The sequence below is a fragment of the Acinetobacter sp. AS167 genome, from assembly GCF_037152175.1.
In the GTDB taxonomy this organism is placed as follows: Bacteria; Pseudomonadota; Gammaproteobacteria; order Pseudomonadales; family Moraxellaceae; genus Acinetobacter.
The window spans coordinates 1-115,343 of the sequence record NZ_JBBCMP010000011.1 but is presented as its reverse complement, the minus strand read 5'-3'; the positions used below and the strand labels follow the sequence as shown (position 1 = coordinate 115,343).

Here is a 115,343-nt window from a genome sequence, read left to right as displayed (position 1 = left end):
AATCATTAGAAAAAGCACGTTTTATTTAAAGCATGTTGCTTTTCAAACATATATCAGTGAAAGGAAAGTGTAAAAAATAGTGATAAATATAAATGAAAATGATTATAATTATTCTTCAAGTTTTTAGGTCATTGTTTAATGCAGTTTAATAAATCCTCCCTCGCATTTTCAGTTTTTGCCATCATGCTATCCACCGCTCATGCTGAGTCAGAATCAGAGATAACGCAAAATGCTGTAAGCAATAAATTGCCAACGATTACCGTACAAGCAGACAGTGATAAAAAAGCCTATGCAGCAAAAACAGCAAGCGCGGTATTGCGATCTAAAGCACCTTTATTTGAAACAGCTCAGTCGATTAGTGCGATCACCAATCAGCAAATTGAACAAAAGCAAGCAAAAACAGTAGCAGAAGCTTTAGAAGGTGTGGCAGGCGTGACCTCTGGTCAATATGGACGAAGAGGCTGGGATGACTTTATTATTCGTGGACAAATATCCAGTTCACAAACTTATATTGATGGGTTGCGTATCCAAGCATCGGATAATGTTTTACGAGCGGAAGATATTTCAGGCTTGGAGTCTATTGAAGTGGTCAAAGGGCCAACCTCAGTTGGTTTTGGTTTGGCGCTGCCAGGGGGCTTAGTCAATTTAACCACCAAACGACCACAAGCAGAAACCGCTTACAAAGGCACATTAAGTTATGGAAGCTATGCTTTAAAAGAAGGTACATTTGACCTAAATTATGCCCCTGACAATCGTGCAAAAGGCGCTTTTCGTATTGTAGGACGGGTCTCTGATCAAGATGACCCGACTGACCATGTTTATTTTAAAAATCAATATATTGCTCCATCTTACAATTTTGATCTAGGCGATAAAGATGATTTATCCGTCATTGCCAGTTATCAACACCGTGAATACATCCGTCAACAGGGCATTCCTTATAGCAAAGGCGATTATAAAAAATACCCTTCAAGTCTATTCTTTGGTGAACCTGATCATGGTTATGATATCGATGTTTATCGTCTTGGTGCAAATTATGCGCACTACTTTGACAATAATTGGGTATTTAAACAAAACTTTGCGGTTACCAAAACTGATACCCAAGGCAATCCGATATTGGCATCAGGTACAAACACACTGCCAATCATTAAACGCGCTGTAAATAATCAAGATAAGCAAGATACCAACTATACCTTGGACAGCAACCTGCAACGTAATTTTGATTTTGGAAAGATCAATTACGATGTGATGGTGGGTATCGATATGATGCGAGAGCGCAGTGATTACTATCGTAGAAACGATACCATCAATTCTTTTAATTCTGACCATCCAGCCTATGGAATTACCAGTACCAAATTGGGGACGCCAACACAACAATTGACCTATAGCCAATTTACGGGTCTCTATCTACGCAATACAATTAAAGTAGATGACCACTGGATTATCGGATTGTCTGGTCGACATGATTGGACTCAGGTTGAAATTGACGATGTATTAAAAAATAGCAACAGCAAAAACTCTGACAATGCTTTTACGGGCAGTGCATCTGTGATGTATCGTATCAATGATATGTTTGCACCATATATCAGTTATTCGACCTCATTTATGCCTGTAACAGATGCTGGAGAAAATGGTCAATTGCTGAATCCTGAAGAGGGTAAACAGACCGAAGTCGGGGTTAAGTTACAAGCACTGGATCAGCGTCTACAAGGTTATATTGCCTATTATGATCTAACCCGTAAAAATGTAACTGAAACAGATATCTCTCAAAAATTTTCAATCCAAACAGGTGAGCAAGTTACCAAAGGTTTTGAAGCAGAAATCGCAGCGGCATTAACCGATCAATGGAATGCCACAGCAACCTATAGCTATATCCCAACAGCAAAAGTCACTGAAAGTGTGATTGCCAGTGATATTGGCAAACGGACCAATCATGTAGCTAAAAATGCCAGTTCGTTATCCACCCAGTATTATTTTAGCCCAGATAAATTAGGTTGGAACATCGGTGCTGGAATTCGTTATCAAGGTTCTAGAACAGCACAGCGCAATACGGATTTTGTCTATTTACCAAGTTATACCTTATTTGATGTAAATGCGGGTTACGAAGCCAAGAATTGGGGCGCAGGTTTAACAATTAAAAACTTATTTGATCGAGAGTATCTGGCAGGGACCACACCCAATGCACAATTGGTCAATTGGGGAGATCCTATGATGGTTCGTCTGAATGTAAAATTTAAATATTAACAGTAGCTTAGTTTAGATGTTGTTTTCACTATTTGAATTTAATGCTCAGACCTAAGTTTTATGGGTATTGGAAACAATACCCGCTTTTTTCAGTATAAAAAAGTTGGAATTAAAGATACTCGGATTTATTAGAATAATGGCTAATCGAGTGAAAACCTTAAGATATTCAATTTAGAACAACACTATGTCTAATTTCTACCATCGTAATAAAAACCATTGCTCCTATAGAGAAGTGATAAAAAAGCTTAAATTAAGATGCAATGAATGATGTCGATTATGCAGAGATCTGCTTGAAAAGCGTTCTATGCTTACAGTAATTCGATTTAAAACATTCTATAATTCAGGCCTATTTATTTTGCTGTATTTATCTAAATTTTTTATGTCTCAGCTTTCCCAATACTTTGCTCAAAACAAATTTTGCTGTTTAGTAGAATATTTACCTTCGATGCAAGAGGTATTGCCTGTAGCAACACAACTGGCGGGCTTTCCTGTATGTATGACTTTGTCAGATCGAGTACGTTCAGATGACGATATTGCGCCTTTAATCGCTGCACAATCTTATCCGCAACAGATTGAAAAAGTATTACATTATGCAGGTAAAGGTCGAGATATACATGATTTCAATCTTTTTTTAGTGCAAGCCAAACAACACGGACAGCAAAATTTATTGTTACTGACTGGCGATAAGTTAAAACGACATCATGATGGACAAGGTAGCCACGCTCGAACACGCTATTTAGAATCGGTGAATGCGGTCATCGCTGCCAAACAACAGGGCGGCTTTCATATCGGCGTTGCTTTGAATCCGTTTAAATATAGCCAAGCAGAAAAACAAGCGCAGTATTTAAAATTACATAAAAAACTACAAGCAGGCGCTGATTATATTATTACCCAGTTGGGCTTTGACCTCGTGGCACTTAAACAAGCACATGAGTTTTTAATTGAAGAAAACTATACACAAAAAATTCTTGCTTGTGTGATGCCGCTGACTTTAGCACGAGCGAAATTTATGCTGAAACATAATGTTGCAGGTATTGTGATTACACCACATATGCTTGAAGTGTTGGCTCAAGAACATGATTCTGATCAAACTGAAAATACTTATTTACGTTGTGCTTTACAAATTTTGATTTGTCAGCATATTGGTTATGCTGGTGTGCATCTTTCTGCGTGCCATAAAGCCGATGAGCAAACGATTTTAACTAGTTATATTGAACAGTATCGACATCTTGATCTTAAACAATGTGAACAATTATGGACTCAATTATGGCAGCTTAAAACGGGCAATGAATTACGCCCAGCTGCTGTAGAAAAGTCTAAGCTGAGTAATTTGCATCAGAAAGTGAAATATCAATTTTTAGATACTATTCACAGTACCATGTTTAATTCTAGTTTGGTCAAAGGGCTGGGTGCTTATATTTTTAGTGCGGGTTTTTGGAATAAAGCCCTTGCAGCAAAATTACTATTACAAGCGGAATATTTGAGTAAGCACTTTATTGTCGGGTGTGAGAGCTGTGGTCAGTGTCGGCTGGCTGAAACCTTATATATTTGCCCTGAAACTTGCCCTAAAGGTTTAGCAAATGGGCCATGCGGTGGCACACATTTAGACCGTTGTGAGTTTGGGGATCGAGAGTGTATACACTCTGTCAAAGCTCGATTGGCTGAAGAGGTCGATCAAATTCAGATATTAAAAAAACAGCTGATTCCAACTGTACCGATAGAAGTACGTGGAACCAGCTCTTGGAAAAACTGGTATGTGAAGCAGTGATAAAGGGACGAGTCTGAATAAATTAATTTTCCTCGTCCATCGCATTGGTATAAAACTTTTCACCTAATTTGATTCGGTCACGACCGTTTTTCATACGCCAGCGATTGGTATCTCGCAGTGAATAAACACAGCCACAGTATTCTTGTTGGTAAAATTCTTCACGTTTGCTGATTTCGATCATACGATGTGCACCGCCGCTTTTACGCCAGTTATAATCCCAATATTCAATGTGTGGATAATGTGCGGCAGCTCGGATTCCACAGCCGTTAATTTGTTGCATATCTTTCCAACGCGATATGCCCAATGAACTGCTGATTAAACTAAATCCATGTTCGTGTGCGTAGAGTGCGGTTCTCTCAAAACGCATATCAAAACACATGGTACAGCGGATGCCTTTTTCAGGCTCATTTTCCATACCTTTGGCACGTTCAAACCAATTGTCTGTATCGTAGTCACAGTCAATAAATGGGATATTATGCTTCTCAGCAAAGCGAATATTTTCTTCTTTGCGAATTAAATATTCTTTGACTGGATGAATATTCGGATTATAGAAAAAAATTGAAAAGTTGATGCCTGATTCAATTAAGCTTTCCATGACTTCACCTGAGCACGGCGCGCAACATGAATGCAGCAACAATTTGTCGTGGCCTTGGGGGAGTGTGAGCTTTTGGCGTTCCAGAGTCATGTTAAACAATATAAAAAATGAATAATCTTCTATTGTAAAAGTTTTAACGTCTTGTGGTGCTTGAATTCACTGAAATGTTTTCAGTCTAAGCTGAAAGTTTTTAAGGATGATATTTTAAAAAGCCAGATTTAGTTCATTCACAAAGAAACTTATATAGCTGTATAGATGAAGTATGCAACTGTACAATTTATTCATTCCAAAAATCGAGCGATTTAATTGTATGGATGAGTAAAAGTATCCTCATGTTTTACGTATCATTTAAAAATGAATAAAAATAACAAATTTTAAATTTAAGTGAAAATAATTAAACATAAATGCCATCAATCCGTTATGCTATAGCCAGATCACCTTTAACATATTAATTTGGTAATGATGGAATGTTAGAACTTCGACATCTAAAAACACTGACTGCTTTACGTGAACATGGTTCATTGGTTGCAGCAGCAGGAGATTTGTGTTTAACACCTTCTGCCTTATCACACCAGCTTCGAGAGTTAGATCAATGGTTTGGTGTCGAAGTGGTGAATCGTCGCTCACGTCCTGTGAGTTTTTCTAATGTTGGTCAACGCTTACTGAAACTTGCTGATGATATCTTACCACAAGTGCAAATTGCCCAGTCTGATATTACCCGTATTGTGCATGGGCAAACGGGACGAATCGTTTTCTCTTCTGAATGCCACAGTTGTTTTGATTGGCTTATGCCGTTGCTGAATCAGTATCGTCAGCAATACCCAGATGTAGATTTGGATTTTGCCTCAGGATTTGAAGCCAATCCGCATGAGTTATTACAAACCGGTGAATTTGATTTGTTAATTACAGCAGATCCAATTGCGCTAAAAGGGGTAGAGTATTTTCCAATTTTTGAATATGAATCGAGATTGGTGCTCTCAATCACGCATCCTTTAGCACGAATGAAACAAATTACGGTACAAGAGTTGGCTGAAGAAACCTTGGTGACCTATCCAGTGGATAAGCATCGACTGGATATCATGTCGAGATTATTTATTCCTGCCAATATTCAGCCAAAACATATTCGAACTACAGATTTAACTCAAATGTTGATTCAACTTGTGGCAAGTGGTCATGGTATCGCAGCACTGCCTGATTGGGTGGTCAATGAATATGAGCAGAAGGGCTGGGTGGTTTCTCGCCGTTTAGATTGTGTCGCGCCTGAAGGTTTACGTAGAACTTTATATGCAGGTTATCGTGTAGAAGAAAAAGAAAAAGATTATTTTGATGGTTTTCTTAAGCAACTGGATAAATTCTCGAAAAAAAGAGCAACGTATTATTAAAATATATTATTAATTAATGATTCATCCTGTAGCACCTGCTTGCTGAATACGATGAATCATTTTAACACGCGCTTACTCAGGCTGGTTTTGGCCTAAATGAGCGCGTGTTTTTTATCGGGTGTTTTCGCTATATCCCTGAATTAACTTCTTAAGCAGAATATGAGCAAAACAAAGCTTGGCTTTGTTTGCAGCGTAAGGTTTGCCATGCCCTAAGTCAACCTATCGACGAACCTAAATATTTTTGCGCCGTGTTGTTTCTATGACACGTTTTTTTAAAAAGGATTTTATTAGAGATGGCTTTCAATTAGAGACCGTTTTAATTTAGAACGGGTTTTTATTTAGCACATCGCCATTTTTTAGATCATTAATAACTCATTTTTGCTTTCTATGCCCTGAAATGCACTCTTATTGCACAAATTTGGTATTACTAAAGCCTAAAATCGTAATACCAAATTGGCACATCCTTTGCATCAAATAAAATTATAAAAAGTGATCTAGGGTTCCGATACTTGTCTAAAAGAGTATGTCTGGACCGAGAGTTCGCGGTTCGAAAGAACTACACGGAGGGATAAAAGCCCGGGAGGAAGTCAATAAACTATCCGAACAGGAGTGGCTATGCATACGACAAATTATCATGATCAACAGGTCATTTGGTCTGAAAAATTACCCGGTGGACATCACTGGTCAGGTCGCATTCCCAAAGGAAGCGTACTTCAATTTAAAGCTTTATCTGCCGATGCCAATGTCTCTTTATTTTGTGTGAATGCCCATGATCGACTTGAGCGTTTTAATATGCCAGATAGTTTAAAAGGGCAACATACTGCTTTTTTAACTCAAGGTCATGTGTTGTATTCCGATTTGGGACGGGTTATGGCCTCAATTATGTATGATGATCATGGCTGGAATGACGCTTTGTGTGGTCCAAGTCGTCCAGAACAAATCCAAGCTACTTTTGGAATAAAGACATTCCAAGATGCCCGAAATCAAATGATTCAAAATGGTTTAGATGGTTTGCTGGTTGAAATGAGTAAATATTCACTTGGGCAAATTGATCTCAGCGCAACAGTGAATTTATTTTCAAAAGTGACCCCAGATGATGTGGGTGCTTTGTCTTATATCCGCTCAGACAATACTGGGCAATTCATTGAGCTGCGTTTTGAAATGGATTGCTTTGTATTCTTATCGGCTGCACCGCATGGCTTAGATCATTCAGCGCAATATTCCCCTGCTGATATAGAAATGAGACTTTTTACTGCATTGCCCTTAACGGAAAACGATATTTGTCGAGACTCATGTCCGCAAAATCAACGTGCATTTGACAATAACCAGCGTTATTACGCGCTGAGTTCATCTAATAACACACGCATTTAAGGACAATCATCATGAGCATTTTAACGTCAATCGAAAAACCTATTTTAGATCAAGCCTTGTTAAATGAAGTTTGTCCTGCGGGTGAAGCATGGATGGGCGAAGTAAAAAAAGGCCAATATTTCCGTATTGTTGATTTAGAAGGCAATCAAGCCGTCGATACCTTATTTATGTCAGCAGAAAACCCAGCAGAACGTTATAGCGCAACAGATACTTTGGCCATTAATCAGCATGTTTACCTTGAAAAAGGGACAAACTTATACAGTAATTTAGGCCGCCCAATTGCAGTGATTGTCGATGATAACTGCGGTCGTCATGACACCTTAGGCGGTGCTTGTTCATGTGAAAGTAATACGGTTCGCTATGCACATGACACCTATCCGATGCACAGTTGCCGTAATAATTTTATGTATGCATTAGCCAAACATCCCATTGCACAAAAACATCAGTTAAACGTTCGGCACATCGGCCCCAATATTAATTTCTTTATGAATGTGCCTGTCAGCTCGGACGGACATTTAACCTTTGCTGATGGTATCTCTGCCGCTGGTAAATATGTAGAAATTCAAGCTGAGATGGATTTAATCGTACTGATTTCAAATTGCCCACAATTAAATAATCCGTGTAATGGCTATAACCCAACGAAAATTCAATTGCTGATACATAATGGTATGGGAGCATAATTATGTTTAAAAAAGTTCTCATTGCCAATCGTGGTGCAATTGCATGTCGCGTGATTCGTACGCTAAAAAAACTTGGGATTGGTTCAGTTGCGGTTTATTCAGAAGCTGATCAAGATTCTTTACATGTGACTTTAGCCGACGAAGCATTTTGCATTGGTGCTGCACCAGCACAACAAAGTTATCTAAACATTGCAAAAATTCTTGAAATTGCCAAGCAAACAGGTGCTGAAGCAATCCATCCAGGTTATGGATTTTTATCTGAAAATGCGGAGTTTTGTGATCTCTGTGAAAATCAGGGTATTGCTTTTATTGGACCAACCTCTAGTCAAATGCTGGATTTTGGTCTAAAACATACTGCCCGTGAGCTGGCGATTAAAAGCCAAGTGCCGTTGTTGCCGGGGAGTTCTTTGCTTTCTGGTGAGCAAGAAGCAGTCACGGAAGCTGCACGTATTGGCTATCCTGTGATGTTAAAAAGTACTGCGGGTGGTGGTGGTATTGGTATGCGTTTAGTTTGGAACGAATCTGAACTCAAAGACGCATATCAAACCGTTTCGTATTTGGCTCAAGCCAACTTTAAAGATGCAGGGTTATATTTAGAAAAATTTGTGCAGCATGCTCGACATATTGAAGTACAAATTTTTGGTGATGGAAAAGGGCAGGTGTTGGCTTTAGGGGAACGCGATTGTTCTGTACAACGTCGTAATCAAAAAGTCATAGAAGAAACACCCGCACCGCATATAACCGATGAGCAACGTGACTATATTCAAACTGTCGCAATTCAACTTATGCAATCTGTGAATTATCGTTCAGCAGGTACAGTTGAGTTTGTGATGGATACTGAAACTGAGCAATTCTATTTCTTGGAGGTGAATACCCGTCTGCAAGTTGAGCATGGTGTGACAGAACAAGTCTATGCCGTGGATCTGGTTGAATGGATGGTGACTTTGGCCAGTGGAGATTGGACAGCACCCATTGAAAAATTAGTGTCAAAAGGACATTCAATTCAAGTTCGTTTATATGCGGAAGATCCGATTAAACAATTTCAACCCAGCGCAGGCTTACTCACCTATGTGCAATTTGATCAAAATGCACGGGTCGAAACATGGGTCGAAACTGGTTCAAATGTGTCTTCATTTTATGATCCCATGCTTGCCAAAATCATCGTGACAGCATCTGATCGAGGTTCAGCAATTCAAGCCATGCAATCAAGTCTGGAAGATACACAGATTGCAGGCATCGAAACCAATTTGGAATATCTACAAAATATTATTGCGGGTGAGGTGTTTAATTCAGGGACACAAACCACACGCTTCTTAAATACATTTGTATGGAAAACCCAAAAAATTGAGGTTTTACAATCGGGCATTCAAACCGCAATTCAGGATATTACAGGTCGTTTAGGTTACTGGGATGTGGGTGTTCCACCATCAGGAGCGATTGATCCTTTGAGTTTAAATGTCGCCAACCAACTTTTAGGTAATCCTTATAATACTTCTGGATTGGAATGTACGCTGCAAGGCCCGAGTTTAAAGTTTCATTGTGATAGTCAAATTGTGATTACCGGCGGCGATATGCCATCTAAGCTGGATGGCGTACTGGTTCCAATGTGGCAAACCGTGAATGTTAAAAAAGGTCAGGTGTTAAAGTGTGGAACAATGAGTACGGGATGTCGAAGCTATATTGGAATCAAAGGTGGCTTTCATGTTCCCGAATATTTAGGATCAAAAGCAACCTTTACTCTGGGGCAGTTTGGTGGGCATGCAGGGCGTAATTTATTAATTGGAGATATGCTTGCGATTACTGAATATTCATCTGATCAAAGCAAAAGTTTAGCCACAGATCAAATCCCTAAATTTGCGCGTCATTGGGAAATTGCGGTGATGTATGGTCCGCATGGCGCACCAGATTTCTTTACCAAAAACGATATAGATAACTTCTTTAGTAACCAGTTTGAGATTCACTATAATTCCAGTCGTACAGGCATTCGCTTGATTGGCCCAAAACCAGAGTGGGCACGTGAAGATGGCGGTGAAGCAGGTCTACATCCTTCAAATATTCATGACAATGCTTACGCAATTGGTGCGATTGATTTTACAGGCGACATGCCGATCATCTTAGGGCCTGATGGTCCAAGCTTAGGTGGCTTTGTTTGTCCAGCTGTGGTGATTCATTCAGAACTTTGGAAAATTGGTCAGCTTAAAGCAGGGGATAAAGTTAAATTTATTCCTGTGAGTTATGCCCAAGCAAAAGCCTTGGATCAAACATATCATCAAAGTATTATCGCTTCTGACACAGATGCAGTGAATTTTAATCCTGTATTCCACGCAGAAAATGACACATTAGAAAATGCTGTTTTAGCCACACGCGTAGGACAAGCACATTTACCCAGTGTGACTTACCGACCTGCGGGAAATAGCTATGTATTAGTTGAATATGGTGATCTGGTTTTAGACTTAAATCTACGTTTCCGTATTCATGCTTTAATGCAATGGGTAAAAGACCAGAATATCCACGGAATTATTGATCTTACACCGGGGATTCGTTCATTACAGATTCATTTTGATTCAATTCAAATTGATCAACTTGAGCTCTTGGAAAAACTTCAACACGCGGAAGCGGAACTGCTAGATATACACAATATGCAAGTCCCTTCACGGACGGTGTATTTACCACTGGCATGGGAAGATTCACAAACCCAATTGGCGACTGAGCGCTATACGCAAATCGTCCGTCCTGATGCACCGTGGTGCCCTGATAATATCGAGTTTATTCGTCGTATCAATGGCCTAGCATCCAAGCAAGCGGTAAAAGATGTGGTTTATAGTGCCAATTATCTGGTCATGGGATTGGGTGATGTGTATTTAGGCGCACCCGTTGCCACACCACTTGATCCGAGACAGCGTTTGGTCACAACAAAATATAACCCTGCACGGACTTGGACACCGGAAAATGCTGTTGGTATCGGTGGGGCATATATGTGTGTTTATGGTATGGAAGGTCCCGGGGGCTATCAATTTGTGGGCCGTACTACACAAATGTGGAGCCGTTATCGTAAAAACGCTAATTTTGAAGCTGGCAAGCCGTGGTTATTACGCTTCTTTGATCAGGTTAGATTCTATGAGGTTTCAGAAGCAGAATTGCTACAGATGCGCGAAGATTTTAAAGCAGGGCGGTTGCAACTACGTATTGAAGACGGGGTGCTTAATCTAAAAGAATACAATGATTTCCTTGCTGCAAATCAGGACAGTATTCATGCTTTTAAACAGAGGCAACAAGCCAATTTTGAAGCAGAGCGCCTTCGTTGGCATGCTGCAGGTTTACAAGAGTATGTCTCTGAAAGTTTAGATACTGTAGAGGATGGTGAAGCAGTCAGTATCCCAGAAGGTGGTTGTGCTGTTGAATCACATATGCCAGGTTCAATTTGGAAAATCGAATGTGCTTCTGGAGATATTGTTGAAGAAGGTGCAACCCTTGCAGTGATTGAAGCGATGAAAATTGAAATTCCGATTGTTGCACCTGAACGGATGAAGGTGGAAGCCATCTCCATTGAAAAAGGTCAGACCGTCAAGACCGGACAGGTATTGTTTACTTTGGCACCTGTAGCCTGATAAAAGTCAGCAAAGGAGCATCAATGATGATGCTCCTTTTTTTGTAAGTATGGTTTGTTTTATTTTATAAGCAGAACTCTATGGATTGTAATAATTTACAAATACTTAGCCAACTAAAATAAAATTAGTAAAAACTTTGGATTTTAAGCGCATATAACCCTACGCGCTATGCTTGTGCATTTACACTGTTTTTGCCCACAAATCGTCCATAAATACACGTTAAAACCAGCAAAAACTTGGTTAAAAACTGGCACATTTTCTGCATTGTTATATTGGTAATACAAAAACCTAATTTGGTAATACTGAGATGGAGTTGTGCTATGAATCAGGTCAAAACAACAGTCAAAAAAACACATTCGATTAAAAGATTTTTTGTTGATTTATTCACTGTACGAGCAGGTGTGTATATCAAACAAAACACTCCTGTAAATAAGATAAAAGGATAACTGTGTGGCTAAACAAAAGTTGGCTCGGATCAGCATTACTGTACCAGAAGCAACGTTGAATGCACTCGATCAGAAAATTGTCGATCAGCACTATGAAAGTCGATCTCAAGCCATTGTCGACATGATCAATAAACATCTGATTGCGGAACAGGCACAGGCCAATGAGGTTATGGTGGGTACTCTGACCCTACTTTATGATGCAGGACAAATGCCACTTCGAAACCAACTGATTGATTTGCAACAAAAGTTTTTAACTCAAGTGATTAGCTCACTGCATATCCAGCTAGATCAACAAAAAATATTACAAGTCATGCTGATGCAGGGCGCAAGTTCTGAGCTTCGACATATTAGCCAACAATTTACAGCACTCAAGGGTGTGATCAAAGGGCATCTAGAGCTGATGGATGCTGTAATGCCACCAATTCTGCAAAATGATTAAATCGGGAGTAGGGTGATGCAAGACTTATGGACAATTCAAGACTGGCGAGAGGCGTATACCAGCCAGAAAATCAAGATTGAGGGGTTAATCGATTATGTTAAAACCATTCACAATGATGATCATGCTTGGATTGAAATCGCATCTGAAACGCAAATTCAAGCCCAAATTGAAGCCTTAAAACTACAAGATAGAGATGATTTACCTTTATACGGTGTGCCATTTGCCGTCAAAGATAATATCGATGTCGCAGGGTTCCATACCACCGCTGCTTGTAAAGACGTTGAATATTTAGCAACCAATGATGCTGTGGTGATTGCCAAGTTAAAAAAAGCTGGTGCTGTGGTGATTGGAAAAACTAACCTTGATCAGTTTGCAACGGGATTGGTCGGGGTACGTTCACCTTATGGCGCGGTCAAAAATAGTTTTAATCCAGAATATATCAGCGGTGGTTCCAGCTCTGGTTCATCCGTTGCAGTTGCAAATGGTATGGTGCCCTTTAGCTTAGGGACCGATACAGCAGGTTCGGGTCGTGTGCCAGCAGGGCATAACAATATTGTTGGTCTTAAACCGACCAAAGGCTGGTTTTCAACCACAGGCTTGATGCCTGCTTGTAGAACGATTGATGTCATTTCTATCTTTGCATTGAGCAGTGACGATGCTTGGACGGTTGCCAGTGTTATGCAAGGCTATGATGAAAAAGATGAATATTCACGTATTCATCCAGCAAATGTTCCCTCTCAGTTTTCTAAAGGCAAAATTGCCATACCTGCACAGCTTGAGTTTTATGGTGACACAGAAACTGAAAAAGCTTTTGCGACCGCAGTAGAACGAGTCAAATTACTTGGTTATAAAGTTGAAAGTATTGATTTCACAGATTTTAATGAACTTGCCAAAGCCCTCTATAACGAGGCTTGGGTAGCGGAACGGACTGTTGCTGTGGAAAAAGTTGTAACACGTGACCAAGCGCATCCGGTCATTGCTGAAATCATAGCTCAAGCAGATAAATTTACAGCCACGGATGCACTTCAAGCTGAATATAAACGTGCTGTGCTGGCACGAAAAATTAATCTGGCTTTACAAGCCTATGATGCATTAATGGTACCGACTTCACCCACGATTTATCGTATTGTCGATGTTGAAGTAGATCCAATCGTAAAGAACTCACATATGGGAGCTTATACCAACTTTGTCAATTTTGCCGATTTAGCAGCCATAGCATTACCCAATACAATTCGCTCAGATGGGTTGCCGAGCGGAGTAACATTTATTGCACCTGCTTGGCATGATCAAGCTTTGGCAAATTTTGCTCAAAAATGGCAAACACTAACAGCCCTTACATTAGGCAAATCTCAGCAGCACTATCAAAAAATGCTTGAGATTGCTTCAAAAAATTCAGTCAAGTTGGCGGTTGTGGGAGCGCATTTAACAGCGATGCCACTTAATTTTCAGCTCACTACACGCCAAGGGACTTTATTAAAGAAAACCTATACCGCTAAAAATTACAAATTATTTGCTTTAAAAAATACCAGTCCACCAAAACCTGGTCTGCAATGTGATGCAACAGGAACGTCTATTGAAGTTGAAGTTTGGGAAATTCCATTGGCAAACTTTGGCGCAATCGTTGCTGAGGTTCCAGCACCGTTGGGAATCGGCAATTTACAACTTGAAGATGGCAGTTGGGTAAAAGGTTTTATTTGCGAAGCTTATGCAATTAAAGACGCTATAGATATCAGCCATTTAGGTGATTGGCGTGCATATATACAGTCGCTGAATCAAACCAATACACAATTTAAAAGCGAGAAAATCGGGGGAGTTTCTGTATGATCTATAAATCTTTTTTATCCGTATCATTATTATCAGCAATGCTGTTATCTGGTTGTGACAACACGGCAAAAATTCCTCAAGCAAAAGAGGGTGCGCAAGCTTCAGCAGATGCTAAACCTATTACCATTGGCTATAGTGATTGGCCCGGATTTGTGGCATGGCAAGTTGCAATTGAAAAAGGTTGGCTAAAAGAAGCAGGTCTCAATGTTGATTTTAAATGGTTTGATTATTCAGCATCACTCTCAGCATTTTCTGCCAATCAATTAGATGCAGTATTTGTTACCAATGGTGATAACTTGGTGACGGCCTCGGGTGGTACTCAAGGCATGATGATCATGGCGACTGACTACTCTGCGGGCAATGATGTGATTATTGCCAAAGAGGGGATCAATCGTATTGAAGATTTAAAAGGTAAATCTGTCGGCGTTGAAAAAGGTCTAGTCGATCATTTGCTTCTAGCAACGGCAATGTCAGATCAAAAGATTCCCATCAATGAAATAAAATTGGTTAATTCAGCTACCAATCAATTACCACAAGTATTCTCGAGCCCAGATGTTTCAGCTATTGCGGTATGGCAACCTGTTGCCAGTCAAGCATTGAAAACTGTTGCAGGGTCAAAAATCATTTATACCTCCAAGGATAAACCGGGGTTAATTTATGACACCTTAACTGTGAATATGAGTCATTTAACTGCCCATAAAGATGAATGGAAAAAGATCCTTCAAGTGTGGGACAAGACAGTGAAATATATTAATGATCCTGCAACACATGCAGATGCTGTAAAAATTATGGCAATCCGTTCAGGGGTAGATCCAAAACAATACGAAACGATGGTGAATGGCACCCATTTACTTGATCTAGACGCCAATCAAAAAGTCTTTAGCAAAGGCAATGGTTTTGATTCGATCTATGGCTCGTCCTATCACGTCAATAAATTTAACGTGGAAAATGGCATCTATAAAACTGAACAAAATGTCGATGGTCTGATTTATCCGACATTGTTGCAAGAGTTGAAATAGCGGTTTTAAAAGAATTAGATCGTTGGAAAAAATAGCCTAAGCATGTCTTGGGCTATTTTATTTTAGGTGCAAAAGCTTTATATAGAGCCTAGACGCAATTTTTGAACAGATTTGAATGCAGGAAAACTAACCAAATCAGTGAAATTTTTATGGTGGTAGATCTGTTTTAAAGATTAACAAATTAAATTTAAATTGATTACAAAGGCGTCACTTTAATCACATTAAAAGAGGATTTTCTATTCACTAGAGCTCTTGCCAAAATAAACTTAGAGATGATATTTAAATGTGGTTAAGCTTTATGAATCATGAAAATTTTACTATTACATAAAAATTAAGTGTATGAGGATCAAATTTGCAATGCCGCGCTTTACATTTAAAGTTTAAATCGCTTTGTGTAGGCGATGTATCACTTTTCATAGGGGATTCTAAACCCCGCGTTGCAATCAAAGCAGTACTTTGTTTTTGCTCATGTTGAGTGAGGGGCACGTTCTGTATCCCCACCCAATAAGGCGACATCCATGTCGCATCACGATAGAAACACCATCTATGTTTCATCAAAATTTAAAAGTTTACACGTATCGAGTGCTTATTTTTGACTAACACAAGAAGTCTATGATATTTCAGTGCTCGTTGAAAAAAGATGAATAATTAAAATCCCAATAATCATAAAAGCCAAACCGATGATTGCAGCTAAATCTAAGTGTTGTTTATAGTAAAAGAAGCCGACCAAGGACACCAAAATAATGCCTGCGCCAGACCAAAGCGCATAAGTAATACCGACAGGAATCGTTTTCATGGTCAGTGATAAAAAATAAATGGCAACCGCATATCCAATCACGGTAATAATCGATGCAAATAACTGGCTAAAACCATCTGAAGCCTTCATTGCAGAAGTCGCGATGACTTCTGCAACAATGGCAATCATTAAATATAAAAAAGACATTGATTGAGAATATCCCTTATAACGCTATTTTTGCATGATGAAAAAGATGATTTTCTTCATGATCAAACCAATTTTGACTTTCAGTTGAAGTGCCCGTAAGCGTTGTAAAGCAAAAATCTTTTTGAAATACATCAAGTGTAAAAAATAAACGACAATGTTCACCATTGATCAGTTGCTGTTGGACAAGTGTGTTGTGATCGAGTTGTTGGAAATTTTCAAGATCAATCATAGTTCCAACTTTGTTGCTGATGGTGCTAAGATCGATGATCTGCTTATCAAAACTGATCGAAACCTCATAGTCCTGAATTGCTTCTAGACTAATCTGTTGTTGAGAAATAGCATCTTTTAAAGCATTAGTGGAGTGAAAAGCCTGTTGTATATCTGGATGTCGAGACTTGGCAAAGGCAATAAAATGATCACAAAGGATGAAGCCACCATCTGCAGGATAACTGATACTTAAATCGATATTTTCAACTTTAAATAAACGTAGGCCAAGATATAGCCCACGGGTAGCTTGTTGCCGCCAATCTTCAACATAAGCATGGCTTGGTGAAAACTCTAATATGGCATTGCCAATTGAATACAATTTTGCTGGTTCGGGCCATTGCACATGATTTTGATAATTACTGCTGACATTCCATGAAAGTAATTGATTTTGAGCATCCCAAATTGTATCGCCAACCCAGCCCTGTCGTTCTAAAACGGGCGTTGAAATGGGGTCTTTTAAGCGTAAATCAATGGTAAAGGTTTTAGATTGAAACCAATAGACCAGCGTATTTTCATCAGTTAAACCATTGGAAAAAGTAATACTCTTACGGCGAAAAGCACCCAATAAATACCGAGGTAATACGCAGGCTGAATCATCACTCGGTTTAAGTTGTGCACAGAGTTCTAATAAGTTCATAGTGACTCCTCGTTTTGACTTAAACCAAATGAATAAAGCGGGCGGGGATTTTCAAGTTGAATTTCACCCCGGGCTACTTTTTCTTTTAGATACTGGAAAGTTTGTGCGGTTTGATTAAAAAGGTGCTCACCGCCTTTTAAAGGGGAATATTTTGCAGGCTGATCTTTAAGCAAAGGTTGAATCAGATAGTCATAATCACAAGAGAAGAAGAAGGGAAATGAAAAACGTTCTTCGGAAACTTTTTTAACACGATGTTTGGTTGCCAAATATCGCCCATTAGACAGAATTTCCATCATATCGCCAATATTCATAACCAATGTATTTTCAAGCAGTGGAATATCGATCCATTGCCCTGTTTTATCGAGGACTTGTAATCCAGGTGCTGTGGGTAAGAGCAAAGTAAAACACTCATAATCGGTATGTGCACCAATACCATCTTTATCCTGAATTTCAGGATGATAAGGATAATGAATAAGGCGAAGTTGACTGGGTGCTTTGGAATTATGTGCATCAAAATAATGCTCATCTAAGCCAAGTGCTAGCGCAAAACTTTGGAAAATTGTGTGCCCAATATTTTTAATATGTTGATAATAATCTGAAACATGCTGTTTAAAAATGGGGTCATCTGGCCACTGGGTTGGACCAATCAAAGGGCGGCGATCTGCGGGGCTTTGATGATCATAATTGACATCATAGGCCTCTTTAAGATCATAACTCGTTTCTACAAAACGTTCTTCACCGATCGGTACATAACCACTGTGATTTTCAGATAAGCCAATATAATTCTTCATCTTAATTGCAGTATCTTGGGCAAAGTATTGCTGTGCGGTTTGATAAAGATTGTTGAATAACGCAGGTTTAAATTGTTCTCCCTTTAGATATAAGAAACCCACATCTTTAGATGCCTGATCTAAAGCGTGTGCCACGACTAGACGATCTTCGAGGTCAGGACTGGATAATAGGGAAATGTCCACAATTGGTAAAACATATGTGTTTGACATGAATATCACCAAGGTTGGCCGTCCAACAATGAACTAAGCGATTTGGGTCGTCCCAAAGGCTATAAGAAATCTGTTTGTTTATTTATCCGTGCTGACTTGGGTCATCCTCGGTATTTTGGGTAAGTCTTGAAGTGATGGATCAAGCTCATCTTCCTGAGCGTGTACCAACTGATCAACACGTGCCCTTAATTGTTGAAAAGCAGGAGTTGCCATGAGAGCTAATGAACGTGGGCGAGGTAAATCCACTTCAATAATTTCTTTAATTTCACCGGGATTGGCTTTTAGCGCAATAATACGATCAGCCAATAAAATGGCTTCATCCATATCATGGGTAACAAAAATAATGGTGATATCAATGTTTTGCCATAAATCCATTAAATGTTTTTGCATCTTTTGACGGGTATGAGGGTCGAGAGCGCCGAAAGGTTCATCCATCAGTAAAATTTTAGGTTCATTGACTAAAGCTCGAGCAATCGCAACACGCTGTTTCATTCCACCAGAAAGTTGATGTGGATATTGATTTTCATATTTGTCCAAGCCAATAATATTGATCCATTCTCGTGCATGGGCTTCCGCAGTCATTTGACTGGCACCTTTCATCCGTGGTCCGAACATGACATTTTCTTTAACCGTTTTCCATGGAAACAGGGTATACCCTTGGAACACCATGCCCCGTTCAGGGCTAGGTCCTGTGATGCGTTGGCCATCGACTAAGATTTCACCACTATGATAAGGATCTAAACCTGCAATTACGCGACTTAACGTTGATTTACCACAACCTGATGGGCCAATCACACAAATAAATTCACGCTTATGGATTTTAAGATCCAGTTGATTTAAAACAGTTCGTTCGTTTTTACCATGTTTAAATACTTGGCTCAGTTGTTTGGCTTCTAAGATGACAGGGCGTGCATAAATTTTTTTAAAATATTCATGTGAATTAAAAGTTGAGTCATTCATTATTTGGCCCCTGCTTTCCATGCGAACATACGCTCGCCTAATTTCATTAATAACACATCACAAACCAGTCCAATCACCCCGATAATCAAAATCGCAGCATAGACATTGTCAAAGTTTTGATAGCGTGCTTGTTGGGTAATAAACCATGTAATACCAGAAGTAGTACCAATTAATTCAGAGACAATTAAATAGGTCCAAGCCCAACCTAGTAGCACGCGTAAATCACGATAAATATCTGGAAAAGCAGCAGGAATAACCACATTGAATAGGCTTTTGAGCTTATTGGTTCCTAGGGTATAGCCGGCTTCAATTAAGCCTTTATCGACCATACGTGTTGTATTGGCAATTATTAGAATTTGTTGAAAAAGCGTACCAATCACAATAATTGCAATTTTAGGTGCATCATTGATTCCCAAAATGGCAACAGCAAGCGCGCCAAAAGCAGGGGCTGGTAAGTAACGGAAAAATTCAACAAAAGGTTCTGTGAGCAGTGATATTTTTTGTGAGAAACCACAGAGAATACCCAATGGAATACCAAAAATTGAAGAAATTAAAAAAGCTGAAAATACGATTTTAATACTGTGCCATAAGCTTTGATGAAACCATGGGGTATCTGGTTGTTCTGGCGGTGTGGTAAATGCAGTGACCAAGGCCTTAGCCACTTCATGTGGTGCAGGTAAGTAAATGGGATTGACTAAAATACCTTGTGGTGGTGCAGAATCATGAGCAACAGCATTTTGTGCCTCACTATAGAACACACTTTTTTCGATACGGCTACCGACTTGTAAATATGAGACACTGCCTGAATCTGTGATTTGGACTTGAGGATGCCAAATAAAAGGTAAATAACTGACAGCGCACCAGAGCAATATAGGGATCAGAAAAGAACACAAGCTCAGTAATAGCTTATTCTTTTGACCAATTTCCTTTACAACATAACCCATATTTACCGCCCTCATTTTAGCTTGAGTATTACGATTGTTGAAAAACGTAATATTTGTTAAGCAAAATAAGTGCCATGAATAAATATAATGAGGCGAGGCTAATTAGAATTTATCAATAACGCTCGAGTCGTCGGTGATAAATGATCTGTAGGAGCTCATCGCGCTAAAGCATGCTGAAAATACCCAAACAGGAAGAGAACTACAAGGAAATAAAAAATATGAAAGGAATAAAAGTAAAGTAATCGTGCAAGATTAGGTGCTGATTTAATAAAATTCTGAATGCTTAGCTCTGCCATTCAAACCTATTGATCTGATGATTAATTGAAATTAAATCGTCGTTGTATCGAGGGGAATACAACGACATTTTAATTATTAAATACATATCAAATCATAAACTTCAGTTGAATATTTAAGCATATTCAATTTTATCAGGTGAGCATCTGTTTAAAGGGGAAGAGGTTCTAAACCTTTTACAATATCACTAAATTCAGAGCCATTTAGCCAAAATGATTTCTTTAAAAATAATGTAGTCATTATACTTTCAGCGATATCACTATTGGTATTTTCACAAAATAAACCATATTGGCTGCCTAATACATTATTGTCTTCAATCAAACGAATATAGTAAGCATGTTGTTCGTCTGCATAACCAAGAATTGCATCACGTTGAGTCGCCATTTTTATGTCTCCACATAGAAAATCAATCAATTAAGTGCTTAAGTGAGATCAGAGAACTTATTCAAAATTATCAATAAATTAACAAGATATCTGTATTCTAAATTATTGATTTATGATAAGTATATTGATTATCTTTTTCGTCCTTGTTCAAATAGATGTATCAAAACTGATCGATAGAGTTATTGTTATTCAAAAAAAACTTGCCGTCAACTTGAATTTGTAACTTTTTCAAGCTATATTGATTTTACAGGCTTTTATGAAGCATATAGGATAAATAATGTCTAAGAAAGTAGAATTTGAACACGGAGGTGCTAGAGCAAATGCTGGGCGTAAGGCACAGTTTAGTGAGCCAACCAAAGTCATCCGTGTACCAGAGTCACAAGTCGATTTTATCAAAAACTGGTTACTGAAAAATTTCAAAAATGGTCAGCTCAGTGATTTAACAGCGAGCATGAAGATCCAGACCATACAGCCTAAGAATGATAAGGTCTATCAGATTCCACTTGCGACTGAAAGGGTCGCTGCTGGTGTACCATTTTCAGTTCAAGATAGTATAGAACAATCTTTAGATATGAATGAATATTTAATTAGAAATGAGAGTTCTACATTTATTGTTAAAGCAAATTCGCTTTCAATGCAAGATGTGGGGATTGATATCGAAGACCCTTTGATTGTAGATCGTAGCATTTCTGCAAAATCTGGTGATATTGTCATCGCCCGTATTGATAATGATTTTACGGTGAAACGCTTGATGATTGATAAACAATTTGATCCACCGAAAGTCTGGTTAAAAGCTGAGAATCCAGAGTTTAAAAATATTTATATTGAAGAAGGGCAAGAATTCGAAATATGGGGAGTTGTGACTTATAACTTAAAGCGGATGCGTTGATTGATAGAGAAGATATTTGAGGATAACGCTTTAAGTCTGTCGTGTTTTTAAGCAACATTTTTGTTGCTTTTTTTATGATCAATTTAAGAATACTAAGGACACATCAAAATTTGAGCGTGTAGTTTTCTAGTTGTGAAATCAGATTATTTTGAATATAAACTCGCTTTATTACAAAAGCTCATTGTGTGTTTTATCAATAATAGACCTATAGCTACTGAGCAAGTAGCCAATAACATAACAATCCTCATATTCACATTCGCCATCAAAAACCTTCAAAACTAAATATAAATATTATTCGGCATATTTTTTGCTGTCATCAAAGTGATTAATTTATCAAATGGTCAAAAATGAGCTATCAAATTTTTCCGTGTGTAGCGCAACCAGATGCTGAAACTGTGGTTCTATCTTCTGGTTTAGGTGGGCATGCATCTTTTTGGCAACCACAAATTAAAACTTTAACTCAATATTTTCAGGTGCTTGTTTATGACCAAGAAGGTTGTCATGCAGACTCTGAAGCATTACCCACAGCATATTCAATAAAGAATATGGCAAAGCAAGTATTAGACATACTTCAACAGCAACAAATCAAACAATGCCATTTTATTGGGCATGCCTTAGGTGCGGTAATTGGAGCTGAATTGGCTGTTTTGATCTACAACACCGAAATTTCACTGTCGAGTCTAACCTTTATTAATGCTTGGGATGCTCTTGATCCACATACAGATAAATGTTTCAAAACCCGTATTGCCTTGTTAGAAAATGCTGGTGCTGAAGCTTATATACGTGCACAAGCTCTATTTCTATATCCACCTGCTTATATTTCAAAGCATATTCAACAAATTCAAGAGATCGAAAGCAAGGGATTTAAAGATTTCCCACCGATTAATAACGTGTTGCTACGCTTAAATGCATTGATGAATTTTAAAATTTTACCGCAACATATCGCTGCTTTGGCGAACACTGATGTGTATTACATTGCCAACAAAGATGATTTTTTAGTGCCTTATCAAAAGAGTATAGACCTTAAAGCAATATTGGGGCATGGCGAATTAACACTATTGGAAACCGGTGCGCATGCTTCATCTGTAACAGAAAGTAATACAGTCAATCAGATTTTAATTCAAAATTTAGTAGAAGAAACCCTATGAACCAGAGCCTCAACATAGATTTAAACCAATTGTTTCCAGATGCCAGAACGCACAATACTTGGTTGGATAAGGCAGTCAGCACTGAATAGATTCAGCAAATTTATGATTTAGTGAGAATGGGACTTACCTCTGCCAATTGTTGCCCTGCTCGATTTATATTTTTAATGACATCTGAGTCGAAAGAACAACTAAAGCCTGCGCTATCCTCGGGAAATATAGAGAAAACCATGACAGCGCCTTTGACAGTGTTGGTTGCAACGGATCAGAAATTTTATAATCAATTTGCTAAACTTTTTCCGCATACAGACGCTAAATCTTGGTTTACCTCAAATCCCAAACTTGCCAATGAAACAGCTTTAAGAAATAGCTCGATGCAAGCTGCGTATTTGATTATGGTATGTCGAAGTTTAGTTTTGGACACAGGGCCAATGTCTGGATTTGATGATATGCAAGTGAATGAGACTTTCTTTAAAGAGACTGATTATTCGATTAATATGATTATCAACATAGGATATGGGGATCATACAAAAATATATACAAGATTACCAAGATTAGATTTTGATGATGCTTGTAAAATATTATAAAGATTTATTTTAATAACTATTTTATTAGATTACTAATTTTATTGAACCAGTGTTGTATTTCGTCAGAATTTTATCTTATTGAACCGCATACCGTCTGCGGTTTTTTATTTATAGTGTCGGTTAATTTTAAAATTATAAATGATCTAAAATGACGCATTTATGCACTATTTTAGTTTATTTTTTTATGGCTTGAAAATTCATAAATTTTACCAAAAGGTAAAATAAAAAATAAATATAAAAAAATTAATAATGAAAACAACTAATTAAATTTAGTGGCATGTTGTATGCATTATTTATAATTACAAGATGGTTTTTGTTTTTGGTTTTATATCAAATATTTTTAGAATATTTTTTGTACAGTGGGGTTTAGCTATGAAAATTGGTGTATTTTGTCCGATTGGAAATAATGGCTGGTTGCTTTCAGAAAATGCACCGCAATATAAGCCAACATTTGAATTGAATAAACAGATTGTACAACGTGCAGAACATTATGGTTTTGATTTTGCATTGTCGATGATTAAACTGCGTGGTTTTGGGGGTAAAACTGAATTCTGGGATTATAACTTAGAAAGCTTTACATTAATGGCGGGTTTAGCGGCAGTGACCAGTAAAATAAAAATTTTTGCTACGGCAGCGACTTTGGTGATGCCACCAGCCATTGTGGCACGTATGGCATCAACGATTGACTCGATTTCAAATGGACGTTTTGGGCTAAATGTTGTGACTGGATGGCAACCACCAGAATATACCCAAATGGGGTTGTGGCCAGGGGATGATTATTTCTCTAAACGTTATGATTACTTATCTGAATATGTCGAAATTTTACGTGAGCTTTGGGCAACGGGAACATCTGATTTCAAAGGTGATTTCTTCCAAATGGATGATTGCCAAGTAAAGCCAATACCACAATCCGCCATGAAAATTATTTGTGCTGGTCAATCTGATGCGGGCTTAGCATTCTCTGCAAAATATGCAGATTATAATTTTGTTTTTGGAAAAGGTTTCAATACACCAACGGCCTATGCTGAAATCAATGAACGTCTAAAAGTACATACTGATCAGACAGGAAGAGATGTTCAAACCTATGTTTTGTTTATGGTGATTGCAGCTGAAACAGATCAAGAAGCTATGGCGAAATGGGAGAACTATAACCAAGGTGCAGACCTGGCAGCAATTAACTGGTTAATGAATCAAGGCGGTAAAGATCAAACATCAGGTACAGATACCAATATTCGTCAAATGGCATCTAGTGTTTCACCCGTCAATATTAATATGGGCACAATCGTCGGTTCTTATGAAAATGTTGCCATGATGCTGGATGAAATTTCTACCATTAAAGGCACTGAAGGAATTCTTTTAACATTTGATGATTTTATCCAAGGGGTTGAGGATTTTGGACAGCGCGTCCAACCGTTGATGGCTTGTCGTGAGGAGGTTGTTGCAAGTTATCAACAGCTAGCTCAATCCGTTTTGGAGAAAAGCGCATGAGTATAGTTGAAAACTCGAAAGTGATAGAAAATCTGGTTTGTACAGATTTCACGACTCATGCAGGAACAGGCAAAATTTTAAAAGCGGAGCCAGAATCGATTCAGCTCGCACCTGAACAAACGGCGCTTATCGTCATTGATATGCAAAATGCCTATACCTCAATTGGTGGCTATTTGGATTTGGCTGGTTTTGATGTTTCCACTACTCAACCTGTGGTTGCCAATATTAAAAAAAGCATTGATGCAGCACATATAGCCGGTATCCAAGTGATCTATTTTCAAAATGGATGGGATGAACAATATGTAGAAGCCGGTGGCATAGGTTCTCCTAACTTTCATAAATCCAATGCTTTAAAAACCATGCGTAAAAATCCTGATTTACAAGGCAAATTATTGGCAAAAGGTGGTTGGGATTTTGCATTAATTGATGAACTAAAGCCTCAACCTCAAGACATTGTGATCGAGAAATCACGCTATAGCGGTTTTTTTAATACAGCATTGGACAGTAGTTTACGTACTCGTGGCATCCGAAATTTAGTTTTCGTTGGGATTGCCACCAATGTTTGTGTGGAATCAACCCTTAGAGATGGTTTTTTCTTGGAATATTTTGGTATAGCGCTAAAAGATGCATGTTATCAAGCTGGCCCTCAATCAGCACAAGAGGCAGCCTTATATAATATTAAAACCTTTTTTGGATGGGTATCTGATACGGAATCATTTGTACAGACATTCAAAACCCAACAAGAGCAGCCAAATTCAGTCACTTTTAGTAAATCAGCTTAATGCTTTTAACCAGATCAAGTGTCTTTTCTAGAGTTTTAGTCTATGGCGAAGATGCTTTAAGGAAAAAATAAAGGAATTTAAAATGTCCAAACAAGTTGTGATCCCAGTAGGTACAGCTAAACCCCTTGCACCTTATGTGCCTGCAACCAAAGCAGACAATATTGTCTATGTTTCTGGGACTTTAGCATTTGATGAAAATAATGAGGTGGTCTGTGTCGGTGATGCCGCAGGCCAAACCCGACATATTTTAGAAACCATTAAAAACGTCATCGAAACTGCAGGTGGCACGATGGATGATGTGACGTTTAACTCAATATTCGTCAAACATTGGGCAGATTATGCCGCAATAAATGTGGTCTATGCTGAATATTTTCCCAATGACAAACCCGCTCGTTATTGTGTACAGGTCGGACTGGTTAAACCTGAAGCCCTTGTTGAAATTGCATCAATAGCACATGTGGGATAATGCATGTCTAAATTTGTCTATGTGTTTTAGTCATTTTTTTAAAAATGAATTTTAACCTCGATGAACATTTGCGCATTGGGGTGGGAGAGTTATGATGCAAATGGTCAAACAGGAAAGTACAGTTAGTAGTGAAATTATTGAATTTACCAAGCCTTGTGAAACTAAAGTCCATTTAGAAATTGATCAAGATATCTTTAGACAAGGTATGTCTAATTTGGGTGCAGCAGTCAATGTGATCACTACTAAAGGTGATGCAGGACAGGCAGGTTTTACCGCATCTGCAGTGTGTAGTGTAACGGATTCACCTCCAACCTTATTGGTATGCCTTAATCGCGCCGCATCGGTATATCGCGTTTTTTCTGAAAATAAAGTTTTGTGTGTCAATACATTAGGTTCAAATCAAGCCGCATTGTCTAATTTATTTGGTGGCAAAACACCCATGCAACACAGATTTGCACAAGGTGAATGGAGTGAACTCGTGACAGGTTCTCCGGTGTTAGATAACGCCCTAATTTCATTTGATTGTGAAGTGGTATCAAGTCAGGTGGTCGGTAGTCATGATGTATTGTTTTGTCGGGTCAAAGCAATTCGTCACAACCCAAGTTTAAATGCGCTTCTATATTTCAAACGCAGTTATTGTGAACCTCAAAATGTATGTTGATCTCTAAATATGGGGAATTAGAAAATGGCGACAAAAGAACCATGGTTTACATCATTTAAACCATACACAGGTAATTTAGATCAAAACCCTGTGCAAATTGATGAATATTTACCTGTTGGAAAAAGTATCGTTTTGGGCTTGCAACATGCATTTGCAATGTTTGGTGCAACGGTTCTCGCACCTTTGCTGATGGGCTTTGATCCCAATTTGACTATATTTATCACGGGTATCGGCACGATTTTATTTTTCCTGATGACGGGTGGAAGAATGCCGAGTTACCTCGGATCTAGTTTTGCATTTATTGGCGCTGTCGCTGCTGCAACGGGCTATGCAGGTGTGGGGTCAAATCCAAATATTGCCTTGGCTTTAGGGGGGACCATCGCTTGTGGTTTGGTGTATGCAGGAATTGGTTTAATTGTCATGAAGACGGGAACTGGTTGGATTGAAAAGTTGATGCCACCGATTGTTACGGGTGCAATCGTGATGATTATTGGTCTAAACTTAGCACCTGTCACCATTAAAAGTGTTTCTGCAAACCCATTTGATACTTGGATGGCAATTCTGACAATCCTTTGTATCAGTGCGATTGCTGTATTTACCCGAGGCATGATGCGTCGCTTATTGCTCTTACTGGGGTTGGTGTGTGCATATGTTCTATATTTTATCCTTGCCAATTTAATGGGCTTTGGCAAAGCGATCGATTTTGCAGTCATTAGCAATGCGGCGTGGTTTGGTCTCCCGCATTTTGTTGCACCCTCGTTTAATGCAAACGCCATGTTGTTAATTGCGCCAGTAGCAATAATTCTGGTCGCTGAAAACTTAGGTCACTTTAAAGCTGTATCTGCAATGACGGGTCGTGATTTATCACCTTATATGGGTCGTGCATTTTTTGCAGATGGGGTATGTACCAGCTTGTCGGCTTCTGTTGGGGGAACAGGTATGACCACATATGCTGAAAATATTGGGGTTATGGCCGTCACTAAAATTTATTCAACCACAGTTTTCGTAATCGCTGGGATCTTTGCAATTTTGTTGGGCTTATCACCTAAATTCGGTGCTGTGATTAGTACTATTCCTATTGCTCTTTTAGGTGGTGCCTCAATTGTGGTGTTTGGTTTAATCACAGTGGCTGGTGCAAAGATTTGGATTGATAATAAAATTGATTTCACTAAAAACAGTAGCTTAATTATTGCTGCGGTCAGCTTGATCATGGGCGCAGGTAATTTTAGTGTACATATTGGTTCATTTGATCTTGGTGGAATTGGTACAGCAACTTTGGCTGCAATTTTATTGAATCTAGTTTTAAATCGTAGAGAAAAACAGCCCGATGAGATCAAGCTAGAATCAAGTGATGCTGCAAAGTCCTTATCGCAGTCCTCTTAAGCTAAAGGCGCAGATTGAGATTTTAAGTGATTGAACAGTAGATTTTATAGTGAACGGTGTGGCATTTAGTAGGTTAGGGACAATGAGATGATATACGGCATGTCCTTGAGCAAAGTTTGTACCTGAGTGAAAGTATGGAATCAAGATTTTGCAAAGATTAATCACATGCACAAAAATTTGCGACGCTTGCAGTGAGTTTGTAAAAAGCGTTACAGCATAGGTGATTTTTCCTTGTTTGACTATAAGCAAGAGAATTGAATATAGGGTATGAATTCAAGCTTTAGTATTGCAATTTTAAAGCGATTATCGGGGAAATTCGTATCCATATTGGTGGCTGAAATTTTTACAGATATTTGGTTTTTTAGGGTGCTGCCCTGTGCGACAAATTTTGTCGCACAGGGCATTTCTCTATCTAGTATTTAATTCTCCAATAAATATAATAGAACCTGTAAGCACGATGAGATTTAAAATATGAAAGACTGGATTAAGATACGCGAAATTTTAAAAAATATTCAAAATCGGCAAAATAAAAAACAGACTATTTACTTAGTCGGTATGGTTGATTTAAATGAATTGGATATTTCATGGTTGATTGATGAAGACTACATTGAAATTGATGATGCTATTTCTTACTTAGATAATAGAGATATTGTTTTTATTAAGAATTTAACTTTTAAAGGAAAGAAATTACTTTATCAGTTAAGTATTTAAATCTACTTTTTATAATAGATAATGAGGGTGTTTTATAATAATAATGAAGAATTAAAATAAATAATAATTTAATTTTTATTTTAATAAAAATAAACAAAAAATAAAAACTTATTATAATAATTTAATAATTTAATAAATATAAATAATAATATGATAATTAATAATTTAAATCCAAATCAATATTCAATTATTGGTTTGGATTTTTTATATTATGCAACCCAAAAAATAATTTTTTAGTCTTCATTCACGAATTAAGACTTGTTTATTTGCTGAACTCTCGCTAAAACTATGGATGTTTTATACATAGGCAATAAAAAGGATTTTATGATGAAACGCCCAAAGTATATTGATAAGACTGAATGGGAAGCGCGTTGCCAGTTGGCAGCACTCTATCGTTTAATTGCACATTATAGAATGACTGATTTGATAGATACCCATATCAGTTTACGTGTCCCGCATGAGCCTGATCATTTTCTGATTAACCGCTATGGTGTAACATTTGATCAGATGAAAGCTTCAGATTTGGTGAAAATTGATCATGAAGGGAATATTGTGGCAGATTATGATCAAGGCAAAATGGTCAATGTTGCAGGCTTCGTCATTCATTCTGCCTTACATCATGCTAAAGATGATATTCACTGTGTCATTCATACCCATACGGCGGATGGCATAGCTGTTTCTGCACAAGAAAAAGGTTTATTGCCTTTGTCACAACATGCGCTGAAATTTTATAACAATATTGCTTATCATGAATATGAGGGTATCGCTTTTTCTACAGCTGAAAGAGAACGTTTGGTTCAGGATTTGGGAAATTATCGTTGCATGATTTTACGCAATCATGGTTTGTTAGCCACTGGAAACAGTATTGCAAGAGCATTTCATGAAATTTATTTTTTAGAGCGAGCTTGTCAGGTTCAGATTAAAGCCATGAGCAGCTCAAAACTTCATTATCCGAGTAAGCAAATATGCGAATATACGGTGAAGCAATTTGAAAGTGATGCTGCTGAACCGATTGTTCAGGCTGCTTGGAATGCTGCTTTATCATTGATTAAAGATCAGAAAAAAGATTTTTGTGCTTAAACACGGCTTCTAACTTGTTCAATAAGCTCGACATAAAAAACCTCCATCTATACATGCGGAGGTTTTTTATTGCATATGAATTAGCTGTTTAAATCAAACCAAATAAATTGGCTATCTTCATGTGCAGTGAGTGTCGAATCTTCGTCAAATAAATAACCATCACCTGCTTTAACGACTTGACCCGCAATATCAATCTCACCATCGATTACATGTACATAGTTAAATTTTTGGGTTGCTTTAACTTCAAGGGTATGACCTTTTTCCAGATATGCCGCTTTAATTTCAGCATCTTGACGAATATGCATTGGCGCATTGTTATTTGGGCCAACAATCAATTGCCATTCATTGGGTGATTTTTTAGGATCACGTTCAATTTGTTGATAATTCGGTTCGGCATCTTGAACATTTGGAATTACCCAAATTTGTAGCATATGAACTGCTTCATCACCTTGGTTGATTTCACTGTGTTGTACACCTGTACCCGCACTCATCAATTGCCATTCACCCGCATGGATATGACGTTCATTTCCCATGCTGTCTTTGTGTGAGATAGTACCTTTAAGCACACAAGTCAAAATTTCCATGTTGTCATGTGGGTGAGTACCAAAACCTTTATGTGCTGCAATGGTATCGTCATTGATTACACGTAAAGAACCAACACCCATATATTTAGGGTCATACCAACTACCAAAAGAGAAACTATGTTTGGTATCTAACCACCCCATTTTTACATGACCACGGTTTTCACTGTGATGTAAAAAAGTATTCATCTCAAATCTCCAATTCTTTATTTTTTAACATGAATGAATTTTAATATTTAAGTAATTGGGATGAAATAGCAAATAAGCAACATATTGTTTTATTTTTGGAACGATAAATTTTTATCTTTGCAATAAAAAACCAGTGTATGCACACTGGTTTTTTATTTTATCAAGTATAAGATTATTCTAAGAATTTAACCGTTACACCTGATTTAACTTTTTTACCTAAGTCATTGGCATCCCAGTTGGTCAAACGAATACAACCATGTGAAGCTGTTTTCGAAATTGCAGATGGATTTGGTGTACCATGAATACCAAATGATTTTTTGCTCAATCCAATCCAGATATTCCCTACAGGAGCATTTGGACCAGGTGGTAATGATAATGGTTTTAAGTTTTTACCTTGTACAAAGTTACTAGGTGAATAGCTATACCATGGGTTTCGTGCAACTCCAGTAACTTTATAAGTTCCTTTTGGAGATGGTGTATCAGAACTACCAATTGTTGCAGGGAAAGAGCCAACCATTTGGTTTTGTGCATTAAACAAATATAATTGCTTCGCACCTTTGTGCGCGACAATCAAATGAATATTTTCAGGTAATTCATTGCGAATATTCGTCACAACGATTTTTTCACCAACTTTATTAAATGTCGCTTTAGGATTCAGTTTCTTTAAAAACTCTTCGTCCATGTGAAATTTTTCACCTAGCATTTCTGTTACACGAGTGTAATACAGGCCTGGCATTTTTGCTTGTAATGCATAATCATGAGGAATCGATTTTGCATAAGGACCTTTTAGGTCTTCAGCTGTTATCGTATATTCCACAAAAGCAGGCTTATTGCCTTGTTGAGAAACTAAAGCATCCCAAGTTTCTTGAGTCAATTCACCAGTAGGTTTAATACCATTCATTTGTTGGAATGAAGCGATTGCTTTAAGCGTATTCATACCGCTTGAACCATCAATGGCACCAGGTGAAGCATGGGCATTATTTAACATGACATGGGCACGGGCATAGACAGGGAATTGACCCTTACCAATATTTTCGTACCATTGTGCATTGTTTATTCCATCTAAAGTCCATGACGCTTTAGGTGCATTAGGATTGCTTGCCGTTTTTGCAGTCGTGGTCTGTGGTGAAGATGGAGAGATAGCGGTACCTGAGTTTTTATCCTCAGTTTTTTCTAAATTTTGTAGCGTATTTGCAGCTTTGTCTAAGTCTTGTTGCTCTTGCTGACTTATCTGTGTTTCTACACTTGAAGCAGAATCATCAATAGCAAGTGGATCAATAGGATCTTCAACAGGAGCAGCAACTTTTTTAGGCGTTAGAGGTTGCTCAGCTGTAGATGCAGCAAAAGCTGTACCTGTTAATAAACAGCTTAAACTCAAAGCAAGAATTGAGCGAACGAACATGTAGATCAACCTTAAGAATTATTCATAATTTATAACTAAAAATCTGTGTAAGTATTGCAGAAATTATAAGGTGTTGCAGTATTTGTTTTGTGTTAATCATTTTTTTCTATAGACATTTTCCTAGTCTGCAAGTTTTGTTTTATTTTCGTATACCCGTGGGAATTTAAATCTAAGTAATCAAATCGGGTCAGTTGACAATTCGTCTACGTTTGCGACTACGTGTATTTTTTAGGCGATACTAGGAGCGGAGTATGAAATTTAGTCATTCTAAGTGATGAGGAACATTGTTTCGCAAGGTAACGACGTAGCGTCAAAAAACACGCTAGCCCTCTGCTGCGCCTTGCGCTGCAAACAAAGCAGTGCTTTGTTCTTGCTTAGGGTAGTGGCTAAATTTATCTCAGCCTTCGTTATGAAACTCGAAAATAGTCTCGCTATTCTCTTCATGCTTTACGACGTATACGTCTCATGCTCAATTTTAATCTACAACGCAAGCCATTTATGAAATATCAACAGACCCTAAACTTTGTTGAGAAAAATTTTCTAGAAATGGTTATGGAGCAAACCTTTTTGCTATGATGGGGCGAATTTAATTTTTGATTGGGAAAGTAAATGACGACCTTAAAAAATGATCGTTTTCTACGTGCCTTATTGCGTGAACCTGTAGATACGACTCCAGTTTGGATGATGCGTCAGGCTGGGCGTTATTTACCAGAATATCGTGAAACACGTGCGAAAGCAGGTGATTTTCTTTCTCTTTGTAAAAATACAGAATTTGCTTGTGAAGTGACTTTACAACCTTTGCGCCGTTATGAGCTTGATGCTGCAATTCTATTTTCAGACATTTTGACTGTTCCCGATGCTTTAGGTTTAGGACTTTATTTTGAAACTGGAGAAGGTCCTAAATTCCATAAAACAGTTCGTACAGAACAAGATGTGGCTAATTTACCGAAATTCAATGCCAAATCTGATCTGGCTTATGTAATGAACGCTGTTTCAACCATTCGTTCAGCTTTGGCTGGTCAAGTGCCTTTGATTGGTTTTTCAGGTAGTCCATGGACCTTGGCAACATACATGGTGGAAGGCGGTTCAAGCAAAGACTTCCGTTTTACGAAACACATGATGTATGCACAACCTGAAGTTTTACATGCTTTATTAGATCGTTTAGCCGATGCTGTAATTGACTATTTAAATGCCCAAATTGAGGCGGGTGCTCAAGCCGTACAAATTTTCGATAGTTGGGGTGGCGCATTGGCGCACCGTGAATATCTAGAATTTTCGCTCAAATATATGCAGAAAATTGTTGCTGGGTTAAAACGAGAGCATGAAGGACGTAAAGTGCCTGTGATCTTATTTACCAAAGGTGGTGGTCAATGGTTAGAGCCAATGATTGCAACTGGTGCAGATGGATTTGGCTTAGATTGGACTACGCCAATAAACGTGGCTCGTCAAACAGTTAATGGACGTGCAGCATTACAAGGGAACTTAGATCCAGCAACCTTGTATGGTTCAGCTGATTCTATTGAAAAAGCAACCAAAGCTATGCTTGATGATGCTTATGCTAATGGAGAGAAAACAGGTTATATTGCCAACTTAGGTCATGGAATTACGCAGTGGGTTGATCCTGAAAAACCCAAAGCATTTATTGATACTGTACACCAATACAGTGCCAAATATTTAGGTTAACTTATTGTTGTAAATGTATTTATGATCTATTTTAAATCATTATTTGAATTTCTACTTAAGGCAGCATCGGCTGCCTTATTTGGTATTTTATTGTTGATTGCATTTATTACTACGGCGAATATGGGCAGCCATGAATTTTATGGTTTATTCCGTTATGACTATTTATTATTATATGCGCTGATCATTCAAGCCTGTTTATTGTTTTTAAAACTTGAATCTTGGGCAGAAGCCAAAGTCATTGCTTTATTTCATATTATGGCTATGGGTATGGAAATTTTTTTAACCCACCCACAGATTGCTTCTTGGCAATATCCACAACCTGCCATTTTTAAACTTTTGACTGTGCCTTTATTTGCAGGATTCATGTATTCTGCAGTTGGCAGTTTTTTTGCCCGTTCTTTACGTTTGTATCAGGTTTCTTTTTTAAATTTGCCCAATTTTGCCAATATGTTGTGTCTAGCAGTTTTGTCTTATCTCAATTTTATGAGCAAATTTTTTATTCCAGATTTTCGAAATGCACTATTTATTTGGAGTGTGGTAATTTTTTGGAAAACAAAAGTTCGTTTTGAGTTACAGCAGCATGAATTTCAGCTTCCGATGTTACCAGTACTGGTCGTTTTGGCATTTTTAATTTGGGTTGCTGAAAATATTAGCACTTTTAATAAAATTTGGTTGTACCCAAGTCAAGTAGATGCATGGCATATGGTGGGATGGGGGAAGCTAGGCTCTTGGTATTTACTCTTACTTTTAAGTCTAGTTTTGGTCCTTAAAATTCTTGGAGTACGTAATAAAGAAGGTGAATGGTCACTAAAAAAGTACAATAAATAATTTCGTAATTGTCACATTTAGATTTGCATATCTGAATTTATGTGATAAATCTAAATAGGTGTAATCAAACTTACACATAATGGAAAATAACAATTTACATATGTTGAATTAAAACAATGCATATGAAAATTCTGGAGAATTATATGTTAAAAAAAATCGCTTTAGCTGCTGTATTGGCTGCGGGTTCAAGTGTTGCTATGGCTGATCCAGATGTGGGTTGTGGTGTCGGCTCGCAAGTTTGGGCTGGTCAGTCTGGAAAAGTACCTAAGATTTTAGCGGCAACCACTAATGGTCTTTTCACTAACCAATTATTAGGTATTACATTTGGTACTTTAGGATGTAATGGTAATGGCAAAGTAACTGCTCAAGTCGTGACATTTACCAATGAAAACTCAGAATCTCTTGCACGTGATATGGCTGTAGGACAAGGTGAAAGCCTAAACGTACTTGCTTCATTATTAAATGTTAAAGATGCAGATAAAGCACGTTTCAATGCTGTGGCGAAGTCAAACTTTGCCAGTATCTATTCAGCAGAAAATCAAAATTCTCTACAAGTATTAGCATCACTTCAGCAAGTGATGGCAAAAGACGAAGTGTTAAAAGCATACGTTTAATGCGCCAAAACCCTGCCTTGTTGCAGGGTTTTTTTATTTAAATTTTATCGAATACCCATTATTGAGAAATGAATTTTGCATGAGTAAATCTTAAGTTAACTCCTGTATTGAACCGACATTTTTTAATTGCACAGTTTTATAATATATCTATATAAATTGATGATTGAATGAAATATTTAGTATTTAGCTTAAGCTTACTCAGTTCATTTTTTACAACTCATTTGCATGCAGAATCATCTTTAGAGAAATCGCATGTATTAGAAAATGCATTAAAACTGGCACAACAAAAACGACTAGCCAGCAATATCACATGGAAACGTTTACTTTATGCAGAAGATGCCTCTGTCAAAAATGTAAATCAAAGTGAAGTTAGTTATTCGGGTTATTTTTTTGCTCAAGATGGCCGTCAGAATATTCAAAATGAAATGAATGCGGATATCACTGCACTGTTTCAACTCGCCGATGTCAATCAATCTATTCGTTGTAAATTTCCTGCGCGTAGCCAATGGCTGATGCAACAATTGAATATTTCACAACAACAATTACCAGTTGTATCTTGTCCTGAATTTGATCAATGGTATGCACAGATCAAACCTTATCAAGTGACGTTGATTTATGCGACTGATTTTATGGGTAATCCAAGCTCAATGTTTGGGCATACTTTGCTACGTCTTGATCCTAAAGATCAAAAGCAGCTCAATTTAGTCTCTTATGCAGTGAATTACGCAGCCACAGTAAACAGTGATGATAATTGGTCTTATGCATGGAAAGGGGTGGTTGGCAAATATCCTGGTGAATACTCTTTAATGCCTTATTATCGCAAAGTGAAAGAGTATGGTGATTTTGAAAGCCGTGATCTTTGGGAGTATGAACTGAATTTAGATCCTGAAGAGACTGCATTTTTGGTAAAACACATTTGGGAAATGCAAAAAGTCAGTTTTCCTTATTATTTTGTCAGTGATAATTGTGCCTATCGTTTATTGGGATTGATTGATTTAGTCCGCCCAAGCTCGAATTTACGCAAGCAATTTACGTATGCAGCGATCCCGATTGAAACCATTAAAGCCGTAGAGCAACAGGGATTAGTACGAGAAGCGGTATATCGTCCAGCGTTAGAAACACAATTAAATTCGCAGGCCAAACAACATGGTCATGCTTTGGCAAAAAAAGCCCATGCAATTACGGTGTTAGAACCGCAGCAGATGCAAGAGGCTTTAATTAATTACGATGATCAAGATCGCGCAAAAATATTAGAAATGGCCTATGACGATTTATATTTACAATTTGTTGCTCGTCAGGTCGATGCAAGTTTTACCCAACCGCGCTTTAGACAACTCTTAGGCTTACGTAGTCAAATTCCTATAGAGAAACAACGTTTAGCACCTGTACGTCCGAAAGTTGATCCAGTCAATGGACATGATTCGCGTAAGTGGTCCATAGAAGCGGGTGAGGTTCAAGGTGGAAAATATGTACAAATTGGTCATCGTCAGGCCTATCACGAACTAAAAGATCCGCAGGGCGGCTTCCGTACAGGCACACAATTGATGTTTTTAGATGGTGCCGCGCAATGGCGTGATGATCGACTGAAATTGGAACATCTTGATTTATTAACGGTAAACTCTTATAACCCCATCACCCCATTTAAAATGCCAATCACCTGGGGTTTTACTTTGGGCTGGCAGCAGGAAGCCATTCAAAATGGACAATTCAGCGATCAGCAACAACATGGGGTGGTCAGTGCAAAAGCCCAATCTGGTTATACTCTTGCAGATGATGATCGTAAGCATCTTTGTTATGCAGAGCTGCAAACACAGCTTCAAGCAGGTACGTCATTGGATAAAGGCTGGCGTGTTGGTCTAGGACCAACACTGGGCTGTCAAAATGTATGGTCAGATCGTTTAAACAGTATTGTTCAAGTTGAATTACCTTATTGGCAAGATTCAAGTAAGTGGAATTTACGGATCCAGAGCACAATGCAATATTCACTCAATCGTCAAAATTCATTAAACGTCAATTGGGAATACCAACAACAAAACCAACTCGATTGGCAAAAAATTGGTTTAGGCTTTGTACATTATTTTTAAAGAGGGATCTGACAAATCGGATTTTGAGAATGACATACTGCGATAAGTATTAATCAATCGCAAGCCAAGGTTCTTTATACAAGTAGATTATTGATTCTCAAACTTAGAATTTGTTGCCAATTGTTTAGAAAAGGACTTTTGGTTTTAATGAATGAACCACCTTGATACAATTGTTTCACTGTATCAAGATAATCCGCATCGACAGCTTCTTCCAACTCTTTAAAATCTGCGTGAATTTCTGCCTGTATCTGATAGGTCCTTGCACAAATTAATTCGCCCACCTTATTTTTTAAATATGAAATCTCAGATTTAAGTGTATTTAAGCTGATTTGTTCATCACTATAGAGATAAATATGTAGTAGCTTTAGGGTCAAGCCCATAGGATTCAGAATCAAAATACATATGATTTCAAACTCCCGAGGTGTTAAAAGAATTGATTGATCATTGATTATTATTTTCTGTGGCACTGAAAATGCATGGATGGTTAAATGATTGAAGGGTTGTGCATATAATTTTTGTGCAATGATCTCAGCGCATTGTGTAACGGCCAATTGTCCAAAAATATTTGCTTGATTTAAGCTGTGAAATAAAACTACTTCACCACATGCTTCCCCTGATTTTAAATCAAGAATAGGTGCACTATAAATATACTGATCTAGCTTTGTTTTTAAATCTTGATCTTGCTGGAATCCTGCGAATTGATCTGTATTGGCTGAACACCAGAGTTGATTTTTTTTGCATATCCTTGATCTGTACCACGACAGATGCTAGGTGGGCCGTGTTGAGTAAATCCTGCTGACATTGAATCAGTGCGGATTGTAAAGCTTGTTGGAAAATTGAGTTTGGTTGAGTGGAGTTTAATTTTTCTTTTTTGATTCTTGTTTTTTTAGCATGTGGTTTTGAATGCATCACATAATCCATTTATGCATATATACTAAATAATATCTTAAATTAAACAAACAAATAACAAAGTAAAAAAATATATTAATTTCATTACTTTTCTTTTAATTATTCATTTTTCATAAATTTTTCGATTTCCTATTATAAGCTATTCAACTTTTCTCCTACCTTTGTTTGATAGATTTATCTAAAAGCAGTTTTATACGACTAAGAAGGCGTTATGTTCATAGGATTGAACAAAAAATATTGACGTCATCCAAGGAAAGGCACTTTTTTTGCTTATACAAAAAAAGGCAAATTTAAAGGTACGATGATGGACGCTCGAAATGAACAATCAACTATCGTAAAAACAGAAGATTCCAAAGAATATTTTGCTCAACGAGAATTAAAAAAGGGCGCAGTTGGCTGGCTACTATTGGTCGGTTTAGGGGTTGCCTATGTGATTTCAGGTGACTTTGCTGGATGGAACTTTGGTATTGCACAAGGTGGTTGGGGTGGTATGTTTGTCGCTGTCATTTTTGCTGCGATTATGTATCTATGTTTATGCCTTTCAATGTCAGAAATGTCGACTATGCTTCCTACAGCAGGCGGTGGATACAGTTTTGCGCGTATGGCTTTTGGACCATTTGGAGGTTATTTAACAGGAACAGCGATTCTGATCGAATACGCCATCGCTCCGGCAGCAATCGCGACCTTTATTGGTGCATATTGCGAATCATTATTTGGAGTGGGCGGATGGCTAATTTATTTAATCTGTTATTTGGTCTTTATGGGAATTCACTTAAAAGGTGCAGGTGAAGCACTTAAAATCATGTTTGTGATCACAGCTATTGCTGTTGTTGCAGTTGTGGTTTTCCTTGTCGCGATGGTTCCTCACTTTAACAGCGCCAATTTATTTGATATTGCACCAGATTTAGCTAAAGCAGGCGCGAGTAGTTTTTTACCACAAGGTTATATAGGAATCTGGGCAGCAGTTCCGTACGCAATTTGGTTCTTCCTTGCAGTGGAAGGCGTTCCTTTGGCCGCGGAAGAGGCAAAAGATCCAGCACAATCTTTACCACGCGGTTTGATGGGTGCAATGTTGATTTTGGCTGCTTTCGCCATTTTAATTTTAATACTGAGTGCGGGTGCCGCAGGTGCAAGTGTACTCAAAGATTCAGGTGCCCCTTTGGTGGATGCCTTGGTTAAAGTATATGGGCATGGCATGTTAGCAAACTTTGTAAATTTTGTTGGTTTGGCAGGCTTAATCGCAAGTTTCTTCTCGATTATCTATGCATATTCGCGTCAAATTTTTGCCCTCTCTCGTGCGGGTTATTTGCCAACATCATTGTCGCTGACCAACAAAAATAAATCGCCGTATTTAGCCGTGATTATTCCAGGGATTATTGGCTTCATATTATCATTGACTAAACAGGGTGACTTACTGATTTTGATTGCGGTATTTGGTGCGACGATTTCTTATGTTTTAATGATGATGGCACATATCAAATTACGTATTTCACAGCCTGATGTATATCGTCCATATCGAACACCAGGTGGTATTTTTACCTCAAGTATTGCGTTGATCTTATCAATTGTCGCGGTGGTTGCAGGTTTTCTTGTCGATCCTAAAGTCTGGTTTATTGCTTTGGGTATTTATGTGGTCTTCATTGTTTATTTTCTTGTTTATAGTCGTCATCATCTGATTTCAGGTACACCTGAAGCAGAATTTGCCAGCATTAAGGCAGCAGAACAGGAATTATAATTATGAGTTATCGTTATAGCGTTGCTCAGCAACAATATATTTTCCAAGATTTAAAAACCCTAATGGCAAAGGCAACGCCATTACGTTCTGGAGATGAATTGGCTGGTGTTGCTGCCAGTAATGCAACAGAACGTGTGGCAGCGCAGATGGCCTTGGCAGAAGTCCCTTTAAAAATTTTTTTAAATGAAACGGTTATTGACTATGACAAAGATGATATTACGCGTTTAATTATTGATGAACATTGTGATGATTTATTTGCACCGATTTCACACTTTACTGTGGGTGATTTTCGAAATTGGTTGCTGAGTGAAGATGCAACTTCCGAAAAATTGACCAATTTAGCTAAGGGTTTAACCCCTGAAATGGTTGCTGCTGTGAGTAAAATTATGCGTAATCAAGATTTAATTCTGGTTGCGAGTAAATGCGAAGTGGTCACCCAATTTCGTAATACAATTGGTTTAAAAGGTCATTTATCTACTCGTTTGCAACCGAATCATCCAACGGATGATATATTGGGTATTTCAGCCAGCTTATTGGATGGTCTGATGTATGGCAATGGTGATGCTGTCATAGGGATTAATCCTGCCACAGACAATCTCCATAATTTGTCAGAGTTGTTAAAGTTACTTGACCATATTATTCAAGAATATGAAATTCCGACGCAATCTTGCGTGTTAACCCATATCAGTTCAGGGATTCAACTTGCAGAACGTAATATTCCAATTGATTTGATGTTCCAATCTATTGCGGGTACGCAACTGGCTAATGAAGGTTTTGGAGTTACTTTAGATTTACTTCAGGAAGGTTATGAGGCCACTTTAGCACTCAATCGAGGCACAATTGGTCAAAATGTGATGTACTTTGAGACTGGACAAGGCAGTGCTTTATCCAGTAACGCACATCATGGTGTTGACCAGCAAACTATCGAAGCGCGAGCCTATGCAGTCGCACGTAAATACAATCCATTATTGGTTAATACTGTGGTCGGGTTTATTGGACCAGAGTATTTGTATGATGGTAAGCAGATTATTCGTGCTGGATTAGAAGATCACTTCTGTGGCAAATTACTGGGTGTACCTATGGGTTGTGATATTTGTTATACCAACCATGCTGATGCAGATCAAAATGACATGGACGTACTACTCACCTTGTTTGGCGCTGCGGGAATTAACTTTATCATGGGAATTCCAGGTTCGGATGATGTGATGTTGAATTATCAAACCACATCTTTTCATGATGCATTATATTTACGTCAGTTAATGGGATTAAAACCTGCCCCTGAGTTTTCGGCTTGGTTAGATCAGCAAGGAATTTTGCACCAAGAACAACGGCAAATTCATTGGCCTAGTAGCATGCCAAAAAACTTTGCTAAATTATTATCATAAAAAGGAGAGTAAATCATGAAGCTCTCAAAACTTGAAACTTTTCCAAATGGTTTTCACGAAGATCCTTGGCATAAGTTAAAACAATATACTGATGCCCGAATTGCGATGGGAAGAGTAGGATGTAGCATTCCAACCCAAGAATTGCTTAAGTTTCAACTCTCTCACGCACAGGCCAAAGATGCTGTTTTTCACCAATTAGATACTGAAAACATGCAAGCTCGGCTTAGAGATTTAAAATTTGAAAGTCTCATTGTGGAAAGTAAAGCAACTGACAAAGAAGTATATTTAAAACGTCCCGATTTGGGACGTGAGTTATCGGAACAGGCTCAAACTCAGCTCAAGACTTATGTGCAGCAGCACCCACAGCAATGTGATGTATGTATCGTGGTTGGTGATGGCTTATCTGCGCGAGCAATAGAGGAGAATGCGATTGCTTATATCAATTCTTTACGTGAACATATTGATACTGAGGGTTGGAAACTTGCCCCTATTGTGATTGCGACAGGTAGCCGTGTGGCATTAGGTGATGAAGTGGCACAAAGTTTTAATGCGCCGTTGCTAATTATGTTAATTGGTGAACGGCCTGGTTTAAGTTCACCTGATAGTATGGGTATCTATTATACGTGGAAAGCGAGAAAAGGTTGTTTGGATTCCAGCCGAAACTGTATTTCCAATGTAAGACCTGCGGGGCTGAGTATTCAAATTGCCACACAGCGTTTAATGGCATTGATGCGTAATTCATTCAAATTACAACTTTCGGGTGTAGATTTAAAAGATGACCATGTGGTTCCATTACAAAGCGATGAGCATCTAAAAAAATTATTATTTTAATTGTTAAATTCTTTATACCTTCAGGAAAGCAATGTTTTAGTTTTATAAGGCATGGCTTTCTTAATGCACAAATTTATTCAAGAGTGAGCTTCTTGGACATGGCCAAATTTAGAAAAATAAACTGAATAATGGCAAGCATCTCACTTAAATGTTGCATAACTAATCCACGTTATAACTCAGTATTTTTATTAAATATGCTTGATGTGGCATTTTAGCAAAGTCTATTTTTGAACAGAAAAAGGCATTTGGACGATCAACTTTTTACACAATTTAGATCATGCTGTTGATGGTATCGCAAGCATATATCGACATACTTCGAGAGACTTATTCGATCGAAATATCAGAAAAAAAGAGATGCAATGACATGTAAATGAGTCGAAATGACCTATGGAATTATACCCAGTTAAGTAAAATTCTAATAAGCGCACCAGCTAAATTAAAAAAATGATAATCAGCCAGAGGCAGGATCAACCATGGGCATTTTAAAAAAATTTATTAAATCGAGTGTATATCATGAGCCATTACCTATTCGCCGTGATGTCAGATTTAACTTACCTGCGGAGCGAATCGCAGATTGGCATACCGCCGCAGGTCCAATTTTTACCGCATTGCTAAATACGTTTTCTATCGTCTTGCCGATTGGAGAGCGTTTCTTTATTGATGCGGTAAGGGCACATCGTGATTTAGTCCAAGACCCTGAATTACAAAAAGCAGTGACTGCATTTATTGGTCAAGAAGCGATGCATGGACGTGAGCATGAAGAATATAACCAAGCCTTATTTGCACGCTCACCGATTGCACCAAAATTTGAAGCATTGGTTTTAGAGATTTTTGGTCTGCTTAAACAGCATTTACCTGCATATTTTTGGCTCAGTGGAACAATTGCATTAGAACATTTTACCGCTTTATTGGCAGATTCTGTATTACGCACACCTGAGTTATTTGAAGGCGCTGAAGAACATTATGCCAATATTTGGCGTTGGCATGCTTTTGAAGAAACCGAACATAAAGCTGTAGCTTTTGATGTATGGAATACTGCAATGGGGCATGGTCCTTATGCCTATGCTGTTCGTAGTTTTGGATTGGTGGTCGCAACGATTGTGTTCTGGGGCTTAGTGATTCCTGTATTTTTGACCATTGTTAAAGGAGAAGGGAAGTTAAGCGATTTATCCAGCTGGAAAAAGACCTATCATTATACCTTTGGCGGTATAGGCGTATTAAGAAAGCAATTGGGAAATTATATCGATTATTTCCGTCCAAACTTCCATCCGTGGGACCATGAGAATCGTCAATACATGCAACAAATGGAGCAATTGATTTATCAATTGGCTGAAAAAAAATAATCAAATATCATATTTAAAGGATTGGCTGTGTGTTTGTGATATATCGCACAGCAAATGATTTTGAACAGCTTATCGAGCAGTTCATTTCATTATAGTGATTTGCTCGATAAGCTTTAAATCTGTATGAATTAAAAAAACTTGAGAAAAATGATTCAGCTCAATCATTGATACAAACTATTTAAATAATTTGCCTGCTTGAGAAAGGATCTTTTTGCCTTTTTGAGTGACTTCTAATGTGACATCTGGTGTTTCACTTGTACCTAAAACATTACGATAAACTACATATTGATATGTACCACTGTTAAAAATGTAGTGATGATCGCCGCCTGAACCATCCATTTCAACACGACCTTGATTTAAAATCAGATCAGGTTTTGTCGCTTGCGACTGTTTTGTTCCCCAAGATGCATAACGGTATTTACCATTGGGCATGGCATCTATACGCACTTGAAATTTGGCTGTTTTAAACTGTAATTCAGGTGTTTTAAAATTTTTAAGTGATGAATGTAATTGATTTTTTTGTTGTGAAATCAGCTGTGCTTTATATTTTTGTTCAGCATCACTACTGTAGTTAATGGCTTTAATTTTATGACCATCTAACCATAGTGTGCCACCATTGAGCATCACACCACGCCAACCCATACTTTCCCATTGTGATGGTTTTGAGTTGGCGATCTCTTGAATAAGTTGAGTATCAAACACTTGGTTAAAGCGTTGTTTCATCTGGGTTGCATTGGCAATACTTGGGATGGGTTCTTCACGATGTAAGGGATAGGTAATGTTATTTGAAATCGCGGTGATATTTTTATTTTTAAATAATTTAATGACACTTTGCACATCTTTTAATTCGTTGGCATTTAGATTGTCGGCAAAGGCGCTAGTGGCAGTTAACGCTGAAATAAAGATCAGTAAATTTTTCATTTAAAATATGGCATAAGGCTAAGATAATTTAAATCATATAGTTTTAAGTGGACAATAAGCGAATGTTTTACAAATATAAGTTATAGGAAAGCAAAAAATATAAAAAAGCTTATATTTGAACGCACTGATCATCAAAAAAAGTCACCAGTTTTACTGACTCAAACTTCAACCACAACAAAATATTTTTTAACTACCTCAATAACTTCAAATGTACCGATAAATGAAGGCGGGATAATTCCTGCTTCACCAGCTTTAATTTCTACAAATGATGAGGTGTTTTTATCGTGCAAACGAACAATACCTTCAATTAGCTGAAAAAATTCCTGTTTATTGTCTGCAAATTGAATATCCCATGCACCAACCTCGCATTGCCAAATACCACAATTCATATTGGGATGTTCATACAAACTTTGCGTGAGTCGTTTGGGATTTCCTTTAACCAACCGTTCTGCACGAGGATAGTCGATACTGGTTTCACTGTGCGTTAAACCATGACCTGCCAACCAAATTAAAGACATTGTAAAACCCTATCGTAAAATAAAGCCTCAATAAAATGAGGCTTTGATATTTATATTGCTTACTGAATGATCCGTCTTAATGTGCTTCAGGCACGGCAGATAAAAATTCACGACGTGCTTCTTTATCTGTTTTAAAATCACCAACAAATGACACAGTACGTGTGGTCGATTCTTGTTTACTGACACCACGCATCATCATACACATGTGCGCTGAATCAATGACCACAGCAACACCACGTGCTTGGGTAACTTCAGCCACGGCATCTGCGATTTGTTTGGTCAACTGTTCTTGAATTTGTAAACGGCGAGCAAACATTTCTGTGATACGGGCAAATTTAGACAGTCCTAAAACATTGCCAGAAGGGAGATAGGCAATATGTACACGACCATGAAAAGGCAATAAATGATGCTCACATAAAGAATAAAATTCAATATTCTTTACCAAGACCATTTCATCATTATCAGAAGGGAAGACCGCATTATTGGTCACTTCTTCTAGCGTTTTGCTATAGCCAGACGTCAAGTACGAAAAAGCTTTAGCCGCACGCATAGGCGTATCTTTCAGACCAGGACGGTCTAAGTCCTCGCCAACGGCAGTTAAAATATTCGCGTAGGATTGCTGCATAGACATAAAACGTGTTCACTTATACGGTTTGAACAAGGACGGCATTGTATCAGAAAAATGAATAATATTTTCTAATTACAAGATAAACCGACACTTATGAGAGTTTTGATCATTTAAAACGAATGATCATGGATTTCCATTTAATTTTGGATTTCTTTCAGCACGTTTCAGTAAAACTAAAACTGCGCCTGTGCCACCTTGTTTTTCAGGAGCACTGACAAAAGCTAAAACATCACGATGTTGACGAAGCCAGCCGTTCACATAAGTTTTGAGTATGGCTTCTGGGCCTTTGCCATGGACAATTTTAATGACATTTTGGTTTTCATCTTTTGCCATTTGTATGATTTGCAATACAGCAGAGCGCGCTTCTTCAACAGTACAACCATGTAAATCAACAGCTTCAAACCAGCGTAGATTACCAGCTTTTAAGTCTTCAAAAACTTTATGTTGTAGTGTTGCGATGCGATAGCTTAAAGCCGCCTGACTTGCAACAGGATTTAAAATCGCTTGAGTATCTGACAATTCTGCATCATTAATTTCAAATGCACCTTCAGCCGCCGCGCGTTTGGCAAGGGTTTTTGCATCAGGTTTTTTGCGCAAATCACTACGCTCGATTTTGGCAATATTGCCGTTATCAAGTTTGGTTACACCGCCAAGTGCGGTTTTAAACAAATCAGCATCATCTAACTCCTCAGGTACTTTTACTTGGGCATTCTTACTTTCAGGTTGCACTGCAACTTTTGAAGAGTGAGGAGGAGTGATTTGTTTTTTGAATTGTTTTAATAAATCAAGCTGTGATTTAGAGAATGTGGAATCAGATTTACTCATAATTGCAAAAAACAGTAAATGGACGGTATTAGGCGCTCAGTATAGTCTGAATCTTGTCAAATTTGAACTGAATTGAATTCACACAGTTATATCTGCTTTGATCATGACCTGAATGTTGGGAGTTGAAAAATTTATAGGGGGAGTGGGAGAAATATGAAAACAGGGTGAGCGAACTCACCCTTTGACTTTTAATTACACTGTTTCAGGCAGACCAAACAAAGCATTAAATGCATGATCAGGGCGTGGTTGTTTCATAAAGCTTTCACCCACAAGGAACGAATGAATATCGTGTTCTTGCATCATGCGCACATCATCTGGTGTTGCAATACCACTTTCAGTAATCAGTAAACGTGAAGGTGGTAGTAACTTCTTCAAGCGCAATGAGGTATTTAAATCGACATCAAAGGTCTTTAAATTACGGTTATTTACACCCAGTAAACAATGCTCTGAAAGTTGCAATGCACGTTCTAGTTCTGCTTCATCATGAACTTCGACCAAAACATCAAGGTTCTGCTCAAATGCGGTCTTTGACATTTCTTCAAGTTGTTGATCTGACAAACAAGCCACAATCAATAAAATACAGTCGGCATGTAAAGCACGCGCTTCGATAACGCCGTAAGGATTAATCAGAAAATCTTTACGTAGCGCAGGTAATTCACAGTGACTACGTGCGATCTGAATATTTTCATCAGCACCTTGAAAGAAATCTAAATCTGTTAAAACAGATAAGCAGGCTGCACCAGCTTGCTGGTATTGTTGAGCAATTTCAGCAGGGTTAAAATTTTCACGAATTATTCCTTTTGATGGTGAGGCTTTCTTAATTTCAGCAATCACACCTGGGCGTTTACTGTATAAAGATTTCGCAAAACCTCGCACAGGTGTTGCAGCTTGGGCAAGCACTTCTACATCGTTTAAACTACGTTGCTTTAAACGTTGAGCAAATTCTTCGTATTTACGATCAACAATTTTACCCAACATTGTATTGGCAATATCCACCATGATAACGTCCTCTAATCCTTAAGCTTCATACTCTTTGAGTGTTTTGGTAAATTCAGACAAAATGCCCATTTTTTCTAAAGCTTGCCCACCATAGATAATATCATGCGCTAAAGCGACACCTTGTTTATAACTCTTGGTCAGACCTGAAACATAGATTCCAGCACCTGCATTTAATGCCAGCATACTGGCTGCTTTTTCACCTTTTGCTGATTTCTTCTTACCGAGCGCATCTTTGATTAATGCTAGGCTCTCAGCAGCACTATCAACAGAAAGACCAGTTAAGGTCTGAGACTCAATATCTACATCTTCAGGTTGAATCATCCATTCCGTGATTTCATCATTTTTTAGTTCGGCAACATAGGTTGATGAAGCTAAACTGATTTCATCTAATCCATCTTTTGAATGAACCACCATGACATGTTCAGCACCCAATTGTTTTAGAACTTCCGCTAAAGGACGGCACAATTCTGTAGAAAATACACCAATCACATAGCGTCGTACCCCAGCCGGATTCGTAAGCGGGCCAAGGAGATTAAAAATACTGCGGAATCCCAATTCTTTACGTGGACCAGCAGCATATTTCATTGCTTTGTGATGATTTGGGGCAAATAAGAAACCAACCCCCATTTCGCGGATGCATCGTTCTGTCTGGTGCATATTTAAATCAAGGTTAATCCCGGCCTGTTCTAAAAGATCAGACGAGCCTGATTTAGAGGAAACACCACGATTACCATGTTTTGCAATAGTTGCACCTGCTGCCGCAATAACAAATGAAGAGGCAGTAGAGACGTTAAATAGGTTCTGTCCATCACCACCCGTACCAACAATATCAATTAAATGCGGGATATCACCCACATCAATTTTAATTGCAAACTCACGCATTACACGTGCTGCAGCGGTGATTTCGTCAATACTTTCACCTTTTAAACGAAGTCCCATCATAAATGCACCAATTTGGGCATCTGTGGCTTCACCACGCATGATGGTCCGCATCACTTCTTCCATTTGAGGTTGAGTGAGTTCGATATTTTTAGTGATGTTATTTAAAGCTTGTTGAATATTCATTATCTTGTACTACACACATTAAGCATAAATTTCTAAAAAGTTTTTAAAGATCTGATGACCATGTTGACTCAGAATGGATTCTGGATGGAACTGCACGCCTTCAATTGGCAATGTCTTATGTTTGACACCCATAATTTCTTCAATAGAGCCATCTGCTTCATTGGTCCAGCAAGTGACTTCAAGACATTCAGGCACACTGGCTTGATCAATCACAAGTGAATGATAACGTGTTGCTGAAAATGGAGAAGGTAAGTTGCTGAAGATCCCTTGGTCACTATGGTACATGTCAGATAAACGACCATGCATCACTGTTTTGGCACGCACAATTTCGCCGCCAAAAGCCTGACCAATCGCTTGGTGACCTAGGCATACACCGAGTGTTGGAATTTTTCCTGCAAAATGCTGAATTGCAGGGATAGAAATTCCTGCTTCAGATGGTGAGCAAGGACCGGGACCAATCACTAAGTACTTTGGTTGCCATCGTTCGATATCCTCTAAGGTCACGGCATCATTGCGAACAACTTTAACGTCTTGGTTTAACTCGCCAAAATATTGGACAATGTTATACGTAAAGCTATCGTAATTATCGATCATTAGAAGCATATTGATATTAACCTATAGAAATTTATCAATTTATTTTGTTTGATGAATTTGGATACCCATTAGGTTACCCATTTTGAAAAAAGTACCTAGTTACAGCACAAAATAAAAAAAGCCTGCTAGGTGCAGGCTATGATATCAGATTCTTGTTTAAATTCTTCCACTTTTTACTTTGCATAGGAGTCATATCCGAACACATCTTTTCCGAAATTCGATTGGGTTGTTTGATATTTACTTGCTTAATTTCAGAGTAGAACTTTTTGCGACCATATCCAAGTAATCAATAAAAACCTTTTCTCGGACACGACGATCAATTTCCATTAACCTTCCTTCTTTACCATCCAGATATTCAGTCCATATACATTGTTTAGTTTGATTTACACCACTTCTCCCAAACTATTAACCACTTCACTTGGCAAATCATTCGATTCAGCTGGCTGATCACTGATTACATAAAGAGATATACAAAAGTGGCAGAACGAAACGAGCTGATACAGAGCGAATTGATAAAGAAAAATTAGATGAAGCATGGCTCTTAGATTGAGGGCTACTTAGTTTTAGAAAGAAGCGCTAAGCACAATGAAATAAAAATCATGCCAATCCAACCAATGGGTGCCAATTTTTCCCCAACTAAAACAATAGCTAATATGGCAGCAACTAATGGCTCAAATAACGTTAAGGTAATCGCTTTACTTGCTGGGACAGTTTTTAATCCATATCCGAATAAGACATAACCTAAAAACATTGGAATGAGCATCATATAGCCAACCACATAAATATTTATATTTTCCTCAAACAAATTTGCACCAGTAAAAAATAATGTTGGCAGTAAAAATAGAGATCCAATACCAAATATTAGGCCCATAGAGGCTTTTGAATCTATACCTCTATCTATCAGTTTTTTGGCAATCCAAGAATATAACGCATAGGTAAGTCCTGCCAGAGCTCCTAAAAATATTCCTAGAATTTGTCTATCATTTGTAATCTGTTTTGACGAAATCGATGAATGACTTTCTCCAATTGATAATAAAATTACACCACTAATACCCAACACAAAACAAATAAACCACTTAATAGAAAGCTTTTTATGATCAAAAAATCTTTCTAAAAGAGCTGTAAATAGTGGTGCTGTGCCAATCGAAACGACTGTCCCGACTGTAATTCCCGCTAGATGCATTGAAGAATAAAATGCTAATGGGTAAATGAAAACAGAAATGACACCTATGGAAAGAATGATTAAATTAGAATTTATCTGAGTTATGTTATTTTTAATGTTCTTTCGAGCTAAAATTGCCTGTAAAAGGCCACCACCGCCCATTGCTGCTGCACCAATAGCAAGAGGACTAAGATTTGGGGCAAAAGTAGCTATTGTACCTGTAGTTCCCCAAAGAAATGCCGCTAAAAGAACTGCAATAAAACCATAACTAGAAGAATTCGAAATTGAATGATTCATTGAATGGCCTCTTGTTCTAGAATGCTAATTACAATTTTTTTGGCTGCTTTAATTTTTTGACTAGAACCTTCCAAACCAGCTCTCGCAATTGAACCCTCTAAAATAAAAGAAAACATTAATGCTATTTCATGAGCTTTTTCGTGATTTGAAATAAGCAGTGAGAGTTGATTTAAAATAATATTTTCAATTTCATCTTTATGTGATTTTATTGCCTTTCTTTCAACACTATTAGCAGGAAATTCAGCAGCTGCATTCAGTAATCCACATCCTCTAAATCCTTTTTCATAAGCAAACTCAGCATGATCTTGATATGCATCGAAAACAGCTAAAATACTTTCGAGGGGAGATTTAGCTTGAGCATTCCTTTTCTGATACAGATCCAGCCATTCTTGATGCCTAAATTCAACGTATGAAGAGATTAGAGCGGATTTAGTTGGGAAGTTGTTATACAGTGACATTTTCGCAACACCAGCCCTATCAGTAATTGTATTTATTCCTGTGTTAGCAATTCCATCGTTATAAAACAATGTAGCTGCAGCTTCTAAGATTTTTTCTTTAGCAGATTTAGTTTTCATATTAAAAAATTAGGTAGACCGATATACCTAATATAAACTTGTCGCAATTAATTTCAACATTTTTATTTTGGGAATATGACCTAGGGAGCAGAGCGAAGCGGTTTTTAAGGCAGGCTTGCTCTAAACTCTTAAAATTAGAATTAGGGTAGGGTAACGAAATCACGCTATGGCTCATTGATACTGTTTGAACATACAATGAGTGTAGTACTTTGAATGATGAGCAGAATAAAGCCTTAAGTCGATGTTTTTTTAATTGATTTTTAAATTTTATAGATCATACTATATAATTAGTAATTACAATTAAAATACTATTGAAACAAGAATCAAATAATAAATATAAGTTTATCCATTAAGATTGAATATGAAATTAATTTTTCCATCAATAGGATAAAAGTATGAGCCATAGTAAGCAACTCACCATATTTGATGTCTTAAAATTTAGTCATGAAAAACAAAGAGAGTTATCTGATAAGTTAATTGAAACCACTGGTAACTCAGAAGAAAGAAAACATTATTTTTCATTATTAAAAAATGAATTATTTGCACATGCTGTGGCTGAAGACAGGTATTTTTACATACCTCTTATGATGACAGATGCAGGTTTAAATATAACAAGGCATGCTTTGTCTGAGCATCATGAAATAGATGAGCTACTTGAACAACTGACTGAAAATGAATTCAATAACCCCAGTTGGTTACGTATAGCAAAACAGCTACGTAAGCTGGTACATCATCATTTAGATGAAGAAGAGCATAAATTTTTCCAGCAATCTGGCAAAATTTTAAAAGATGATGATAAAGTAAGCTTAGCGAAAAAGTATCAACATGAATACGATAAATATATTGATAAAGACAAAATGAGTTTAGTAAACCAATGATTTGAACGTATTAAATTTAGATAGGGCAGATTTGAAAATGAAAAATCAAATTAATTGGTTTAGCTCTTTTCTCAGTTGCTTCGGTTCACGGGTACATAGGCAGTTTAGAAATAGATTTAATAAACTTTAATCGTCCAATTTTTAGTAAATTAATTTCTTAGACAGCTTATCTCGGCTCATAGATCACTTTCGATCTTTGAAATCACTTGGATTTACATAAATTTTTGATTTACAACTGATGAACATGTACCTGATCTTGAAAGATTGAGTAAAGCATGATCCTTTAAGTGAGGGACGTTTCATTTAACACTGATTATGTTGAAGTAAAAGCAAGTAAAGGATTAGTTTTTTCAAAAATGCTTTGCCTTGGCATTATTTGGGAGAAATAACCCTCAAATACTAGTTGAATTCTTTCCCTAAATTCATAAATTAATGCTAGTTCCAAACTCCTTATTTTAAAGGAGTCATTCTTATCTAAATGAGAGCTTAGGGAAAGCATAATAAAGCTATAAATCCTAAAAACTTCCCAATCTAATTTTTCAGATGAATTTTTTTTAAGATTATAAATCCCCCATTCTAAAAGCCAATATTCCTCCATATCCCATATTTTTTCTTCATGCAACATTCCTATAAATGATAATTTATCATAAAAGTCATTATTAGGAAAATTGCGCAGTATAATTATTTTTACATTCATAATTTATGTTCTTTAAACTTTTTCTAAAATTAATATAATATGATTTATGCGAATCTATAAAATAATGATGTGTTTTGTTAAAAAATAAAGACTTTAACTTGATAAGCTAAACACACTTATCAGGAGTTTACCATAAGCAAAACAAAAGTTTTATACAGCGGAGTTTAAGCTGAAACCATAAAATTAATCGAAAAAATGAGGGCAATGCTTCAGGAATAGCAAGACAGCTTGGTATATTCATGCAAACTCTTTCAAATTGGTACAATAAAGCCAAATATGTAACACTGGTTGCCGCATATCAGTACTGGGAATGTGTCACATCTCAATTATACAAGATTAAATGAATCCAAACAGATTTAATGTTTCATAAGTGCAGTGAACAATTTCATTGAGTGTTTTTTTGTCTATTTTTCTTTTCTTAAGCTTTTTTGATTCAGTCATCTATGTAGTATTTTATTAAATTCTTATGGGAAATGACGAATGTTAAATTATCTTAAGAGCTTTAATACTATTAATACCTATTTGATTCTCTCTTCTATTTTATTGGTCATCGTGTTAGGTTTAGATTATTTCTGATCAGTTCTCTCGATTGGTCGAATCATTATTTATCAGCAATTATAGTTTCGCATTTACAGAGACTCTGAATTAATTTTAGGGAATTATTTTGTTACGTTATAACGTATTTGTTTTTGATTTCTACCTATGAAATTCAGCTATAGTATATATGTGTATGACTCACACACTTCATGCTTTATCTCCGAGAACCCACTGAAAGGTGGGTTTTTTATATCAGCCTATGACAATTCATAAATGTTAAATTGTTGTTGAAGATTAGGAAAGATGAACAGTTAGTGCTTGAAAATTCGGTCAACTTATAGAAAAAAGCCCACGTGATGGCTATTTTTCGCATTCAATCTTAATTAATGTAAAGACGCATAAATTTTAGCTTTCAGGACGTATAGGGTAAGGTTGATACGCTGACAAGTTAAAAAGAAAATAGTTTTAAAGGGGGATTAGACATCTTTTTACTACTAAATTTTAAAGGTGCTCGTTATAATTAGTATATGAAAATCGATAAAGTTCAATATATAAGATTTACTGATTAGCTATATACTTTTTTATAACTATGCTTAAAACCTATTTCTTAAATTTGATTAAGTTTATTTTACTCATTTTAATACTTAAAAATTTGAAAATTCTCTGTTTGTCATATATTGTTAAATTATAGAAAATTTTTAATTGATTGAAGAAGATTTAATTGATATTTTCTAAAGTTGAAATATTCAAACATATTATTTTCAATTATTTATTAAGAATAAGGTAAGAGCAAAATTATAAAAAGGTAAATAAGTGAAAATATAACAGGTGCTTTAATGTTGTTATTTGTATCTAATCAAATTCATGCAGCCATAACTGCATCGTCACATTCAAATCTTAACAGTATTTATAAATCTAGTATTTACACGCTTCCAATCCGACTAACACTGATTATATTTCTGATCAATCTGATATTAAAAATAATAATAATCATGATTATATTGAAAATTTAGCAATTCAAGCAATTACAACGACTGAAGCCCTAACGAGTCTAGGCTTTATTCACCCGTTAAATAGTGTGAGATATGTTGGTGCTGCTGAATGCATTGATATTCATTTAACTGCTCTTTTTGGAAATGGGGTAGCTTAAGAAATAAGGTTAACTTATTAAAACACAATTTATGCATGAGTCCGATATTAATATACAAATGTAATTAATATTTTTAAATAAAATTTTAAGTTTTATTAAAAATGATCGGAATTTTTTCTAACCCGTGACGTCAATTTTTTAGCTATTTTTAAATTAAGCTGTTGAAATTTAATGCTATATATTATCTTGACTGCTTGAGTTTCGTGATTACTGCAAATGTTTTTAATAACTATTCTTGTAATTTATACGCTTAATAGTATATTAAATTTGTAGATATTTTTTACCGCATCTACAGTGTTTTATATTTTATTTTTTAATAAAAATGATAAACTGTTCACACTTTATATGAGGCCGTGAGGGCTAAATGAAAGAAGAAGTAAAAATCGCTATATTCGGTTTAAGTTTAAATGTGCTTGATGCAATTAAGCAAAAGATACGATCTATGTATGATGACTCACTTCAAGTAAGTTGGGCGAATATTGCTGATCCTCATTTAGATATTCTTCTTGTGAATGATATGTTTTTTAGTTCGCCAACAATTCAGAATTTGATTGGTGTTAAGAAAGTCCCATACTTGCGTCTGATTAATAAGAACGAAAAATCAGGGCAAATCGAAGGAGATAAACTATATCTACCTTTTTCAGCTTCAGATGACATTCGAAAATGGTTTAAAGACCGTTATTTACACGTACCTGTCAGTGAAAAAACCGTCAAAATTGTCAATCAAATTTCAAAAAAAGCTGATTTAAACAAGGTGGTAGCTGAGCTTTCTAATGAACGGAATGGTAACGTTCAAGTATTCGACTCAAAAGGCAACATCGCATTAGTCAATATTCGTACACAACAAGTTTGGGTAGACGCGCTACGAAAAGTTCAAGGGACGGATGTTTCTTTAAATTTTACTTATGCCACTATGCAAATGGCGCAGTCTGTTAGTATTTTCCAAGGGGTAGAGCTAAAATCATGGTTATGGAATTTATTGTGGTATTCAGATGATGTAAATATTCAAATCAGTTCTAGTGATTATTATAAACTCGTAGATTGGCCACAACCGAATCATCAAAATGAACGCCAAATGGTTTTTAAAATTGCAGCGTGTTTTGAATTGGGGGCAAGTATTGCTCAGGTGGCTCAGAAAACAGGCTATAGCAAAGCGCAATTAGCTAAATTTGTTTCAATTGGCATAATGACCAATGCGTTGAAAAAAATAGCAGTGGAAGATGCAAAATTACTTACTGAAGAAAAACCATCTTCAGGCATTTTAGGTGGCTTTTTTGGTAAGTTAAGAAAAAAATTAGGGCTTTAACTGTGTAAAGAGTATGCGAACCCAATAAGGCTTCTAAAAATTAACCTTTTAATCAAGTTTGTTTATACTGACACGATAAGTAAATGTATAACCAGTTTATATGATGCCGTGATCAGTTTAAAAATAGGTGATGATGTGATCTTACAAAAGTATAAAATTGTTTTTGGCGGTAAAATGGGCGCAGGTAAAACAGAAGCAATAAAATCATTATCTGAAATTTCAGTCTTATCTACAGAAGCACAAAATACAGATGAGCAAGCACATAATAAGGCATTGACCACTGTCGGGATTGACTATGGTGAAATTAAATTAGATGAAGGCGTTATTGTTGGATTATATGGAACGCCAGGGCAGAATCGCTTTGATTTTGTTTGGTCAGTGATATGTAAAGGTGCAATCGGAGCAGTTGTGCTGATTGACCATACGCAAAAAGATGCACTTGAAGATTTAAAATTTTATTTTCAAAGTTTTAAGGAACATTTAAACAATATTGTGGTTGGTATAACCCATATAGATGAAAATCCTCAATATCTGTTAAAACCTTATAAAGATTGGATGCAATTAAATCAATTAACCATGCCAATTTTTGCGGTGGATGCCAGAAAAAAAGATGATGTATTGGTAATGGTTGAAGCACTCATTGCAAGAGCTGAAGTAGAATTTGGCTAATTGTAGATCGTAGGTAATATAATTACATCGCTGTATAGAGGGAGATATAGATAAATGTTAAAGGCGTATTGCTACCTTATATGCCTTATTTTAATGCTTTTGAAATAAAAAATTGTCATCATCTTAAAAAATAGTCGATAAAAAGCGTTGTTCGCGCAATATAAGCACCAAGATAAAACATTTTATTTAGTTTGCACGAAAATAGTGCGTTTAAATTGTGCGTAATAATTTTAAAATGAGAAGTATGTTTGAATATGGTGCAATTCTATTTGCACTCAGTATAATAGACGGAATTTAAGTATTGCTAAGCTTATTTTCTGATAAGAAATTCAATATTTTAGCAATTATTTTAAAAGTTGGTATGCTACTTGCTATATAAATACCAACTACTAACACGCACTTCACAAGTGCAACAAAAATTCATTGGAGCAAAATGAGCATGGCGAACAAGGTCCTTCAACTCATACAAGAAAGTGGCGCAAAATGGGTCGATTTTCGCTTTACTGATACTAAGGGTAAAGAGCAGCACGTAAGCTACCCATCAGATACTATCGATGAAGATACTTTTGAAGATGGTAAAATGTTTGATGGTTCTTCAATTGCTGGTTGGAAAGGCATTGAAGCATCTGACATGATTTTACGTCCAGATCCTGAAACTGCTTTCCTTGATCCGTTCTTTGCTGAAGCAACCATCGTCGTTACTTGTGATGTTATTGAACCGTCTACTGGTCAAGGTTATGACCGTGATCCACGTTCGATTGCTCGTCGTGCGGAAGAATACCTAAAATCAACAGGTATTGGTGATACTGCATTCTTTGGTCCAGAGCCAGAATTCTTCGTTTTTGATGAAGTTAAATGGGACATCGATATGTCTGGCGCTCGCCATACATTAATCGCTGAAGAGGCTGCTTGGTCTACAGGTAAAGACTACGAAGCAGGTAACTCAGGTCACCGTCCTCGTGTTAAAGGTGGTTACTTCCCAGTTCCTCCAGTAGATTCTTCACAAGATATGCGTGCAGAAATGTGTGCTCGTATTGAAGATATCATGGGCCCTGGCCGTGTAGAAGTACACCATCACGAAGTTGCATCTTGCCAATTAGAAATTGGTGTAAGCTTCAATACTATGGTGCGTAAAGCTGACGAAGTTCAACAGTTCAAATATGCTGTTTGGAACGTTGCGCATCAATATGCAAAAACTGCGACGTTTATGCCTAAACCAATGGTTGGTGATAACGGTTCAGGTATGCATGTTCATATGTCTATCTCTAAAGATGGCAAGAACTTGTTTGCTGGTGATGAATATGCTGGTCTTTCAGAAATGGCGCTTTACTTTATCGGTGGTATCATCAAGCATGCTCGTGCATTGAATGCGATCACAAACCCTTCTACTAACTCGTATAAGCGTTTGGTTCCTCACTTCGAAGCTCCAATTATGCTTGCTTATTCTGCACGTAACCGTTCTGCTTCGATTCGTATTCCATACGTTTCTAGCCCTAAAGGTAAACGTATTGAAGCACGTTTCCCAGATCCAATGATGAACCCATACTTAGGTTTTGCGGCATTATTGATGGCTGGTCTTGATGGTATTCAAAACAAGATCCACCCAGGGGAAGCAGCTGATAAAAACTTATATGATCTTCCTCCTGAAGAAGAAGCTAAAATCCCAACAGTTGCACATAGTCTTGATATGGCCCTTGAAGCACTTCAAGCGGATCATGAGTTCCTTCTTAAAGGTGGTGTATTCACAAAAGAAATGTTGGATGCATACATCGAACTTAAAACTGAAGATGTACGTCGTTTAAATACAACGACTCACCCAGTTGAATTTGATATGTACTATAGCTTGTAATTCGTTTTCGAATTTAAGTGATGAAAAACCTGCCTTGTGCAGGTTTTTTTATGCCTGAAAATTAGAAATAGGAGTGTTTTTAGTAAACAGATAATAGTCAACCTGTTAAAAAACACATACATAAGAATATAATTTCTCTTAATGAATATTTTTTTAATTAAATCAATTGGTGAAGAAATTAAATTATTTGATTATAAAAAGTTTGCAATGCCATATTTGCTTAGAAAGTTTGAATAAATTTGCGAAGGTGATGCCTCTCTTTTCAGAGATTGAGGAGGATTTTAAAGGGTAAAAAGCCAGTTAAACTTTAACTGGCGATGAATAAAATATAAAAAAGAATGCTTAATGTGAACCCGTTATACTTTGTTGATACTTCACCATATATTGTTCACGAATTTCATTGCGCTCATCAGTGGTCGATGCTTTTTGCATTTTTTTGCGCATCTCATTACGTTCAGATGTACTCATTTGCTGCCATACTTCACGCATTTTTTGTTTTTCTTGTTCAGGAAGCTGAGTAAACCAATCCATGCGCTGTTGCAGTGCTGCACTTTGATCAGTGGGAATTTCTTTTAAATTTTGATAGCGCTTAATCAATGCCTTTTGTTCTTCCTCAGAAAGGGCATCCCATGTTTCGTTAACTTGACTAGTTGCATCTTTAGAAAATATCCAAAAACGTTCAAATCCAGCAAAACTTGTTTGTAGAAAACCAATAGCACAAAATGCCAAAGCTAATTTTCTAGCTGCCATGAGAATTTTTATCCTCACCAAATACAGACAACATATCTAAATCTTCCATCATTTGGGGTGAAAGTTTAGGACTAATAACCACTTGTTGTGGGGCTTGCGATTCTGGTGATATATCAAAAGCGTTTGGAATCACAACAAAACCAGTAATAGCTGCAGCAAGTGCAAAGCCTGTCATTTTCCAGTGACCAAAACGTGACGTTTGCTTGTCTTGAATATGGTCAAGCACATTATTCATCACCACTGCTTTATTGCGGTGATTACGTGCAACCTCATCCAATTTTGCCGTCACTTGTTTGGTGAAATCATCATTATTCATGTGATGAACCTCCATACGGATTTAAATGTGAGAGCGAAGTTCTTAGTCCTTGAATAGCTCTGTGATAATGAGTTTTTACACTACCTTCTGTACAGTTCATAATAGATGCAGTGGTTTGAGTATCAAATCCTTCCCAAGCGCGTAACATAAATGCTTGTTGCTGGCGTACCGGGAGGCGGCTAATGGCTTCTTGAATTTCCTCAACGGTGACATCTTGATCTAGAAATTGAAGTGGATTGGGTGTGGATTCATCCACAATTTCCATTGCCTCTTCATCATCAGAATCTAAATCAATTTTTCGAAATAACGAAAATGGAGAAGCACGTCGTGCTTCCTTACGTCGCCAATCTTGTAATTTGTTATTTAAAATTGTATAGAACAGTGGATACCATTCTTCAGTAGATTTATCTGCATAAGCTTTATGTAAGGAAATAAACGCTTCCTGGACCAAATCCATCGCAATCCCATTGTGACCTTGGGTTGCATTTTCCATCATCACTAAGGCACGACCCGTCACGTCCTGCATGAAAAAACGCAGGCGCTGTTCACTCGTACTCGTTTGAGCACTTGCTGTTTCAGACTGTGACTTCTTTGGTGCTAAGTCCATAGAGATGGAAAATCCCGTCATGGGTACCCACCATTATTTTAACTTCATACCTATATAACGTTAAAAAAATGGTTTGGGTTGACATGTAAATCAATTATTTTTTTCAGTTTAAATGATTTTTTCCAATAACGGGCAATATTTAAAATAAATTAACCTTATAGTCGTTGTCTAACCATTTCAAAGAAACAAATCGATCCAGCAACGGCAACATTGAGTGATTCTTGACCACCAGGTTGTGGAATAGATACGGCTTCTGCGCGTTTAAGGGCGAAATCTGAAACGCCTTGACCTTCGTTACCTAAAATCCAAACACATTGTTTGCGTAGGTTTTTAGTGTAAAGACTCTCTGCCTGATGTGAACTGGTGACATACACAGGAATTTTAAATTGCTTGAGTAAGTCTTCAAGGATCACGTTTTCATAAGTTTGTAATGAAAAATGAGCCCCCATACCAGCACGTAATACCCGTGGTGACCATAATGATGCGGAACCTTTGGTACAGACAATTTGTTCAATACCCGCAGCGGCCGCTGATCTGAGTAATGTACCTACATTGCCTGGGTCTTGGACATTTTCAAGAATTAGCGTGTCTTCAGTAAAGTTCAGTGCCTGAGTTGAACTCGGTAAATCCACAATGGCTAGACATGCAAGGCTGGTTCCAAGGGTACTTAAATCCTTGTATAAAGATTCACCGACCACAAACACAATACCTTGATATTGGTCAAGGATACTACCTAAATCTTCATGATCTAAGGCATGTTCAGTGGTGAAAATTGAATTAATTTTTCGACCTTTTTCTAACCATGCAAGCGTAAGGTGCGTTCCCTCAAGTACAGTTTGTCCTTGTTTTTTACGGTAAGTATTTTGTTCAATTAAACCTCTGAGATGTTTAATTTTGGGATTATCTTTTGATTCAAGGAAAATTGTAGGCATGGGAGAGTACGTCCAAAAAATTAAGTAGGGTCTGTGATCATTCTATAAAGAAATTGCAACAGACCCTAGCTGGCGTTACTCCCTAAATAGAGAGTAAGAAAAGAAAAGAGAAGAATTAGTTGTGGTAGCTGGTAACAAGCTCAACTTCATTCTTAGAACCAATGATAACAGGAACACGTTGATGTAACTCAGTCGGTTGAATCTCTAAAATACGTGTACGACCAGTAGTCGATGCGCCGCCAGCTTGTTCCATTAACATACTCATTGGGTTGGCTTCATACATTAAACGTAGACGACCTGCTTTTTTAGGATCTTTAGTATCGTATGGATATAAGAAAATACCGCTACGACATAAAATACGATGAATATCACCCACCATACACGCCACCCAACGCATATTGAAATCTTTTTCACGTATAGATGTTTTACCCGCTTGTAGTTCATCGATATAACGTTTTACAGGCGCTTCCCAATGACGTTGGTTTGATGAGTTAATCGCAAACTCTTTGGTATCTGCAGCAACTTGAATATTTTCAGAAGTGAGCAAGAATTGCTTTTCTTCAGGGTCGTAAGTAAAAAATACAACACCCGCGCCAACGGTCAAAGCCATCATTGTCGATGGGCCATAAAGCACATAACCTGCTGAAACTTGTTGAATACCTGCTTGCATGAAGTCTTCAGCTTGCGTTACGGCATTTTGAGCAGGAAGGATAGAAAAAATTGTTCCTACACACATATTAATGTCAATATTGCTTGAACCATCTAATGGATCAAATAAAACCAAATATTTGCCATTTTCTTGAGCTGGGGTAAATTCATCTAATTCTTCAGATGCGAGTCCACCTACATTTGGATTGGCTTTTAAAGCATCAATCAAATAATCATTTGAAATCACATCAAGTTTTTTTTGCTCTTCACCTTGTACATTTTCATGTTGTGCACTCCCCAAGACACCAGCTAAAGCACCTTTCTGTAAAGCCTGATCAATGGTTTTGCAGGTATTTGCAATTGTTTCAATTACATTGGCAAGTTCAGATGTTAAGTTCCCTTGTTGTTGTTCTAAATATTGGGATAGGGTGCGATATGACATATCAGAGGTGCTCCAAAAGCGATAAATTTTTACAAACCAAATAATGGAGGCTATTTTAGATGAGTTCAGCACAAAATAGAAATTATCCTGTGTTATTTGTCGTGAAATTACCCTTGAAAGTATTTTAGAAAGTGTTATGTTGAATATACGTACAATAGCGTAAAGGAGCACTGACATGACAACGACAAAGTTTGAAGCGACTCCGACTCCAAATGAAAGCATTGATTTAAAAGATATTAGTGCTGAAAAAGTGAAAGAAGCATGGAAGAATTACGAAGCTAAGCCTGAATTCAAAGAATTCAATAAGCATGACATGATTGAATCTATGCAAAGCCCCAAGCCAGATGAGTCAAAGGCTTAATCAATAAAAAGCGTTCATTGCGATATGAGCGCTTTTTTCTATTTATTTCATATTCATTCCGAACAATAAATCTTCATGATAGAGATTGATCACAAAACAGACATTATCATTCCGTTTAATAAAATTGGTGAACCGGGGTGGGATGTTAAAACTCACCTAATTTTAGAATCTCTTGCTGATTTAAATAATGATGAGATTGCACCTGCAATTGATGATGAGAAAATTTTAAAACTTGAACAGCGTTTAAATTGTCGCTTACCTGAATCTTTAAAGATCTTCTATCAACACTTTGGGATTGCTGATATTGGTGAACAATTGCAGCAATTTGATGATATTGGCTACTTAAAAGATATTTGGGCAAATGCGCCGCAATATGTGCCTGAATTTAGTCAGGTTGATTTAGCAGTTTTACCTCATCTGATTACATTTAGTGATTATCTTGGTAATGACAATATGTTTTGCTTTCATGATATCAGCAAAGAAATCTATTACTTTGATCATGATGACATGCCTTATTTAAGTAGAATACTGGACTGTGTGGATGACTATATTAAAGGTTGTTTGATTTTAGTGCAGTCTGAGTTTTTTGCTGAAGCGCATCCAGATGAAGTGGATGAATGGGCAGAAGAAAGGTTTATTGCGTTATTTAATGAGAAAATACTCAAGAAATGGCGTTATTAATATAAATCACCTTGAACATGGTAAGAAGTTTTCTTATTTTACCTTACTAAATCTGGTCTTTATCTTGAAATGGGAAAGCGCTGAATAAGAATAACTTCTGGTAAAAATGCCCAATTCAATTGGGCATTTTTTATGGGCTATTTTAATAATGCAACTTTGGCATTATTTTAAAAGAGGAGGAACGGCTTCGTAGTTGATTTCAACACGGCGGTTTTCTTTCCAAGCAGCTTCATCATGACCAGCATTGATTGGCATTTCTTTACCGTAGCTTACCGCTTCTAATTGGTTTGCTTTAACACCATTGGTGATCAGGTAGCTTTCAACGGCTTTAGCACGACGCTCACCTAAAGCCATGTTGTACTCACGCGTACCACGTTCATCTGTATGACCTGTTAATGCCACTTTAGAGTTGGCATTGGCAATCAAGAACTGCGCATGTGCTTGTAGTGTTTGGTAGTCATCATTGGAAAGATCACTACTGTCATAATCAAAATGTACCACACGTTTCGCTAAAAATGCTTTATTGGCTTCAGTCACGCCTTTAGATGAAGCACCATTTAAGTTTTGTGCATTTAAAGCAGCATCTTCACTTAAACCACTAGTATTTACTGTAGTCGCACTATTTGGATTAGTTCCTGATTCTACAGTGGCAGCAGGTTTACGGCTTGCACAACCTGTCATCACCAAGCTTGCTGCTAATAAGGGTAAAGCTAGATATTGAATTGACTTCATGTTGATCTCCGGTATTTCAATTTTAAATAAGTGATTTACATCTTGATTAAATTATTTAGGTGCCCAAGCAGGTTCACGTACTTCACCTTGTTCGCTTGGTAAGTTCATGCGGAAGCGACCATCTGTAGACATGATTGCCAATAAGCCACGATTACCCTCACGTGTTGCATAAACCACCATTTGCCCATTTGGAGAAAAGCTTGGTGATTCATCTAAACTTGTTGGTGTCAAAATATTGGTGATACCTGTAGAAATTTCCTGAATGGCAACTTTGTAATTACTACCAGAAGGGCGGTGTACCAATGCCACATATTTACCATCGGCACTTAATGTACCGCGTGCATTAAATGCACCACGGAAAGTTAAACGCTTGGTTGAGCCATCATCAAAACTATAACGGTAAATTTGTGCTGATCCACCACGGTCAGATGTGAAAATAAATGATTTTCCATCTGGAGCATAACGTGCTTCAGTGTCAATTGCGCTATCGTTGGTCATGCGCTTCACTTGACGTGAATCTAAATCCATTTGATAAACTTCAGGATTTCCATGCATAGATGCAGTAAACAGCATTGATTTCCCATCAGGAGAGAAACTTGGTGCACCATTTAAACCGCGAAATGCAGCGAGTTTTTCTCGTGCACCAGTGGCTAAATCTTGGATATAAATAGCAGGGCGCTTGGTTTCAAATGAAACATATGCAATTTTTTTCGCATCTGGCGTCCAAGCAGGTGAGAGAATCGGGTCTCTTGAACTTAATACTGTTTTAGGTTGCTCACCATCAGTATCTGCAATTTGTAAGGTATAACGAGTCTCTGGTGTTGCAGGGTTACGTAACACATAAGCAATACGTCCTGTGAAGTCACCTTGAATCCCTGTAAGCGCTTGATAAATTGCGTCACTGATCATATGTGCCGCAGAACGTACACGTGATGCTGGGATTGAGAGCAATTCATTTAATAGGAATTTCTGCTTTTCAACATCATAGAGTTGGTAATGTACTGCCAATGAACCATCTGCATTGGTTTTAGAGTCACCTAAAACCACATAAGGAACCCCAGCCGCTTTCCATGCTTCTGCATTTATATTGTTTATGTTTGCAGTTGCAGGAAGATTTTTTGATGAACTGGTAAAGCGCCCAGAGCGATTTAAATCTTGTTCAACAATAGGGTAGATAGATTGATCATTACTAAATGGAATGATGGCAATTTTAGGTGCAGATTCAGGTGCTTTGGCAATTTCTAATTGCAATTGTGCATATGATGTTGTGATCAATGCTGGACTAAATGCAACAATAATTGCGAATCCTAATAGATGTTTAGGCATGATTTTCATTGGACTTCATGTACTCAAATATCAATTTTTAACTATGCTTAGCTTTGTAGCACAAAGACATGATTTTAATCTATATAAAGCATGTAATTGTGAACAAAAGATTATCATTGAACAGATTTACTAAAAAATTAAATTCAAATTTATTACACTAATGAATTTCAGCTTGATCTTTGGGCATTGTAAATGTTGCAGCTTTAAAAATTACTTTTTTATAGATTTGACAACAATGTCATTGTTGCTGCCATTAAAATATATTATCTCGTGTTGAATAGAGACTTATTCAACACGGAATTTGATGCGAATCACTTTTAATAATTGATTGAGCGATGACTGTTTAGACATCTCAAAAGGTGCTGTTTGCTGAATCGCCGTTTTGATTGCGTTTGAAAACGTTTCGCTGTCCTGTTCTGTGATTAAAATATCTTTTACATTCCCACTGTCATCTAAGTAAATAATAACATCGGCATTTTCTTGGATGATTGTTAAATTTCTCAACTTTTTAACAATACGATTGACTCTAGCGGTATTTATCCGCTGAGCCATTTGACTTTGTAGAAGTAATGCTTCCGTTGTTGCTACAGACGGGTTTTTTTCGTATGACGCAGAAGGTGGGTATTGTTGCGTATTTACTTCAAGTATTTTTTCTTGCTCGAGATTTTTTGCAAATAATAACGCGGTTGGAAAAAATAATGAAATTGCTACAAATATGGGTTTAACTCGCATTTGATTTTTCCGAGTGATTGTTTTTGCATTAAATTACACCCTGCCAAGACAGGGTGTAATTTTAAGATTATTTCACAGTAAAATTTGCACTAAAACTTCGTGCTTCGCGTCTGGCATCTGGATCAGATGGCATTGGGAAAGGTGCAGCATTGCGAACTGCTTGTTCCACACTTGCTTTTACATCTGGGTCTGATGCATTAACAAAGACAGAGGCTATAGAACCGCTATCTGTTAGCGTGACACGAGCTGTAGCCTTTTGACCCGTTGAGCCAGCAGGCATACGCCAAGCATTCCGAACTTTACTTTCGAAGTCCTTTTTCGCAGAAGATGCAACTTTTCTCGCTTCTGCCTTTTTATTTGCAGCGGCTTCTTTGGCTTTTTCAGCAGCAGAGGCTTTTTCTTCATCTAATTCGCGTGCTAGATCAGCTTTACGTTTTGCGTCCGCATCCGCTTTGGCTTTTGCCGCGGCATCTGCCTTGGCTTTTGCATTAGCATCCGCTTTAGCTTTTGCAGCAGCATCTGCCTTGGCTTTTGCATTAGCATCCGCTTTGGCTTTTGCAGCGGCATCTGCCTTGGCTTTTTCAGCAGCATCTGCCTTGGCTTTTGCATTAGCCTCCGCTTTAGCCTTTGCAGCAGCGTCCGCTTTGGCTTTTGCATTGGCATCCGCTTTAGCCTTTGCAGCAGCGTCCGCTTTGGCTTTTGCATTAGCATCCGCTTTAGCCTTTGCAGCAGCGTCTGCTTTAGCTTTTGCATTAGCATCCGCTCTGGTTTTTTCAGCAGCATCTGCCTTGGCTTTTGCAGCAGCATCGACTTTAGCCTGTTGGGCCTTATCTGCGGCTTCTTTTCTGACTTTTTCAGCGGCTTCTGCTTTGCTTTTTGCTTCGGCATTGAGTCTTGCGAGTCTGGCTTTTTCAGCAGCATCGGCTTTGGCTTTTTGAAGCGCCTCTTGCTTGGCCTTAGCTGCTGCATCTGCTTTAGATCTTGCTTCAGCCTCAGCCTTAGCTTTCTCAGCAGCATTTTTAGCCTGCTTTACTTTTTCAGCTGCCTCATGTTTGGCTTTTTCCGCAGCATCTGCTTTAGCTTGAGAAAGTTTTAAGGCTTTTTCTTGTGCTGCTTTAGCCGCTACCATAGCCAATTGCTGTTCTAATGCAGCTGCCTTGGCCTGTTCGGCAGCTTTTTGTGCTTCTATAGCCTTTGTATCAGGGGGATTATTTGCTTCAGTTGGAATTTCTGGTGCTGTTTGATCAGGTTCTGCTGTTTGCTGAGTATTTTCTGCAACCTTGCTATCTGCCGTTTCAGTGGCATCAGTTTCGACTAAGGGCTTGGGCTCAGGTGGTGGTAAATCTTCAGGCTTAATTAAAATGGTTTTAATTTGCTTGGGTGGCTCAGGTGGTTGACTTAAACCGAGAAAAAGTAAGCCAGTAATCGCCACCACATGAATACCTAGGGTAAATCCAAGTGCAATCGCTTTTTCTTTAGATTGTGGCTTTTGAATATTTTTCATAACTTACTTTACAGACTCTGTCAGTAAACCCACTTGGCTTAAACCAGCATCTTGCAGTGTAGACATGAGTTTCATGACTTCACCATAAGGGCGTGATTCACTACCATTGATCAAGACACTCAATTGCTTGTTATTTGCTTGAGCTTGTTGCTGATTTTCTGTAAGTACGGTTTTCAACTCATCTAAAGTTAAAACCTCATTTTTATGGTTTTTGTCTTCAAGTTTAATCGAACCATCTGCTTCTAAAGTTACGATGGCTGGTCGGTCTTCAGATTGAATCGGATTATTGTTTGCTTGAGGTAGGTCAACTTTAACACCCGTGGTAATCATGGGTGCTGTCACCATAAAAATAACCAATAAAACCAACATGACATCGATATATGGAACGACATTCATATCACTTTTTAAAGGTTTTTTGACGCGTTCAAAACGCCCAGAACGTTGGATTGTCATTATTCATCTTCCTGTGTAGTTCCCACAGACTGACGTTGTAATAGCGCCACCATTTCTTCTGCAAATAATGCTCGATCTGAATAAATTTCTTCGCCTTTTGCTGTGTAATGGTTAAATGCTAATACCGCTGGTATTGCAGCGAATAAACCAATCGCAGTTGCAATTAATGCTTCAGCAATACCTGGTGCAACAGTGGCTAAGGTAACTTGTTCAACCTGAGCTAAGCCAATGAATGCACTCATAATGCCCCAAACAGTACCAAATAAACCAATATAAGGTGCGACAGAGCCGATACTGGCGAGAGAGCTTAAGCCTTGCTCTAAACGGCCTTGGTCACGACTGAGTCCTACACGCAAGATACGTTCAGTACCTTCAATCATCGATGCAGTTTCTGCATGGCGTTTTTTAAGTTTTAAAAACTCACTTAAACCTTGATAGAAAATATCTTCTAAACCGTTTCGCTTAGAATTAAGCTGAGCATTGTTATATAAGGTATTGAGTTCAGCACCAGACCAGAAGATTTTTTGGAAATGCTCATCGCCTTGATGTGCTTTCTTATAGCCCATATGCAACTTGGCAATCAAATACCAACTAAAAACGGATGCGAGTACTAAGATTAGCATCACCAATTGAACCACAGGGCTCGCTTGTAAAATTAAATCAGAGATGTGTAAAGAAGATTCTAGTTGTGTTGCCATAGTTACATGTGCCAAAAGTATTTTTTATTCGTGAGCTAATTCTCGAAGAATTAAATCACGGATTTCGTCAGGAATTCTACGAGGTTTCATATCTGTACTTAAACATGCCAACTCTACCTCGCCAGAAGCAAGCATGATTTCACCACGATATATATTCTGTTGCAACACAAATGACGAAGCTTTACATGAAACTACACTTGCTGTAACAGTAATAAGATCGTCCATGAGTATAGGGCGAGAATATTTCAATGCAATTTTATGCACGACAAAATTGTAATCTTTTTGATGCCAATAGTGGTCAATACCAGATGCACGTAGCCATTCTGTCCGTGCACGTTCCATAAAGCGGATATGATTGGCATGGTATACGATACCGCCAGCATCTGTATCTTCGATATATACACGGATTTGGAATTCGAATTTATTACTCATGTTGCTATGCATTCCTGTGTTGTTTATTGCATATCTATCAATTGCTTGCCAGTATTCACTTGTGCTGTTTCAATTTAAAATGATTCAGTTGGAAGAAGATGAGCTTTATATCGCTGATCTGATTGCTTCATTGAATTTTACAATACTTATAAGGGAACCTATCAACTATGCCAAAAGCATCTGTGAGATCTTTTGAGAGAAACGGAAATCTACATGAACAGAGGCCTGGTTGATTAAACAGTACGTGTATATAGCCTTTAGAGGCTATATAGTAGAAAAATTAAATCGATTTGACCCACTTATAAATTTGCACAAGAGTTTAACACTGACTTTGGCGCGAATTTTAGCACAAGGCATACTTTCTCAAATGGCACAAGATTACAATCCGAATGTGCTAAGAAGGGCTGACAGAGATTAGCTTGAGGATTCTTTGAATGAAGTGGCATCAGTGAGTACTGTATTACCCTCACTGTCATACTCAAAAGTTAAATTATAGAATATCACGCAATGATAAAGTAGTTGATGCAGAAAGATTGAGTGAGAAGTATTTCATATAATGACCATTATATTAAATCGAATAGAGAGAACTTTAGTGTTTTAGCTCATCTAAATAAAATTTATATTAAATAAGAGAGCGATACGAAATTATCCATTATAATTTGGAGATTAAATTTAAACATGAATAATAAATATAGAGGGCAAATTTATGAAAATAATAAGTAATCTATAATATTCCCTGAAATTAACATACTACAACTATACGCAATTTTAGATTATTTATATCAATAGCTTAGTGATATCCTTGCCCTAAACGCTTAAAGTTAGAAGGAGGGCAAGGAAAAGATATTACATTCTAAAAAGTAGGTGGCATATAGGTTAAAGTACGACCAAGAATCCACAATAAGAATAAAACTAAGGGTAAATGGAAGACAAGCTGAGTAACTGTAAATCCAATAACATCTTTGGCTTTTAATTTTAAAATTCCCAGCATGGGTAACATAAAAAAGGGATTAATTAAGTTAGGTAAAGCTTCTGCTGCATTATAAATCTGAACAGACCAGCCCAAATGTACTTTCAGATCGTGTGCAGCCTGCATGACATAAGGTGCTTCAATAATCCACTTACCACCACCAGACGGAATGAAGAAACCTAAAATAGCTGAATACAGCCCCATAACAATTGCGAAAGTTTCCTTAGATGCAATTGATACAAAAAATTCAGCAATATAATGAGATAGAGATAAATCTTGTGCGTTCATTGCACTTGTCATAATAAAAGCAATACTTCCATAGAGTGGAAACTGAATCAGTACGCCAGAAACCGCAGGGACAGCTTTAGATACTGCATTTAAAAAATTTCGAGGAGTTCCGTGTAAAGCAATACCCAGCATTAAGAAGATAAAGTTATAAGTATTTAAACTGGAAATCGCAATAATCGGATTGCTTTTTGTAAACTCATTAAACATCCAGATCAGGCCTAAAACTACAATTAAGATACTGAGAATTGGAGAGTTTTCCAGCCAGTCACCTGGGCGTTTTTTGCTTTGAACTTCGGTCTCTTTATCTTCAAAATGAATATCAAATTCATCAATGGTTTTTATACTATTGCCTTTAGGTGCAGACCAGAATGCAATGGCAATTGACACAATAATCAATACTGCAGTCATAATCATAGACTGTGGTAAAAAGATCGTTTCAGTAAAAGGAATAATACCAGTTAAGTTATAAAGTGGTTCTGGTAAGCTCGCCTTGTTTGCCTGTAACTGAGCAGCGGAAGAACTAATGCCAAGTGCCCAAGTTGCTCCCATACCAATAATAGCGGCTGCGGCAGCTGCACGATAATCCATATTCAGCTCTTTACGCTTGGATAGTGCAATCACCAAAAGGGCAGTTAAAACTGTACTCATGGCCCAATTAACTAGTGAAATAAAGAGGCTGACCGTCGCTACAAAAACAATAGCATTCCTTCCAGATGTTGGAATCTGAGCCATTTTTTGAATGAGCATTTCGACGGGTTTAGATACTGAAACCACATAACCAACGACAATCAACATACACATTTGCATCGTAAATGGAATCAAGCTCCAGAAACCATTGCCAAATGAAATTGCGACATCTTGAACAGATGCTCCTATTCCAATCGCAGCTATGGCGACAATGATGACACCTAACAGGGCAAAGATATAGGAATCAGGAAACCATTTTTCTGACCAATTACTGACTTTTATTGCAAATTTTTGTAATATATTCTGGGTGTTATCCATATTTAAATATCCTATTTATTCGATTATGAAACGAGCACATCCATGTTGAAAATATTGATTTTCGGGCGATAACCATCACTATCAGTGAGTTTGAATATTTGTATAAAAGACTCTCGGATGAGCTTTAGATATATGCACTGTTAAAATTTTTCTAAACTTACATTCCATGCAAGTTCACTTAATTTGATTCCCTTTTTGTGTTACTCAGTCAAAATCTTCAACTATCCTTTTATTAAATTATTAACATTGAATTAGCTTTTTTATAAATTTAAAGTTTTAAACATACAATAAGAAAAACTCATTAATCAAAATGGCTTGCTTATATTTATTTGTAATAGCGGGTTATAGGCAGTAACGTTTGAGTACCTAATGTATATGCCATATTTTCCAACTATCAACACTGTCAGCTCATTCCTGAAATATTTTTTCTGATTGTTTAAAAAAAGTTATATATATGATCCTTTATTTTTGCCTACTTATAAGTGCCTAATATTAAGATACACTATATTTTTCTAAAAATATTAATAAGAAATTCTTTAAAATAACCAATAAGTATATATTTAAATCATTAAAGTTTTTGATAAGCCTTACAACATGTTATGGAAATTAAGAAAAGACTTGTTTGAAGATTTAATCTGACAGTAGAAGTTTATATTTAGCGCTGTGTAAAAATGACTTATCGAAGATGAATTTTATAAAATAGTAAAATTTTTAATTGGATCTGTGTCGTTAAATCGCTTTGTGAAAACCAATAAATATTTTATTAAGTTTTAGTTAATTTTAAGTGTAATAAGTCTTTACTGGGAAGGTTGTTTTTTGTATGCTTTTTATTACTAATGATAATTCTTATCATTAGTATTTGTGTTATTTGTTTTTATTTTGTCAATTATTTATCTCGTCCATCTATTGGAATTCTATTTATGAGTAAGTTTAACCTTTATCCAATCTCAATTGCATTTTTAGGAATTACAACAACTTCAGCTTTCGCTGAACGCAATACTGAATCTGCAGATCCACAACAACTTGCTACAATTGTTGTTTCTGCTGCGGGTTATGAGCAAAAACTTAAAGATGCACCAGCAAGTATTACTGTGATTACAGAAAAAGACTTAAAAGACAAACGAATAAACTCAATTGCAGACGCTTTAACTGATGTTGAGGGTGTCGATATTAGCCCTAGCGCTGGGAAAACAGGTGGTTTAAATATACGTATTCGAGGGATGGACTCTGAATACTCTCTGGTTTTGATTGATGGTCGTCGTCAGAACAGCACAGGAGACATCACACCAAATGGTTTTGGTGAATCAAATAACAGTTTTATTCCTCCAATTTCAGCAATTGAACGAATTGAGATTATTCGTGGACCAGCTTCTACATTGTACGGTTCTGATGCAATGGGTGGCGTCGTCAATATCATTACAAAAAAAGTTTCAAATGAATGGACAGGCTCAATAACATTAGAAGGCACTTTACTCCCTAGTAGCTCAAGTTTTGGCAATCAACGTGCTGCTGATGCATTTATTACCGGTCCGATTGTTCAAGATTTGTTGGGAGTACAACTTCGTGCTCGAAAAGCGCAACGTAGTCAATCCAATGTAGGCTATCTTGATAACAATAATAATTCAGTAGAACTGAGTATGGGAAATAATCCAACCAAATCGGATTTAGAAACTATAGGGGCTCGCATAACATTCACACCAACTAAGCAACATGATCTCTCCGTAGAGTATGAAAAAACTGAGCAATGGTATGACAATAGTAAAGGGCAACTTGGTACGCTTGGGGCCAATGGTGGCTATGGTAATGCACAAGAATATAATAGAGATCGACTCACGCTTGCACATACATGGCGTAATAAATTAGGAAGCTTGGAATCCAGTATTAGTAATACTCAAACTGAAACAGTTGGTCGCCTTATTCCATCACGTGCTCAAGCTGGTTTAAATGTGATGACTCCCCGTCGTTTAGAAAGCGAAGACACGATTTTTGATACTAAATTCGCAACCCAATATCTTGATGGGCACAATATTACCTTTGGTGGACAATGGTGGGATGCGAGCATTAAAGATGGATTAAGAGTGAATAAAGAAGTTTCGTTTAAGCAATTGGGTCTTTTCGCTGAAGACACATGGGCGCTTAGCCCTGATTTAGCTTTAACGGTGGGTTTACGATTTGATGATCATGATACATTTGGTACGTTTTGGACCCCTAGAGCATATCTAGTTTGGAACGCAAATGACAATTGGACGTTTAAAGGTGGCTATAGTGAAGGCTATAAAGCACCTCGCTTAGAACGCCTGACCCATGGAATTTATAACGTAGGTGGGCAAGGACGAACCCCTCTTTTTGGTAACCCAGATTTAAAACCTGAAACAAGTAATAACTTTGAATTAGGTACTTATTTTAATAATGATTCTAATTTTGATGCTAATATCACAGCATTTTATAGTCAGGTGAAGGATAAAATAGTCACTGGCCCAATTGAAAGAACATGTGATGCCAAGGATTCTAAAGACAAAAAAGCTTGTGAAGATTTTATGGCAAGTGTGGGTACGCCTTGGTTAATGCAACCTGGAGATACTGGCTCCCGTGCCTGGAGTGTAAGACGTCCGACCAATGCTCAAAAAGCAAATATCTATGGTATTGAAACAGGCTTAAATTGGGAATTTATACCGACTTGGAAATTTGGTTTGAACTATACGTGGACCGAAACAGAAATTCAGGATAATGCACTGGGTAATCCGCCTTTAAACGATACGCCTAAACATATTGTTAACGCGTCGTTAAAATGGCAAGCTGATGATAATATCCAATTATGGGCTCGTGGTGAATATCGTAGTGAACGTGCTCGTTACGCCGCTACATATAATAATTTGTCTGCAACAGAAAAAGGGGTCTATGATGCATTGGGTGATTTTAAGGCATATAGTTTGATGCATATAGGGTCAAATTTTAATGTGAATGATGCGTGGGATATTGGCGTTGCTTTATATAATATTTTTGATAAAAACTTTATTGATTATGAGAAAGTAGGTTCACTTTATTACAATCAATATAGCAATACTCAAGAGGGGCGTCGTGTTCAATTGAGTACAACATTTAAATTCTAATAAATCTCAGCTTAGAGTAGCAATACAAAAGCCCTATTTTTATAGGGTTTTTGTATGTAGCTTCTTTTATGTATTTAATTTTTATAAAAATATTTACATAAATCGACACAGATTGTTAGGGGTTAGATGCTAAAAATATACGAGAAGAGATTTCTCTATAAAACTTAAAGCCTTTTAGAAAAAATAAGAAGAACATGGGAATATTGAATATTCCCATTTATTGATTATTTTGGCTCAGGTGGTGTCATTCCAAACTGTAAATAGGCTTGGTTGGTTGCAATACGCCCACGAGCGGTACGCATAGCATAACCCTGCTGAATCAAATAAGGTTCAATCACATCTTCTAAGGTGCCTGAATCTTCAGCCATTGCAGCGGCTAAAGCTTCAACACCAGCAGGGCCGCCATCAAAACGTTCTAATAACATCGATAAATAACGACGGTCTAAAGTATCTAAACCATCTTTATCAACATTTAACATATCCAATGCACGTTGTGCCATGTGTTGAGTGACTTCACCAGTACCTTTAACTTGTGCATAGTCACGGACACGACGTAACAAACGGTTAGCAATACGGGGAGTACCACGTGCACGACGAGCTATTTCTTTTGCCCCATCTGCTGTTGTGGGAACATTCATTAATGTTGCTGAACGCGCCACAATATGAGTTAAATCTTCTACTGAATAAAACTCTAAACGTTGCACAATTCCAAAGCGATCACGCAAAGGTGAGGTGAGTAGACCTGCACGCGTTGTCGCAGCAACCAAGGTAAATGGTGGTAAGTCTAATTTTATCGAACGTGCACCAGGGCCTTCACCAATCATGATGTCGAGTTGGTAATCTTCCATCGCGGGATAAAGAATTTCTTCAATTACTGGAGAGAGGCGATGAATTTCATCGATAAATAACACATCCCCTTCTTCAAGATTGGTCAGCATTGCAGCTAAATCACCTGCGCGTTCTAGGACAGGACCAGAGGTAGATTTAAGGTTCCCCCCCATTTCACGGGCAATAATATTGGCCAATGTGGTTTTACCTAAACCGGGTGGGCCAAAGATCAAGGTATGATCAAGTGCTTCACCACGACCACGAGCAGCACCAATGAAGATTTCCATTTGCTCTCGTACAACAGGTTGGCCTATATAATCATCCAAAGAGGTTGGACGAATGGCACGATCAAAATGATCTTCGGGTTTTTCAGCCCCACTGATTAAACGGTCTTGCATGAGTGTCTTAATCTATCTTATTTATTCATGGATTTAAGTGCAGCACGGATAATGTCGCTTGCTTCAGTATAGTCTGCTTTCACGGCATTAATCAGTTTTTGTGCTTCCAAAGGTTTATAACCTAAAGATTGCAATGCCGCTTCAGCTTCAGCAACAGCAGAATTGCCCGTAAATTGTATTTGAGTTGAAGTCGAATTACTCGGTGTGGTACCTGTAGCAAAGGCTTTAAAGCGATCACGCAGCTCGATCATTAAACGTTCGGCTGTTTTTGCACCAACGCCAGGGACTTTAACTAAAGTTTTCACATCACCATTCTCAACAGTATGTACCAACATTTCCACACTCAGTGTAGAGAGAATGCCTAAAGCCATTTTAGGACCTACACCATTCACTTTTAGCAGGGTGCGAAAGATGGTTTTTTCTTGAGCGTTAGAGAAGCCATATAGCAATTGAGCATCTTCACGTACGGCTAAATGTGTCCATAAGGTAACTTTTTGACCTTTTTGTAATTGGCAAAATGTTGAGAGTGGCGTGTCGATCTCATAACCTACGCCATTTACATTTAAAAGTACGGTAGGTGCTTCTAAAGCTAAGACTTCACCAATAAGACATCCGATCATTGAGTTTGTTCACTTATTTGTTAATGGTTGAATAGTAGATGCCATTTGCTCTAAACGCAAAATTGCTTTAAGAATTTCTTTGCGATTTCGGGCAGATTTTATCCAAGCAGGTAAACGATTAAAATAGGTTTTATTGGTATTTAAATAAGTTCTTTGTCTAAGGTTTGCAGAAATATAATCTTTTAAACAGTTAATATGTTCTTGATTATAGGCGAAAACAAGTCCATTTCTTGTTGCTACACATAGTGTTAGGCAATAACCAAAATAAGGATCTGTATTGAAGCCGCGATTAAATTGTTTGCGTATATCAAATTGGTTAGGATAGATCCGTTTGGAAATTGGGCAAAAGTTGCAATTCAATTCAATAAATTGAGGAACAAAACTCTTTTTTGCATAGTATTGATGAAACTGAAATTTTCCACGTTTACAACGACAAGTTTCTTCAATATCTAAATAAACCCCAGAGAAATAGCCTAAGTTATTTTCTTGTTTGGCTTTTTGGTCAAATGATTTACAACAATTTTGGCAACTAAAAAAGGGTTGCTCAAAATCAACATCATCAATTTTTTTCGTATAGACGGTGGCATTTTTTAAACAAAATGGACATTCTACTAAAATAGGTTGCCGAGAAAATTTATTCAATGTGATTCCATCATCTACAAACCGTTTCATCAGAAAAAACCAACCTTATTACCTTGAAGTTCTTGCGCTAAGTTATAGGCTTGATGGTCTGAAAATTTACTCACAATATCTAAGACTTGCATAATATTGTCATAGTGATGATCACTAAAGCGTGCACCAAACCGTTCTAATATAGACAGTAAACGACCATCTTTAAAACTTAATGTTTTATTCGGTGTGGTAAGGGGAATAAAGGCATCTAAAATATGCTGTAAACTCTGATGGGCAATAATTTCCAAACCTGATTTTTGCGGGTGTTCAAATATTTTTTCACGGGCAAGGTTTTTTGCTCGATCAATCCCAATCTCAATATCCTCAGCGCAGTATTGCAGTAATGAACCTTTTAGCTGGCCTGACAAAATTTGATAATGTTGTTTTGCGAAAGCAGTGGTTACTTCATCGACCAAACGTTTCATAACACGACCACGCAAAGCGGCAATTTTTTGTTGCCAAGTCATATACGGCATACTGAGTTCAGCGGGAACACCATAATCTCCTAGCAAATCAAGAAAAATAGGTTCAACTTCTTCATAGCTGAGCATATTGAGAATAATGCCGTCTTCTAAATCAATTAAGGCATAACAAATGTCATCAGCAGCTTCTAGTAAATACGTCAGCGGATGACGACACCAATGATACTCACCCAATTGAATTAAACCGAGTTGATCTGCAATCTGTTTAAGAATTTCTTTTTCAGCTTGATAACAGCCAAATTTAGCCCGTTTGCTTGCAGGAGTATTTCCTTGAGATTCGATGGTCTTAGAAAGCCAAGGATACTTTAAGTAAGCTCCTAACGTTGCGTAAGTAAGACGCATACCTCCATCATGAGGATGATAGTCAATTTTAGTAAGCAGTCTTAAACCTTGGGCATTACCTTCGAACTGTCGTACATCTGCTTGTTGTTCAGGAGTGAGGTTCTGTAAAAAATTTGTATGTGCAGCATCATCAAACCATTCACGAATCGCATATTCACCAGCATGCCCAAAGGGTGGATTACCAATATCATGTGCCAAACATGCTGCTTGAATAATTGCCCCTACATCTGCTGTGGAGATCCAAACGGGGAGTTCATTTTGGATTTTTTCAGCTGCAAGCATTCCCAAAGAACGGCCAATACATGACACTTCTAAAGAGTGCGTAAGCCGTGTATGAATACCATCATGTTGGGTCAGTGGATGGACTTGAGTTTTACGATTAAGTTGTCTAAAACTTTGCGAAAATATAATGCGGTCATAATCTTTATGAAATGGACTTCGTGCCTGTTCTGTACTTTGCTTTTTACTACCTAAGCGAACTGTTGAAAGGAGTTCTAACCAACGCATTTGAGTCATTTATCATTATTCATTCTTTCGTTAATCGTATGATGCCAAATTTATTGAAAATGTACTAGGGGCGGGCGACATAAGTTGTCTTGGTCGGTTTATATTTGAGAAATATTTTCCCAGTATTTTTCACCCTTATATCCAAAATAATTCATAATGAAGTTATAAAAGTTGGCTTCAACACTAAACCAATCATCTCTCGCTGTAATTGGATTCACGACAACAACAGAGCCATAATCAGGTGTTTCAGAATCAAGGCGAATTAAAAGCTGTTCACCATCATCTAAAAATTATTCAATAATACAATTGTTGTTAATTTTTGATCTTTTCAATCCACTAAATATTGAGCAGTAAATTTTTGAATGATCTGTAAAGCAATTTATAATCTAGATAGTCCAAACATTAGGAAAATTTCCATGATTAAAGTTAATATGTTTATCCCTATAAACAGTTAAAATGAATAAACATTATCCTTGTATCACTTAAGAAATAGAGTACACATGAATAAAAATTTCTTCTTATTAACTATGATTATTCTATTTGCAGGGTGTAGCCCAACTGATAAAAATCTATCCAATCAAAACAAAGAAATCGAAACTCAGAAAAAAAATGAAGCGAGCAAAGCTGAAATCGAAGAAAGCATTCCTGCCAAGCCTGAACCAGTAGATCAAGCTTTCGCGACTTTTGCTTTTCAAGAAACGCCAGATGGTCATCTGACAAATAATTGTATTTGGACAGATGATCCAAATGCTCAAAATAAACAGTATTGGAGTATCTTACCGAGCAGTATGTTGAATGGAAAAGCTAAATTTACAATAGAGGATCTTACACCTAGCAAGGTAAAGATTGGGCAACCAATTAAAAACTGCAACGAAGCTTATAAAAATGATACGGCAAACTATGCGTATGCGATTAATAAAAGTGGCGATTTGGTTAATGCGGTGGCCCTCAAGCTTGATCGAATGACTCAAAATGCGGATCATACCTATACAATTGATCTGAATAAAAACTCGCATCCTGAAAAAATCTATGTGTGCTATAACATGGAAAGTTTAGATGTATTTTTCATTGACTCTGCATCTCAAAACTCATATTTAGAACATATAAATGTCCGATTATCCTATGATATTGATGGTGAAATCGATCCTGAGATTTCTTGTGGAAAAGTCTTTTATCAAAAAAGCGGAATCATTGCGAAAGAAGATCCTAAAACGGCTGAGTTTCATTATACAGCTCAATAATTCAATTGTTACGAATCATGTTTAAAGACGAAAGTCAAAGTAAATCGGATATTTAAAACCAAGATTTCAGCGTTTTTTAAGTGGGATATGACTAGCTGAAATCTTGCTTTCACAGTAGAATATGCGCTCTCTTCAAGTCACATTGAGGTGGGTTGCCAAAACCTGCCCGTGGAGCCAAAAACAGCATGTTTATCGTTGCCGGTGCACCTGCACACTCTTCTTTTAAGCAAACACAACTATTAACACGCCTTGCGTCGATCAGTTCTGTTCAATCAATAGAAAGCCAATGGGTTTACCTTTTCGACCAAACGCTCAACGAGCAACAACAGCAATCTGCTTTACAGCTTTTAAACGATGGCGCATCGTTTGAAGTTCGTCAGGCTGCAAGTGACGAAGTCCAGATTTTAGTCACGCCACGTGTCGGTACAATTTCACCGTGGTCATCTAAGGCAACCGATATTTTTGCCAACTGTAATACACCTGTACACCGCTTAGAACGCGGTGTTTTGTTTACTTTAAAGGGAATTTCTGAAATTTCTGATGAAGTAAAACAAATTTTACATGACCGTATGACAGAAAGCGTTTTCAATAAAATTGATGACGCAACAGCTTTATTCTCTGAAACTGAGCCTAAACCTTTATACTCAATTGATATTTTGGGGCAAGGTAAAGATGCACTGGTTAAAGCAAACTCTGAGTTTGGCTTTGCATTGTCAGATGAAGAAATTGATTATTTAACTGCAGCATTTAATAAGTTGGGGCGTAACCCGCATGACATCGAGTTGATGATGTTTGCTCAAGCAAACTCAGAACATTGTCGTCATAAAATCTTTGGTTCAGAGTGGACAATTGATGGTGAAAAACAACCATTATCATTGTTCCAAATGATTAAAAATACCTATAAAGAATCACCTACAGATGTTTTGTCAGCATATAAAGATAATGCTTCTGTAATTGTTGGTTTTGACACACAGCGTTTCTATCCGAAAAAAGATGAAGCCACGGGTCACCATATTTATAAATATAAGAGCCAAGCTGCCCACATTCTTATGAAAGTGGAAACCCACAACCATCCAACCGCAATTGCTCCATTTGCAGGTGCTGCGACAGGTTCTGGTGGTGAAATTCGTGATGAAGGTGCAACAGGCCGTGGTGGTAAACCAAAAGCAGGTTTAACGGGCTTTACGGTTTCTAACCTTAATATTCCAGGTTTTGAACAGCCTTGGGAAGAAAACTACGGTAAACCATCTCGTATGGCATCACCACTTCAGATCATGATTGATGGTCCTTTAGGCGGTGCAGCATTTAACAACGAGTTTGGTCGCCCTGCGTTAAATGGTTACTTCCGTACTTTTGAGCAAAATGTTAATGGCGAAGTAAAAGGTTTCCATAAACCGATTATGATTGCGGGTGGTTACGGGAATATTCGTCCTGACCATGTAGAAAAAGATGCAATTCAGCCCGGCGATTTACTGATTGTACTGGGTGGTCCTGCGATGCTCATTGGTTTGGGCGGTGGTGCAGCTTCTTCTGTAGATAGTGGTAAATTAGGTGAAAACCTAGATTTTGCTTCTGTACAACGTGAAAACCCAGAAATGGAGCGTCGTTGTCAGGAAGTGATTGATGCATGTTGGAGAATGGAAGACTTTAACCCGATCGTATCTGTACATGATGTGGGGGCGGGTGGTGTTTCCAATGCAATGCCTGAACTTGTGAATGATCACGAATTGGGTGCAACTCTTGATCTTCGTAAAATCCCATCGCTTGAACCAGGCATGTCACCAATGGAAATCTGGTCAAATGAAGCACAAGAACGTTATGTGCTTGCCATTAAACCAGAATCATTAGAGTTATTTGAATCGATTTGTGCCCGTGAACGTTGCCCATTTGCGGTATTGGGAGAAGCGACTGAAGCACGTCAATTGACTGTAAACGATCCATTGTTTGAAAACAAAGCAGTGGATATGCCAATGCAAGTCATGCTTGGTGGCACGCCACGTATGAGTCGTACATACGAAACGATTCAACGTAAAGGTGATGAGTTTGATGCATCTAAAGTCGATTTAAAAGATGCAATCTTCCGTGTATTGAAAAACCCGACAGTGGCTTCAAAATCATTCCTAATCACCATTGGTGACCGTTCAATCACGGGTATGGTATCGCGTGATCAGATGGTGGGCCGTTGGCAAGTTCCAGTTGCGGATGCTGCGGTAACCACAACAAGCTTACAAGGCTATACCGGTGAAGCAATGGCAATGGGTGAGCGTCCTCCTGTTGCATTGTTAAATCCTGCTGCTTCTGCACGTTTGGCCGTGGCTGAGTCCATCACCAATATCATGTGTGCCAATATTGAACAGATCAGTGATATTAAACTGTCTGCTAACTGGATGGCGGCCGCAGGTCAAAAAGGTGAAGATCAAGCATTATTCGAAGGTGTAAAAGCCATCGGTATGGAAATGTGTCCTGCATTGGGTATCGCAATTCCAGTGGGTAAAGACTCATTGTCGATGCGTACGACTTGGAATGACGAAGGCGAAGATAAATCTGTGACTTCACCAATGTCTGGTGTCATCACTGCATTTGCACCTGTGTTGGATGTTCGTAAAACATTGACACCTGAATTGAAAAATGAAGATTCAGTTCTAGTACGTATTGATTTATCTAAAGGTCAGTTCCGTTTAGGCGGTTCGATCCTTGCACAAGTGTATAAGGCAATTGGTTCTGTTACACCTGATGTTGATAACTTTGATGAGTTCAAAGCATTCTTTGCATTGGTTCAAGATTGGAATAATCGCGGTTTGATCAAGGCGTATCATGACATTGGTGATGGTGGCTTATTGGCAACTGTTGCTGAAATGATGTTTGCTTCACGCTTAGGTGTAGCACTTGAAGATCAATCTACTGAAAGCTTATTTGCCGAAGAAATTGGTGCAGTATTGCAAATTTCTAAAGCAGACTGGGCAAGTTTGACAGATGAAGTTGCAACTTCAAGTTTAAAAGAAGCGATTAGCGTTGTTGGTACTGTCAATGATTCTGATAAATTGTCAGTGAACGGTTTGATACTTGATCGCGCTGAATTGCAACAAGCTTGGACTGAAGTTTCTCATCAAATTCAACGTTTACGTGATAATGTAGAAACAGCTGATTCAGAATTTGCATTAATTGGTGATAAAAATCATAAAGGTATAATTGCATTACCAACATTTGATTTAAATGAGCCTGTTGAAGCTCCTTATATCAATGAACGCCGTCCAAACATGATGATTTTACGTGAACAAGGCGTGAATGGTCATGTTGAAATGGCTGCGGCATTCGATAAAGTGGGTTTTAATACTGTTGATGTTCACATGAGTGATTTACTTTCAGGTCGTGTAGATTTAGACGACTTTGAAGGTCTGGTTGCTTGTGGTGGTTTCTCTTATGGTGATGTTTTAGGCGCTGGCGGTGGTTGGGCTAAGTCCGTACTGTTTAATCCTAAACTTCGTGATCAATTTGAGAAATTCTTTAACCGTGACAATACTTTCTCTGTAGGTATTTGTAATGGCTGTCAAATGTTGGCTCAGCTTTCGCCACTCATTCCGGGTGCAGACAACTGGCCACGTTTCCGCCGTAATACTTCAGAAGTATTTGAAGCCCGTGTTGTGAATGTGAAAGTTGAGAAATCTCCATCGATTCTTTTAGAAGGCATGGAAGGCTCTATTTTACCAATCGCTGTTGCACATGGTGAAGGTCGTGCAGAAACTTCTGCTGAAAACTTTGCTGCGTTAAATGCCGGTAACCAAGTAATTATACGTTATGTAGACAGCTTGGGTAATGCGACTCAACAATATCCACTGAACCCAAATGGCTCTCCTGAAGCAATTTCTGGGGTGACTTCAAAAGATGGTCGTGCAACGATTATGATGCCGCATCCTGAACGTAATTTCCGTGCAATTCAGCATTCTTGGAAGCCTGAAGAGTGGACGGAAGATGGTGCATGGTTACGTATGTTCCGTAATGCGCGTAAGTTTATTGGTTAATTAAATCCTAGACCAATGAATTGTAAAAGCCCCGTAAGGGGCTTTTTTAATCTATGATGGTTGAAAATATTGAATACTTACTAAAAATGAAAAAAAGATTATTGGATGTGACAAGAGTTATTTTGGATAAGTTTAGCAATCGCTATCATGATTATTATGGCTTTTGGGGTATAGGCGTACTGTATACGCATGCAAGACATTTAAATACCTTTAGTTTTACTTTTAGATTATTGAATCAGCACCATGACATTAACGATAATTTTTTAGAGAAAGTCCATCAAAGATTTTCTAAATATTTAGTTGATTGCTTAAGTGTCCATCATAAATTTCTGACTGATTTAAGTTTAGCCATGGTTAAAATTGACTTCGATCACGGTCATCTTTTAAAGCCCTCGACGTTATATGGGGATTATTTTTGTGTGCAAGTCGAGTTGATAGATCAAAAAGGTCAGCGTTTTTTTGCTGAATCGGATGGTTATTGTTTTCCTCATATTGAGTGGATTCAACAAAGAAAATTGATTAACTCATTGTCATTCGGAAAAAAATTTTACTGGGAAGCCTCGAATGAACATCAATGAAGGTATTGGAAATTTGTTACACTTTTAGGGTTGGTTTATTTTTTGCATGTTATAAATTGTCTATTAAAAGACCGATGTTTTGCCCCAAAGATGTTCCATGATGTAGCAAGAATGAGGTGATAAAATGATAAGAACAGTCAATTATTCAACAGCAGATAAGGTCATCCTTCGCCAAAAAGGCTGGAAATGGTTTAGTGTTATTTTAGCTATACAAATGCTGATTATTCTCAGTGCATATTTAATCGCGTAGCTAACGAAATGAGTACGTTCTCTGATTGAGAGTTTTTAGTTGCTAATGACAAAAGGCACTTTATTGTGGTTTTTATCTCTGATAAAGATATGTTCATGAGATAAACACAAGAGCAAGCTATTTGCATGTTTACTGCAAATAGCACTTTCTATTCATTTTGATTTAGATGGTTTTTCTGTTGCTTGTGCTTCTCGTTCAGCAGCTTCTGCAGCATCAGCGGCTGCAGCCGCCGCATCTGAAGCAGCTGTACTTGTTGATATGTCAAAATCAACATTTTCAGCTTCCAAAGCTGCTTCCTGTATAGCATCAATTGATACAATTCCAGCCTCTGCGCCACTAGAAATATATTCAGAAGATTGTGCTACATCATCGTTTTTAGCATGTGCTTGACTTAAAAATATGTTTGATAGCATGACTGCAATTAAATAGCTGTTTCTCATTGGTCTTTCTTCTATGAAATCTAAAATATAAAGGTAACTATTTAATAATTTAAAGTAAATATAAGCCGCCTTATTTGGATAGCTTATAGGGGAATACAAAAATGTCAGATGATGAAAATAAAAAACATTATTAATATGAGAGAATTGATTTAGAAAAATCAAAATTTTTTTAAATAGATGAGATCATGAAAAGAAGCATATTTCTAGTACCAATACTGATTTCTTTAACTAGCTGTTACCCGATATATAAAACACAGAAGCCTCAAGTGACTGTGACTGTTGTAAATGAGCAGGGAGTAGCAATTCCTGATGTAAAAATCGTGTTAGTAACATCAGTACATCCTGCAAAAATAGATGATCAATATGATGAAAAATTCACAAATAAATTGGGGATAGTGAATTTTGAAAAACAGGCCGAATGGAAAGTTGAAAGCTTAGTAATTCATGGGGTGCAAGTTTATGATTGGAATTTATGCCTTGAAAAAGATGGTTATATCATCCAAGAATTTGTCAAAGTAGGTAAAAAAGCGCAGATTAAAATCATTTTAAAGAAGGGTAAAACGCCATTAAAACAGTATCTTGATCAATGCTAGAAAGTTAATTATTCTGCATATCATATATTCAATCTTTTGGAGCGATTAGTGGAATTGAAAGTAGTCTAAAAGGTAGGTAATCTCAGTCAAGCATGTACAAAAAAACCACCCGAAGGTGGTTTTTCTGATCTTAAAAAATTAATGTGTGGCATCAAAATTATAAGATTTTTGTTTCTCAGTATCGAATTTGCCTTCCCATTTACTAATTACAAGAACAGCAAGTGCATTACCAATCACATTTAATACAGTACGAGCCATATCTAAAATACGGTCAATACCCGCAATAAATGCTAAGCCTTCTAGTGGGATACCCACGCTGCCTAAAGTTGCCAATAGAACCACGAAAGACACACCAGGAACGCCTGCGATACCCTTAGAGGTAATCATCAGGGTCAAGACCAAAACAAGCTGTTGAGTGATGGTTAAATCAATACCGTAAAGTTGTGCAATAAAGATAGCAGCAATACTTTGATAGAGTGTTGAACCATCTAAGTTAAATGAATAACCGATAGGAACAACAAAACTGGTAATTGATTTTGGCGCGCCATAAGCTTCCATTTTTTCCATCATACGTGGTAAAACGGTTTCAGAGCTTGCAGTGGAGTAGGCAAGAATAAGTTCATCTTTTAAGATTTTGATAATTGTCCAGATACTAAAACCACAGAATCTAGCCACAAAACCAAGCACAATAAAGATAAAGAACAGGATTGCCCCATAAACTAAAACAGCAAGTTTAATTAATGGTAATAATGAACTAAAACCAAAGTTTGCTACAGTCGCAGCGATCAAGCCGAATACACCAAATGGTGCAAACATCATGATCATGTGAGTTACTTTGAACATTGTTTCAGAAACAGCTTTTAACACGTCAATCAACGGTTGCTTGGTTTCTTTAGACAATGAACCTAGACCAATACCGAAAATGACTGCAAAGAAAATAATCGGCAACATGTGCCCATCACCCATTGCAGCAAAAATATTCGGTGGGATAAGTGAAAGAACAGTATTTACTAAGCCATGAGCTTCATGGCTGACTTCCTGTGTCGTTTCTTTATATTGCGAAATATCAGAGGTTGTCAGTGTAGACATATCAATGCCTGCACCAGGTTGGAATACATTGGCAGCAACTAAGCCTACAATAATTGCAACTGTCGTAATAATCTCAAAATAAACAATGGTTTTAAAGCCAAGTTTACCGACACTTTTACTGTCACCCGCATTGGCAATTCCTAAAATCAGCATGGAAAGCACAAGTGGAATTACAATCATTTTGATCAGATTGATGAAAATCTTACCCAATGGTTGTAAAAAGTTTGCAATGATGTCACCGCGAATTTCAGGTGCGTTGTGCAAAAAAGCACCAACAAGAATACCTAAGAAGAGCGCAATAACAATTTGCCAAGCAAGGCTAATTCTCATTTTCTTCATACTGAGCCCTTAAAATTCAGATTTTGGCGAAAAGGAAAACTCTATCAAAAAAACACAAAAGAAATCCCGCTAAAGCATGTGGGCGCCTTAGGGTGGGAGATTCTGAGTATTCAGAGTATTTCGAAAATGGCCTATTCTGACGCTATTTGCGTCAGCAGTACTAACTTTTTTATCAAAAATGCGTTCAAATGATTAAAAATAGTTCAGTTTGATTAAAGGATTCGATTTTATTGTTAATTTTAATTCATTATATAAATTAAATTTCACACAACTATTTTTATTTTTTATATGTTTGCATTAGGCGTATATATGCCCATATCATCAAAATTCCTGTTAAGCATACGAGATAAATTAACTTTGGAATAACCACCTGAATCGGCACACCCATTTGATTTAACTGAATAAATAAATTAATTCCTTGAGTGGACGGGAAGAGATGAGCAAAATACTGCATCCAAGTTGGCATTGCTTGCAAGGGCCAAGCTGCACCTGACAGTAAAAACAATGGAATTGAGGTGAAAACGATCAGATGTCCAGCACGTTCTGAAATATCTAGATAGCTGGCTAAAAGCATTGCCATTGCAATCACGCAACTAATAAAAATCGGAACGGAAAACAACATGCCCCAAAAATTGCCGCCTCTCGGATAGTCATTGATCCAGTAAGTGAAACCAAATAGATAATAGCAGCCGAGGCAACCAATCGTGAGTGCTGCTAAATAGATTCCCAAAAACTCAGTAGTTGTGGCTCGCCATCGTCTTTCACGATACCCCGCAATCAACATGCACAAACCTAGAACAATAGTCTGGTGAATGATCAGAGGCGCAATTGCAGGAAAGATATAACTGCCATATCCTGAAAGTGTGTTAAACAGCGGAATTTGATGGATCGGAAGCGCGGCTTGGAAATGTGAAATTTTGCCAAACCTTTCGGCTTGTTCTGCAACGGCATTTTCAATTGCAGTGGCTAAGCCTAAACCAATCTGTTTGGTTTTAAGAAAATAAGCACTACTGAGATATAAACCAATACCACCAGCCTCACCTCGAACCACACTATTGGATAGGTTCTCAGGTAATAACAAAATACCATCGGCTTTTTGCTCTTGAACCATCCGTTTTGCTTGTTCAAAATTTCCAGTGATTTCAGTAATTTTTATATTGGGACTTTTGGCAACTTCAGTAATGATGGTATTGCTCAGATAGCTTTGTTCTTCATCAACAATAATAATCGGCAAACTTTCAGCAGTTTGCGCTTTATAGGCTGTAGGATAAAAAATGCTATAAAAAAATACTGAAAGCACCATAGTGGTCAAAATAGACGAGTTTTTCCCAATATTTTTAAAAGTGTCTACATAGTATCGAGCGAGCTCTTTAAAGAATTTAATCATGTTTTACTCCCCTTAAATTTTTATTGAGGAGTAAACTTGATAATGCAAAATAGAAAATACAATATGCAGCAAGGATGGCTAAAGGAACCATCGAAATAAAACTAGGACTGCCAACAACCCATTGCTCAGTTTGTAATTTCGCATAAGGTGTATAGGGAATAATGTTGGCCCAAAATTTGGTAAAAATTGGTGCATTATTTAAGGGAAGCGTGACACCTGCAAAACTTAGCGAAGAGCCACCATAGACTGCAATAAATCCAAAAGTTTTAGATAAATTTTTAGTTGCGAGAACGACGCTACTACTGATCAGTGCATAGGCTGAATAAAGTAAGAACTGTCCAAGTAAAATCATCCATAGACTACCAGCAATGAACCAACCTCGGATTACCACCAGCCAAAACAGCCATACCCAAGTCCAAAAACAGAAAATTAACACATAGACCATATTTTTTGCTAGAAGTGCATTTAACACAGATTTGTCTTGAATCCATTGATTTAATGTGCCGTATTTCAATTCTTGACCCACTGCAAAAGCCACACAACAACACAGCAATAAGTGCAAAATTGCTGGAATCATAAAGGGTTCTAAATAGAACTCATAACTGAGATTGGGATTGAACAGGGGAGAAATTTTTATATTTGCTGTGGAAAGTTCAGCATAAGGAATTTTATTTTCAAAATATGAATTCTTTGCAAAATCAGCAATCGCTTCAACTGTAGAGAGAAGCATCGCTGAAGAAATCCCATTGCCAATACTAAAATAAGACTGATTAAAAGCAATACTGATCTGTGAATCTTGTGCTTGAACCAGACGTTGTTCAGCACCTGCTGGAATATGCACATATCCCCAAATCTTGGTCTGATTGAGCAGATACTCAACTTCATTGGGATTGTCTGATACAGTGTAAATTGAAACCGTATGATTATGACTAAGATACTTTTCTATATTGCGACTAAGTTCACTTTGATCTTGATCAATAATTGCAATCGGTAAATGTTCAGCTTTTCCTGCATAAAACATACTACTGAATAAAATAATCACAAAGAGCGGGGCAAGTGTGACTAAGCATAAATCCCATTTATGCTTGAGCAAATATTGAAGCTCTCTTAACATGCCCGTCCACATGCTTATTGGCTCTCTTTTAATTTAAAGATCACACTCATGCCTACTTTTAATTCAGGTACGGCTTCAGCGGGTGTAAGCTTAACTTTAAAACTACGAATATCATAACCACCTGTCTGACGTGTGGTTTTAATGGTTGCAAACTCACCTTCAGCATCTATATTTTTGATGTTAAATGACACTGTTTTATTGAGTGCGGGTATAAAACCATCTAAGCTTTTTGCTTGATAAACTTGGGTGTATTGATCTTCACGGACATTTAAACTGACCCAATTTTCTTCATCTTGAATAATACTCACAACAGGAACACCAATAGCCACCAGTTCTGAGGGTTTACCGTAAGTTTTAGATACAGTGCCGTTTACAGGAGAGTATAGTTTGGTTTCTGCATCTAAAGCATTGGCTTCCGCAACAGCGGCTTTCGCGATCTCGACTTGTGCATCAGCCCCAGATTTTTGTTCAGTGGTACTGCCGCGTTTTGCACGTGCATATTGCTGATAAGCAGCTTCACTCATTTGAGTGGCTGATTGTGCAGCGGCATGCATTTCATCACGTCGTTGACGCGAGATAACCCCTTGTGCAAAGAGGTTAGCCCCACGTTGGTAGGTCATTTTTGCAAGATTTTCTTGCGCTTTTACACTTTGCCAATTGGCATATAAGGTATCAATATTTTCTTGTTGAGAACCTCTGTCTGCTGTCGATTGTAAGGCTAAGGCGGATTGTAAACTTGCCAGGGCTTGTTGTTTTTTTGCAGCAATTTCTGGACTACTTAGAGTAACTAACAGTTGTCCTTTTTTAATTTTTTGACCATCGCTGACAAAGATGCCTTCTATCCGACTCGGAACTTTAGTGCTGACATGTAATGTTTCAGCTTCAACACGTCCTTGAACATCTACTGTTTTAGGCTGATAACTTTTCCATAGACCAAACGCAATCAATCCCAATAATAGAATAAAAATTATTGCGCCAATGACCAGAATAGTTTTCTTTTTAGAAGGTTTTTGATCGTTGTTGATGTTTGTCGCAGCACTTTGTTCCTGTGCCGAATCTTTGATTAGTGTGTCTTTTTCAGATTCAATTTGGTCGGCTGTAGGTTGTTGCGCTACAGTTGCATCAGATAAAGCGGTCGGATCTGTATTGTTTTGTGTATTCATTTCTGGATGAACTAAATTTTCATTTAATGAAATATCTGAGTTTGCATCAGCTTGCGAAGTTGAAGATGAATCATTTTGTCCATTGTGATGGTCATGCTGTTTTGTCATTTTATGCTCCATCTTAACGAATATAATCTGTATTAGTTTGATTGACGTAGTCTTTGAATTGTTCAATAGAACCATGGCTTTGTAGCAAAGTTGCTAGGGAGAGCACGTATTTATAGGCATTGAGTGCTTTTTCGGTTTTGAGTAGGCTGAGTTGATTCTGTGCATCGATGACTTGAGTGGCGGTGCCCATATCTTCTTTAAATGATAATTGTTGAATTCTTAAATTCTCTAACACTGCTTGTTCATTTTGTTGTAGTAATTGATTGGACTGCTGTGCTGTGGCGAGCTCACTATAGGATTTGTAGATAATATTCTCAATCTCTTGTTGGGTGCGCGCTGTCATAAGCTCTGTTGCATATCTCTGTAATTCAGCTGCTTGGACATTTTTGTTCTTATCAATCCCTGAAAATAGGTTGTAGCGAGCAGCAACACCCACAATCCAATTTTGGTTTTGATCTAAACTATATTCTCCAAACGCAAAAAGGGTTGGTTTTTTTGCGGCGCTCTGGATTTTGACATTCTGATTGGCAAGCTGTGTATCCATTTGCATTTTTCGAACTAGGCTTGAAGTTTCAGGATAAGAAGCAAGGAGTTGGTTGAGTGATTGGCTTTGCTGACGATTGACAAATAAAGGTGTCGTCAATTGATCAATTTTGGATTTATGCAATAAATTTTGAAGTTGGAACTGACTGGCTTGTAAATTTGCCGAAGCATTTTGTTCTGAACGCTGGGCATTATTGCGCGCAACTTCAAATTGCATGCGTTGTCCTTTGCTAATAAATCCCTGTTTTTCAAGTTTGAGTGAATTGTCATAGTGTTGTTGCATTGCACTCAGATTGAATTGACTGGCATTGAATAGCTGTTGTTGTAATTGCACATTAAAATACGCCTGAATCACTTCAAAACGTTGTGTATCTTGCTGTTGTTTAGCATCGAGTTGACTACGTTCAACTTTTAAATTGGCAATCTGCTTTGTTGTCGAGGTAATCCCGCCAGTATAAATTGGCATCATCACAGAAACTGTAGGGCGAACAACTTGATCTTCAAGGACAACATTGGCTGTATCTGGAATTAAGCCAATACCACTATGAATTCCTTGGTTTAGTCCTTGTTTTAAAGGATCTGTGATATTCGATGGAATGTTCTGTTCAGATTGCCATTGATCAACCCGATCATTCACCCCTTGTGAAAGCGTCTGTTCTAGATTATTTTTGACCCCATTTAGTGGAATATCTGTTTCAGTATGAAACTTATAGGCACGTACATTTAAATCGATGCGAGGTAGACCAATATTTTTGACGGCTTCTGCTTGAAGTTTAGAAGCTTGACTGAGTGCTTGATTGGCTTGGGTGGTATAAGAGTTTTCAAGTAAATATTGTTCTGCTTGTACATAGCTTAGATTTTCAGCAAACGTGACGGATACAAAGGCCGTATTTAAGGCTACAAAGCTGCTTACTTGTATCAATTTTGATAATGCTTTAAGTGAATAGCAAGTTCTAAATTTCATCTGAAAAATCATCAGCATTTGTTTAAATTTGAGACTATTCTAACCTTGAATGACTAGAATAAATAATCTAAATGTATACTTTAATATGTGTGGTTTTTGTAGTTTCGATAATGAGTATAGATGTGATTAAATTATAATCAAAACCATGATAATTCAATCAATAAATTGAATCTCAAAATAGATATAAGGAGAAAAAAATGGCAAGAATTACCGTTGAGTCTGTGGTGACAGCACCAATCGAATTAGTTTGGGATATTTATAATAATCCAGAGGATATACAACAATGGAATACCGCTTCAGCAGATTGGCACACAGTCAATTCTAAAAATGATCTACGTGTGGATGGTCAATTTTCAAATCGTATGGAAGCTAAAGATGGCAGTATGGGCTTTGATTTTTCGGGTACATATACTGAAATTATTCCCCTTAAAAAAATTGCTTATTCTTTTGGCGAACGAAATGCTGAAGTTTACTTTGAACAGAAAAATGATGCTGTTGTGGTGAGGATTAGTTTTGATCCTGAAACGGTATATCCAATTGAACAACAGCAAGCAGGTTGGCAAGCAATTTTAGATAATTTTGCACGCTATGTAGAAAATAAAAGCTAGTTCTGCACAAACGTACAATACAAAATATTTCCACAGACTTACTTTGATCTTTTGAAATTCGTCTAGATCAAAGTTGAGTGTTGTTGTGGAAATCTTTCTTTATACCTTGAGTGTGATGTATAGCCCTGGTCCTGTAAATTTCATTGGATTGAATTCAGGACTGCTTGGGCAGCTTAAACAATCCATTGGTTTTTTCATTGGGGTGGGTTGTGCAATGTTATTTCTATTTTTGACCTTGGGCTATGTTGGTGAGGCTGTTATTCCTCACAATTGGCTAGACTATATTTCTTTGGTCGGGGCGGTATATACCTTTTATATCGCTGTTAAAATGTTGACAGTATATTTAGAAACAACTGAAAAAGCCGAATACCAACTGACTTTCTTAAATGGTTTCTTAATTCAATTATTTAATCCTAAAGGAATTCTGGTGATTTTACCCGTCACGACAATTATGTATCCTGCGGCTAAAATTACTGGCGTGATGATTTTCGTTGTATCTTTAATCATTTCTATTGGTGCTGCTGGAGCGCCGTTCGTATATGCTTTGGCGGGTAAATTTTTAGGGGATAAAATTTCTGATCCTAAATGGTTTAATTATTTAAATAAAATTATGGCAATCATGCTGATTATTACAGGACTTGGAATGCTTCGAGATTTTATTATAGGAATGCATTTGTTTTGATAAATCAAAATCTTGAACTGAATCTGTATGTGTTTTACACCTAAGGCAAATGATTGATCTTTTTCCAATGCGCAGGGCTGAGTCCAAATGCTTGTTTAAAATGTCGAGTCATATGGCTTTGATCATAAAAGCCTGCATCTGTTGCAGCTGCAACTAAAGAAGCCCCTTTGATTAAATTGATTTTAACTTTTTCCAGCCTGCGCATGGTTAAATAACGATGTGGGCTGGTTCCAAACAATAAACGGAAGTCGCGTGATAAACTCCACCGGTCGCGACCAATATTTTTTTCTAAATCATCCAAGCTGATATTTCGTTCAGATAATGTATGAATAAATTCTCTGGCTTTTTCTGCTGCACGATAATCAAAACTTAGCCGTTGTGATAATGGTTGAAAAGAAATTTCATTTAAAGCCATGGCCAGATCATACAGCGCATCTTCTTCTTCCAAGACTTCCATATGATTTTCAATACTTTGTAGAAAAGTATTGGTGGCTTTAAATAATCGAGGATCTGTGCTGATCCCATGTTCGATAAAGGGTAGAGGTTTACCCTTTAAAATAGATTGAATTTTTGCAGGTTCTATATACACCATGCGATAGCGGAAACCTTCTTGTGTACCTGATTCGCCATCATGTTTTTCATCTGGATGCAGCACCATTGTCATACCTTGCTGGCTATGTTGCATGACACCTTGATAATGAAAACTTTGAACGCCTGAAAGGGTGCGACCAATGGCATAGGTATCATGCCGATGCGGTTCATAGGCATGATCATTAAAAAATGCTTCGATACGTTCAAATCGATCTGTTTCTGATGCTGTCCGAATCCAATCCTGATGATTTGAGGCTGGCATTTACCATCTACCAATGAATAAAGTTTAAGCTGAATAAATTATAACTGAGTTAAGCTTATAAATTGAGTCTTTATCCGTATATGGATATGAGTAACGGATATTCTAGCCCTGTGCAGTCAGTAATAAAATCAGAATGGCAATAAATCATTGTTTCAGGATGATGATTAAAATATCAATGCGCAGTCTAGCTACAATATTTTGCTTCTCTAATTGTCTATAGTTAATAGAATTATCAACTCTAAATCTTTAAACATATTGAAATATTGACTGACAAAGCTACTGCAAGAAAGGTCGATTTGTGGTTAAATGCGCCTATTTCATTCGTTTCACTTTAAAAAAGGGAAAAATCATGCGCGCGTACAATTTCTGTGCTGGTCCTGCTGCATTACCTACTGCCGTTTTAGAAAAAGCTCAGGCTGAGTTATTGGATTGGCATGGTAAAGGCTTATCCATCATGGAAATGAGCCATCGTAGCAAAGACTATGTGGCTGTCGCTGAAAAAGCAGAAGCAGATTTACGTAAATTGATGAACATTCCAGAGAATTATAAAGTATTGTTCTTACAAGGTGGTGCATCACTTCAGTTTTCTGCAATTCCGCTCAATTTATTGGGTAAAAATTCCAAAGCTGATTATATCCATACGGGAATTTGGTCAGAAAAAGCCACTAAAGAAGCGCAACGCTACGGCGATATCAATATCGTTGAGGCGGCAACAAGCATAAATGGAAAGCTTGCAATTTCTGAGCAAAGTACCTGGAACTTGTCAGACGACGCGGCTTATGTCCATTATGCTGAAAATGAAACAATTGGCGGTATTCAATTTGCCAATATTCCAGAAACAGATAAACCTTTAGTCTCTGATTTTTCATCAAGTATTTTATCTGCGCCACTAGATGTATCTAAGTTTGGTTTGATCTATGCTGGAGCGCAAAAGAATATTGGTCCTGCAGGTTTAACCCTTGTGATCGTGCGTGATGATTTATTGGATCAAGCAAAACCTGAAATTCCAAGCTTGTTAAAATATGGTTCGCAAGCGAAGAATGATTCTATGGTGAATACACCCGCTACTTATGCTTGGTATTTGTCTGGTTTGGTTTTTGAATGGTTGCTTGAGCAGGGCGGTGTAAACGCAATGTATAGAACCAACCTTGAAAAATCTAAATTACTATATGGTTATATTGATTCTAGTGATTTTTATAACAATCCGATCGCACTTCCAAACCGTTCAATCATGAATGTGCCGTTTACTTTGGCAGATGAAGCGCTGGATAAATTATTCTTGAAAGAAGCTGAAGAAAATCATTTACTCAATCTTGCCGGCCATCGTTCAGTAGGCGGTATGCGAGCTAGTATTTATAACGCTGTACCTGTAGAAGGTGTACAAGCGCTTGTCAACTTTATGGATGACTTTGCTCAACGTAATGGCTAATCATACTTCAAAACATTTAAATGTTTTGTTGTGCGATCAGAACCTTAATTTCCCCCCCTTGATTGAGTAAACAGAGGAGGAGGGAATTAAAGCCCTAGACATAAAAAAAATCCCTCCAGAGTGAGGGATTTTTTTTATGAGATAAATGCGGTAAAACATTAAGTCGTCGGGAATATGCCTAATATATGGATCATCATTGCAGCTAAAAACATACCTAGAACAAAAAAGCAGCAGGCTCCTTTATCCAAGCGTAAGTGAAAACCACTCACTTGATTGATTAGACTAGTCGATTGTTCAGGTATAATTTTCATTACTGAGCCTAGATTTTTAAATTATTGTTTAAATCCTATTGGTTCGTCGTATTTTTAACATAATTGACTGGTTAAATAAAGTGCTAAATTACATTATTAATATGTTGAGGTATTTATTATCTCGCGATCAATAAAAATATTATGAATTTATAATTATGATTTTGTGGGTACATTGTGGATAACTTGCCTATTTTTTAGTCTTTATATGAAAAATAATCCGAATTAAGTATAAAAATAGAGTCTATTTTTTAACAAGATCATGATATTTATTGGTTTAATTTTTATGTTTAAGCTTCTGTTTTTAAATTTATTTTCTGGGGATTCTTTAAATAGGGGGAATGTATTTATTATTTAAATAAACAGTCAATATTCTTCAGCTTAAATAGTTTTAAACAGACCTGATTATTTGATTTTGAATTTAAACTGTGGATAAGTAGTAAATTTGAATTCAAAAACATAAAAATTGCAGGGATGTATTTAGATATAATAGAAATGTTACAAAACATGTAATAAAAAAGCATGATGGGTTTTCCATCATGCTGATCAATCTGTTTTTGAATCAAGCAGCTGAAAAAATGTTTGCTTGAATCCAAATATTGCCACGAATATATTGTCCAATTTCAAAATCTTTGAAAGCAGGATCTTTAGTTGCAATACGGATTAAGATTGCTGGTTGGTTCTCTTCAAGAATTAAAGTGACATCATAAAGTGTGTAGTTTTGTTGCATAAATTGCATTTCAGTTTTGCCAACAACTTTTCCTTGAAACCAAGCTTCATCCTCTTGTCCTAAAGTTTCTCCGTATAGGTATGCCACCATTTTAGAAAAATCAACAGTAACAGGAGCTTTGTCATCTTCTGACTTCGCTTCCCATGCATCAATTTGTTCTTGAAGATTTTCAGGCGTAATACCATTATTTTGTGAAAGGATATCGTTTAATGCACGATGGTGTTTGATTGAAGCAGGATCATCAACAATGATTTGTTCATGGTCTGAAACTTTTTCGAGCTCATAAGCCCATGCATTCAGTTGAACTTTATACTGTTGATCTTGAGAATATTGGTGTCCATTTACACTGTATAAACTGTCAAATGCATAGACCACACTATTTTCACCTACTTTTAAGCTAAGCACTGCTTGAGTGTTGGTTTTGCAGGTAATGATACGGTCGATAGAAGCATTTAATTGATACGGACTTTCAAAACTGGGGAAAGCCGTTTTTACAGCTTTAGGTTTGTTATTCTCAACATCAATCACTTGACAGAGCTGTACAGAAGAACCGTTTGGACCTTGGATTAACCAAGTTGATACATCCATATCACATTCTTTTGAACAAAGCCCCATGGGCATCACTGGTGCATCCAAAGCCAAACCTAACCATTTGGGTACTTCGGACGTTGGGTTTTCTGTCAATAGACTCCAATGTTCGACATGGCTACCAAAATTCTGATCTTCTATGATAATTGTTTCAGGTCTGTTTTGATTGTTCATTTTCACGATTTTAAATGCCTCTCTTATGCTATTAAATCGAGGATGATTGCTAGATTTCAAGTCCTGAAATGTAAAATCATAAGAAAAACCAGAATATTAAACTCAATTGCCATCAACCACGCCTTAAATTGTACTTTTAATCACCAAAATACAGATGAAAAGTTTGATTGGATTTCGAAGTCGTTAAAGATTTGCGCAATAAATAAAAGAATATGCATAGGACAGCGTAACGGCATTTTGCTAAAATGTTTAAAAATCTTTATCAGAGATGTTGTGTGCTGCCATTTAAACTTTGGGTCGATGCAGATGCTTTACCTAAAATTCTTCGTGAAGTGATCTTACGTGCATCAGACCGTTATCAATTAGAAGTTACTTTTGTTGCAAACCAGCCTGTGGGTATTACACCGTCTGTACGGATCAACTCAATTCAAGCAATGTCGGGTGCAGATCAAGCTGATCAAGAAATTGTTGATCGTATGAGTGAGCATGATATTGTGATTACTCAGGATATTCCTTTGGCAGCACAGGTCATTGAAAAGGGTGGTGTAGCAATTCACCCACGTGGAGAGGTTTATACATCAGCCAATGTCAAAGCTCGTTTACATTTGCGTGATTTTATGGATACCTTGCGTGGTGCTGGTGTACAAACGGGTGGGCCGCCACCGATTTCTGAGCGTGATAAACGTGAGTTTTCGAGTAGCTTAGACCAGACGATTCTCAAGCAGAAACGTAAGACTTCGATATAAGTCTAATGCTTGATTTAAAAATCATCTGCAACTGAATTTTTTCGACCTTTTGAATTAATCGAACTTGCTTTTCAATAGATATTTATATCAATAGAGCTTCCCGTTGCTTGATTAAGATTTAATTGAATTTGCAAAGATCAATGTAAAATTCATTTTTGAATCCAACAATTTAATTCACACCCAGCAGTCATTTAGGAATCCATATGCCCTCTAAATCCAACCTGATGACGATCTATATTTTATTGGTCTTCATTTGGGCAAGTACGCCTTTGGCAATTGTATGGAGTGTGGCAGATTTACATATGATGTGGGCTTTGGTTTTGCGGTTTTTTATCGCCTTGCCGATTGCTTTATTTTTGTTGCTGATTTTAAAAGTTAAATTACCGTGTAATAAAATTGCTTTACATAGTTATTTAGCTGGTTCATTTAGTCTGATTGGTTCACAAATTTTTACCTATGCCGCAACCAGTTATTTAAGTTCAGGTATTATTGCTTTGATGTTTGGATTAGCCCCGATTATGGCAGGACTTATTGGTCGTTTTGGCTTTGGTCAGAGATTACATGGGATTCAATGGCTTGGCATGCTGCTTGCTGTTGTCGGTTTAGCCATTATTTGTACCAGTAGCGGCGCCAGCCAACATGTGCATCCCGTTGGAATTATGCTGATGTTGATGAGTGTATTTACTTATGCTTTTTCCATCTTTTGGGTAAAAAAAGTGAATGCAGATGTCGTCCCAATGGCGCAAGCAACAGGTTCAATCTTGGTTTCTACGTTGGCTGCAATGTGTATTATTCCTTTTATTTGGCAGTATGCGCCTACGCATATTCCAGAAACTAAATCACTATTGGCATTGATTTATACCGTATTTATGGCTTCATTGCTGGCAATGTTTTGTTATTTTAAATTGGTTCAAAATATTAAAGCCACAACTTTATCATTGACTACAGTGATGACCCCAATGATTGCCATGTTTTTAGGCGCGATGCTCAATAATGAAAAACCAACTATGAATGTGTTTATCGGCGCGGTAGTTTTGATTTTCGGGTTATTTTTATACTTTTACAAAGATTTTAAAGCACGTCAATTGCTAGCCAAAAAGATTAAAAATTAGCATCGAATTTTTCTTTTTTCTTTTTTCTTTAGATTTTATGCTAAGTGATTAGCCTTCAACTAAGCTTAGATTCAGGCTTTTGCATAGTTTATTTGTACAGCTCATTGAAGCTATGTAGATGCTTTTTAAAGAAGATGTGTTTTTAATTTTTTAAAATGTTAATCGATGCTTACAGATTGATGAAAGCCAATATATAGCCAACTTATCAAAAAACTCAAACACAAGAATATAATTTCCCTCAAATAATATTTTAAATTAAATCAACTACATGGCGGATAAGTTATTTGGTTATAAAAAGTTGGCAATGCCACACATTTCGTAGGAGGATGCCAAACTTTGCGCTGCAAACAAAACTCTGCTTTGTTTTTGCTCATGTAGAGCGAGGGGGACGTCCTCTACTCCCACCTAATGGCGGCTTCTCTGTCGCCTCACGGTAGGATCACCATCTTTGATTCAAAAATACAAAAAATGAATTGATAACCAGCAGTTCCATAAAGCGCATACAAAAAGATAGGCTTCATTTATGATCAGGAATTTGATGAAAATCACTTATATGAATAATTAGTTAGTTTGACGATAATTATGGTGAATAAACCAATTTGTATAAAAAAGTATATTTATTTCATTATTTTAGATAAAAGCAATCATGATAATAATTGAAGATATTGAGATAAAAGAATAAAGATAAATGGCATAGGATAAAAATAATATTCAAGATGAGTTGAAGAGAAATGACTAAGCAGATCCGCTTTAATGCCTTTGAAATGAATTGTATTGCACATCAATCTCCTGGTTTATGGCGTCATCCTTCAGATCGCTCAACAGAATATAAAGATATTGAATATTGGACTGACCTCGCTAAAATCTTGGAAAACGGGCTATTTGATGGCATTTTTATTGCGGATGTACTTGGGATATATGATGTTTACCACCAAAGTGCAGAACATGCATTGACTGGTGCAGTGCAAGTCCCAGTCAATGATCCTTTGCAAATTATCCCAGCGATGGCTGCGGTGACCCGACATTTAGGTTTTGGTGTGACAACATCAATATCTTTTGAACATCCTTATCCTTTTGCGCGAAGAATCAGTACATTAGATCATCTCACCAAAGGTCGAGTGGGGTGGAATATTGTCACCTCCTATTTGGAAAGTGGTTCTAAAAACTTAGGACTAAATACGCAATTAAATCATGATGATCGCTATGATATTGCCGATGAGTATTTAGAGGTGCTATATAAGTTGTGGGAAGGATCTTGGGAAAATGATGCGGTTTTAAGAGATAAACAGGCTGGAATCTTTGCAGATCATACAAAAGTGCATCCCATTTTACATGAAGGGAAATACTTTAAAGTTCCTGGTATTCATATTTGTGAACCTTCACCACAGCGCACACCTGTACTCTATCAAGCAGGTGCTTCTGCTCGAGGGCAAACATTTGCAAGCCAAAATGCTGAATGTATTTTTATTGCACCACCATCAAAAATAGCAGCCAAGAAAATTGTTCAAAGTATTCGTGAAAAATTAAAACAGGAAGGACGTGACCCTTATTCTGTTAAAATTTACACCTTATTGTCAATTGTAACTGATGAAACGGATAAAAGAGCTCAGGAAAAATTTAAAGAATATCAGTCGTATGGAAGTTATAACGGTGCTTTGACCTTAGTGTCTGGTTGGTCTGGTGTAGATTTTTCACAGTATCAACCTCATGATAAGGTTGAGTATATTGAAACCAATGCGATTCAATCGATGTTAGATGCTTATGTCAATGCGGACCCTAACCGTATTTGGACAATTGAAGAAATTGCCCATTGGAATAGTGTGGGGGGAAATGGTCCTGTGTTGGTCGGTTCAGCACAAACGGTTGCTGATGAGTTACAACAATGGGCAGAAGATACAGATGTTGATGGCTTTAATTTAGCCTATATTTTGGCACATCAAACTTTTATAGATATTGTAGATTTTATTGTACCTGAGCTACAACGTCGTGGTGCTTATCAAACAGAATATCGTCAGGGTACTTTACGAGAAAAACTATTTGAACAAGGTGCTTATTTATCAAAGAATCATCGAGGCTCACAATATCGCAAAGCGAATACGGATAGATTGGCACAAGCCAGTTAATCTTAAAATTATACTCTGAGATAAAATATTAATTCATCTGATTGTGGAGCATACATTGCCATTATCTAGCAATATGAGTTGTATTGATTGATATTGTTTTAAAATTGATCTTTAAATGGTTTTTAAATTAGTCATTTATTTCATAATCATTTAGCTCGTTAGTCAGAACGTAGCCCACATAATGTGGGCTTTTTTTATGGTTTTAATGGATATGAATTTTAGTGATAAATTTATAATTTTGTTTTGAATAATAAATGCATTTATTCGTATAAATAGCATAAAAAAATAATGCTAGTTTAAATCCATGCTTATTTAAAAGAGTAACAACAATGACTGATTTAAACCAAAAAAACTTTTCTTCTCAGACGGCCGTTCCTTTGCAATTTTTTGAATTGAATCATGATGCACATGTTATTCAATCGGATGAAGAAGCTATTCAAGTAGCGAAAAATTTAGCCAAAGAGTTTGCCAAAGAAGCATCACAACGTGATTATGAACGACGTTTGCCACTTGAGGAGATACAGCTCTACTCACAAAGTGGTTTATGGGGGATTAATATTCCACATGCTTTTGGTGGGGCTGAAGTGAAATATCGTACATTAGCAGATGTGGTTAAAACTATTTCTAGTGTAGATCCTTCACTTGGACAAATTGCGCAAAATCATTGGGCTTTTATAGAGCATCTCCGTTTAGATGCCAGTCTTGAACAGCAACAATTTTTCTTTGCTGAAATTTTAAAAGGTCGACGTCTGGGTAATGCCTTTTCAGAAAAAGGTAGCAAGACCGTTGCTGACTTAGAAACCAAAATACATAAAACAACTCAAGGCTATGAAATTAATGGTCAAAAATTCTTTGCTACAGGGGCTCTATTGGCACATTGGGTACCTGTCGTAGCAGTGAATGAAGATGGGCTACCTGTGGTTGCCTTAACGCCACGAACAAGTACAGGTCTGGAAATTGTCAATGATTGGTCTGGATTTGGACAGAGAACTACAGCGAGTGGAACTGTAGTACTAAAACAAGTTCAAGTTGATGAAAAATATATTGTGCCGATCCATAAAGCCTTTGAAAGACCTACAGCAGCAGGTGCGATTTCTCAATTCATTCAAGTCGCAGTGGATGCTGGTATTGCGCGTGGTGCAATTGATGAAACGATTCAATATGTACGCTTACATTCACGCCCTTGGATTGACTCAGGTTTAGAAAAAGCGAGCGATGATCCGTATACCATTGCAAGTATAGGGGAGTTAAAAATTAAATTACGTGCAGCCGAAGCCGTTTTAGACTTGGCTGGTGATGCAATTGATCAAGCAATTGCCGATCCATCTGAAGAGAATGCTAATCAGGCGGCATTACTGGTTGCAGAAGCCAAGGTATTAACAACTGAAATTGCCATTCTGGCTTCTAACAAATTATTTGAATTATCAGGTACTCGTTCAACATTGTCTGAATTAAATTTAGATCGCCATTGGCGTAATGCACGTACCCATACTTTGCATGATCCTGTACGTTGGAAATTTAATTTAGTCGGTAATTATTATCTCAATAACATTCACTTACCACGCCATGCGTGGAGCTAAGAATAAAAATAAGCAAATGATGGAGAGAAAAAATGGGTAACTTAGATATTCAAAACCGTTTTATTGAAGATTTATCAATCTCAGCAGACTATGAGACGGTTGCGTCAAAATATCGTGCAATTTTTGAAAAAATTTCACAGGGTGTCGTTGAACGCGAGCAACAGCGTATATTGCCGTATGAGCAAATAGATTGGCTAAAAAATGCAGGTTTTGGTGCATTACGTGTGCCAGTCAAGTTTGGTGGAGATGGGGTGTCTTTACCTCAGTTATTTCAATTGCTCACTGAACTTGCAAAGGCCGATTCAAATATTGTGCAAGCATTGCGGGGGCATTTCGCTTTTGTTGAAGATCGATTAAATGCACATAAGTTTAAGAATCAAGAATTATGGTTTAAACGCTTTGTTCAAGGTGATTTGGTGGGGAATGCATGGACTGAAATCGGTCATGTAAAAATTGGTGATGTGATTACCCGTGTAACTCAAAATAATAATCAATTGCTGGTCAATGGGAAGAAGTACTATTCAACAGGCACAATCTTTGCGGATTGGGTTGATTTATTTGCCTTTGATGAACGTACGGATCAGCATGTTATTGCTGCGATTTCTCGACATGCTTCTGGTGTTGAAGTACTGGATGATTGGGATGGTTTTGGTCAAAAAACCACGGGAAGTGGCACTCTAACGTTAAGCAATGTTGCAATCGAAGCAGACCATATTTTGCCTTTTGAGCAACGTTTTAAATATCAGACTGCGTTCTACCAAGTCATTCATTTGGCAACCTTATCGGGTATTGCACAGTCAGCAGTTGCAACATTTATTCATGAAGTACAAAAGCGTGATCGTATTTTTAGTCATGGCAATGCTGACTTAGTACGTAATGATCCACAGATTTTACAGGTGATTGGTAAAGCTTCCGCACAAGCCTATGCAAGTCAAAGTATCACCACGCAAACAGCAGAAGCTTTGCAGCGTGCATATATTAGTCACTTTAGTGAATCCGAAGTAAAAAATATTCAAGCAAATAATGATGCTGAATTAGAGGCAGCACAAGGGCAGGTGGTTATTTCTGATTTAGTCTTGGAGTTAACCAGTAAGTTATTTAATGCGCTTGGTGCATCTGCAAGTACCACCACAAAACAACTTGATCGCTTCTGGCGCAATGCACGGGTCGTATCTTCACATAATCCAGTCGTATATAAGGAAAAAGTGATTGGTGATTGGGAAGTTAATCGTGAACCATTGCCTTTTGTTTGGCAAATTGGAACAAGTCCAAAAGTTGGTGCTGCCTAGAATTTAAATTTTCACCACCTTTAGTCCAAGGCTTGCTTATGCAAGCTTTTGATTTTTATAAAGACTATAAAGAATAATAATTATTATACTCATGAGTATACAAAATGGTAGATTTGGTACTATGAGGTGAAAACAAAGTTAAGTAGATTAGTACAGCAAAAAACAAATACAACGAGGAAATCATGTCGCTTAAAGGAAAAACACTTTTTATTACCGGTGCAAGCCGAGGAATAGGGCGAGAGATTGCACTAAAAGCTGCACAAGATGGTGCGAACATTGTGATTGCTGCAAAATCTACACAAGAGCATCCTAAATTAGGGGGCTCGATTTTTACTGTTGCTCAAGAAGTTGAGGCGGTAGGTGGTCAAGCTTTAGCACTTCAACTGGATGTACGTGATCAAGATGCGGTTGCGCTTGCCATGAAACAAGCAGCAAAGCATTTCGGTGGAATTGATATTTTAATTAACAATGCTGGTGCGATTAAACTGTCTGGCGTAGAGACGCTTGACCCAAACCGTTTCGATTTAATGTATCAGATCAATACACGTGCTGTGATGGTATGTAGTCAAGCTGTACTACCTTATTTAAAAAACAGTGACAATCCGCATATTTTAAATCTTTCACCGCCGTTAAACTTGGATGAAAAATGGTTTGCTAGCTATGCACCGTATACCATTACTAAATATGGCATGAGTATGTTGACTTTAGGGATGAATCAAGAGTTTTCCGGTTATGGGGTGAGTGTAAATTCACTATGGCCGAGAACGATTATTGCCACAGCTGCAATTGAGTTTTCTTTAGGCGGTAAGCAATTATTTAGCAGAGCTCGTAAACCGAACATTATGGCAGATGCCGCTTATCGTATTTTAAACAGTGAAAAACGCGCCTTAACAGGACGCTTATTGATTGATGAAGAAATCCTCCGAGAGTATGGTATTACAGATTTTAATGAATATCGCTATGCTGATTCAGAGGATGAGTTAATGGTTGATTTGTTTGTTAAAGAATAATTGCTGAGCTGATCACGCCAATAATCCGTGCCGATTTTAAAATCCTGAGTTGATTGTTTAAAATCGGTACATTAAAACATTGGAAATTTTTATAAAAAAGCAGAAGATATAATATTGAATCTAGAAAATGAGTGAGATGTAATTTCGTGTATGAGTTAGATTGTAAGTTGCTCAGTATTTTTTACTATATCTACAAGTTTAAAAGTGTTTCTGTTGCCGCAGATCATTTAGCGATGAGCCAACCTACAGTAAGCAATATTCTAAATAAAATTCGTGTTCATTATAACGATCCGTTATTTTTACGGATTGGTAATGAAATGGTGCCTACAGAATTATCTAAACAACTTTATCCCTTGATCAGTGAAGCGCTGAGCAAAGTTGAAATTATTAATAATTTTAGTGTGGATTTTGATGAAACAGCATCTCAGCAACAGTTTACTGTCGCGATGACAGATGTTTCTCACTTAGTTTTATTGCCTAAAATTTCTCAATATCTCAAAGCACATGCACCACATGTTAAATTAAATGTTCGCGCCATCACCTCTGAAACCAGTTATCAGATGGCAAATGGTGAAATTGATTTGGCGATTGGGTTTTTACCGCAATTAGAAAATGGTTTCTATCAACAAAAATTATTCGAACAATTTTATGTGGTGATTGCATCAAAAGATCATCCACGATTAACTCAACAAAGCATGACCGTTGAACAGTATTTGAGTGAATCACACATCGATATTGATGCAGGTGTTGGGCATTACCACATCGCCAACGAGCTGTTAAATTTAGATTTAAAACGTAATGTGTTGATGCGTATCCCGAGTTATCTAGGCGTTGGATTGGTGGTGCAAGATACTGACTCGATTGCAACCGTTCCTTATTATTTGAGTGAAGTCTTGTTGTCACGAGGAAACTTACAAATTTTCCCAGCACCCATTTCGTTTCCGACTTATTCGATTAAGCAGTATTGGCATATGTCATGTCATCATAAAACTAGCCATCAGTGGTTAAGACATATGTGTTATGAGATTTTTAGTCAGGTGAATTCAATGCCTTTACCCAGTCAGTTATTGAACTATGCTGATCAGCCAGAAGTTTAAGGGTTTCTCGAATTGATACATCCAGAATGATTGGTATCAACAACTTGATAAAATATTATTGATGAAAAAGCTTAATATTTTTGATTCAGAAAGTTTAAACGAGATTTACACGCAGGTCAGCAGTTAAATGGATGTGTGTATAAACAATATGCACAGGAAAGCAGAATATCTTTTGCAATTAGGTCATTTTTCCCATCAAATTGTTCAAGCTTATCTTGATGTATTGAACTCGAATTATATGACACAAGTGTATGATGTATATCATTTTTTAAACAGCTATATTGTGACTTAGAAAAGCTATCACCAGTTCAACAGTATCAACTTAAAAGTGTAATTAATTGTTGTTTAACGGTCTTTAGATAATAATTTAGAACTGTAGCTTTTAGAAAAAAATCAAAATAAATTTTAAAAGGACTTTTTAAAACTAAATAGCTTAAGAACAGTTATCCTTTTAACATTAATTTGCTTGGTGCTCTGAATCGGTTAGCTTATCAGGTGTCATCAATGCTTGATTGACATAGAGTTTGATTAAGCGTTCACGTGAACCAATGGATTTTTGATAGTGCGTAGAATTTAACAATAATGATGCGCCATAAGTCACTGTCCAGATATAGGACAAGTAATCACGGATAGACATACTACTGTTTAAGGCTTTGAGATGTGCTCCGAAAAGATCTTTAATTTCTAAAATACGTTGTTCACGTATGCTATAAAGTTCTTCGAATAAATCTTTGAGTTTACGTTCATTATTGGTTAGACGCTCTTCAATCACATGCAGTAAAATTGTTCGATTCGAATTTAACATGTTATATAACATGTATTCAGATACATAGATTTTAATATCGTGATGGTAGGCTTTAGAAATATCTAAAAGTCGTTTTTCATTCAAAATAATCAGTTCAAGATACAGTTGGTTTTTACTTTTAAAATGTTTATAGATCGTTCCTTTTGCGATATCAAGTTCAGCAGCAAGCTCACTTAACGTAATATCCTGATTATTATCAAGCAATAAGGTTTCTGCCATTGCTAAAATTTTCTCTTTGCGAAGAAGAAAATTCTGTTGGCGCACTGAACTCATTCTATTGATCCAAAACTGCTGATGAAGAACTGGACTCAGAGTATATCAGCTATTTCGCTGATTCAATAAAACTATAGTCCATCATATTCAATAAAATATTTATTTTTTCAATATATTTAATAATTTAGATTTTATATAAGCAAATTAGCGATGTTAAAAATTTTAATGAACCATTTATAAAACTAAACTTAAGTAAGGTCACACTACGACTAAAAAAATGGCAAGAGATATACCGTTTAAAACATATTTAGTTAGCAACGACTTTAAAAAGAAAAACCTGATCGTTTGATCAGGTTTTTCTTTTTAATAAAGCTCTTAGAGATTAATCTGCGCGGCGCCAAATGGTACCTTGACGTGTATCTTCCAGTACTACACCTTGAGCAAGCAAAGACTGACGGATTTCATCTGCACGGGCAAAGTCTTTATTTTTCTTGGCATCAACACGTTGTTGAATGAAATCCTCAATATCCGTTTGAGATAAGCCAAGTGCTTCTTGACCAATATCTGATTTTAAAAAGTCATCTACATTGTATTGAACCAAGCCAAGGATATTGGTCAAGTGGCGTAACGTAGAATAATAAAGTGTAGATTGCGCTGCATTCTCTTCTTTAACCGCACGATTCAATTCTTTAATAATTTCGAATAAAACTGCAATTGCTTCAGATGTATTGAAGTCATCACGCATTGCTGAATTAAAGCGCTCGACTAGCGTTTCATCTAACAGGTCTGTGGTTTTATCGCCATAGACTTGTTGATACGCTTTAAATGCATGATAAAAACGAGAAAGCGTAGTTTTTGCTTCTTTTAGTGCAAAATCCGAAAAGTTTACAGGGCTACGATAGTGTGATGACACAATAAAATAACGAATCACTTCAGGATGAAATTTCTCCATCACATCACGAATGGTAAAAAAGTTGCCTAAAGATTTAGACATTTTTTCGCCATCGACATTGATAAAGCCAACATGCATCCAGTAGTTTACATATTGTTCATCTGTTGCAGCTTCTGATTGCGCGATTTCATTTTCATGATGTGGGAATAAAAGATCTGAACCGCCCCCATGAATATCGAAATGATTGCCTAAGCAGCAAGTTGACATTGCTGAGCATTCAATATGCCAACCTGGACGGCCATTGCCCCAAGGTGAAGCCCATGAAGGCTCATTTTCTTTAGCATGTTTCCATAGCACAAAGTCAAATGGATGTTTCTTCTCAACTTCAACATCAACACGTTCAGAAGCGCCAGCTTGCATATCGGCAAGTTTACGTCCTGAAAGTCGGCCATAGTTCTTAAATTTTTCAACTTCAAAATAGACATCGCCAATTGCAGAAGGGTAAGCCGTGCCTTTATTGACAAGGTTGCCAATCATATTCTGCATTTGATCGATATAATCTGTTGCGCGGGGTGCCTCATCGGGTGCTAAGCATCCTAAATTTTCGGCATCATCATTCATCGCCTTGATAAAACGATCGGTCAAAGCTGTAATGCTTTCACTATTTTCATTGGCACGCGCAATAATTTTGTCATCGATATCTGTGATGTTACGAACGTATTTAACATTCCAACCTTGACTACGTAAAAAACGAATAATGTAGTCAAAAGCAACCATCACCCGAGCATGGCCTATATGACAGTAATCATAAACTGTCATACCGCACACATACATGTCGATATGTCCTTCTTTACGGGGAACAAATTCAACTTTTTTTCGTTGCTCAGAGTTGTAAAGAACAAATGGTTGCATAGGTTTTCTAAAGGCTTCAACAAAATGATGATTAATCTTAACCTAAGCTCCATATTTCATAAAGTTTTATACGTTATTTTTCTAAGAAAATGAAATTTATACATTTAGGAAAGCAGCCTATTGTATTGCTATGCTAAAATAGCAAAAATATTCCATTCGATATTCAAAACTCTTTATAGAGTTAAGGTTAGCCCATTTTGAATCCTGAAAATAAATCAAATCAAGTTGATTTTCAAAAAGTTGCACTTGAAACTTTACGCATTGAAGAACATGCCATAGAGATTTTAGCGACTCAAATTGATGAGCGTTTTACGCGCGCATGTGAAATTATTTTACAGTGCCAAGGTCGTTTAGTGATTACGGGTATGGGGAAATCTGGGCATATTGGGCGAAAAATGGCAGCAACTTTCGCATCAACAGGCACACCATCATTCTTTATGCATCCTGGTGAAGCAGGGCATGGCGATTTAGGTATGTTGGTCAAAGGTGACGTGTTGATTGCAATTTCAAACTCTGGAAAGAGTGATGAGATTATGATGTTGATGCCACTGATTAAGTATTTGGAAGTACCTTTGATCACCATCAGTGGTGATGACAAAGGACCTATGCCACAAAATGCAGATGTTGCGTTGACACTTGGAAATATTAAAGAAGCATGTCCATTAGGTTTGGCGCCAACCTCAAGTACTACTGCAACATTGGTATTGGGCGATGCACTGGCTGTGGCGCTATTAGATGCACGTGGTTTTACTGCAGATGATTTTGCAATGTCACATCCTGCAGGTGCATTAGGCAAACGTCTGTTGTTACATGTAAAACATTTGATGCGTACAGGCACTGATTTACCAAAAGTATTTCCTGATACGCCAATGAATAAAGTTTTGTACGAAATTTCCAATAAGCGTTTAGGTTTAACCACGGTTGTCGATGAAAATGACAGCTTATTGGGCATATTTACTGATGGTGATTTACGCCGTTTAATTGATAGACAGCAAGGTTTTGATGTGAACTTGCCTGTTTCCGCGGTCATGGTTCAAAACCCTTCAACCATTTCAAAAGAAGCACGTGCAGTTGAAGCTTTAGAAAAAATGAATGAAAAGAAAATTAGTCAATTTATCGTCGTTGATGATGTCAATAAAGTGATTGGTGTAATTAGTATGCATGACCTGATTCAAGCTGGAGTAAATTAATCAATGGCTTCTTATGTTTTACTGGAACAAGCGCGTCATATTGAAGCATTGGTTTTAGATGTAGATGGTATTTTGAGTGATGGTTTTGTGACATTGACCAATACAGGGGATGAAATTAAATCCTTTGATATTCGCGACGGATTAGGTATGAAACTGGTGCAAAAATCTGGAATTAAAGTCATCATTATCACAGGACGTAAAAGCAATATTGTTGAAAAACGTATGGCTGATCTTGGCGTGGATTTGGTCTTTCAAGGTCGTGAAGACAAAGGTGCTGCACTTAAAGAAGCTTGTGCTCAATTCAATTTAGATCCTGAAGACTGTTTATATATGGGTGATGATTGGCCAGATCTTTCAGCCTTTGCAATTGCAGGGATGAAAGTCACTGTACCCAACGGGCATGTTGAAGTGCGTCGTCGAGCAGATTTAGTCACTCAGGCGATGGGTGGGCGTGGAGCTGTGCGTGAAGTCTGTGATATGTTGCTGATGGCAAAAGGCACTTACCAAGAATTACTTGAAAAATATACAGCTATACCGCATTAATAGCGTAAATTCAGATTGATCAAATGTTGAATGTAATTTATGGATACTAAGGTTTTATATGTGACTGCAGTTGTCATCGCGGCAATCAGTGGTGGCTATTACTATTACAGTGGGAAAAGCAAAAAGTTGGATGCGAATTCAGCAAAAAGCATGACGTATACTGCTGAGGGTATCCAGTTGGTCCAAACAGATGAAAAGGGCAATCTTTATGTTCGTGCTCAAGTGGATCGTTTAGAACAAGATTTACAAAGAAAAACTTCAACACTGAGTAACCTCAATGCTTCGATGTTTCATCAAAATAAAGTTGATTCAACTTTTTTTGCAAAACAAGCACGAGGATTTAATGACAATGAAAAAGTCGTTTTATCTGGACAAGTTAAAGCGACCAAGATTGGTGAACGAGGGACCATGGAATTTCAGACAGACGAGTTAACGGGGTATCCTAAAATACGTCAGTTTGAAACGACTCACCAAGTGACTGTTAATGCACCTGATGCAGAATTTATTAGTCAGGGTTTAAAAGCTGATTTAAACCAAGGTCAATATGAATTTGCACATATTCGAGGAAAGTATGTACCTAACTAAGCCTTTTTTAATGAAACAATCTTTCCTAATAAAAGCGATCTGCACTGCCGGTTTAATGGGCTTGTCTGCAGCAGCATTTGCATTACCATCAGATCGTAATCAACCAATCTCATTGGTTGCAGATAAAGCAACCTATAATGAAGCTGCGGGTGTAACGACATATACTGGTAATGTCATCATTGAGCAAGGTACAATGAAGCTTCAAGCTGCTTCAATTGTGGCTCAATTAAATAAAAATAAGCAAATTAGCACCATTACTGCCACTGGGGGCCCAGCAAAGTTTCAACAACAAGTTGATACGGCAAAGGGTGTTGCTCGTGGGGAAGCACAAAAAATTATTTATAATGCTGAAACAGGTATTATTAATTTAATTGGTAATGCTTATTTATATCAAGATGGAGCAAGTATTCGCAGTAGTTCATTAAAATATAGTATGAACAAAGGCGATATTGAAGCTTCCGGTAGTTCAAATAGCACAGGTTCACCGAAAGGACGTGTACAAATTATTATCCCGCCAAATAGTACCAAGTCTTTTCCTGGAGCGCGTGATTAATGACAGCATCAAATCAGCCTCAAGTACTTTGTATTAAACATTTAGCTAAAGTTTATAGTAAACGCTGGGTGGTTAAAGACGTTTCATTTAGTATGCAAAGTGGACAGATTGTGGGTTTGCTTGGGCCGAATGGTGCAGGGAAAACTACCAGCTTTTATATGGTCGTTGGTTTGGTGCGAATGGATAAGGGAGAAATTCATCTAGATAATGAAGATATTTCTGATTTAGCTATGCATCAGCGAGCACGTAAAGGAATTGGTTATCTTCCTCAGGAAGCTTCAATTTTCAGAAAGTTAACGATTGCTGAAAATATCATGGCGATTCTTGAAACACGAAAAGACTTAGATAAACAGCAGCGCCAGCAACGTCTTAAAGAATTATTGGAAGATTTTAAAATCACCCATATTAAAGATTCACTTGGAATGAGCGTATCGGGTGGTGAGCGTCGCCGTGCTGAGATCGCACGTGCGCTTGCAGCAGATCCAAAATTCATGCTTTTGGATGAACCTTTTGCAGGTGTCGATCCAATCTCTGTAGGTGATATTAAAGATATAATTCGCCAGTTAAAAGATCGTGGGATCGGTGTTTTGATTACTGACCATAATGTTCGAGAAACTTTAGCGATTTGTGAGCATGCTTATATTGTGAGCGAAGGCGCTGTGATTGCGGAAGGTACACCAGAAGATGTTTTGGCAGATGAAACCGTGCGCCAAGTATATTTAGGTGATGATTTTACCGTCTAACTACTCAGCCTTTTTAAAAAGATGAAGGAACTCCTTCATTTTTTTTTGCTTTTTGTGCGGTATATTTGAAAAAAGATCAGTTTTGATTGAATATTTTATTAATTATTATTTCATTAAAATTTAACAACATAGTTTTAATGTGACATCTATCACTAATTAAGAAATGTGTTACATGTTTTGTTTAAAAATTAATCTAAGCTAAATTCTTAAGTTTCTATAATACCCATAAAATTTAAATGGGAATTACATACTTTTAAATACTATGAGTGGTATGAAAATAATAGTTTATTGTTTTTAAAATAGGCAAGATTATTAAACAAATTTAAATAAATTTATAAAATTGATCATTATGAATATTAATAATGAATATAAAGTGATAATTAAATTGAATCGAAATAATTTAGTAAAATAAACAAGTATGATTTTAATTAAATGATAATTACATCACAAATTAATGGTTTTAAAAAGACCAATCATTTAGCCATTATAGACAAGTGCTGTTTTTTATATGCTTATCTGATTTTAATATCAAAAATATACACTTGTGAAATTTATCTCACTTATTTATCTTTTTTGCATAACAGTAAATTATAAGACGGAAAAAATATTATGAAAAATATCACTATTTATGAAAAAGGAACGGCTAAAGTTCTTACTCAGGATTTAGTTAATAAACACTACTCAGTGTATAAAGTAAATCTTGATAGCGCAGAAATAGCCAAAATTGTAAAAGTTAATAATAATTTGGAGGTTTATTTACAAAATGGAGAAAAAGTCGTTATTGAGGATTTCTTTATTGGTGAAAAACCAAAAGAATTTACAATAGAAACTTCAGATGGAAAGCATTATTTACTTAACTTTCTTGAGTTTGATGCAAGTGGTACAGTAACTAAAATTGATTATTTGGGGATTGCTGATTTTCATGAATACCTTGTTGGTGAACACTCTGCTGTGCCAGCATGGGCTTGGGTCGCAGCTGCAGCTGGAGTAATCGGTATTGCAGCCGCATCAGGGAGCAGTGGTAGTTCAAGTCATTCGGGAAGTGGTGATAAAACAGGACCAAAACTAAGCTATGATATTTTAGATAATCAGAAAATCAAAATCACTGCAGATGAAGCAAGTAAAATTACAATAGTGGATGCGAGTGGTAAAATAATTGGATCAGGACAACTAAATCAAGCAGGTGGGCTTGAAGTTAGTTTAACAAGACCTTTAGTTGATAATGAAAAAATTACAATTACAGCAACAGATAATGCGGGAAATAAAACAACTGAAACAATAAATGTTGGGGATGTTACAAAACCTGATGTTGAAGTAAATATTGTTGATAATGACACCATTCAAGTCACTTCAAATGAACCTGGTAGTAAAGTTATAATTAAAAATGAAGCTGGACAAACAATTGCTGAGGGTGTAATTGGTGCTGATGGAAAATTAACAGTTGATTTAAACACACCTTTAAATGACGGTAGTAAGGTTATTGTTGATGTTATTGATGCAGCAGGTAATCAAACAGAAAAAGTAATTACAGTAGGTGATGTGACACCGCCTATTATTACGACAACTATTCAAAATGCAACTCATATTGAAGTTACTTCAAATGAAGTTGGTCAAGTTAAAATCACAGATGGAAATGGTAATGTAATTGGTACGGGTACCGTCACTGGTAATAACACGGTTGATAATATTCAGTTAACTCGCCCACTTACAGATGGTGAAAAAGTTACGGTTACTGTGACAGATGGCGCGGGTAATTCAAAAACAGTTGAAATTACAGCAGGTGATGTAACTGCACCAGTGATTACTACAAGCATTCAAGATGCGACACATGTTGAAGTTACTTCAAATGAAGCAGGTCAAGTTAAAATTACGGATACTAATGGCAATGTAATTGGAACAGGGACAGCAACGGGAAATGGTATTGTTAATAATGTCCAGTTAACCCGACCACTTACAGATGGTGAAAAAATTACGGTCACTGTGACAGATGGTGCTGGTAATCCAAAAGCGCTTGAAATTACTGCAGGTGACGTTACAAACCCGCAATTCCAATCTTCACATGTAGATAGTACAGGAACACAATTAACCCTTACCTACAGTGAAGCACTTGATCCATTACATCCACCTGTTGCTGGCGACTTTGCAGTGACCGCAGATGGTCAGGTGGTACTTGTAACAGCTGTTACAGTGAATGGTTCTAGTGTGGTGTTGACTTTAGGTACAGCAGTCACAGCAGGTCAAGCGGTTGAAGTGGGTTATACCGACCCAACTACGGGTAATGATCCAAATGCGATCCAAGATGTAGCAGGCAATGATGCAGCAACGCTTCCAGCAACAACGGTGGATAATGGTTCAACTGTGCCTGGCGGTGGAGATAGCACAGCACCGACATTTGTCAGTGCAGCACTCGATACAACAGGCACATCGTTGACGTTGACCTATAGCGAAGCGCTAGACGGCACCAACTTACCGCCATTGAACAGTTTCGTGGTGACCGCAGATGGTCAGGTGTTACCTGTAACAGCGGTTACAGTGAATGGTTCTAGTGTGGTGTTGACCTTAGGTACAGCAGTCACAGCAGGTCAAGCGGTTGAAGTGGGTTATACCGATCCAACTACGGGTAATGATCCAAATGCGATCCAAGATGTAGCAGGCAATGATGCAG

General features: G+C 37.3%; 103 protein-coding genes, 2 pseudogenes and 1 riboswitch. Of the genes and pseudogenes, 57 read left to right on the top strand and 48 right to left on the bottom strand.

Annotated elements, in window-relative coordinates:
* Positions 1-138 precede the first annotated feature (138 nt).
* Together WFN33_RS16325 and WFN33_RS16320 are read left to right on the top strand one after the other, a co-directional pair.
* The gene (locus WFN33_RS16325; protein ID WP_336954058.1) at positions 139-2,241 is read left to right on the top strand and encodes a TonB-dependent siderophore receptor; all 2,103 of its coding nucleotides are present in this window, start codon (positions 139-141) and stop codon (positions 2,239-2,241) included.
* Positions 2,242-2,620: 379 nt separating this feature from the next.
* Complete coding sequence (locus WFN33_RS16320) at positions 2,621-4,009, top strand: methylenetetrahydrofolate reductase C-terminal domain-containing protein (protein WP_336954057.1); 1,389 nt, start codon at positions 2,621-2,623, stop codon at positions 4,007-4,009.
* Between the two features lie 22 nt (positions 4,010-4,031).
* Here WFN33_RS16320 and WFN33_RS16315 read toward each other — a convergent pair whose 3' ends face one another.
* Positions 4,032-4,694 carry an epoxyqueuosine reductase QueH gene (locus tag WFN33_RS16315; RefSeq protein WP_336954056.1) on the bottom strand — a complete coding sequence of 221 codons (663 nt, stop codon included), beginning with the start codon at positions 4,692-4,694 and terminating at the stop codon, positions 4,032-4,034.
* Between the two features lie 377 nt (positions 4,695-5,071).
* Here WFN33_RS16315 and WFN33_RS16310 point away from each other — a divergent pair, with 377 nt between their 5' ends.
* The 8 genes from WFN33_RS16310 (at position 5,072) to WFN33_RS16280 (ending at position 15,373) form a co-directional block, all read left to right on the top strand.
* The gene (locus WFN33_RS16310; RefSeq protein ID WP_336954055.1) at positions 5,072-5,986 is read left to right on the top strand and encodes a LysR family transcriptional regulator; all 915 of its coding nucleotides are present in this window, start codon (positions 5,072-5,074) and stop codon (positions 5,984-5,986) included.
* A 483-nt stretch (positions 5,987-6,469) separates the two neighbouring features.
* Positions 6,470-6,571, top strand: a riboswitch (guanidine-I (ykkC/yxkD leader).
* A gap of 30 nt (positions 6,572-6,601) precedes the next feature.
* A complete protein-coding gene (locus WFN33_RS16305; protein WP_336954054.1) occupies positions 6,602-7,357 on the top strand; it encodes an urea amidolyase associated protein UAAP1 in 756 nt (251 codons plus the stop codon).
* A gap of 11 nt (positions 7,358-7,368) precedes the next feature.
* The gene (locus tag WFN33_RS16300) at positions 7,369-8,037 is read left to right on the top strand and encodes an urea amidolyase associated protein UAAP2 (protein ID WP_336954053.1); all 669 of its coding nucleotides are present in this window, start codon (positions 7,369-7,371) and stop codon (positions 8,035-8,037) included.
* Between the two features lie 2 nt (positions 8,038-8,039).
* Positions 8,040-11,645 carry an urea carboxylase gene (uca, locus tag WFN33_RS16295; RefSeq protein WP_336954052.1) on the top strand — a complete coding sequence of 1,202 codons (3,606 nt, stop codon included), beginning with the start codon at positions 8,040-8,042 and terminating at the stop codon, positions 11,643-11,645.
* Between the two features lie 320 nt (positions 11,646-11,965).
* The gene (locus WFN33_RS20465) at positions 11,966-12,091 is read left to right on the top strand and encodes a hypothetical protein (protein ID WP_419360523.1); all 126 of its coding nucleotides are present in this window, start codon (positions 11,966-11,968) and stop codon (positions 12,089-12,091) included.
* Between the two features lie 4 nt (positions 12,092-12,095).
* Entirely contained in the window at positions 12,096-12,530 is a 435-nt protein-coding gene (locus WFN33_RS16290) for a CopG family ribbon-helix-helix protein (protein ID WP_336954051.1), read from the top strand.
* Between the two features lie 12 nt (positions 12,531-12,542).
* A complete protein-coding gene (atzF, locus tag WFN33_RS16285; RefSeq protein ID WP_336954050.1) occupies positions 12,543-14,354 on the top strand; it encodes an allophanate hydrolase in 1,812 nt (603 codons plus the stop codon).
* Positions 14,351-15,373 (top strand): ABC transporter substrate-binding protein, encoded by a 1,023-nt coding sequence (locus tag WFN33_RS16280; protein WP_336954049.1) that lies wholly within the window; start codon positions 14,351-14,353, stop codon positions 15,371-15,373. The genes atzF and WFN33_RS16280 overlap by 4 nt, the downstream gene beginning before the upstream one ends.
* A gap of 610 nt (positions 15,374-15,983) precedes the next feature.
* Here the strand turns inward: WFN33_RS16280 and WFN33_RS16275 are convergent.
* The 6 genes from WFN33_RS16275 to WFN33_RS16250 form a co-directional block, all read right to left on the bottom strand.
* Positions 15,984-16,316: a DMT family transporter gene (locus WFN33_RS16275; RefSeq protein ID WP_336954048.1), complete on the bottom strand. Its 333-nt coding sequence runs from the start codon at positions 16,314-16,316 to the stop codon at positions 15,984-15,986.
* A gap of 16 nt (positions 16,317-16,332) precedes the next feature.
* Positions 16,333-17,220, bottom strand: coding sequence for a hypothetical protein (locus WFN33_RS16270; protein ID WP_336954047.1), 888 nt, complete (start codon positions 17,218-17,220; stop codon positions 16,333-16,335).
* Positions 17,217-18,221 carry an isopenicillin N synthase family dioxygenase gene (locus WFN33_RS16265; RefSeq protein ID WP_336954046.1) on the bottom strand — a complete coding sequence of 335 codons (1,005 nt, stop codon included), beginning with the start codon at positions 18,219-18,221 and terminating at the stop codon, positions 17,217-17,219. Before WFN33_RS16265 ends, WFN33_RS16270 begins: the two co-directional genes overlap by 4 nt.
* Positions 18,222-18,299: 78 nt before the next feature.
* Entirely contained in the window at positions 18,300-19,181 is an 882-nt protein-coding gene (locus WFN33_RS16260; RefSeq protein ID WP_336954045.1) for an ABC transporter ATP-binding protein, read from the bottom strand.
* A complete protein-coding gene (locus WFN33_RS16255; RefSeq protein ID WP_336954044.1) occupies positions 19,181-20,125 on the bottom strand; it encodes an ABC transporter permease in 945 nt (314 codons plus the stop codon). The genes WFN33_RS16260 and WFN33_RS16255 overlap by 1 nt, the downstream gene beginning before the upstream one ends.
* A gap of 444 nt (positions 20,126-20,569) precedes the next feature.
* Positions 20,570-20,803 carry a hypothetical protein gene (locus WFN33_RS16250; protein ID WP_004724652.1) on the bottom strand — a complete coding sequence of 78 codons (234 nt, stop codon included), beginning with the start codon at positions 20,801-20,803 and terminating at the stop codon, positions 20,570-20,572.
* Between the two features lie 277 nt (positions 20,804-21,080).
* On the opposite strand from WFN33_RS16250, the gene WFN33_RS16245 reads away from it, so the two are divergent.
* The 10 genes and pseudogenes from WFN33_RS16245 to WFN33_RS16200 all read left to right on the top strand — a co-directional run bounded on the left by WFN33_RS16245 (position 21,081) and on the right by WFN33_RS16200 (position 29,995).
* Positions 21,081-21,692: a LexA family protein gene (locus WFN33_RS16245; protein ID WP_336954043.1), complete on the top strand. Its 612-nt coding sequence runs from the start codon at positions 21,081-21,083 to the stop codon at positions 21,690-21,692.
* A 347-nt stretch (positions 21,693-22,039) separates the two neighbouring features.
* Complete coding sequence (rutD, locus tag WFN33_RS16240; protein WP_336954042.1) at positions 22,040-22,840, top strand: pyrimidine utilization protein D; 801 nt, start codon at positions 22,040-22,042, stop codon at positions 22,838-22,840.
* A pseudogene (locus tag WFN33_RS16235) lies at positions 22,837-23,424 on the top strand (malonic semialdehyde reductase). The gene rutD and the pseudogene WFN33_RS16235 overlap by 4 nt, the downstream one beginning before the upstream one ends.
* Before the next feature lie 372 nt (positions 23,425-23,796).
* Positions 23,797-24,912 carry a pyrimidine utilization protein A gene (gene rutA, locus WFN33_RS16230; protein ID WP_336954041.1) on the top strand — a complete coding sequence of 372 codons (1,116 nt, stop codon included), beginning with the start codon at positions 23,797-23,799 and terminating at the stop codon, positions 24,910-24,912.
* A complete protein-coding gene (rutB, locus tag WFN33_RS16225; protein ID WP_336954039.1) occupies positions 24,909-25,694 on the top strand; it encodes a pyrimidine utilization protein B in 786 nt (261 codons plus the stop codon). Before rutA ends, rutB begins: the two co-directional genes overlap by 4 nt.
* A gap of 82 nt (positions 25,695-25,776) precedes the next feature.
* Complete coding sequence (gene rutC, locus WFN33_RS16220; RefSeq protein ID WP_336954038.1) at positions 25,777-26,160, top strand: pyrimidine utilization protein C; 384 nt, start codon at positions 25,777-25,779, stop codon at positions 26,158-26,160.
* Positions 26,161-26,251: 91 nt separating this feature from the next.
* Positions 26,252-26,821 carry an NADH-dependent FMN reductase RutF gene (gene rutF / locus WFN33_RS16215; RefSeq protein WP_419360514.1) on the top strand — a complete coding sequence of 190 codons (570 nt, stop codon included), beginning with the start codon at positions 26,252-26,254 and terminating at the stop codon, positions 26,819-26,821.
* A 24-nt stretch (positions 26,822-26,845) separates the two neighbouring features.
* Positions 26,846-28,204, top strand: a complete 1,359-nt coding sequence (gene rutG, locus WFN33_RS16210) for a pyrimidine utilization transport protein G (RefSeq protein WP_336954035.1) — start codon at positions 26,846-26,848, stop codon at positions 28,202-28,204.
* A gap of 471 nt (positions 28,205-28,675) precedes the next feature.
* Positions 28,676-28,915 carry a hypothetical protein gene (locus WFN33_RS16205; protein ID WP_336954034.1) on the top strand — a complete coding sequence of 80 codons (240 nt, stop codon included), beginning with the start codon at positions 28,676-28,678 and terminating at the stop codon, positions 28,913-28,915.
* A gap of 327 nt (positions 28,916-29,242) precedes the next feature.
* Entirely contained in the window at positions 29,243-29,995 is a 753-nt protein-coding gene (locus WFN33_RS16200) for a class II aldolase/adducin family protein (RefSeq protein WP_336954033.1), read from the top strand.
* A gap of 80 nt (positions 29,996-30,075) precedes the next feature.
* Here the strand turns inward: WFN33_RS16200 and WFN33_RS16195 are convergent, their stop codons facing one another.
* The gene (locus tag WFN33_RS16195) at positions 30,076-30,765 is read right to left on the bottom strand and encodes a pirin family protein (protein WP_336954032.1); all 690 of its coding nucleotides are present in this window, start codon (positions 30,763-30,765) and stop codon (positions 30,076-30,078) included.
* Positions 30,766-30,937: 172 nt separating this feature from the next.
* Positions 30,938-32,167, bottom strand: a complete 1,230-nt coding sequence (locus WFN33_RS16190) for a L,D-transpeptidase family protein (RefSeq protein WP_336954031.1) — start codon at positions 32,165-32,167, stop codon at positions 30,938-30,940.
* A gap of 609 nt (positions 32,168-32,776) precedes the next feature.
* On the opposite strand from WFN33_RS16190, the gene hemE reads away from it, so the two are divergent.
* The 4 genes from hemE to WFN33_RS16170 all read left to right on the top strand — a co-directional run bounded on the left by hemE (position 32,777) and on the right by WFN33_RS16170 (position 37,376).
* Entirely contained in the window at positions 32,777-33,850 is a 1,074-nt protein-coding gene (gene hemE, locus WFN33_RS16185; RefSeq protein ID WP_336954030.1) for a uroporphyrinogen decarboxylase, read from the top strand.
* A 21-nt stretch (positions 33,851-33,871) separates the two neighbouring features.
* Positions 33,872-34,678 carry a DUF817 family protein gene (locus tag WFN33_RS16180; protein ID WP_336954029.1) on the top strand — a complete coding sequence of 269 codons (807 nt, stop codon included), beginning with the start codon at positions 33,872-33,874 and terminating at the stop codon, positions 34,676-34,678.
* 143 nt (positions 34,679-34,821) lie between these two features.
* Complete coding sequence (locus WFN33_RS16175) at positions 34,822-35,292, top strand: DUF3015 family protein (protein WP_336954027.1); 471 nt, start codon at positions 34,822-34,824, stop codon at positions 35,290-35,292.
* Positions 35,293-35,459: 167 nt separating this feature from the next.
* Positions 35,460-37,376, top strand: coding sequence for an Lnb N-terminal periplasmic domain-containing protein (locus tag WFN33_RS16170; protein ID WP_336954026.1), 1,917 nt, complete (start codon positions 35,460-35,462; stop codon positions 37,374-37,376).
* A 74-nt stretch (positions 37,377-37,450) separates the two neighbouring features.
* Here WFN33_RS16170 and WFN33_RS16165 read toward each other — a convergent pair whose 3' ends face one another.
* Together WFN33_RS16165 and WFN33_RS16160 are read right to left on the bottom strand one after the other, a co-directional pair.
* The gene (locus tag WFN33_RS16165) at positions 37,451-37,756 is read right to left on the bottom strand and encodes a hypothetical protein (RefSeq protein WP_336954024.1); all 306 of its coding nucleotides are present in this window, start codon (positions 37,754-37,756) and stop codon (positions 37,451-37,453) included.
* A gap of 259 nt (positions 37,757-38,015) precedes the next feature.
* On the bottom strand, positions 38,016-38,285 hold the full coding sequence (locus tag WFN33_RS16160; protein WP_336954023.1) for a hypothetical protein: 270 nt from the start codon (positions 38,283-38,285) through the stop codon (positions 38,016-38,018).
* Between the two features lie 304 nt (positions 38,286-38,589).
* Here WFN33_RS16160 and eat point away from each other — a divergent pair, with 304 nt between their 5' ends.
* The 4 genes from eat to WFN33_RS16140 all read left to right on the top strand — a co-directional run bounded on the left by eat (position 38,590) and on the right by WFN33_RS16140 (position 43,579).
* Positions 38,590-40,020: an ethanolamine permease gene (eat, locus tag WFN33_RS16155; protein ID WP_336954022.1), complete on the top strand. Its 1,431-nt coding sequence runs from the start codon at positions 38,590-38,592 to the stop codon at positions 40,018-40,020.
* 2 nt (positions 40,021-40,022) lie between these two features.
* A complete protein-coding gene (locus WFN33_RS16150; RefSeq protein ID WP_336954020.1) occupies positions 40,023-41,405 on the top strand; it encodes an ethanolamine ammonia-lyase subunit EutB in 1,383 nt (460 codons plus the stop codon).
* 15 nt (positions 41,406-41,420) lie between these two features.
* On the top strand, positions 41,421-42,236 hold the full coding sequence (eutC, locus tag WFN33_RS16145) for an ethanolamine ammonia-lyase subunit EutC (protein ID WP_336954019.1): 816 nt from the start codon (positions 41,421-41,423) through the stop codon (positions 42,234-42,236).
* Positions 42,237-42,709: 473 nt separating this feature from the next.
* The gene (locus WFN33_RS16140; protein ID WP_004724615.1) at positions 42,710-43,579 is read left to right on the top strand and encodes a metal-dependent hydrolase; all 870 of its coding nucleotides are present in this window, start codon (positions 42,710-42,712) and stop codon (positions 43,577-43,579) included.
* A gap of 174 nt (positions 43,580-43,753) precedes the next feature.
* On the opposite strand, the gene WFN33_RS16135 is transcribed toward WFN33_RS16140, so the two are convergent.
* From WFN33_RS16135 to WFN33_RS16095, 9 genes are all read right to left on the bottom strand, one after another.
* Entirely contained in the window at positions 43,754-44,500 is a 747-nt protein-coding gene (locus tag WFN33_RS16135; protein ID WP_336954017.1) for a hypothetical protein, read from the bottom strand.
* 158 nt (positions 44,501-44,658) lie between these two features.
* Positions 44,659-45,018, bottom strand: a complete 360-nt coding sequence (locus WFN33_RS16130) for a cupin domain-containing protein (RefSeq protein WP_336954016.1) — start codon at positions 45,016-45,018, stop codon at positions 44,659-44,661.
* Between the two features lie 76 nt (positions 45,019-45,094).
* Positions 45,095-45,643, bottom strand: coding sequence for a GTP cyclohydrolase I FolE (gene folE / locus WFN33_RS16125; RefSeq protein ID WP_171064926.1), 549 nt, complete (start codon positions 45,641-45,643; stop codon positions 45,095-45,097).
* Positions 45,644-45,769: 126 nt separating this feature from the next.
* On the bottom strand, positions 45,770-46,471 hold the full coding sequence (locus WFN33_RS16120; RefSeq protein WP_336954014.1) for a Smr/MutS family protein: 702 nt from the start codon (positions 46,469-46,471) through the stop codon (positions 45,770-45,772).
* Positions 46,472-46,663: 192 nt separating this feature from the next.
* Positions 46,664-47,470 carry an indole-3-glycerol phosphate synthase TrpC gene (gene trpC / locus WFN33_RS16115; protein ID WP_336954013.1) on the bottom strand — a complete coding sequence of 269 codons (807 nt, stop codon included), beginning with the start codon at positions 47,468-47,470 and terminating at the stop codon, positions 46,664-46,666.
* Between the two features lie 18 nt (positions 47,471-47,488).
* A complete protein-coding gene (trpD, locus tag WFN33_RS16110; RefSeq protein WP_336954012.1) occupies positions 47,489-48,535 on the bottom strand; it encodes an anthranilate phosphoribosyltransferase in 1,047 nt (348 codons plus the stop codon).
* 18 nt (positions 48,536-48,553) lie between these two features.
* Positions 48,554-49,138: an anthranilate synthase component II gene (locus WFN33_RS16105; RefSeq protein WP_004724599.1), complete on the bottom strand. Its 585-nt coding sequence runs from the start codon at positions 49,136-49,138 to the stop codon at positions 48,554-48,556.
* Between the two features lie 544 nt (positions 49,139-49,682).
* Positions 49,683-50,588 (bottom strand): DMT family transporter, encoded by a 906-nt coding sequence (locus WFN33_RS16100; protein WP_336954011.1) that lies wholly within the window; start codon positions 50,586-50,588, stop codon positions 49,683-49,685.
* Positions 50,585-51,163, bottom strand: coding sequence for a TetR/AcrR family transcriptional regulator (locus tag WFN33_RS16095; RefSeq protein ID WP_336954010.1), 579 nt, complete (start codon positions 51,161-51,163; stop codon positions 50,585-50,587). Before WFN33_RS16095 ends, WFN33_RS16100 begins: the two co-directional genes overlap by 4 nt.
* Before the next feature lie 395 nt (positions 51,164-51,558).
* Here WFN33_RS16095 and WFN33_RS16090 point away from each other — a divergent pair, with 395 nt between their 5' ends.
* The gene (locus WFN33_RS16090) at positions 51,559-52,041 is read left to right on the top strand and encodes a hemerythrin domain-containing protein (RefSeq protein WP_336954008.1); all 483 of its coding nucleotides are present in this window, start codon (positions 51,559-51,561) and stop codon (positions 52,039-52,041) included.
* A 313-nt stretch (positions 52,042-52,354) separates the two neighbouring features.
* Here WFN33_RS16090 and WFN33_RS16085 read toward each other — a convergent pair whose 3' ends face one another.
* Positions 52,355-52,738, bottom strand: coding sequence for an Imm41 family immunity protein (locus tag WFN33_RS16085; protein WP_336954007.1), 384 nt, complete (start codon positions 52,736-52,738; stop codon positions 52,355-52,357).
* 169 nt (positions 52,739-52,907) lie between these two features.
* Between WFN33_RS16085 and WFN33_RS20460 the strand changes: the two are divergent.
* From WFN33_RS20460 to glnA, 4 genes and pseudogenes are all read left to right on the top strand, one after another.
* Positions 52,908-53,043, top strand: a pseudogene (locus WFN33_RS20460) (IS3 family transposase); the annotation flags it as partial.
* A gap of 1,746 nt (positions 53,044-54,789) precedes the next feature.
* Positions 54,790-55,731 carry a hypothetical protein gene (locus tag WFN33_RS16080; protein WP_336954006.1) on the top strand — a complete coding sequence of 314 codons (942 nt, stop codon included), beginning with the start codon at positions 54,790-54,792 and terminating at the stop codon, positions 55,729-55,731.
* Between the two features lie 135 nt (positions 55,732-55,866).
* Positions 55,867-56,400 carry a GTP-binding protein gene (locus WFN33_RS16075; RefSeq protein ID WP_336954005.1) on the top strand — a complete coding sequence of 178 codons (534 nt, stop codon included), beginning with the start codon at positions 55,867-55,869 and terminating at the stop codon, positions 56,398-56,400.
* A 433-nt stretch (positions 56,401-56,833) separates the two neighbouring features.
* On the top strand, positions 56,834-58,249 hold the full coding sequence (gene glnA / locus WFN33_RS16070; protein ID WP_336954004.1) for a type I glutamate--ammonia ligase: 1,416 nt from the start codon (positions 56,834-56,836) through the stop codon (positions 58,247-58,249).
* Positions 58,250-58,591: 342 nt separating this feature from the next.
* Here the strand turns inward: glnA and WFN33_RS16065 are convergent, their stop codons facing one another.
* The 5 genes from WFN33_RS16065 to WFN33_RS16045 form a co-directional block, all read right to left on the bottom strand.
* Positions 58,592-58,999: a DUF3106 domain-containing protein gene (locus WFN33_RS16065; protein ID WP_336954003.1), complete on the bottom strand. Its 408-nt coding sequence runs from the start codon at positions 58,997-58,999 to the stop codon at positions 58,592-58,594.
* Positions 58,989-59,315 carry a hypothetical protein gene (locus WFN33_RS16060; RefSeq protein ID WP_336954001.1) on the bottom strand — a complete coding sequence of 109 codons (327 nt, stop codon included), beginning with the start codon at positions 59,313-59,315 and terminating at the stop codon, positions 58,989-58,991. Before WFN33_RS16060 ends, WFN33_RS16065 begins: the two co-directional genes overlap by 11 nt.
* A complete protein-coding gene (locus WFN33_RS16055; protein WP_336954070.1) occupies positions 59,308-59,922 on the bottom strand; it encodes an RNA polymerase sigma factor in 615 nt (204 codons plus the stop codon). The genes WFN33_RS16060 and WFN33_RS16055 overlap by 8 nt, the downstream gene beginning before the upstream one ends.
* A gap of 155 nt (positions 59,923-60,077) precedes the next feature.
* Positions 60,078-60,854 (bottom strand): TrmH family RNA methyltransferase, encoded by a 777-nt coding sequence (locus WFN33_RS16050; protein ID WP_336954000.1) that lies wholly within the window; start codon positions 60,852-60,854, stop codon positions 60,078-60,080.
* Positions 60,855-60,969: 115 nt separating this feature from the next.
* Positions 60,970-61,944, bottom strand: coding sequence for a class 1 fructose-bisphosphatase (locus WFN33_RS16045; protein WP_004724544.1), 975 nt, complete (start codon positions 61,942-61,944; stop codon positions 60,970-60,972).
* 175 nt (positions 61,945-62,119) lie between these two features.
* Between WFN33_RS16045 and WFN33_RS16040 the strand changes: the two genes are divergently transcribed.
* Both WFN33_RS16040 and WFN33_RS16035 read left to right on the top strand, forming a co-directional pair.
* Complete coding sequence (locus tag WFN33_RS16040; RefSeq protein WP_004724542.1) at positions 62,120-62,305, top strand: NF038105 family protein; 186 nt, start codon at positions 62,120-62,122, stop codon at positions 62,303-62,305.
* 75 nt (positions 62,306-62,380) lie between these two features.
* Complete coding sequence (locus tag WFN33_RS16035; protein WP_336953999.1) at positions 62,381-62,986, top strand: SMI1/KNR4 family protein; 606 nt, start codon at positions 62,381-62,383, stop codon at positions 62,984-62,986.
* Between the two features lie 162 nt (positions 62,987-63,148).
* On the opposite strand, the gene pal is transcribed toward WFN33_RS16035, so the two are convergent.
* The 8 genes from pal to WFN33_RS15995 form a co-directional block, all read right to left on the bottom strand.
* Positions 63,149-63,718, bottom strand: a complete 570-nt coding sequence (gene pal / locus WFN33_RS16030) for a peptidoglycan-associated lipoprotein Pal (protein ID WP_004822680.1) — start codon at positions 63,716-63,718, stop codon at positions 63,149-63,151.
* Positions 63,719-63,769: 51 nt separating this feature from the next.
* Positions 63,770-65,053 carry a Tol-Pal system beta propeller repeat protein TolB gene (gene tolB / locus WFN33_RS16025; RefSeq protein WP_004724537.1) on the bottom strand — a complete coding sequence of 428 codons (1,284 nt, stop codon included), beginning with the start codon at positions 65,051-65,053 and terminating at the stop codon, positions 63,770-63,772.
* A gap of 276 nt (positions 65,054-65,329) precedes the next feature.
* Positions 65,330-65,776, bottom strand: coding sequence for a hypothetical protein (locus WFN33_RS16020; protein ID WP_336953998.1), 447 nt, complete (start codon positions 65,774-65,776; stop codon positions 65,330-65,332).
* Between the two features lie 67 nt (positions 65,777-65,843).
* Complete coding sequence (gene tolA / locus WFN33_RS16015) at positions 65,844-67,280, bottom strand: cell envelope integrity protein TolA (RefSeq protein WP_336953997.1); 1,437 nt, start codon at positions 67,278-67,280, stop codon at positions 65,844-65,846.
* A gap of 3 nt (positions 67,281-67,283) precedes the next feature.
* Positions 67,284-67,733, bottom strand: a complete 450-nt coding sequence (gene tolR, locus WFN33_RS16010) for a protein TolR (protein ID WP_336953996.1) — start codon at positions 67,731-67,733, stop codon at positions 67,284-67,286.
* Positions 67,733-68,431 (bottom strand): protein TolQ, encoded by a 699-nt coding sequence (gene tolQ, locus WFN33_RS16005; RefSeq protein ID WP_336953995.1) that lies wholly within the window; start codon positions 68,429-68,431, stop codon positions 67,733-67,735. The genes tolR and tolQ overlap by 1 nt, the downstream gene beginning before the upstream one ends.
* Before the next feature lie 24 nt (positions 68,432-68,455).
* Positions 68,456-68,863 carry a tol-pal system-associated acyl-CoA thioesterase gene (gene ybgC, locus WFN33_RS16000; protein WP_004724526.1) on the bottom strand — a complete coding sequence of 136 codons (408 nt, stop codon included), beginning with the start codon at positions 68,861-68,863 and terminating at the stop codon, positions 68,456-68,458.
* Between the two features lie 853 nt (positions 68,864-69,716).
* The gene (locus WFN33_RS15995; RefSeq protein WP_336953994.1) at positions 69,717-71,126 is read right to left on the bottom strand and encodes a short-chain fatty acid transporter; all 1,410 of its coding nucleotides are present in this window, start codon (positions 71,124-71,126) and stop codon (positions 69,717-69,719) included.
* Positions 71,127-72,046: 920 nt separating this feature from the next.
* Here WFN33_RS15995 and WFN33_RS15990 point away from each other — a divergent pair.
* Positions 72,047-74,236, top strand: coding sequence for a TonB-dependent receptor domain-containing protein (locus tag WFN33_RS15990; protein ID WP_336953993.1), 2,190 nt, complete (start codon positions 72,047-72,049; stop codon positions 74,234-74,236).
* A gap of 224 nt (positions 74,237-74,460) precedes the next feature.
* Here the strand turns inward: WFN33_RS15990 and ruvB are convergent, their stop codons facing one another.
* Genes ruvB through WFN33_RS15970 form a run of 4 tightly spaced genes read right to left on the bottom strand, consistent with a single transcriptional unit; the run spans position 74,461 to position 78,094 of the window.
* The gene (gene ruvB, locus WFN33_RS15985; protein WP_262086242.1) at positions 74,461-75,462 is read right to left on the bottom strand and encodes a Holliday junction branch migration DNA helicase RuvB; all 1,002 of its coding nucleotides are present in this window, start codon (positions 75,460-75,462) and stop codon (positions 74,461-74,463) included.
* Between the two features lie 17 nt (positions 75,463-75,479).
* Complete coding sequence (ruvA, locus tag WFN33_RS15980; RefSeq protein ID WP_004724404.1) at positions 75,480-76,082, bottom strand: Holliday junction branch migration protein RuvA; 603 nt, start codon at positions 76,080-76,082, stop codon at positions 75,480-75,482.
* A gap of 9 nt (positions 76,083-76,091) precedes the next feature.
* Complete coding sequence (locus tag WFN33_RS15975; RefSeq protein WP_336953992.1) at positions 76,092-76,754, bottom strand: hypothetical protein; 663 nt, start codon at positions 76,752-76,754, stop codon at positions 76,092-76,094.
* Positions 76,754-78,094 (bottom strand): deoxyguanosinetriphosphate triphosphohydrolase, encoded by a 1,341-nt coding sequence (locus tag WFN33_RS15970; protein ID WP_336953991.1) that lies wholly within the window; start codon positions 78,092-78,094, stop codon positions 76,754-76,756. The genes WFN33_RS15975 and WFN33_RS15970 overlap by 1 nt, the downstream gene beginning before the upstream one ends.
* A 491-nt stretch (positions 78,095-78,585) precedes the next feature.
* On the opposite strand from WFN33_RS15970, the gene WFN33_RS15965 reads away from it, so the two are divergent.
* The 4 genes from WFN33_RS15965 (at position 78,586) to WFN33_RS15950 (ending at position 84,173) form a co-directional block, all read left to right on the top strand.
* On the top strand, positions 78,586-79,326 hold the full coding sequence (locus tag WFN33_RS15965; RefSeq protein WP_336953990.1) for a hypothetical protein: 741 nt from the start codon (positions 78,586-78,588) through the stop codon (positions 79,324-79,326).
* Between the two features lie 185 nt (positions 79,327-79,511).
* Positions 79,512-83,345, top strand: a complete 3,834-nt coding sequence (gene purL / locus WFN33_RS15960; protein ID WP_336953989.1) for a phosphoribosylformylglycinamidine synthase — start codon at positions 79,512-79,514, stop codon at positions 83,343-83,345.
* Positions 83,346-83,398: 53 nt separating this feature from the next.
* The gene (locus WFN33_RS15955; RefSeq protein WP_336953987.1) at positions 83,399-83,923 is read left to right on the top strand and encodes a hypothetical protein; all 525 of its coding nucleotides are present in this window, start codon (positions 83,399-83,401) and stop codon (positions 83,921-83,923) included.
* 124 nt (positions 83,924-84,047) lie between these two features.
* Entirely contained in the window at positions 84,048-84,173 is a 126-nt protein-coding gene (locus WFN33_RS15950; protein WP_336953986.1) for a KGW motif small protein, read from the top strand.
* 152 nt (positions 84,174-84,325) lie between these two features.
* Here WFN33_RS15950 and WFN33_RS15945 read toward each other — a convergent pair whose 3' ends face one another.
* Entirely contained in the window at positions 84,326-84,775 is a 450-nt protein-coding gene (locus tag WFN33_RS15945) for a hypothetical protein (protein WP_336953985.1), read from the bottom strand.
* 104 nt (positions 84,776-84,879) lie between these two features.
* On the opposite strand from WFN33_RS15945, the gene WFN33_RS15940 reads away from it, so the two are divergent.
* Positions 84,880-85,206 (top strand): hypothetical protein, encoded by a 327-nt coding sequence (locus WFN33_RS15940; RefSeq protein WP_336953984.1) that lies wholly within the window; start codon positions 84,880-84,882, stop codon positions 85,204-85,206.
* Between the two features lie 138 nt (positions 85,207-85,344).
* On the opposite strand, the gene gltP is transcribed toward WFN33_RS15940, so the two are convergent.
* The 5 genes from gltP to WFN33_RS15915 form a co-directional block, all read right to left on the bottom strand.
* A complete protein-coding gene (gene gltP / locus WFN33_RS15935; protein WP_262086234.1) occupies positions 85,345-86,634 on the bottom strand; it encodes a glutamate/aspartate:proton symporter GltP in 1,290 nt (429 codons plus the stop codon).
* A gap of 277 nt (positions 86,635-86,911) precedes the next feature.
* On the bottom strand, positions 86,912-88,021 hold the full coding sequence (locus WFN33_RS15930; RefSeq protein ID WP_336953983.1) for an ABC transporter permease: 1,110 nt from the start codon (positions 88,019-88,021) through the stop codon (positions 86,912-86,914).
* Complete coding sequence (locus tag WFN33_RS15925; RefSeq protein WP_336953982.1) at positions 88,014-89,147, bottom strand: ABC transporter permease; 1,134 nt, start codon at positions 89,145-89,147, stop codon at positions 88,014-88,016. Before WFN33_RS15925 ends, WFN33_RS15930 begins: the two co-directional genes overlap by 8 nt.
* Positions 89,148-89,149: 2 nt before the next feature.
* Complete coding sequence (locus tag WFN33_RS15920; RefSeq protein ID WP_336953981.1) at positions 89,150-90,406, bottom strand: HlyD family secretion protein; 1,257 nt, start codon at positions 90,404-90,406, stop codon at positions 89,150-89,152.
* A gap of 13 nt (positions 90,407-90,419) precedes the next feature.
* Positions 90,420-91,913, bottom strand: a complete 1,494-nt coding sequence (locus tag WFN33_RS15915; RefSeq protein WP_336953980.1) for a TolC family protein — start codon at positions 91,911-91,913, stop codon at positions 90,420-90,422.
* A 197-nt stretch (positions 91,914-92,110) separates the two neighbouring features.
* On the opposite strand from WFN33_RS15915, the gene WFN33_RS15910 reads away from it, so the two are divergent.
* Positions 92,111-92,521, top strand: a complete 411-nt coding sequence (locus WFN33_RS15910) for an SRPBCC domain-containing protein (protein ID WP_336953979.1) — start codon at positions 92,111-92,113, stop codon at positions 92,519-92,521.
* Between the two features lie 85 nt (positions 92,522-92,606).
* Positions 92,607-93,203, top strand: a complete 597-nt coding sequence (locus WFN33_RS15905) for a LysE family translocator (protein ID WP_336953978.1) — start codon at positions 92,607-92,609, stop codon at positions 93,201-93,203.
* Positions 93,204-93,243: 40 nt separating this feature from the next.
* Here the strand turns inward: WFN33_RS15905 and WFN33_RS15900 are convergent, their stop codons facing one another.
* Positions 93,244-94,056 (bottom strand): AraC family transcriptional regulator, encoded by an 813-nt coding sequence (locus tag WFN33_RS15900; RefSeq protein ID WP_336953977.1) that lies wholly within the window; start codon positions 94,054-94,056, stop codon positions 93,244-93,246.
* 349 nt (positions 94,057-94,405) lie between these two features.
* Between WFN33_RS15900 and serC the strand changes: the two genes are divergently transcribed.
* Positions 94,406-95,485: a 3-phosphoserine/phosphohydroxythreonine transaminase gene (gene serC, locus WFN33_RS15895; protein ID WP_336953976.1), complete on the top strand. Its 1,080-nt coding sequence runs from the start codon at positions 94,406-94,408 to the stop codon at positions 95,483-95,485.
* Positions 95,486-96,355: 870 nt separating this feature from the next.
* Here the strand turns inward: serC and WFN33_RS15890 are convergent.
* Entirely contained in the window at positions 96,356-97,285 is a 930-nt protein-coding gene (locus WFN33_RS15890) for a hypothetical protein (protein WP_336954069.1), read from the bottom strand.
* A gap of 245 nt (positions 97,286-97,530) precedes the next feature.
* On the opposite strand from WFN33_RS15890, the gene WFN33_RS15885 reads away from it, so the two are divergent.
* The 7 genes from WFN33_RS15885 to WFN33_RS15855 all read left to right on the top strand — a co-directional run bounded on the left by WFN33_RS15885 (position 97,531) and on the right by WFN33_RS15855 (position 106,242).
* On the top strand, positions 97,531-98,031 hold the full coding sequence (locus tag WFN33_RS15885) for a YaiI/YqxD family protein (protein WP_336953975.1): 501 nt from the start codon (positions 97,531-97,533) through the stop codon (positions 98,029-98,031).
* 203 nt (positions 98,032-98,234) lie between these two features.
* Positions 98,235-99,143, top strand: coding sequence for a DMT family transporter (locus tag WFN33_RS15880; protein WP_336953974.1), 909 nt, complete (start codon positions 98,235-98,237; stop codon positions 99,141-99,143).
* A 731-nt stretch (positions 99,144-99,874) separates the two neighbouring features.
* The gene (locus tag WFN33_RS15875) at positions 99,875-101,266 is read left to right on the top strand and encodes an LLM class flavin-dependent oxidoreductase (protein WP_336953973.1); all 1,392 of its coding nucleotides are present in this window, start codon (positions 99,875-99,877) and stop codon (positions 101,264-101,266) included.
* 329 nt (positions 101,267-101,595) lie between these two features.
* Positions 101,596-102,846 (top strand): SfnB family sulfur acquisition oxidoreductase, encoded by a 1,251-nt coding sequence (locus WFN33_RS15870; protein ID WP_336953972.1) that lies wholly within the window; start codon positions 101,596-101,598, stop codon positions 102,844-102,846.
* A 32-nt stretch (positions 102,847-102,878) separates the two neighbouring features.
* Positions 102,879-104,135 (top strand): acyl-CoA dehydrogenase family protein, encoded by a 1,257-nt coding sequence (locus tag WFN33_RS15865; RefSeq protein ID WP_336953971.1) that lies wholly within the window; start codon positions 102,879-102,881, stop codon positions 104,133-104,135.
* 182 nt (positions 104,136-104,317) lie between these two features.
* On the top strand, positions 104,318-105,145 hold the full coding sequence (locus WFN33_RS15860) for an SDR family oxidoreductase (RefSeq protein WP_336953969.1): 828 nt from the start codon (positions 104,318-104,320) through the stop codon (positions 105,143-105,145).
* A gap of 146 nt (positions 105,146-105,291) precedes the next feature.
* Complete coding sequence (locus tag WFN33_RS15855) at positions 105,292-106,242, top strand: LysR family transcriptional regulator (protein ID WP_336953968.1); 951 nt, start codon at positions 105,292-105,294, stop codon at positions 106,240-106,242.
* A gap of 457 nt (positions 106,243-106,699) precedes the next feature.
* Here the strand turns inward: WFN33_RS15855 and WFN33_RS15850 are convergent, their stop codons facing one another.
* The gene (locus tag WFN33_RS15850; protein WP_004822589.1) at positions 106,700-107,320 is read right to left on the bottom strand and encodes a TetR/AcrR family transcriptional regulator; all 621 of its coding nucleotides are present in this window, start codon (positions 107,318-107,320) and stop codon (positions 106,700-106,702) included.
* Positions 107,321-107,642: 322 nt separating this feature from the next.
* On the bottom strand, positions 107,643-109,064 hold the full coding sequence (gene cysS, locus WFN33_RS15845) for a cysteine--tRNA ligase (protein ID WP_336953966.1): 1,422 nt from the start codon (positions 109,062-109,064) through the stop codon (positions 107,643-107,645).
* Between the two features lie 197 nt (positions 109,065-109,261).
* Between cysS and WFN33_RS15840 the strand changes: the two genes are divergently transcribed.
* From WFN33_RS15840 to WFN33_RS15815, 6 genes are all read left to right on the top strand, one after another.
* Positions 109,262-110,254 carry a KpsF/GutQ family sugar-phosphate isomerase gene (locus WFN33_RS15840; protein ID WP_336953965.1) on the top strand — a complete coding sequence of 331 codons (993 nt, stop codon included), beginning with the start codon at positions 109,262-109,264 and terminating at the stop codon, positions 110,252-110,254.
* A 3-nt stretch (positions 110,255-110,257) separates the two neighbouring features.
* Positions 110,258-110,797 (top strand): KdsC family phosphatase, encoded by a 540-nt coding sequence (locus WFN33_RS15835; protein WP_004822583.1) that lies wholly within the window; start codon positions 110,258-110,260, stop codon positions 110,795-110,797.
* A gap of 39 nt (positions 110,798-110,836) precedes the next feature.
* Positions 110,837-111,382: an LPS export ABC transporter periplasmic protein LptC gene (gene lptC, locus WFN33_RS15830; RefSeq protein WP_336953964.1), complete on the top strand. Its 546-nt coding sequence runs from the start codon at positions 110,837-110,839 to the stop codon at positions 111,380-111,382.
* Positions 111,383-111,392: 10 nt separating this feature from the next.
* The gene (lptA, locus tag WFN33_RS15825; protein ID WP_336953963.1) at positions 111,393-111,935 is read left to right on the top strand and encodes a lipopolysaccharide transport periplasmic protein LptA; all 543 of its coding nucleotides are present in this window, start codon (positions 111,393-111,395) and stop codon (positions 111,933-111,935) included.
* Complete coding sequence (gene lptB, locus WFN33_RS15820) at positions 111,935-112,678, top strand: LPS export ABC transporter ATP-binding protein (protein ID WP_336953962.1); 744 nt, start codon at positions 111,935-111,937, stop codon at positions 112,676-112,678. Before lptA ends, lptB begins: the two co-directional genes overlap by 1 nt.
* 609 nt (positions 112,679-113,287) lie before the next feature.
* Positions 113,288-115,343, top strand: a 2,056-nt coding sequence (locus WFN33_RS15815; protein ID WP_336953961.1) for an Ig-like domain-containing protein, incomplete at its 3' end; no start/stop codon positions are given.

What these genes read in the sequence shown, in the direction of transcription:
- ruvA (WP_004724404.1), bottom strand. Translation starts at nt 76,082, where the DNA reads ATGATCGGATGTCTTATTGGTGAAGTCTTAGCTTTAGAAGCACCTACC.
- WFN33_RS15910 (WP_336953979.1), top strand. Translation starts at nt 92,111, where the DNA reads ATGGCAAGAATTACCGTTGAGTCTGTGGTGACAGCACCAATCGAATTA.
- WFN33_RS16260 (WP_336954045.1), bottom strand. Translation starts at nt 19,181, where the DNA reads ATGAATGACTCAACTTTTAATTCACATGAATATTTTAAAAAAATTTAT.
- WFN33_RS16130 (WP_336954016.1), bottom strand. Translation starts at nt 45,018, where the DNA reads ATGTCTTTAATTTGGTTGGCAGGTCATGGTTTAACGCACAGTGAAACC.
- WFN33_RS16195 (WP_336954032.1), bottom strand. Translation starts at nt 30,765, where the DNA reads ATGAATACTTTTTTACATCACAGTGAAAACCGTGGTCATGTAAAAATG.
- WFN33_RS16135 (WP_336954017.1), bottom strand. Translation starts at nt 44,500, where the DNA reads ATGAAAAATTTACTGATCTTTATTTCAGCGTTAACTGCCACTAGCGCC.
- trpC (WP_336954013.1), bottom strand. Translation starts at nt 47,470, where the DNA reads ATGGTGGATATTGCCAATACAATGTTGGGTAAAATTGTTGATCGTAAA.
- WFN33_RS16120 (WP_336954014.1), bottom strand. Translation starts at nt 46,471, where the DNA reads ATGAGTAAATCTGATTCCACATTCTCTAAATCACAGCTTGATTTATTA.
- ybgC (WP_004724526.1), bottom strand. Translation starts at nt 68,863, where the DNA reads ATGAGTAATAAATTCGAATTCCAAATCCGTGTATATATCGAAGATACA.
- WFN33_RS15835 (WP_004822583.1), top strand. Translation starts at nt 110,258, where the DNA reads ATGGCTTCTTATGTTTTACTGGAACAAGCGCGTCATATTGAAGCATTG.
- WFN33_RS16090 (WP_336954008.1), top strand. Translation starts at nt 51,559, where the DNA reads ATGAGCCATAGTAAGCAACTCACCATATTTGATGTCTTAAAATTTAGT.
- WFN33_RS16305 (WP_336954054.1), top strand. Translation starts at nt 6,602, where the DNA reads ATGCATACGACAAATTATCATGATCAACAGGTCATTTGGTCTGAAAAA.
- WFN33_RS16060 (WP_336954001.1), bottom strand. Translation starts at nt 59,315, where the DNA reads ATGAATAATGATGATTTCACCAAACAAGTGACGGCAAAATTGGATGAG.
- WFN33_RS16065 (WP_336954003.1), bottom strand. Translation starts at nt 58,999, where the DNA reads ATGGCAGCTAGAAAATTAGCTTTGGCATTTTGTGCTATTGGTTTTCTA.
- WFN33_RS15890 (WP_336954069.1), bottom strand. Translation starts at nt 97,285, where the DNA reads ATGAACAATCAAAACAGACCTGAAACAATTATCATAGAAGATCAGAAT.
- eat (WP_336954022.1), top strand. Translation starts at nt 38,590, where the DNA reads ATGGACGCTCGAAATGAACAATCAACTATCGTAAAAACAGAAGATTCC.
- WFN33_RS15975 (WP_336953992.1), bottom strand. Translation starts at nt 76,754, where the DNA reads ATGAAACGGTTTGTAGATGATGGAATCACATTGAATAAATTTTCTCGG.
- WFN33_RS15875 (WP_336953973.1), top strand. Translation starts at nt 99,875, where the DNA reads ATGACTAAGCAGATCCGCTTTAATGCCTTTGAAATGAATTGTATTGCA.
- rutD (WP_336954042.1), top strand. Translation starts at nt 22,040, where the DNA reads ATGAGCTATCAAATTTTTCCGTGTGTAGCGCAACCAGATGCTGAAACT.
- WFN33_RS16275 (WP_336954048.1), bottom strand. Translation starts at nt 16,316, where the DNA reads ATGTCTTTTTTATATTTAATGATTGCCATTGTTGCAGAAGTCATCGCG.
- lptC (WP_336953964.1), top strand. Translation starts at nt 110,837, where the DNA reads ATGGATACTAAGGTTTTATATGTGACTGCAGTTGTCATCGCGGCAATC.
- WFN33_RS15860 (WP_336953969.1), top strand. Translation starts at nt 104,318, where the DNA reads ATGTCGCTTAAAGGAAAAACACTTTTTATTACCGGTGCAAGCCGAGGA.
- WFN33_RS15995 (WP_336953994.1), bottom strand. Translation starts at nt 71,126, where the DNA reads ATGGATAACACCCAGAATATATTACAAAAATTTGCAATAAAAGTCAGT.
- WFN33_RS16055 (WP_336954070.1), bottom strand. Translation starts at nt 59,922, where the DNA reads ATGGACTTAGCACCAAAGAAGTCACAGTCTGAAACAGCAAGTGCTCAA.
- glnA (WP_336954004.1), top strand. Translation starts at nt 56,834, where the DNA reads ATGAGCATGGCGAACAAGGTCCTTCAACTCATACAAGAAAGTGGCGCA.
- WFN33_RS16170 (WP_336954026.1), top strand. Translation starts at nt 35,460, where the DNA reads ATGAAATATTTAGTATTTAGCTTAAGCTTACTCAGTTCATTTTTTACA.
- WFN33_RS15925 (WP_336953982.1), bottom strand. Translation starts at nt 89,147, where the DNA reads ATGTGGACGGGCATGTTAAGAGAGCTTCAATATTTGCTCAAGCATAAA.
- WFN33_RS16270 (WP_336954047.1), bottom strand. Translation starts at nt 17,220, where the DNA reads ATGAACTTATTAGAACTCTGTGCACAACTTAAACCGAGTGATGATTCA.
- WFN33_RS16280 (WP_336954049.1), top strand. Translation starts at nt 14,351, where the DNA reads ATGATCTATAAATCTTTTTTATCCGTATCATTATTATCAGCAATGCTG.
- lptB (WP_336953962.1), top strand. Translation starts at nt 111,935, where the DNA reads ATGACAGCATCAAATCAGCCTCAAGTACTTTGTATTAAACATTTAGCT.
- WFN33_RS15990 (WP_336953993.1), top strand. Translation starts at nt 72,047, where the DNA reads ATGAGTAAGTTTAACCTTTATCCAATCTCAATTGCATTTTTAGGAATT.
- serC (WP_336953976.1), top strand. Translation starts at nt 94,406, where the DNA reads ATGCGCGCGTACAATTTCTGTGCTGGTCCTGCTGCATTACCTACTGCC.
- tolA (WP_336953997.1), bottom strand. Translation starts at nt 67,280, where the DNA reads ATGAAAAATATTCAAAAGCCACAATCTAAAGAAAAAGCGATTGCACTT.
- WFN33_RS16200 (WP_336954033.1), top strand. Translation starts at nt 29,243, where the DNA reads ATGAAACGCCCAAAGTATATTGATAAGACTGAATGGGAAGCGCGTTGC.
- WFN33_RS15870 (WP_336953972.1), top strand. Translation starts at nt 101,596, where the DNA reads ATGACTGATTTAAACCAAAAAAACTTTTCTTCTCAGACGGCCGTTCCT.
- WFN33_RS16045 (WP_004724544.1), bottom strand. Translation starts at nt 61,944, where the DNA reads ATGTCATATCGCACCCTATCCCAATATTTAGAACAACAACAAGGGAAC.
- WFN33_RS15850 (WP_004822589.1), bottom strand. Translation starts at nt 107,320, where the DNA reads ATGAGTTCAGTGCGCCAACAGAATTTTCTTCTTCGCAAAGAGAAAATT.
- WFN33_RS16180 (WP_336954029.1), top strand. Translation starts at nt 33,872, where the DNA reads ATGATCTATTTTAAATCATTATTTGAATTTCTACTTAAGGCAGCATCG.
- WFN33_RS16040 (WP_004724542.1), top strand. Translation starts at nt 62,120, where the DNA reads ATGACAACGACAAAGTTTGAAGCGACTCCGACTCCAAATGAAAGCATT.
- WFN33_RS16190 (WP_336954031.1), bottom strand. Translation starts at nt 32,167, where the DNA reads ATGTTCGTTCGCTCAATTCTTGCTTTGAGTTTAAGCTGTTTATTAACA.
- WFN33_RS16165 (WP_336954024.1), bottom strand. Translation starts at nt 37,756, where the DNA reads ATGGGCTTGACCCTAAAGCTACTACATATTTATCTCTATAGTGATGAA.
- pal (WP_004822680.1), bottom strand. Translation starts at nt 63,718, where the DNA reads ATGAAGTCAATTCAATATCTAGCTTTACCCTTATTAGCAGCAAGCTTG.
- WFN33_RS16150 (WP_336954020.1), top strand. Translation starts at nt 40,023, where the DNA reads ATGAGTTATCGTTATAGCGTTGCTCAGCAACAATATATTTTCCAAGAT.
- WFN33_RS16300 (WP_336954053.1), top strand. Translation starts at nt 7,369, where the DNA reads ATGAGCATTTTAACGTCAATCGAAAAACCTATTTTAGATCAAGCCTTG.
- WFN33_RS16050 (WP_336954000.1), bottom strand. Translation starts at nt 60,854, where the DNA reads ATGCCTACAATTTTCCTTGAATCAAAAGATAATCCCAAAATTAAACAT.
- WFN33_RS16140 (WP_004724615.1), top strand. Translation starts at nt 42,710, where the DNA reads ATGGGCATTTTAAAAAAATTTATTAAATCGAGTGTATATCATGAGCCA.
- rutC (WP_336954038.1), top strand. Translation starts at nt 25,777, where the DNA reads ATGTCCAAACAAGTTGTGATCCCAGTAGGTACAGCTAAACCCCTTGCA.
- hemE (WP_336954030.1), top strand. Translation starts at nt 32,777, where the DNA reads ATGACGACCTTAAAAAATGATCGTTTTCTACGTGCCTTATTGCGTGAA.
- rutA (WP_336954041.1), top strand. Translation starts at nt 23,797, where the DNA reads ATGAAAATTGGTGTATTTTGTCCGATTGGAAATAATGGCTGGTTGCTT.
- WFN33_RS15930 (WP_336953983.1), bottom strand. Translation starts at nt 88,021, where the DNA reads ATGATTAAATTCTTTAAAGAGCTCGCTCGATACTATGTAGACACTTTT.
- tolQ (WP_336953995.1), bottom strand. Translation starts at nt 68,431, where the DNA reads ATGGCAACACAACTAGAATCTTCTTTACACATCTCTGATTTAATTTTA.
- WFN33_RS16315 (WP_336954056.1), bottom strand. Translation starts at nt 4,694, where the DNA reads ATGACTCTGGAACGCCAAAAGCTCACACTCCCCCAAGGCCACGACAAA.
- WFN33_RS16080 (WP_336954006.1), top strand. Translation starts at nt 54,790, where the DNA reads ATGAAAGAAGAAGTAAAAATCGCTATATTCGGTTTAAGTTTAAATGTG.
- WFN33_RS16250 (WP_004724652.1), bottom strand. Translation starts at nt 20,803, where the DNA reads ATGGCGACTCAACGTGATGCAATTCTTGGTTATGCAGACGAACAACAT.
- WFN33_RS16020 (WP_336953998.1), bottom strand. Translation starts at nt 65,776, where the DNA reads ATGCGAGTTAAACCCATATTTGTAGCAATTTCATTATTTTTTCCAACC.
- WFN33_RS16320 (WP_336954057.1), top strand. Translation starts at nt 2,621, where the DNA reads ATGTCTCAGCTTTCCCAATACTTTGCTCAAAACAAATTTTGCTGTTTA.
- WFN33_RS16105 (WP_004724599.1), bottom strand. Translation starts at nt 49,138, where the DNA reads ATGCTTCTAATGATCGATAATTACGATAGCTTTACGTATAACATTGTC.
- WFN33_RS16205 (WP_336954034.1), top strand. Translation starts at nt 28,676, where the DNA reads ATGAAAGACTGGATTAAGATACGCGAAATTTTAAAAAATATTCAAAAT.
- WFN33_RS16175 (WP_336954027.1), top strand. Translation starts at nt 34,822, where the DNA reads ATGTTAAAAAAAATCGCTTTAGCTGCTGTATTGGCTGCGGGTTCAAGT.
- WFN33_RS15900 (WP_336953977.1), bottom strand. Translation starts at nt 94,056, where the DNA reads ATGCCAGCCTCAAATCATCAGGATTGGATTCGGACAGCATCAGAAACA.
- rutG (WP_336954035.1), top strand. Translation starts at nt 26,846, where the DNA reads ATGGCGACAAAAGAACCATGGTTTACATCATTTAAACCATACACAGGT.
- trpD (WP_336954012.1), bottom strand. Translation starts at nt 48,535, where the DNA reads ATGAATATTCAACAAGCTTTAAATAACATCACTAAAAATATCGAACTC.
- WFN33_RS16035 (WP_336953999.1), top strand. Translation starts at nt 62,381, where the DNA reads ATGATAGAGATTGATCACAAAACAGACATTATCATTCCGTTTAATAAA.
- WFN33_RS15880 (WP_336953974.1), top strand. Translation starts at nt 98,235, where the DNA reads ATGCCCTCTAAATCCAACCTGATGACGATCTATATTTTATTGGTCTTC.
- folE (WP_171064926.1), bottom strand. Translation starts at nt 45,643, where the DNA reads ATGCAGCAATCCTACGCGAATATTTTAACTGCCGTTGGCGAGGACTTA.
- WFN33_RS16100 (WP_336954011.1), bottom strand. Translation starts at nt 50,588, where the DNA reads ATGAATCATTCAATTTCGAATTCTTCTAGTTATGGTTTTATTGCAGTT.
- WFN33_RS15965 (WP_336953990.1), top strand. Translation starts at nt 78,586, where the DNA reads ATGAATAAAAATTTCTTCTTATTAACTATGATTATTCTATTTGCAGGG.
- WFN33_RS16095 (WP_336954010.1), bottom strand. Translation starts at nt 51,163, where the DNA reads ATGAAAACTAAATCTGCTAAAGAAAAAATCTTAGAAGCTGCAGCTACA.
- WFN33_RS20465 (WP_419360523.1), top strand. Translation starts at nt 11,966, where the DNA reads ATGAATCAGGTCAAAACAACAGTCAAAAAAACACATTCGATTAAAAGA.
- WFN33_RS16160 (WP_336954023.1), bottom strand. Translation starts at nt 38,285, where the DNA reads ATGCATTCAAAACCACATGCTAAAAAAACAAGAATCAAAAAAGAAAAA.
- purL (WP_336953989.1), top strand. Translation starts at nt 79,512, where the DNA reads ATGTTTATCGTTGCCGGTGCACCTGCACACTCTTCTTTTAAGCAAACA.
- WFN33_RS16310 (WP_336954055.1), top strand. Translation starts at nt 5,072, where the DNA reads ATGTTAGAACTTCGACATCTAAAAACACTGACTGCTTTACGTGAACAT.
- WFN33_RS15920 (WP_336953981.1), bottom strand. Translation starts at nt 90,406, where the DNA reads ATGACAAAACAGCATGACCATCACAATGGACAAAATGATTCATCTTCA.
- lptA (WP_336953963.1), top strand. Translation starts at nt 111,393, where the DNA reads ATGAAACAATCTTTCCTAATAAAAGCGATCTGCACTGCCGGTTTAATG.
- tolB (WP_004724537.1), bottom strand. Translation starts at nt 65,053, where the DNA reads ATGAAAATCATGCCTAAACATCTATTAGGATTCGCAATTATTGTTGCA.
- eutC (WP_336954019.1), top strand. Translation starts at nt 41,421, where the DNA reads ATGAAGCTCTCAAAACTTGAAACTTTTCCAAATGGTTTTCACGAAGAT.
- WFN33_RS15970 (WP_336953991.1), bottom strand. Translation starts at nt 78,094, where the DNA reads ATGACTCAAATGCGTTGGTTAGAACTCCTTTCAACAGTTCGCTTAGGT.
- WFN33_RS16085 (WP_336954007.1), bottom strand. Translation starts at nt 52,738, where the DNA reads ATGAATGTAAAAATAATTATACTGCGCAATTTTCCTAATAATGACTTT.
- WFN33_RS15915 (WP_336953980.1), bottom strand. Translation starts at nt 91,913, where the DNA reads ATGAAATTTAGAACTTGCTATTCACTTAAAGCATTATCAAAATTGATA.
- WFN33_RS15950 (WP_336953986.1), top strand. Translation starts at nt 84,048, where the DNA reads ATGATAAGAACAGTCAATTATTCAACAGCAGATAAGGTCATCCTTCGC.
- WFN33_RS16325 (WP_336954058.1), top strand. Translation starts at nt 139, where the DNA reads ATGCAGTTTAATAAATCCTCCCTCGCATTTTCAGTTTTTGCCATCATG.
- rutF (WP_419360514.1), top strand. Translation starts at nt 26,252, where the DNA reads ATGATGCAAATGGTCAAACAGGAAAGTACAGTTAGTAGTGAAATTATT.
- WFN33_RS16265 (WP_336954046.1), bottom strand. Translation starts at nt 18,221, where the DNA reads ATGTCAAACACATATGTTTTACCAATTGTGGACATTTCCCTATTATCC.
- WFN33_RS15955 (WP_336953987.1), top strand. Translation starts at nt 83,399, where the DNA reads ATGATGGTTGAAAATATTGAATACTTACTAAAAATGAAAAAAAGATTA.
- uca (WP_336954052.1), top strand. Translation starts at nt 8,040, where the DNA reads ATGTTTAAAAAAGTTCTCATTGCCAATCGTGGTGCAATTGCATGTCGC.
- WFN33_RS15865 (WP_336953971.1), top strand. Translation starts at nt 102,879, where the DNA reads ATGGGTAACTTAGATATTCAAAACCGTTTTATTGAAGATTTATCAATC.
- WFN33_RS16245 (WP_336954043.1), top strand. Translation starts at nt 21,081, where the DNA reads ATGTCTAAGAAAGTAGAATTTGAACACGGAGGTGCTAGAGCAAATGCT.
- cysS (WP_336953966.1), bottom strand. Translation starts at nt 109,064, where the DNA reads ATGCAACCATTTGTTCTTTACAACTCTGAGCAACGAAAAAAAGTTGAA.
- WFN33_RS15885 (WP_336953975.1), top strand. Translation starts at nt 97,531, where the DNA reads ATGTTTAAAAATCTTTATCAGAGATGTTGTGTGCTGCCATTTAAACTT.
- gltP (WP_262086234.1), bottom strand. Translation starts at nt 86,634, where the DNA reads ATGAAGAAAATGAGAATTAGCCTTGCTTGGCAAATTGTTATTGCGCTC.
- ruvB (WP_262086242.1), bottom strand. Translation starts at nt 75,462, where the DNA reads ATGCAAGACCGTTTAATCAGTGGGGCTGAAAAACCCGAAGATCATTTT.
- tolR (WP_336953996.1), bottom strand. Translation starts at nt 67,733, where the DNA reads ATGACAATCCAACGTTCTGGGCGTTTTGAACGCGTCAAAAAACCTTTA.
- WFN33_RS16255 (WP_336954044.1), bottom strand. Translation starts at nt 20,125, where the DNA reads ATGGGTTATGTTGTAAAGGAAATTGGTCAAAAGAATAAGCTATTACTG.
- rutB (WP_336954039.1), top strand. Translation starts at nt 24,909, where the DNA reads ATGAGTATAGTTGAAAACTCGAAAGTGATAGAAAATCTGGTTTGTACA.